This is a genomic window from Kribbella sp. NPDC104740, from assembly GCF_055583505.1.
The window spans coordinates 609,446-721,098 of record NZ_JBVJNV010000004.1 but is presented as its reverse complement, the minus strand read 5'-3'; the positions used below and the strand labels follow the sequence as shown (position 1 = coordinate 721,098).

At 70.6% G+C, this 111,653-nt stretch carries 108 protein-coding genes and 2 pseudogenes (2 of these 110 running past the window's edge); 39 read left to right on the top strand and 71 right to left on the bottom strand.

Going from position 1 to position 111,653, the window contains the following annotated elements:
• The 4 genes from ACZ6Z4_RS24605 to ACZ6Z4_RS24590 form a co-directional block, all read left to right on the top strand.
• Positions 1-837, top strand: the 3' portion of a protein-coding gene (locus ACZ6Z4_RS24605; protein ID WP_363665174.1) for an Mrp/NBP35 family ATP-binding protein. 309 nt of this gene lie to the left of the window's left edge; the window shows 837 of its 1,146 coding nt (coding positions 310-1,146); its start codon lies off the left edge, out of view; its stop codon occupies positions 835-837.
• Between the two features lie 108 nt (positions 838-945).
• On the top strand, positions 946-2,658 hold the full coding sequence (locus ACZ6Z4_RS24600; RefSeq protein WP_465568882.1) for an amidohydrolase: 1,713 nt from the start codon (positions 946-948) through the stop codon (positions 2,656-2,658).
• A gap of 253 nt (positions 2,659-2,911) precedes the next feature.
• Positions 2,912-6,283, top strand: coding sequence for a GH92 family glycosyl hydrolase (locus ACZ6Z4_RS24595; RefSeq protein WP_465568880.1), 3,372 nt, complete (start codon positions 2,912-2,914; stop codon positions 6,281-6,283).
• A 28-nt stretch (positions 6,284-6,311) separates the two neighbouring features.
• Positions 6,312-7,133, top strand: a complete 822-nt coding sequence (locus ACZ6Z4_RS24590; RefSeq protein ID WP_465568878.1) for a peptidylprolyl isomerase — start codon at positions 6,312-6,314, stop codon at positions 7,131-7,133.
• Between the two features lie 36 nt (positions 7,134-7,169).
• Here the strand turns inward: ACZ6Z4_RS24590 and ACZ6Z4_RS24585 are convergent, their stop codons facing one another.
• The 8 genes from ACZ6Z4_RS24585 to argC are packed head-to-tail and all read right to left on the bottom strand — an operon-like array spanning position 7,170 to position 15,145.
• Entirely contained in the window at positions 7,170-7,850 is a 681-nt protein-coding gene (locus ACZ6Z4_RS24585; protein ID WP_465568875.1) for a DNA-3-methyladenine glycosylase, read from the bottom strand.
• A 32-nt stretch (positions 7,851-7,882) separates the two neighbouring features.
• Complete coding sequence (gene argH, locus ACZ6Z4_RS24580; protein WP_465568871.1) at positions 7,883-9,298, bottom strand: argininosuccinate lyase; 1,416 nt, start codon at positions 9,296-9,298, stop codon at positions 7,883-7,885.
• A 31-nt stretch (positions 9,299-9,329) separates the two neighbouring features.
• Complete coding sequence (locus tag ACZ6Z4_RS24575) at positions 9,330-9,896, bottom strand: arginine repressor (RefSeq protein WP_465568869.1); 567 nt, start codon at positions 9,894-9,896, stop codon at positions 9,330-9,332.
• The gene (gene argF, locus ACZ6Z4_RS24570) at positions 9,893-10,825 is read right to left on the bottom strand and encodes an ornithine carbamoyltransferase (RefSeq protein ID WP_465568866.1); all 933 of its coding nucleotides are present in this window, start codon (positions 10,823-10,825) and stop codon (positions 9,893-9,895) included. Before argF ends, ACZ6Z4_RS24575 begins: the two co-directional genes overlap by 4 nt.
• Positions 10,826-12,043, bottom strand: coding sequence for an acetylornithine transaminase (locus ACZ6Z4_RS24565; protein WP_465568864.1), 1,218 nt, complete (start codon positions 12,041-12,043; stop codon positions 10,826-10,828).
• Entirely contained in the window at positions 12,040-12,918 is an 879-nt protein-coding gene (gene argB / locus ACZ6Z4_RS24560; protein ID WP_465568862.1) for an acetylglutamate kinase, read from the bottom strand. The genes ACZ6Z4_RS24565 and argB overlap by 4 nt, the downstream gene beginning before the upstream one ends.
• Positions 12,915-14,117, bottom strand: a complete 1,203-nt coding sequence (gene argJ / locus ACZ6Z4_RS24555) for a bifunctional glutamate N-acetyltransferase/amino-acid acetyltransferase ArgJ (protein ID WP_363665184.1) — start codon at positions 14,115-14,117, stop codon at positions 12,915-12,917. Before argJ ends, argB begins: the two co-directional genes overlap by 4 nt.
• On the bottom strand, positions 14,114-15,145 hold the full coding sequence (argC, locus tag ACZ6Z4_RS24550) for an N-acetyl-gamma-glutamyl-phosphate reductase (protein ID WP_465568860.1): 1,032 nt from the start codon (positions 15,143-15,145) through the stop codon (positions 14,114-14,116). The genes argJ and argC overlap by 4 nt, the downstream gene beginning before the upstream one ends.
• Positions 15,146-15,245: 100 nt before the next feature.
• Between argC and ACZ6Z4_RS24545 the strand changes: the two genes are divergently transcribed.
• The 4 genes from ACZ6Z4_RS24545 to ACZ6Z4_RS24530 all read left to right on the top strand — a co-directional run bounded on the left by ACZ6Z4_RS24545 (position 15,246) and on the right by ACZ6Z4_RS24530 (position 17,912).
• On the top strand, positions 15,246-15,797 hold the full coding sequence (locus ACZ6Z4_RS24545; RefSeq protein ID WP_465568859.1) for a carboxymuconolactone decarboxylase family protein: 552 nt from the start codon (positions 15,246-15,248) through the stop codon (positions 15,795-15,797).
• Positions 15,794-16,690: an RNA polymerase sigma-70 factor gene (locus ACZ6Z4_RS24540; RefSeq protein ID WP_465568857.1), complete on the top strand. Its 897-nt coding sequence runs from the start codon at positions 15,794-15,796 to the stop codon at positions 16,688-16,690. Before ACZ6Z4_RS24545 ends, ACZ6Z4_RS24540 begins: the two co-directional genes overlap by 4 nt.
• A 30-nt stretch (positions 16,691-16,720) precedes the next feature.
• Complete coding sequence (locus ACZ6Z4_RS24535) at positions 16,721-17,245, top strand: GNAT family N-acetyltransferase (protein WP_465568856.1); 525 nt, start codon at positions 16,721-16,723, stop codon at positions 17,243-17,245.
• 64 nt (positions 17,246-17,309) lie between these two features.
• Positions 17,310-17,912, top strand: coding sequence for a dihydrofolate reductase family protein (locus tag ACZ6Z4_RS24530; protein WP_465568855.1), 603 nt, complete (start codon positions 17,310-17,312; stop codon positions 17,910-17,912).
• On the opposite strand, the gene ACZ6Z4_RS24525 is transcribed toward ACZ6Z4_RS24530, so the two are convergent.
• Positions 17,889-21,329: an Ig-like domain-containing protein gene (locus ACZ6Z4_RS24525; protein ID WP_465568854.1), complete on the bottom strand. Its 3,441-nt coding sequence runs from the start codon at positions 21,327-21,329 to the stop codon at positions 17,889-17,891. The two genes, ACZ6Z4_RS24530 and ACZ6Z4_RS24525, sit on opposite strands and share 24 nt — an antisense overlap.
• A gap of 182 nt (positions 21,330-21,511) precedes the next feature.
• Between ACZ6Z4_RS24525 and ACZ6Z4_RS24520 the strand changes: the two genes are divergently transcribed.
• The gene (locus tag ACZ6Z4_RS24520; RefSeq protein ID WP_465568853.1) at positions 21,512-21,658 is read left to right on the top strand and encodes a hypothetical protein; all 147 of its coding nucleotides are present in this window, start codon (positions 21,512-21,514) and stop codon (positions 21,656-21,658) included.
• A gap of 2 nt (positions 21,659-21,660) precedes the next feature.
• Here ACZ6Z4_RS24520 and ACZ6Z4_RS24515 read toward each other — a convergent pair.
• Positions 21,661-22,890: pseudogene (locus ACZ6Z4_RS24515) on the bottom strand (Ig-like domain-containing protein); the annotation flags it as partial.
• Between ACZ6Z4_RS24515 and ACZ6Z4_RS24510 the strand changes: the two are divergent.
• Positions 22,781-23,293, top strand: a complete 513-nt coding sequence (locus tag ACZ6Z4_RS24510) for a hypothetical protein (RefSeq protein WP_465568852.1) — start codon at positions 22,781-22,783, stop codon at positions 23,291-23,293. The pseudogene ACZ6Z4_RS24515 and the gene ACZ6Z4_RS24510 overlap by 110 nt on opposite strands.
• 258 nt (positions 23,294-23,551) lie before the next feature.
• Positions 23,552-23,701 (top strand): hypothetical protein, encoded by a 150-nt coding sequence (locus ACZ6Z4_RS24505; RefSeq protein ID WP_465568850.1) that lies wholly within the window; start codon positions 23,552-23,554, stop codon positions 23,699-23,701.
• Between the two features lie 191 nt (positions 23,702-23,892).
• On the opposite strand, the gene ACZ6Z4_RS24500 is transcribed toward ACZ6Z4_RS24505, so the two are convergent.
• The 5 genes from ACZ6Z4_RS24500 to pheS form a co-directional block, all read right to left on the bottom strand.
• The gene (locus ACZ6Z4_RS24500) at positions 23,893-26,154 is read right to left on the bottom strand and encodes a hypothetical protein (protein WP_465568848.1); all 2,262 of its coding nucleotides are present in this window, start codon (positions 26,152-26,154) and stop codon (positions 23,893-23,895) included.
• A 50-nt stretch (positions 26,155-26,204) separates the two neighbouring features.
• A complete protein-coding gene (locus ACZ6Z4_RS24495; RefSeq protein WP_465568846.1) occupies positions 26,205-27,185 on the bottom strand; it encodes a glycosyltransferase family 2 protein in 981 nt (326 codons plus the stop codon).
• Positions 27,186-27,320: 135 nt separating this feature from the next.
• Positions 27,321-28,847, bottom strand: coding sequence for a gamma-glutamyltransferase (locus tag ACZ6Z4_RS24490; RefSeq protein ID WP_465568843.1), 1,527 nt, complete (start codon positions 28,845-28,847; stop codon positions 27,321-27,323).
• A 34-nt stretch (positions 28,848-28,881) separates the two neighbouring features.
• Positions 28,882-31,431, bottom strand: a complete 2,550-nt coding sequence (gene pheT, locus ACZ6Z4_RS24485) for a phenylalanine--tRNA ligase subunit beta (protein ID WP_465568841.1) — start codon at positions 31,429-31,431, stop codon at positions 28,882-28,884.
• Entirely contained in the window at positions 31,431-32,540 is a 1,110-nt protein-coding gene (gene pheS, locus ACZ6Z4_RS24480; protein WP_363665194.1) for a phenylalanine--tRNA ligase subunit alpha, read from the bottom strand. The genes pheT and pheS overlap by 1 nt, the downstream gene beginning before the upstream one ends.
• 153 nt (positions 32,541-32,693) lie before the next feature.
• Between pheS and ACZ6Z4_RS24475 the strand changes: the two genes are divergently transcribed.
• Positions 32,694-33,287 (top strand): vitamin K epoxide reductase family protein, encoded by a 594-nt coding sequence (locus ACZ6Z4_RS24475; protein WP_465568839.1) that lies wholly within the window; start codon positions 32,694-32,696, stop codon positions 33,285-33,287.
• Here the strand turns inward: ACZ6Z4_RS24475 and ACZ6Z4_RS24470 are convergent.
• Positions 33,195-34,745, bottom strand: a complete 1,551-nt coding sequence (locus ACZ6Z4_RS24470) for an MFS transporter (protein WP_465568838.1) — start codon at positions 34,743-34,745, stop codon at positions 33,195-33,197. The two genes, ACZ6Z4_RS24475 and ACZ6Z4_RS24470, sit on opposite strands and share 93 nt — an antisense overlap.
• Before the next feature lie 55 nt (positions 34,746-34,800).
• Here ACZ6Z4_RS24470 and ACZ6Z4_RS24465 point away from each other — a divergent pair, with 55 nt between their 5' ends.
• Positions 34,801-35,502 (top strand): TetR/AcrR family transcriptional regulator C-terminal domain-containing protein, encoded by a 702-nt coding sequence (locus ACZ6Z4_RS24465; RefSeq protein WP_465568836.1) that lies wholly within the window; start codon positions 34,801-34,803, stop codon positions 35,500-35,502.
• Here ACZ6Z4_RS24465 and ACZ6Z4_RS24460 read toward each other — a convergent pair.
• The 5 genes from ACZ6Z4_RS24460 to infC all read right to left on the bottom strand — a co-directional run bounded on the left by ACZ6Z4_RS24460 (position 35,492) and on the right by infC (position 38,724).
• Positions 35,492-36,427: a CehA/McbA family metallohydrolase gene (locus tag ACZ6Z4_RS24460; RefSeq protein ID WP_465568834.1), complete on the bottom strand. Its 936-nt coding sequence runs from the start codon at positions 36,425-36,427 to the stop codon at positions 35,492-35,494. The genes ACZ6Z4_RS24465 and ACZ6Z4_RS24460 overlap by 11 nt on opposite strands.
• Positions 36,424-37,236 carry a TrmH family RNA methyltransferase gene (locus ACZ6Z4_RS24455; protein ID WP_465568831.1) on the bottom strand — a complete coding sequence of 271 codons (813 nt, stop codon included), beginning with the start codon at positions 37,234-37,236 and terminating at the stop codon, positions 36,424-36,426. Before ACZ6Z4_RS24455 ends, ACZ6Z4_RS24460 begins: the two co-directional genes overlap by 4 nt.
• Positions 37,237-37,265: 29 nt before the next feature.
• On the bottom strand, positions 37,266-37,652 hold the full coding sequence (gene rplT / locus ACZ6Z4_RS24450) for a 50S ribosomal protein L20 (RefSeq protein ID WP_184797282.1): 387 nt from the start codon (positions 37,650-37,652) through the stop codon (positions 37,266-37,268).
• 78 nt (positions 37,653-37,730) lie between these two features.
• Positions 37,731-37,925, bottom strand: a complete 195-nt coding sequence (gene rpmI, locus ACZ6Z4_RS24445) for a 50S ribosomal protein L35 (RefSeq protein ID WP_344180008.1) — start codon at positions 37,923-37,925, stop codon at positions 37,731-37,733.
• Positions 37,926-38,001: 76 nt separating this feature from the next.
• Positions 38,002-38,724: a translation initiation factor IF-3 gene (gene infC / locus ACZ6Z4_RS24440; RefSeq protein WP_465568829.1), complete on the bottom strand. Its 723-nt coding sequence runs from the start codon at positions 38,722-38,724 to the stop codon at positions 38,002-38,004.
• Between the two features lie 300 nt (positions 38,725-39,024).
• Here infC and ACZ6Z4_RS24435 point away from each other — a divergent pair, with 300 nt between their 5' ends.
• The gene (locus ACZ6Z4_RS24435; protein ID WP_465568827.1) at positions 39,025-39,444 is read left to right on the top strand and encodes a DUF1844 domain-containing protein; all 420 of its coding nucleotides are present in this window, start codon (positions 39,025-39,027) and stop codon (positions 39,442-39,444) included.
• Between the two features lie 52 nt (positions 39,445-39,496).
• Here ACZ6Z4_RS24435 and ACZ6Z4_RS24430 read toward each other — a convergent pair whose 3' ends face one another.
• From ACZ6Z4_RS24430 to ACZ6Z4_RS24420, 3 genes are all read right to left on the bottom strand, one after another.
• Positions 39,497-40,318 (bottom strand): carbohydrate ABC transporter permease, encoded by an 822-nt coding sequence (locus ACZ6Z4_RS24430; RefSeq protein WP_465569269.1) that lies wholly within the window; start codon positions 40,316-40,318, stop codon positions 39,497-39,499.
• An 89-nt stretch (positions 40,319-40,407) separates the two neighbouring features.
• Positions 40,408-41,286, bottom strand: a complete 879-nt coding sequence (locus tag ACZ6Z4_RS24425) for a carbohydrate ABC transporter permease (protein ID WP_363665202.1) — start codon at positions 41,284-41,286, stop codon at positions 40,408-40,410.
• Positions 41,287-41,290: 4 nt separating this feature from the next.
• Positions 41,291-42,583 carry an ABC transporter substrate-binding protein gene (locus tag ACZ6Z4_RS24420; RefSeq protein ID WP_465568824.1) on the bottom strand — a complete coding sequence of 431 codons (1,293 nt, stop codon included), beginning with the start codon at positions 42,581-42,583 and terminating at the stop codon, positions 41,291-41,293.
• A gap of 94 nt (positions 42,584-42,677) precedes the next feature.
• Between ACZ6Z4_RS24420 and ACZ6Z4_RS24415 the strand changes: the two genes are divergently transcribed.
• Positions 42,678-43,706, top strand: coding sequence for a LacI family DNA-binding transcriptional regulator (locus tag ACZ6Z4_RS24415; RefSeq protein ID WP_363665204.1), 1,029 nt, complete (start codon positions 42,678-42,680; stop codon positions 43,704-43,706).
• Positions 43,707-43,725: 19 nt separating this feature from the next.
• Positions 43,726-44,874 (top strand): glycoside hydrolase 5 family protein, encoded by a 1,149-nt coding sequence (locus tag ACZ6Z4_RS24410; RefSeq protein ID WP_465568822.1) that lies wholly within the window; start codon positions 43,726-43,728, stop codon positions 44,872-44,874.
• On the opposite strand, the gene ACZ6Z4_RS24405 is transcribed toward ACZ6Z4_RS24410, so the two are convergent.
• Complete coding sequence (locus ACZ6Z4_RS24405) at positions 44,871-45,590, bottom strand: TetR/AcrR family transcriptional regulator (protein ID WP_465568820.1); 720 nt, start codon at positions 45,588-45,590, stop codon at positions 44,871-44,873. The two genes, ACZ6Z4_RS24410 and ACZ6Z4_RS24405, sit on opposite strands and share 4 nt — an antisense overlap.
• A gap of 158 nt (positions 45,591-45,748) precedes the next feature.
• Here ACZ6Z4_RS24405 and ACZ6Z4_RS24400 point away from each other — a divergent pair, with 158 nt between their 5' ends.
• Positions 45,749-46,180, top strand: a complete 432-nt coding sequence (locus tag ACZ6Z4_RS24400; RefSeq protein WP_465568818.1) for a hypothetical protein — start codon at positions 45,749-45,751, stop codon at positions 46,178-46,180.
• Between the two features lie 3 nt (positions 46,181-46,183).
• On the opposite strand, the gene ACZ6Z4_RS24395 is transcribed toward ACZ6Z4_RS24400, so the two are convergent.
• Positions 46,184-46,675 carry an SseB family protein gene (locus ACZ6Z4_RS24395; protein ID WP_465568816.1) on the bottom strand — a complete coding sequence of 164 codons (492 nt, stop codon included), beginning with the start codon at positions 46,673-46,675 and terminating at the stop codon, positions 46,184-46,186.
• An 88-nt stretch (positions 46,676-46,763) separates the two neighbouring features.
• Between ACZ6Z4_RS24395 and ACZ6Z4_RS24390 the strand changes: the two genes are divergently transcribed.
• Genes ACZ6Z4_RS24390 through ACZ6Z4_RS24380 form a run of 3 tightly spaced genes read left to right on the top strand, consistent with a single transcriptional unit; the run spans position 46,764 to position 48,832 of the window.
• Positions 46,764-47,264, top strand: a complete 501-nt coding sequence (locus tag ACZ6Z4_RS24390; RefSeq protein ID WP_465568813.1) for a hypothetical protein — start codon at positions 46,764-46,766, stop codon at positions 47,262-47,264.
• A complete protein-coding gene (locus ACZ6Z4_RS24385; RefSeq protein WP_465568811.1) occupies positions 47,251-47,910 on the top strand; it encodes a uridine kinase family protein in 660 nt (219 codons plus the stop codon). The genes ACZ6Z4_RS24390 and ACZ6Z4_RS24385 overlap by 14 nt, the downstream gene beginning before the upstream one ends.
• A gap of 31 nt (positions 47,911-47,941) precedes the next feature.
• On the top strand, positions 47,942-48,832 hold the full coding sequence (locus tag ACZ6Z4_RS24380) for an aldose-1-epimerase (RefSeq protein WP_465568809.1): 891 nt from the start codon (positions 47,942-47,944) through the stop codon (positions 48,830-48,832).
• Here the strand turns inward: ACZ6Z4_RS24380 and ACZ6Z4_RS24375 are convergent.
• The 11 genes from ACZ6Z4_RS24375 to ACZ6Z4_RS24325 all read right to left on the bottom strand — a co-directional run bounded on the left by ACZ6Z4_RS24375 (position 48,822) and on the right by ACZ6Z4_RS24325 (position 56,278).
• Positions 48,822-49,274: a PH domain-containing protein gene (locus tag ACZ6Z4_RS24375; protein WP_465568807.1), complete on the bottom strand. Its 453-nt coding sequence runs from the start codon at positions 49,272-49,274 to the stop codon at positions 48,822-48,824. The genes ACZ6Z4_RS24380 and ACZ6Z4_RS24375 overlap by 11 nt on opposite strands.
• A gap of 20 nt (positions 49,275-49,294) precedes the next feature.
• Positions 49,295-50,140 carry an ATP phosphoribosyltransferase gene (hisG, locus tag ACZ6Z4_RS24370; protein WP_465568805.1) on the bottom strand — a complete coding sequence of 282 codons (846 nt, stop codon included), beginning with the start codon at positions 50,138-50,140 and terminating at the stop codon, positions 49,295-49,297.
• A 51-nt stretch (positions 50,141-50,191) separates the two neighbouring features.
• On the bottom strand, positions 50,192-50,455 hold the full coding sequence (locus ACZ6Z4_RS24365; protein WP_465568803.1) for a phosphoribosyl-ATP diphosphatase: 264 nt from the start codon (positions 50,453-50,455) through the stop codon (positions 50,192-50,194).
• A gap of 88 nt (positions 50,456-50,543) precedes the next feature.
• The gene (locus tag ACZ6Z4_RS24360; protein WP_465568801.1) at positions 50,544-50,894 is read right to left on the bottom strand and encodes a sec-independent translocase; all 351 of its coding nucleotides are present in this window, start codon (positions 50,892-50,894) and stop codon (positions 50,544-50,546) included.
• Between the two features lie 114 nt (positions 50,895-51,008).
• The gene (locus ACZ6Z4_RS24355; RefSeq protein ID WP_465568799.1) at positions 51,009-52,244 is read right to left on the bottom strand and encodes a S1C family serine protease; all 1,236 of its coding nucleotides are present in this window, start codon (positions 52,242-52,244) and stop codon (positions 51,009-51,011) included.
• A gap of 294 nt (positions 52,245-52,538) precedes the next feature.
• The gene (locus tag ACZ6Z4_RS24350; protein WP_465568797.1) at positions 52,539-53,621 is read right to left on the bottom strand and encodes a sigma-E factor regulatory protein RseB domain-containing protein; all 1,083 of its coding nucleotides are present in this window, start codon (positions 53,619-53,621) and stop codon (positions 52,539-52,541) included.
• A gap of 3 nt (positions 53,622-53,624) precedes the next feature.
• Positions 53,625-54,239 carry an anti-sigma factor family protein gene (locus ACZ6Z4_RS24345; protein WP_465568794.1) on the bottom strand — a complete coding sequence of 205 codons (615 nt, stop codon included), beginning with the start codon at positions 54,237-54,239 and terminating at the stop codon, positions 53,625-53,627.
• On the bottom strand, positions 54,236-54,406 hold the full coding sequence (locus ACZ6Z4_RS24340; protein ID WP_465568792.1) for a hypothetical protein: 171 nt from the start codon (positions 54,404-54,406) through the stop codon (positions 54,236-54,238). Before ACZ6Z4_RS24340 ends, ACZ6Z4_RS24345 begins: the two co-directional genes overlap by 4 nt.
• Positions 54,403-55,098, bottom strand: coding sequence for an RNA polymerase sigma factor SigE (sigE, locus tag ACZ6Z4_RS24335; protein WP_363665220.1), 696 nt, complete (start codon positions 55,096-55,098; stop codon positions 54,403-54,405). The genes ACZ6Z4_RS24340 and sigE overlap by 4 nt, the downstream gene beginning before the upstream one ends.
• 192 nt (positions 55,099-55,290) lie before the next feature.
• The gene (locus ACZ6Z4_RS24330; RefSeq protein WP_465568790.1) at positions 55,291-55,512 is read right to left on the bottom strand and encodes a biotin/lipoyl-binding carrier protein; all 222 of its coding nucleotides are present in this window, start codon (positions 55,510-55,512) and stop codon (positions 55,291-55,293) included.
• Between the two features lie 226 nt (positions 55,513-55,738).
• Entirely contained in the window at positions 55,739-56,278 is a 540-nt protein-coding gene (locus ACZ6Z4_RS24325) for a CGNR zinc finger domain-containing protein (RefSeq protein ID WP_465568788.1), read from the bottom strand.
• Between the two features lie 67 nt (positions 56,279-56,345).
• Here ACZ6Z4_RS24325 and ACZ6Z4_RS24320 point away from each other — a divergent pair, with 67 nt between their 5' ends.
• On the top strand, positions 56,346-57,563 hold the full coding sequence (locus ACZ6Z4_RS24320) for an MFS transporter (protein WP_465568786.1): 1,218 nt from the start codon (positions 56,346-56,348) through the stop codon (positions 57,561-57,563).
• A 112-nt stretch (positions 57,564-57,675) separates the two neighbouring features.
• Here ACZ6Z4_RS24320 and ACZ6Z4_RS24315 read toward each other — a convergent pair whose 3' ends face one another.
• The gene (locus ACZ6Z4_RS24315) at positions 57,676-58,557 is read right to left on the bottom strand and encodes an SIS domain-containing protein (protein ID WP_465568784.1); all 882 of its coding nucleotides are present in this window, start codon (positions 58,555-58,557) and stop codon (positions 57,676-57,678) included.
• Positions 58,558-58,658: 101 nt separating this feature from the next.
• Between ACZ6Z4_RS24315 and ACZ6Z4_RS24310 the strand changes: the two genes are divergently transcribed.
• Both ACZ6Z4_RS24310 and ACZ6Z4_RS24305 read left to right on the top strand, forming a co-directional pair.
• Complete coding sequence (locus ACZ6Z4_RS24310) at positions 58,659-59,441, top strand: DeoR/GlpR family DNA-binding transcription regulator (protein ID WP_363665225.1); 783 nt, start codon at positions 58,659-58,661, stop codon at positions 59,439-59,441.
• 155 nt (positions 59,442-59,596) lie between these two features.
• A complete protein-coding gene (locus ACZ6Z4_RS24305; RefSeq protein WP_465568781.1) occupies positions 59,597-60,274 on the top strand; it encodes an O-methyltransferase in 678 nt (225 codons plus the stop codon).
• Between the two features lie 102 nt (positions 60,275-60,376).
• Here the strand turns inward: ACZ6Z4_RS24305 and ACZ6Z4_RS24300 are convergent, their stop codons facing one another.
• The 8 genes from ACZ6Z4_RS24300 to glgC form a co-directional block, all read right to left on the bottom strand.
• Complete coding sequence (locus tag ACZ6Z4_RS24300; RefSeq protein ID WP_465568779.1) at positions 60,377-61,117, bottom strand: alpha/beta hydrolase; 741 nt, start codon at positions 61,115-61,117, stop codon at positions 60,377-60,379.
• Entirely contained in the window at positions 61,114-62,109 is a 996-nt protein-coding gene (locus ACZ6Z4_RS24295; protein WP_465568777.1) for an amidohydrolase family protein, read from the bottom strand. Before ACZ6Z4_RS24295 ends, ACZ6Z4_RS24300 begins: the two co-directional genes overlap by 4 nt.
• Before the next feature lie 126 nt (positions 62,110-62,235).
• Positions 62,236-62,754, bottom strand: a complete 519-nt coding sequence (locus ACZ6Z4_RS24290; protein ID WP_465568774.1) for a 3-hydroxyanthranilate 3,4-dioxygenase — start codon at positions 62,752-62,754, stop codon at positions 62,236-62,238.
• 2 nt (positions 62,755-62,756) lie between these two features.
• Positions 62,757-63,164 (bottom strand): RidA family protein, encoded by a 408-nt coding sequence (locus ACZ6Z4_RS24285; RefSeq protein ID WP_465568771.1) that lies wholly within the window; start codon positions 63,162-63,164, stop codon positions 62,757-62,759.
• A complete protein-coding gene (locus ACZ6Z4_RS24280) occupies positions 63,161-64,666 on the bottom strand; it encodes a 2-hydroxymuconic semialdehyde dehydrogenase (protein ID WP_465568768.1) in 1,506 nt (501 codons plus the stop codon). The genes ACZ6Z4_RS24285 and ACZ6Z4_RS24280 overlap by 4 nt, the downstream gene beginning before the upstream one ends.
• A complete protein-coding gene (locus ACZ6Z4_RS24275) occupies positions 64,663-65,970 on the bottom strand; it encodes an FAD-dependent oxidoreductase (RefSeq protein WP_465568765.1) in 1,308 nt (435 codons plus the stop codon). Before ACZ6Z4_RS24275 ends, ACZ6Z4_RS24280 begins: the two co-directional genes overlap by 4 nt.
• Before the next feature lie 10 nt (positions 65,971-65,980).
• Positions 65,981-67,246 (bottom strand): kynureninase, encoded by a 1,266-nt coding sequence (gene kynU, locus ACZ6Z4_RS24270; protein WP_465568762.1) that lies wholly within the window; start codon positions 67,244-67,246, stop codon positions 65,981-65,983.
• On the bottom strand, positions 67,243-68,511 hold the full coding sequence (gene glgC, locus ACZ6Z4_RS24265; RefSeq protein ID WP_465568759.1) for a glucose-1-phosphate adenylyltransferase: 1,269 nt from the start codon (positions 68,509-68,511) through the stop codon (positions 67,243-67,245). Before glgC ends, kynU begins: the two co-directional genes overlap by 4 nt.
• A gap of 65 nt (positions 68,512-68,576) precedes the next feature.
• Here glgC and ACZ6Z4_RS24260 point away from each other — a divergent pair, with 65 nt between their 5' ends.
• The 3 genes from ACZ6Z4_RS24260 to ACZ6Z4_RS24250 all read left to right on the top strand — a co-directional run bounded on the left by ACZ6Z4_RS24260 (position 68,577) and on the right by ACZ6Z4_RS24250 (position 71,588).
• A complete protein-coding gene (locus ACZ6Z4_RS24260; RefSeq protein ID WP_465568756.1) occupies positions 68,577-69,107 on the top strand; it encodes a GNAT family N-acetyltransferase in 531 nt (176 codons plus the stop codon).
• Between the two features lie 15 nt (positions 69,108-69,122).
• Positions 69,123-70,283, top strand: coding sequence for a glycogen synthase (gene glgA, locus ACZ6Z4_RS24255; protein WP_465568753.1), 1,161 nt, complete (start codon positions 69,123-69,125; stop codon positions 70,281-70,283).
• Between the two features lie 72 nt (positions 70,284-70,355).
• The gene (locus ACZ6Z4_RS24250; RefSeq protein WP_465568750.1) at positions 70,356-71,588 is read left to right on the top strand and encodes an alpha/beta hydrolase family protein; all 1,233 of its coding nucleotides are present in this window, start codon (positions 70,356-70,358) and stop codon (positions 71,586-71,588) included.
• Here ACZ6Z4_RS24250 and ACZ6Z4_RS24245 read toward each other — a convergent pair.
• Together ACZ6Z4_RS24245 and ACZ6Z4_RS24240 are read right to left on the bottom strand one after the other, a co-directional pair.
• Positions 71,569-72,390: a helix-turn-helix domain-containing protein gene (locus tag ACZ6Z4_RS24245; RefSeq protein ID WP_465568747.1), complete on the bottom strand. Its 822-nt coding sequence runs from the start codon at positions 72,388-72,390 to the stop codon at positions 71,569-71,571. The genes ACZ6Z4_RS24250 and ACZ6Z4_RS24245 overlap by 20 nt on opposite strands.
• A 53-nt stretch (positions 72,391-72,443) precedes the next feature.
• Positions 72,444-72,887: pseudogene (locus ACZ6Z4_RS24240) on the bottom strand (SDR family oxidoreductase); the annotation flags it as partial.
• A 218-nt stretch (positions 72,888-73,105) separates the two neighbouring features.
• On the opposite strand from ACZ6Z4_RS24240, the gene ACZ6Z4_RS24235 reads away from it, so the two are divergent.
• Positions 73,106-73,975, top strand: a complete 870-nt coding sequence (locus ACZ6Z4_RS24235) for an oxidoreductase (RefSeq protein ID WP_465568744.1) — start codon at positions 73,106-73,108, stop codon at positions 73,973-73,975.
• Between the two features lie 87 nt (positions 73,976-74,062).
• On the opposite strand, the gene ACZ6Z4_RS24230 is transcribed toward ACZ6Z4_RS24235, so the two are convergent.
• Together ACZ6Z4_RS24230 and ACZ6Z4_RS24225 are read right to left on the bottom strand one after the other, a co-directional pair.
• Complete coding sequence (locus tag ACZ6Z4_RS24230; RefSeq protein WP_465568742.1) at positions 74,063-75,580, bottom strand: leucyl aminopeptidase family protein; 1,518 nt, start codon at positions 75,578-75,580, stop codon at positions 74,063-74,065.
• Positions 75,581-75,741: 161 nt separating this feature from the next.
• Positions 75,742-75,909, bottom strand: coding sequence for a DUF3117 domain-containing protein (locus ACZ6Z4_RS24225; protein WP_012923066.1), 168 nt, complete (start codon positions 75,907-75,909; stop codon positions 75,742-75,744).
• Positions 75,910-76,001: 92 nt separating this feature from the next.
• On the opposite strand from ACZ6Z4_RS24225, the gene ACZ6Z4_RS24220 reads away from it, so the two are divergent.
• From ACZ6Z4_RS24220 to ACZ6Z4_RS24210, 3 genes are all read left to right on the top strand, one after another.
• On the top strand, positions 76,002-76,829 hold the full coding sequence (locus tag ACZ6Z4_RS24220; protein WP_465568735.1) for a PaaX family transcriptional regulator: 828 nt from the start codon (positions 76,002-76,004) through the stop codon (positions 76,827-76,829).
• A 32-nt stretch (positions 76,830-76,861) separates the two neighbouring features.
• Positions 76,862-77,653: an enoyl-CoA hydratase/isomerase family protein gene (locus tag ACZ6Z4_RS24215; RefSeq protein ID WP_465568732.1), complete on the top strand. Its 792-nt coding sequence runs from the start codon at positions 76,862-76,864 to the stop codon at positions 77,651-77,653.
• Between the two features lie 77 nt (positions 77,654-77,730).
• Complete coding sequence (locus ACZ6Z4_RS24210) at positions 77,731-77,979, top strand: hypothetical protein (protein WP_465568729.1); 249 nt, start codon at positions 77,731-77,733, stop codon at positions 77,977-77,979.
• A gap of 1 nt (position 77,980) precedes the next feature.
• On the opposite strand, the gene ACZ6Z4_RS24205 is transcribed toward ACZ6Z4_RS24210, so the two are convergent.
• The 6 genes from ACZ6Z4_RS24205 to ACZ6Z4_RS24180 all read right to left on the bottom strand — a co-directional run bounded on the left by ACZ6Z4_RS24205 (position 77,981) and on the right by ACZ6Z4_RS24180 (position 83,416).
• The gene (locus ACZ6Z4_RS24205) at positions 77,981-78,541 is read right to left on the bottom strand and encodes a DNA-3-methyladenine glycosylase I (protein WP_465568726.1); all 561 of its coding nucleotides are present in this window, start codon (positions 78,539-78,541) and stop codon (positions 77,981-77,983) included.
• Positions 78,538-79,899, bottom strand: a complete 1,362-nt coding sequence (locus tag ACZ6Z4_RS24200; protein WP_465569268.1) for a DivIVA domain-containing protein — start codon at positions 79,897-79,899, stop codon at positions 78,538-78,540. Before ACZ6Z4_RS24200 ends, ACZ6Z4_RS24205 begins: the two co-directional genes overlap by 4 nt.
• Before the next feature lie 221 nt (positions 79,900-80,120).
• Complete coding sequence (locus ACZ6Z4_RS24195; RefSeq protein WP_465568723.1) at positions 80,121-80,978, bottom strand: LOG family protein; 858 nt, start codon at positions 80,976-80,978, stop codon at positions 80,121-80,123.
• 55 nt (positions 80,979-81,033) lie between these two features.
• On the bottom strand, positions 81,034-82,089 hold the full coding sequence (gene dapE, locus ACZ6Z4_RS24190; protein ID WP_465568718.1) for a succinyl-diaminopimelate desuccinylase: 1,056 nt from the start codon (positions 82,087-82,089) through the stop codon (positions 81,034-81,036).
• 5 nt (positions 82,090-82,094) lie between these two features.
• Positions 82,095-82,790 (bottom strand): VOC family protein, encoded by a 696-nt coding sequence (locus ACZ6Z4_RS24185; RefSeq protein ID WP_465568715.1) that lies wholly within the window; start codon positions 82,788-82,790, stop codon positions 82,095-82,097.
• A complete protein-coding gene (locus ACZ6Z4_RS24180) occupies positions 82,787-83,416 on the bottom strand; it encodes a CGNR zinc finger domain-containing protein (RefSeq protein WP_465568712.1) in 630 nt (209 codons plus the stop codon). The genes ACZ6Z4_RS24185 and ACZ6Z4_RS24180 overlap by 4 nt, the downstream gene beginning before the upstream one ends.
• Positions 83,417-83,509: 93 nt before the next feature.
• Between ACZ6Z4_RS24180 and ACZ6Z4_RS24175 the strand changes: the two genes are divergently transcribed.
• A complete protein-coding gene (locus ACZ6Z4_RS24175; protein WP_465568709.1) occupies positions 83,510-84,175 on the top strand; it encodes a maleylpyruvate isomerase family mycothiol-dependent enzyme in 666 nt (221 codons plus the stop codon).
• Here ACZ6Z4_RS24175 and ACZ6Z4_RS24170 read toward each other — a convergent pair whose 3' ends face one another.
• Genes ACZ6Z4_RS24170 through ACZ6Z4_RS24160 form a run of 3 tightly spaced genes read right to left on the bottom strand, consistent with a single transcriptional unit; the run spans position 84,176 to position 87,283 of the window.
• A complete protein-coding gene (locus tag ACZ6Z4_RS24170) occupies positions 84,176-84,973 on the bottom strand; it encodes a carbohydrate ABC transporter permease (protein WP_465568707.1) in 798 nt (265 codons plus the stop codon).
• Positions 84,963-85,919 carry a carbohydrate ABC transporter permease gene (locus ACZ6Z4_RS24165; RefSeq protein WP_344180129.1) on the bottom strand — a complete coding sequence of 319 codons (957 nt, stop codon included), beginning with the start codon at positions 85,917-85,919 and terminating at the stop codon, positions 84,963-84,965. The genes ACZ6Z4_RS24170 and ACZ6Z4_RS24165 overlap by 11 nt, the downstream gene beginning before the upstream one ends.
• Entirely contained in the window at positions 85,919-87,283 is a 1,365-nt protein-coding gene (locus ACZ6Z4_RS24160) for an ABC transporter substrate-binding protein (protein ID WP_465568704.1), read from the bottom strand. The genes ACZ6Z4_RS24165 and ACZ6Z4_RS24160 overlap by 1 nt, the downstream gene beginning before the upstream one ends.
• Positions 87,284-87,508: 225 nt before the next feature.
• On the opposite strand from ACZ6Z4_RS24160, the gene ACZ6Z4_RS24155 reads away from it, so the two are divergent.
• The 3 genes from ACZ6Z4_RS24155 to ACZ6Z4_RS24145 are packed head-to-tail and all read left to right on the top strand — an operon-like array spanning position 87,509 to position 90,224.
• Entirely contained in the window at positions 87,509-88,201 is a 693-nt protein-coding gene (locus ACZ6Z4_RS24155) for a KpsF/GutQ family sugar-phosphate isomerase (RefSeq protein ID WP_465568701.1), read from the top strand.
• Complete coding sequence (locus tag ACZ6Z4_RS24150) at positions 88,198-89,172, top strand: ribokinase (protein WP_465568699.1); 975 nt, start codon at positions 88,198-88,200, stop codon at positions 89,170-89,172. Before ACZ6Z4_RS24155 ends, ACZ6Z4_RS24150 begins: the two co-directional genes overlap by 4 nt.
• Positions 89,173-89,222: 50 nt before the next feature.
• Positions 89,223-90,224, top strand: a complete 1,002-nt coding sequence (locus ACZ6Z4_RS24145) for a LacI family DNA-binding transcriptional regulator (protein WP_465568697.1) — start codon at positions 89,223-89,225, stop codon at positions 90,222-90,224.
• Here ACZ6Z4_RS24145 and ACZ6Z4_RS24140 read toward each other — a convergent pair.
• Complete coding sequence (locus ACZ6Z4_RS24140; protein ID WP_465568694.1) at positions 90,211-91,401, bottom strand: MFS transporter; 1,191 nt, start codon at positions 91,399-91,401, stop codon at positions 90,211-90,213. The genes ACZ6Z4_RS24145 and ACZ6Z4_RS24140 overlap by 14 nt on opposite strands.
• A 37-nt stretch (positions 91,402-91,438) precedes the next feature.
• On the bottom strand, positions 91,439-92,350 hold the full coding sequence (locus ACZ6Z4_RS24135; protein ID WP_465568689.1) for a phosphotransferase family protein: 912 nt from the start codon (positions 92,348-92,350) through the stop codon (positions 91,439-91,441).
• Between the two features lie 61 nt (positions 92,351-92,411).
• Between ACZ6Z4_RS24135 and dapD the strand changes: the two genes are divergently transcribed.
• Positions 92,412-93,350: a 2,3,4,5-tetrahydropyridine-2,6-dicarboxylate N-succinyltransferase gene (gene dapD / locus ACZ6Z4_RS24130; RefSeq protein ID WP_465568686.1), complete on the top strand. Its 939-nt coding sequence runs from the start codon at positions 92,412-92,414 to the stop codon at positions 93,348-93,350.
• Positions 93,351-93,477: 127 nt separating this feature from the next.
• Entirely contained in the window at positions 93,478-94,455 is a 978-nt protein-coding gene (locus tag ACZ6Z4_RS24125) for a VldE C-terminal domain-containing protein (protein WP_465568683.1), read from the top strand.
• 79 nt (positions 94,456-94,534) lie between these two features.
• On the opposite strand, the gene fdxA is transcribed toward ACZ6Z4_RS24125, so the two are convergent.
• Positions 94,535-94,861, bottom strand: coding sequence for a ferredoxin (gene fdxA, locus ACZ6Z4_RS24120; protein WP_363665263.1), 327 nt, complete (start codon positions 94,859-94,861; stop codon positions 94,535-94,537).
• Between the two features lie 114 nt (positions 94,862-94,975).
• On the opposite strand from fdxA, the gene ACZ6Z4_RS24115 reads away from it, so the two are divergent.
• A complete protein-coding gene (locus ACZ6Z4_RS24115) occupies positions 94,976-95,905 on the top strand; it encodes a GNAT family N-acetyltransferase (protein WP_465568679.1) in 930 nt (309 codons plus the stop codon).
• Here the strand turns inward: ACZ6Z4_RS24115 and ACZ6Z4_RS24110 are convergent.
• Positions 95,887-97,257, bottom strand: a complete 1,371-nt coding sequence (locus ACZ6Z4_RS24110; protein WP_465568670.1) for an MFS transporter — start codon at positions 97,255-97,257, stop codon at positions 95,887-95,889. The two genes, ACZ6Z4_RS24115 and ACZ6Z4_RS24110, sit on opposite strands and share 19 nt — an antisense overlap.
• Positions 97,258-97,364: 107 nt before the next feature.
• Here ACZ6Z4_RS24110 and ACZ6Z4_RS24105 point away from each other — a divergent pair, with 107 nt between their 5' ends.
• Positions 97,365-97,802 (top strand): type II toxin-antitoxin system PemK/MazF family toxin, encoded by a 438-nt coding sequence (locus ACZ6Z4_RS24105; RefSeq protein ID WP_465568667.1) that lies wholly within the window; start codon positions 97,365-97,367, stop codon positions 97,800-97,802.
• 32 nt (positions 97,803-97,834) lie between these two features.
• Here the strand turns inward: ACZ6Z4_RS24105 and ACZ6Z4_RS24100 are convergent, their stop codons facing one another.
• The 5 genes from ACZ6Z4_RS24100 to ACZ6Z4_RS24080 form a co-directional block, all read right to left on the bottom strand.
• On the bottom strand, positions 97,835-99,607 hold the full coding sequence (locus tag ACZ6Z4_RS24100) for a VanW family protein (RefSeq protein WP_465568664.1): 1,773 nt from the start codon (positions 99,605-99,607) through the stop codon (positions 97,835-97,837).
• 85 nt (positions 99,608-99,692) lie between these two features.
• Positions 99,693-100,202 carry a flavin reductase family protein gene (locus ACZ6Z4_RS24095; protein WP_465568661.1) on the bottom strand — a complete coding sequence of 170 codons (510 nt, stop codon included), beginning with the start codon at positions 100,200-100,202 and terminating at the stop codon, positions 99,693-99,695.
• A gap of 56 nt (positions 100,203-100,258) precedes the next feature.
• Positions 100,259-102,616, bottom strand: coding sequence for a tetratricopeptide repeat protein (locus ACZ6Z4_RS24090; RefSeq protein WP_465568658.1), 2,358 nt, complete (start codon positions 102,614-102,616; stop codon positions 100,259-100,261).
• Between the two features lie 36 nt (positions 102,617-102,652).
• Positions 102,653-103,564 (bottom strand): N-acetyl-1-D-myo-inositol-2-amino-2-deoxy-alpha-D-glucopyranoside deacetylase, encoded by a 912-nt coding sequence (gene mshB, locus ACZ6Z4_RS24085; RefSeq protein ID WP_465568655.1) that lies wholly within the window; start codon positions 103,562-103,564, stop codon positions 102,653-102,655.
• A 92-nt stretch (positions 103,565-103,656) separates the two neighbouring features.
• Complete coding sequence (locus tag ACZ6Z4_RS24080) at positions 103,657-103,953, bottom strand: response regulator transcription factor (RefSeq protein ID WP_363665272.1); 297 nt, start codon at positions 103,951-103,953, stop codon at positions 103,657-103,659.
• A gap of 120 nt (positions 103,954-104,073) precedes the next feature.
• Here ACZ6Z4_RS24080 and ACZ6Z4_RS24075 point away from each other — a divergent pair, with 120 nt between their 5' ends.
• On the top strand, positions 104,074-106,449 hold the full coding sequence (locus tag ACZ6Z4_RS24075) for a tetratricopeptide repeat protein (RefSeq protein ID WP_465568651.1): 2,376 nt from the start codon (positions 104,074-104,076) through the stop codon (positions 106,447-106,449).
• On the opposite strand, the gene ACZ6Z4_RS24070 is transcribed toward ACZ6Z4_RS24075, so the two are convergent.
• From ACZ6Z4_RS24070 to ACZ6Z4_RS24060, 3 genes are all read right to left on the bottom strand, one after another.
• Entirely contained in the window at positions 106,446-108,782 is a 2,337-nt protein-coding gene (locus ACZ6Z4_RS24070) for an ATP-binding protein (protein ID WP_465568647.1), read from the bottom strand. The genes ACZ6Z4_RS24075 and ACZ6Z4_RS24070 overlap by 4 nt on opposite strands.
• A 114-nt stretch (positions 108,783-108,896) precedes the next feature.
• Positions 108,897-110,609 (bottom strand): ABC transporter substrate-binding protein, encoded by a 1,713-nt coding sequence (locus tag ACZ6Z4_RS24065; RefSeq protein ID WP_465568643.1) that lies wholly within the window; start codon positions 110,607-110,609, stop codon positions 108,897-108,899.
• Positions 110,610-110,783: 174 nt separating this feature from the next.
• On the bottom strand, positions 110,784-111,653 hold the 3' portion of the coding sequence (locus ACZ6Z4_RS24060; RefSeq protein WP_465568639.1) for an ABC transporter ATP-binding protein. It continues 195 nt past the right edge of the window; only the last 870 of its 1,065 coding nucleotides appear in the window; the start codon falls outside the window, past its right edge; it ends in the stop codon at positions 110,784-110,786.

Sequence of the window (111,653 nt, the reverse complement as noted above, 5' to 3'; positions counted from 1 at the left end):
CCGTTCTCGCGGGCCGACTCGCTGACCAAGGTGTTCGCGATCGCGTCCGGCAAGGGTGGCGTCGGCAAGTCGTCGGTGACGGTGAACCTGGCGGTCGCGATGGCCGCGAAGGGGCTGTCGGTCGGTGTCCTGGACGCCGACATCTACGGGCACTCGGTGCCGGCCATGTTCGGGGTCGCCGACGAGCGGCCGACCGCCGTCGACGACATGATCATGCCGGTGCCCGCGCACGGCGTGAAGGTGATCTCGATCGGGATGCTGAAGCCCAAGCGCGACCAGGTGGTCGCCTGGCGCGGCCCGATCCTGGACCGGGCGCTGGTGCAGATGCTCGCCGACGTCTACTGGGGCGACCTCGACGTCCTGCTGCTCGACCTCCCGCCGGGCACCGGTGACATCGCGATCTCGGTCGGCCAGCGGCTGACCAGCGCCGAGGTGATCGTCGTGACCACCCCGCAGGAGGCCGCCGCCGAGGTGGCCGAGCGGGCCGGCACGATGGCCCAGATGGTGCACCAGCGGGTCGCGGGCGTGATCGAGAACATGTCGTTCCTGCCCTGCCCGCACTGCGGCCCCGAGCACCGGATCGAGATCTTCGGCACCGGCGGCGGCCTGCGCGTCTCCGAGACCCTCTCGGCCCGCCTCGGCTACCCGATCCCCCTGCTCGGCGAGATCCCCCTCGACGAGCGCCTCCGCAGCGGCGGCGACCTCGGCAAGCCGCTCGCCGTCGCCGACCCGGACACCCCGGCCTCCAAGGTCATCGCCGACATCGCCCAGCGCCTGGGTGGCAAGCCCCGCGGCCTGCTCGGCCGCCAGCTGGGTCTGTCACCAGTCGGTCGCTGACCCCCGGGAACCGCTTGAAACCTCCCCCGGCGGAGTTGGCCAACGTCCGCCGGGGCGGAACCATCGCGTGCCGTCCAGCACTTGTAGTGATCGTCCGATCCACTACAAGTGAGGATTCACGTGGCGAACAACTACGACGTCGGCCGCCGGCGTCTTCTGCAGGCGTTCGGTCTGACCGCCGCGGCCGGGCCGTTGGCGATGGCGAAAGCCGATCCGGTGCTGGGCGCTTCGCTCGGGTACGACGAGAGCAAGGGCGTCGACCCCACGGCGTACCGGGCGCCGACCGGTCTCGCCCTGAGCAGCAGCGCCAAGACCACCGCGCTGGCCTGGCTCGACGCGAACAAGGCCGAGGTGATCCGCCTGGCCGACGACATCTGGCAGTACGCCGAGCTGTCCCTGCGCGAGTGGAAGTCGTCGCTCGCGACCGCGGCGCTGCTGCGCAAGTACGGGTTCACCATCCAGTGGGGCGTCGGCGGGCTGCCCGCCGCCTTCGTCGCGACGTACGGGTCGGGTGGACCGGTGCTGGGCTTCAACGCCGAGTACGACGCCCTGCCGGGCCTGTCGCAACAGCGGGGTGCCAGTAGCCACGACCCGCTGGTCTACAACTACGACGCCTACGGGCCGACGTACGGCGCTGGTCACGGCGACGCGCACAACCTGCTCGGCGCGGGCTCGACGGCCGCGGCGATCGCTGTCAGCCAGGCGATCCGGGCCGGTGGGCTGAAGGCGACCGTGAAGGTGTTCGGGACGACCGGCGAGGAGCAGCTGGTCGGCAAGCCGTACCTGGTCAAGGCCGGCGTGTACGACGGGCTGGACGCTTTCCTGGACTGGCACCCGTTCAACAACTCGCTGGCGTTCTGGAACACCACCAGCGCACTCAGCTCGGCCACCTTCACCTTCCTGGGCGCCGCCGGGCACGGCGCGAACCCGCTGGGCAACAAGAGCGGGCTGGACGCGGCGCTGCTGATGGCGACGATGACGGAGTACCTGCGGGAGAAGAACGTGGCCGCGTCCGGCCGGTTCCACTACGCGGTGATCAACGGCGGCGGGGCGCCGAACGTCACCCCGGACATGTGCTCGATCTGGTACTTCGTCCGCGAGGGCAGCCCGGCGCGGGTGCAGGTGCTGTACGACAAGATCGTCGAGTGTGCGAAGGCCGCCGCACAGGCCAGCCAGACGAAGCTGGCGCACAAGTTCCACTCCGCGACCTGGAACACGCTCGGCAACAAGGCCGGCGCCGAGCTCCTCAACGAGAACATGCAGCAGCTGGGCGCCCCGGTGTTCAGCGCCGCCGACCAGGAGCTGGCCAAGGCACTGCAGCGATCGGTCGGGAAGCCGGAGGCGGGGCTGCCGACCGGGCTGGTCCCGCTGACTCCCCCGGCGCCTGCATTCGGCGGCGGGATCTCCACCGACACCGCTGACGTGAGCTGGCGGACGCCGGTGGTGACAGCACTGGTCACGACGTTCCCGACCGGGCTGCCGAACCACAACTGGACGGTGACGTCGACCGCCGGCAGCTCGATCGGCCACCAGGGCATGCTGTCGGCGGCGCGCTACCTCGCTGCGACGGCCGTCGACCTGATTCAGCAGCCGGAGCGGCTGGCCGGGCTGCAGCAGGAGTTCGCGGACCGTACGGCGGGCATCCAGTGGGCGAGCCTGATCCCGGACAACCAGCAGCCGCCGGTCTACGAGCCGCCGGCCGACTTCCTGGCGGCCACCGGTCTGCACTGGCCGCCGCCGAGCATCCGCTGGCCGGTCCCCGAGGTGGTCGCGGCCGAGCAGTTGGGGACGACCGGCCCGAACCTGGCTCCGGTCACCTGAGCGGGCGGCCGGTGAGCCGTCGTGAGTTGCGGAACGCGGTTGCCCGGTTGCGGAACGTGCCGAAACTCTTGACGCGGCGTGTGACAGTCCGGTATTTCTTGCTGACAACGATGTCACACCGCCCGTGACAGCGCCGTCCTGACCGTAGCCCTGCCCCGCTCGGTCGTACGCCGTCCGCCGCCCTGGACGACGTGCGCCGGGCGGGGTGCGGCCGCGTGGGGTGGGGTGCTGTCCCGACGTCGAAGGACCGCCCGTGAAGAAGTCGCGTCGTACTGCCGCCGTTCTGGCCGGCTCACTGATCACCGCACTGGTCTCCACCGCGCTGGCCTCGGCAGTACCGAGTCCGTCTCCGCAGTACGACGGCCGCCCGACCACTGAACCACCGAGCACGGCACCGCCGGGGCTCAGAGCGCAGGAGGCTGTCGGACAGAGCAGAATTACCAGCAGCTCACCGGATCCCACCGAGCACGTCGACCCGCTCATCGGCACGTCCAACCTCGGTGACGTGTTCCCCGGCGCGGTCATGCCGTTCGGGATGTTCTCCTTCAGCCCGGAGACGAGCCGCGGCAACCAGTTCCGCACCGCAGCGCCCGGCGGCTACCTGTACGACGCCACGCGCATCCGCGGCTTCAGCCTGACCCACATGTCCGGCACAGGGTGCGCCGGCGGCTCCGGCGACATCCCCATCTTCCCGTACACCGGCGCGGTCACCACCTCCCCGCAGACCGACGCCAAGGACGAGGTGTACGCCAGCACGTTCTCCCACGCCAACGAGATCGCCAAGCCCGGCTACTACAAGGTCGGCCTCGACTCCGGTGCCACCGCCGAGCTGGCCGCCACCACCCGTACCGGCGCAGCCACCTTCACCTTCCCCGCTGACAAGGCCAAGTCCCTCCTGTTCCGTACGGCGAACTCCGAGGTCGGCTCCAGCGACGCCCAGGTCACCATCGACCCGGTGAAGCGCACTGTCACCGGCTCGGTGACCAGCGGCAACTTCTGCGGCTACCTGGCCTCCGTCGGCCAGCGCAGCTACTACACGCTGCACTTCGTCGCCCAGTTCGACCAGCCGTTCGCCAACCACGGCACCTGGAAGGACACGACGGTCAGCCCGGGCAGCACCTCGGCCACCGGCGGTACGACGTACGGGACGGACGGCTGGATGCCGGCAGGCAAGGGCTCCGGCGCCTACCTCGGCTTCGACAGCAGCACCGTGAACATGCGCATCGGGATCTCCTACGTCAGCAAGGCGAACGCAGCAGCCAACCTGGCCAAGGAGAACCCACGCGGCCAGTCGCTCGCCAAGACCGCGGCCATGGCCAAGCAGGCCTGGCGCGACCAGCTGAACCGGATCGAGGTCACCGGTGGCGCCACCGCCGACCGGACCACCTTCTACACCGCGCTCTACCACGCGCTGCTGCACCCGAACGTCTTCAACGACGTCAACGGCCAGTACTGGGGCTTCGACCAGAAGCCGCACCAGCTGAGCCGCGGCCAGCACAACCAGTACGCCACCTTCTCCGGCTGGGACGTCTACCGCTCGCAGGTCCAGCTGCTCACCCTGCTGGAGCCGCAGCGAGCAGGTGACGTCGCCCAGTCGCTGCTGAACCAGGCGCAGCAGAACGACGGCATCTGGGATCGCTGGACGCACGCCTCCGGCAGTACGGCGGTGATGACCGGTGACCCGTCAGCGCCCGCGCTGGCCGGGATCCACGCGTTCGGCGGCACCAACTTCGACGTACGGGCCGCGCTGAAGTCGCTGGTCAAGGCGGCGACGGTTCCGACCGCGAAGGACCTCAGCTCGGCCGGCAAGCCGGTGATGTCGATCGGGCAGCGGCCGTCGCTCGACAAGTACCTGGCCCTCGGCTACATCCCGACCAAGTCGAACGCCTGGGGCGGCGCGGTCGAGACGCTCGAGGACACCACCGCCGACTTCGCGCTCGCCGAACTGGCTGCCGCGGTCGGCGACCGGAAGACCGCAGACAAGTTCGTGAAGCGCTCGCAGTACTGGCAGAACGTGTTCAACCCCGAGAACGGTGGCTACATCCAGAACCGCGACGAGAACGGCGCCTGGCCGGCCTTCACCCCGGCGACGCAGGACGGCTTCGCCGAGGGCAGCAGCGCGCAGTACACCTGGATGATCCCGCACAACCGCGCCGGGCTGTTCGACGCGATGGGTGGCAAGGACGCGGTGAACCAGCGGCTCGACGCGTTCTTCAAGGATGCCGACGGCAACTGGGCGCTGACCAGGTCCGGTGACCTGCACGCCGAGATGGACAACGAGCCGTCGATCAACACGCCCTGGATCTACAACTACAGCGGGCAGCCGTGGAAGGCGCAGGAAACGTTGCGTCAGGCAATGACTCAGCTGTGGAACACCAGCACCGGCGGGATCCCCGGCAACGACGACCTGGGCGCGATGTCGTCTTGGTACGTGTGGACCGCGCTCGGCCTGTACCCCGAGGTGCCGAGCCGCGCCGAGCTGCAGGTCGCGGCACCGCTGTTCCCGCGCGCTGTGATCCACCGCGACAAGGGCCGCACGATCCGGATCAACGCGCCCGGCGCCTCGACGGCGGCGAAGTACGTGCACAGCCTGCGCGTCGACGGCCGGTCGTCCTCGAAGCCCTGGCTCACAGAAAGTTTCGTCCAGCGCGGCGGCACGCTCGACTTCAAGGTCGCCGCGACACCGAACACCGCCTGGGGCGCGGCCGCGAAGGACGCACCGCCGTCGTGGCGGACCGGTGAGATCCCGTTCCAGACCTCGACCGACATCGGCCGGCTTGTCGTCGCACCCGGCACGACGTCCGAGCCGGTGACGATCAAGGCGCACCGACTCAGCGGAACGGCGACCAGCGTCTCGTACGCCGTGACAACCCCCGCGGGCCTGACCGCGTCCCCAGCGAGTGGCAGCTTCACGGTCGACCAGTCCGGCGGTGCACCTGTGCGCATCACCGCAGCCCCCGGTACGCCGGACGGCCGCTACCCGGTGACCGTCGCGCTCAAGGCGGCCGACGGGACGGTGCTGCCGCGACTGGGCTTCACCGTCGTGGTGGGGCTGCCCAACTCGTTCTCCGTACTCCGCGAGGGCGTGGCGGCCTCCGACGACGCCGGTGACCACACCGAGGCGGACTACGACGGCGGCGGCGTCAGCTACTCGCGGCAGGCGCTGGCCGCGGCCGGGCTCACCCCTGGTGGCACGGTGACGAAGGAGGGGCTGACGCTCACCTGGCCCGGCGTACCGGTGGGTGAGCCGGACAACGTACCCGCTGACGGGCAGCAGCTCGACCTGGCGCTGCCGGCCGGCACCACGAAGCTGTCGTTCGTCGGCAGCGCGGTGAACGGGAACCAGCAGGCGACCGCGACGCTGCGGTACGCCGACGGCTCGACCAGCGCGATCGACCTGTCGTTCAGCGACTGGACGCTGGGCGGTGGTGGCGACACCGTGCACTTCGGAAACCTGGTGGTCGCCTCCACGCCGTACCGCAACGAGTCGGGCGGTGGACGCGACAACGTGGCCACCCACATCTTCGCCACCACGCCGGTTCCGGTTGCCGCGGACCGGATTCCGGTTAGCGTGACGCTGCCGGAGAATCGCGACCTGCGGATCTTCACGCTGGCCACCGGTTGATCCCGAAACGCCCTGGAGGAGAACCACGATGAGAGCCACCAGCGTCATCGCCTGCGCCGCGCTGAGCGTCGCAGGCCTGCTCGCCACCACCGGTACGGCGCTGGCCGCCGTACCGGCCCCCGCCCCGGCGCCTGCCGAGGCCCCGCTGCAGCTGGGCGTCCAGCCCGGCTCGGCGCCGGCCGAGGTCGCGCCGGCCCAGACTGCCGCGCCCAGCGGGACCACGACGGGTCCGTGCCAGTACACCGCGACGCCCGACGACCCGTCACCGCGCCCGGTGTCGCTGCCGCCGGACCCGACACCGACGCCGTCCAAGGGCGTGGTGAAGGTGCTCGTGGCGACGAACCAGGGCCCGATGCTGCTCACCCTGGACCGCGCCAAGGCGCCGTGCACTGTGCAGAGCTTCCTCCACCTGGCCAAGAGCCGGTTCTACAACTTCACCACCTGCCACCGGCTCACGCTCTACCCGACCCTGAAGGTCCTGCAGTGCGGCGACCCGACCGGCTCCGGTGAGCGCGGCCCCGGCTACAGCTACAAGGACGAACTGCCGGTCGGCCTCCCGATGTACCCGAACGACCCGCCGACCAGCCCCGCCCGCCTCTACGCCCGCGGCACCCTGGCGATGGCGAACGCCGGCCCGAACACCAACGGCAGCCAGTTCTTCCTCACCTTCGGCGACTCCCGCCTCCGCCCCGACTACACGATCTTCGGCACCATCGACCCGCTGGGCCTGAAGGTCCTCGACCGCGTAGCCGCCGCCGGCACGGTCGTCACCCCCGACAACCCGGACAACCTCGACGGAGCACCGGTCCGCAAGACGGACATCCTGATCGCACAGCGGCTGGGCTTCTGAGCAAACAGCCCCACAGCTGATGGCTGTGGGGCTGTTTCATGCCCTGCGCTTGGGGACGTGCGGCCTGTACGGCGAAACCGTCGGGTCGTCCGGGATCCAGAAGCGCCAGGGGTTGTCGGCGGCTTCTCGCAGGCCTACTCGGGGACCGGTGGACGGGACGCCCTCGAAGCCGGGGCCGGGGAGGAGTTGGACGGCGGACGACTTGGCGAGCAGGTCGGTGCCGTTGGGGGTGCGGTCGGTGATGCCGAGGGCGACGCAGAGGCGGGCCGGGCCTCGGGCGAGGTCCCGGTCCGGGTTCGGCGTACGGCGGGTCGGGCGGCCCGGGGAGCGGCCGGGGGTCGCCTGGTTGAACTTCGCCGAGGGCTCAGGAGCGCCGCGGCGGCTGCGGGCCAGCTCGATGCCTTCGATGACCTCGCCGGCGCGGATCAGCGCGGCTGAAGGCTGGCCGTCGGGGCCGAGGACGACGTTCATGCAGTAGTGCATGCCGTACGTGAAGTACACGTACAAGAACCCGGCCGGGCCGAACATCACCGCGTTCCGCGGGGTCTCGCCGCGGAAGGCGTGCGAGCCGGCGTCGTTGGCGCCGTCGTACGCCTCGACCTCGGTGATCCGGACGGCGACCGTGCCCTCCTCGGTGGTCCGGCGTACGACCATGCCGAGGAGTTTGGGCGCGACCTCGAGGACGGGACCGGCCAGCAGAGTACGGCGAACGGGCATGCCAGGACCCTACTGGCCGATCAAAAGCCTGGTCAGCCGAGGCGCTCGGTGAACTCGGCAGCGCGCGAACGCAGCTCGGCGAGCTGCTCGGCGACGCGCTCCCCCGCGGTCCCGCCGCGGGCGTTGCGCGACGCGACCGAGCCCTCGACCGTCAGCACCGAGCGCACCTCCGGCGTGAGATGCGGCGAGATCGCCGCCAGCTCGGCGTCGGTCAGATCCCACAGCTCGATCCCGCGCTTCTCGCACTCCTGGACACACGCGCCGGCCAGCTCGTGCGCAATCCGGAACGGCACCTTCTGACGGACCAGCCACTCGGCGATGTCCGTCGCCAGCGAGAACCCCTGCGGCGCCAGCTCCTCCAGCCGGGCGGTGTCGAACACCAGCGTCCGGATCATCCCCGTGAACGCCGGCAGCAGCACCTCGAGGGTGTCGACGGAGTCGAAGACCGGCTCCTTGTCCTCCTGCAGGTCGCGGTTGTACGCCAGCGGCTGCGCCTTCAGCGTCGCCAGCAGGCCGGTCAGGTTCCCGATCAGCCGGCCCGACTTGCCGCGGGCCAGCTCGGCGATGTCGGGGTTCTTCTTCTGCGGCATGATCGACGAGCCGGTGGAGAACGCGTCGTCGAGCCGGACGAAGCCGAACTCCTTGGTCGCCCAGAGGATGATCTCCTCGGCCTGCCGGGACAGGTCGACGCCGATCTGCGCGGTGACGAACGCGAACTCGGCGACGAAGTCGCGCGCCGAGGTCCCGTCGATCGAGTTCGGCGAGGAGTTGGTGAAGCCCAGCTCGGTCGCCACGAACAGCGGGTCGAGCCCGAGCGAGGAGCCGGCCAGCGCACCAGCCCCGTACGGCGAGTCGGCCGCGACGCGCGCGTCCCACTCGGCCAGCCGCTCCAGGTCGCGGATCAGCGGCCAGGCGTGCGCGAGCAGGTGGTGCGAGAGCAGCACCGGCTGCGCGTGCTGCAGGTGCGTGCGGCCCGGCATCGAGACGCCCAGGTGCTTCTCGGCCTGGTCGGCGAGCGTGCCGACCTGGTCGAGCACGAGCCGCGCGATGATCCGGCCGTGCTCGCGCAGGTAGCTGCGGAAGAGCGTCGCGACCTGGTCGTTCCGCGAGCGACCGGCGCGCAGCCGCCCACCGAGCTCGGCGCCGAGCCGGTCGAGCAGCCCGCGCTCCAGCGCGGTGTGCACGTCCTCGTCGGCCTCAGCCGGCAGGAACGCACCGGACAGTACGTCGGCCAGCAGCTCGTCGAGCCCGCGCAGCATGCCCTCGAGGTCGTCGTCGGTCAGCAGCCCGGCGCGGTGCAGCACCTTCGCGTGCGCCTTCGACCCGGCGATGTCGTACGGCGCCAGCCGCCAGTCGAAGTCGGTCGACTTGCTCAGCGCCGCCAGCGCGTCCGCCGGCCCGCCGGCGAACCGGCCGCCCCACAACGCCGCACTCTCTCCCGTACTCATCCAGCAATCCTCTCAAAGTTGCGAGCAGCAACTAGCTCGGGTCCTTCTCCGTGCGCGCGGCCAGGCTCAAGAATCGCGCCGCCAGCGCCTCACCACCCACCGGGTTCCGCGACACCACCATCACCGTGTCGTCCCCCGCGATCGTCCCGAGCACATCGTCCAGCCCCACATGGTCGATCGCCGACGCGAAGTACTGCGCGGCCCCCGGCGGCGTCCGCAAGATGACCAGATTCGCACTGCCCTCCGCGGAGACCAACAGCTCGGACGCGACCCGCGCCAGCCGCGCCTCGAACGCAGCCGCCTCACCAGCTCGCGGGCTCCGATCGCCACCTTCACCCGGTACGGCGTACACGAGCTGCCCGACCGCGTCCCGCACCTTGACCGCGCCGATCTCGACCAGGTCGCGCGACAGCGTCGCCTGACCGACCCCGAGGCCGGCCTCGCCGAGCAGCTCGGCCAGCTCGGTCTGCGACCGCACCGGCTGGCGGCCCAGCAGCTCCACGATCCGTTGCTGACGTGCGGTCTTCGTGGTCGGTGCGATCAGCGTGCGCGGTTCGGCGCCGGCGGTCACCGGGTGGTCCGTGTCGTTCGTGGTCATGAGGAGAAGTTTCGGGCCAGCAGCCAGGACAGCAAAGCCTTCTGCGCGTGCAACCGGTTCTCCGCCTCGTCCCACACCACCGAGTCCGGCCCGTCCAGGAAGACCGCGTCGATCTCCTTGCCCCGGTACGCCGGTAGGCAGTGCAGCACGATCGCGCCGGGATTCGCCTTCGCGACCAGCTCCTCGGTCACGGAGTACGGGACGAACGGCGCCTCGCGCAGCTCGGCCTCGGCCTCCTGACCCATCGACACCCAGGTGTCGGTCGCGACGACGTCCGCACCGGCGACAGCCTCGGACGCGTCGTCGGTCCAGCTCACCGAACCGCCGGTCTCCGAGGCGATCTCGACCGCCTTCGCGAGGATCGCCGGGTCCGGCTGGTACGCCGCCGGCGAGCCGATCGCGACGTGCATCCCGGCGGTCGCGCCGCCGAGCAGGTACGAGTGCGCCATGTTGTTCGCGCCGTCGCCGAGGTAGGTCAGCTTCAGCCCGGCCGTCCGGCCCTTGTGCTGCCGGACCGTCATCAGGTCGGCGAGGATCTGGCACGGGTGGAACTCGTCGGTCAGCGCGTTCACCACCGGCACCCGGGAGGCGCCGGCCATCTCCTCGATCCGGGTCTGCCCGGCGGTCCGCCACACGATCGCGGCGACCTGCCGGTCGAGCACCCGCGCGGTGTCGGCGATCGGCTCACCGCGCCCGAGCTGCGAGGTCTGCGCGTCGATGATCAGCGGTACGCCGCCGAGGTCGGCGATCCCGACCGCGAACGAGATCCGGGTCCGGGTCGAGGTCTTGTCGAACAGCACCGCAACCGTCTGCGGCCCGGCCAGCGGCTGGTGCGCGAACCGGTCCTTGGCCAGCTGCTCGGCCAGCGTCAGCACCTCGTCCTGCTCGACCGGACTCAGGTCGTCGTCCCGCAGGAAGTGCCGGGTCATCTAAACCTCCACCTTGTCGAGGAGCGCCGGGAGGGCGGCCACGAAGCTGTCCACGTCCGCCCTGGTCAGAATGTACGGCGGCGCCAGGCGCAACGCGTCCGGAATCGGGTTGTTGATGACAAATCCCGCGTCGAGCGCCAGAGCGGCGATCTGGTCGGAGACGGGCTGGGTGAGCTGAACTGCCAGCAGCAGACCGCGGCCGCGGACGCCGGCGATCAGTGGGTGATCGAGAGCTGTGAGAGATTCGGTGAGGTAGTTGCCGACAGCACTCACATTCGCGAGCAGGTCGTCCCGCTCGATCACCGTCAGCACCGCCAGCCCGGCGATCGACGCGACCGGGTTCCCGCCGAACGTCGTCCCGTGATTCCCCGGCTCCAGCAGCGACGACGCCGCCCCGAACCCGAGGCACGCCCCGATCGGGATCCCCGCGCCCAGCCCCTTCGCGACCGTGACCAGGTCCGGCACGATCCCCTCGCGCTGGAAGGCGAACCAGTCCCCGGTCCGCCCGACGCCGGTCTGGATCTCGTCGATCCACAGCAGCGCGCCGTGCTCGGACGTGATCCGCCGCGCCGCCTGGAGATACCCGTCGGGCGGTACGACGACGCCGTTCTCGCCCTGGATCGGCTCCAGCACGACCGCGGCGGTCTCGTCGTCGACGGCCGCCTCGAGCGCGGCCGCGTCGCCGTACGGGACGAAGGTGACGTCACCGGGCAGCGGCGCGAACACCTCCCGGTACGCCGGCTTCCAGGTGATCGCGAGCGCGCCCAGCGTGCGGCCGTGGAAGGCGCCGACGGTGGAGACGATCTTGGTCCGCCCGGTCTTGCGGGTGATCTTGAACGCCGCCTCGTTGGCCTCGGTGCCGGAGTTGGTGAAGAACACCTTGCCGTCGGGGGCGTCGATCAGCGAGAGCAGCTTCTCGGCGAGCGCGATCTGCGGCGCGGAGGCGAAGAAGTTCGACACGTGGCCGAGCGTGGTCAGCTGACTCGTCACCGCGGAGACGACGAACGGGTGCGCGTGGCCGAGCGAGTTCACCGCGAGGCCGCCCAGCAGGTCGAGGTACTTCTTGCCGTCGGCATCCCACAGGTAGGCGCCCTCGCCGCGGACCAGCACCCGCTTCGGCGGCCCGAAGGTGTTCATCAGCGAGTGCGTGTAGCGCTCGGTCAGCGCCGCGCCGGTGGCGGTCAGGTCGCCGATCTCAGCAGGCATGAGTTCAGTCATGACGGGATCACCTGGGTTCCACTTCCGGCGTCGGTGAAGATCTCGAGCAGCAACGAGTGCGGCACGCGGCCGTCGATGACGGTCGCCCGGGAGACCCCGGACTGGACGGCGCGCAGGCACGCCTCCATCTTCGGGACCATGCCCGAGGCGAGCGAGGGGAGCAGCTCGGCCAGCTCGGCGGTGTCGATCTGGGTGATGATCTCGTCGCTGTCCGGCCAGTTGCGGTAGAGCCCCGCGACATCGGTCAGTACGACGAGCTTCTCGGCGCCGAGCGCGACCGCCAGCGCGGACGCGGCGGTGTCGGCGTTCACGTTGTGCGCCTGGCCGTCCTCGTCCGGCGCGATCGTCGACACGACCGGGATCCGGCCGGCGTCGATCAGGTCGATGACCGCCTCGGGCCGGACGTCGACGACGTCGCCGACCAGGCCGATGTCGACCGCCTCGCCGTCGATCACCAGGCCGCGCCGCTCGGCGGTGAACAGCCCGGCGTCCTCACCGGACATCCCGACCGCGAACGGCCCGTGCGCGTTCAGCAGGCCGACCAGCTCGCGGCCGACCTTGCCGACCAGGACCATGCCGACGACGTCCATCGCCTCCGGCGTGGTGACCCGCAGCCCGCCGCGGAACTCGCTGTCGATGCCGAGCCGGCCGAGCATCTCGCTGATCTGCGGGCCGCCGCCGTGCACGACGACGACCCGGACCCCGGCGTACCGGAGGAAGACGATGTCCTCGGCGAAGGCCCGCTTGAGCTTCTCGTCGACCATCGCGTTGCCGCCGTACTTGACGACGACGGTCTTGCCGTGGAACTCCTTCAGCCACGGCAGCGCCTCGGTCAGGACCGCGGCCTTCTCGATGGCCTCCTCGGAGCTGCTCACGAGCTGTAGGCCGAGTTCTCTTCGACGTACGCGTGCGACAGGTCGGTGGTGAGCACGGTCGCCGACGCGTCGCCCGCGTGCAGGTCGATCACCACGTCGATCTCCAGCCCGGACAGGTCCGCCTCGGAGCGGTCGACGCCCTTGCCGCCGGCAACGCAGATCGCGGCGCCGTTCAGCGTGATGTCGAGCAGCTGCGGGTCGAACGCGGTCGGCGCGTTGCCGACCGCCATCGCGATCCGGCCCCAGTTCGGGTCGGCGGCGAAGAAGGCGGTCTTGCAGAGGTTGTCCTCGGCAACGACCTTGGCGGCGGCGACCGCCTCGGCCTCGGTGGCCGCGTTCTTCACGGTGATGCTGACGTGCTTGGTGACGCCCTCGGCGTCGGCCTGGAGCTGCTTGACCAGGTCGCCGGCCAGCGCGGTCAGCGCGGCCTCGAACTCCTCCGGCGTCACCGTCACCCCGGACGCGCCCGAGCTGAGCAGCAGCACGGTGTCGTTGGTCGACGTTCCCCCGTCGACGTCGAGCCGGTTGAAGGTCTTGCCGACCGCGTTGCGCAGCGCGTGGTCCAGGTGCGGCTGGTCCAGGACGGCGTCGGTCGTGATCACGCTCAGCATCGTGGCCATGTTCGGCGCGCACATTCCGGCGCCCTTGGCGAACCCGCCGATGCTCCAGCCGCCCTCGTGGGTGAGGAACGCCTGCTTCGGCACGTTGTCCGTGGTCATCACCGCGGTCGCGGCGGCCAGGCTGTGCTCGGCGGTGTCGCCGAGCGCGCTGACCGCGGCCGACAGGCCCGGCAGCAGCTTGTCCATCGGGAGCCGCTCACCGATCAGCCCGGTCGAGCAGACCCCGATCTCGCCCGCGCCGACGCCGAGGATCGACGCCAGCTCCTCGGCGGTCTTGTGGGTGTCCTGGAAACCCTCCGGCCCGGTGCACGCGTTCGCCCCACCGGAGTTCAGTACGGCGGCCTTCAGCTTCCCGGCGGTCAGCACCTGCTGCGACCAGAGCACCGGCGCGGCCTTCACCTTGTTCGTGGTGAAGACGCCGGCCGCGGCGTACTCCGGGCCGTCGTTCAGCACGACGGTCAGGTCCGGCTTGCCCGCGGGCTTGATCCCGGCGATCACCCCGGCCGCGCGGAAGCCGGCCGGCGCGGTGACTCCGGCGCTCCGATCGACCGAGGCGGGCGGGGTGACGGTTGCGGTCACGGGGCTACTCCTACCAGGGGAAGGGCCAGGGTCTCGTCGAGACCGGCGGCCAGGTTCATGCACTGCACGGCGGCACCGGCGGTGCCTTTGGTGAGGTTGTCGAGAGCGGCCACGACGACGACGCGGCCGGTGCGCTGGTCGAGCGCGACCTGCAGGAGCACGGTGTTCGCACCCAGCGTGGACTGGGTCTGCGGCCACTGGCCCTCGGGCAGCAGGTGCACGAACGGCTCGTCGGCGTACGCCTGCTCGTAGACGGCGCGGAGTTGCTCGTACGTCGTACCGTCGGTGACCGGCGCGCTGGCGGTGGCCAGGATGCCGCGCGGCATCGGCGCCAGCACCGGGGTGAACGAGACGCTGACCGGGCCGTCGGTGTGCGGCGCCAGGTTCTGCTCGATCTCCGGGGTGTGCCGGTGCACGCCGCCGACGCCGTACGCCGAGACCGAGCCCATCACCTCGGCGCCGTGCAGGTTCGGCTTGGGACCCTTGCCCGCTCCCGACGTACCGCTGACAGCGACCACCACCAGTTGGGCGCTGTCGACCAGTCCGGCCTGAACGGCGGGGAGCAGGGCAAGGGTGGACACGGTGGGGTAGCAGCCCGGGACGGCGACCCGGTTGGCGCCGCGCAGCTTGTCCCGCTGGCCGGGGAGCTCGGGCAGCCCGTACGGCCAGTGGCCGGCGTGCTTGCCCCCGTAGAACTCGATCCAGGCCTCGGCGTCGACCAGCCGGAAGTCCGCGCCGCAGTCGATCACGGTGACGTCGTCGCCGAGCTGCTCGGCGATTTCGGCGGACTGTCCGTGCGGGAGCGCCAGGAACACGACGTCGTGCCCGCTCAGCGTCGCCGCGGAGGTCTCCTCGAGCACCCGGCCGGCCAGCGGCGTCAGGTGCGGGTGGTGCTGCCCGAGCGTCGACCCGGCGTTACCGCCCGCGGTCAGCGCTCCGATCTCCACCTCCGGGTGCGTCGAGAGCAGCCGGAGCAGCTCTCCCCCGGCGTACCCACTGGCCCCTGCGACCGCGACCCTCAGCGTCATGTGAATGAGTATGTCAGACAACGAATGAATATCCAACCCGTTTCCATGTCACACTCGCCGCCGTCGCGCGTGTCAGGCAGGTGAGCGGAGGAGGATCACGATGGCACGGATCGGGTTGGAGCACCGGCGGACCGGGCTGGTGCGGGTGATGGAGTGGTACAGCAAGCGTAAGTACGGAGCGGTCCTCGACCCGGGCAAGGTGGCGCTGCACCACCGGGGTGTCCTCACGACCATGCTGGTGATGGAGGGGTCGGCAGCGCGGTGGAAGGGGCTCGACCCGACGCTGAAGGCGCTGGCCACGATGGTCGTCTCGGCCGAGATCGGGTGCAGCTGGTGCATGGACTTCGGGTACTTCGAGTACCACCACCAGAAAGTCGATCGAGCGAAACTGCGCGATGTGCCAAGGTGGCGCGACAGCGACGTCTACAGCGACCTGGAGCGTGCGGTGATGGAGTACGCGGTAGCGGCGACGGCGACACCGCCGGCGGTGACCGACGAGCAGGTGGCGCGGCTGCTGGAGGACCTGTCCGAGGCCGACCTGGTCGAGCTGACGGCGCAGGTCGCGCTGGAGAACTACCGGTCCCGGATCAACGCCGCGCTCGGGCTGACCAGCCAGGGCTTCAAGGAGACGTGCGAGCTGAGGCCGGCGTGAGCGACTCGGAGCTGGCGGCGGAGTTCGCCGAGCACCGGGCGGTGCTGGTCGGGGCGGCGTACCGGGTGGTCGGGAGTGTGACCGACGCGGAGGACGTCGTCCAGGAGACCTGGTTGCGGTGGTCCGCCGCGGACCGGTCAGAGGTGCGCGAGGTGCGGCCGTACCTGATCCGGATCACCACCCGGCTCGCGCTGAACCGGCTGCGTCAGCAGAAGTCGCGGCGTGAGCAGTACGTCGGGCCGTGGCTGCCGGAGCCGATCGTCGCGACGCCGGACGAACAGGACCCGGCGGCGATCGCCGAGGTGGCCGACTCGGTGTCGATGGCGATGCTCGTCGTACTGGAGACGCTGTCGCCGCTGGAGCGGGCGGCGTTCGTACTGCGGGAGGTGTTCGACCTGCCGTTCGCGGAGATCGCGGACACACTCGGGCGCTCGGAGGCCGCCGTACGGCAGCTCGCGCACCGGGCGCGCGAACACGTGCACGCCCGGCAGCCGCGGCACCGGGTCGACAAGGCGCGGCACCAGGAGCTGACCAACCGCTTCATGGCGGCGGCCGGCTCCGGGGACCTCGACGACGTGGTGGCGATGCTCGCGCCGGACGTCGAGCTGGTCAGCGACGGCGGCGGCAAGCGCAAGGCCGCACTCCGGCCGATGTACGGCGCCGACAAGGTCGCGCGCTGGCTGGTCGCGGTGGTCTCGGCGCCGGAGAACGCCGGGATGACGTTCGGCACCACCCAGCTGAACGGCGAGATCGCGTACCTGGCCTACGCCGGTGACGAGGTCGACACCGCGGGTTTCCTGCAGCTCGACGAGCACGGCCTGATCAGCCACATCTACGTCGTCCGCAACCCCGACAAGCTCACCGGCGTCCCCAGCCGCGACCAATTACCCTAGGTGCAAATCAGTCGCATCTGGAGGTTTGTGGTGGAGTACGTCGTGATCGAGGCCGACGCGGTCTCGGAGCCCGGCCTGCGGGCGGATCTGCTCGACACCTGGATCGCCGCGACCGACGCCGGCGGCAGCGTCGGCTTCACCGCCCCCGCGCCGGTCCACCAGGTCGCCGAGACGCTCGACCTCGCGCTGGAACGGGTCGCAGCCGGACGCGACCTGCTCGGCGTACTGCACAACGGGGAGCGGTACGTCGGCATGGGCCTCCTCGTCGCGAACTCCGGCAGCCTGAGCTCGCACTGGCGCACGGTGCTCCGCGTGATGGTCCACCCCAAGTACCAGGCCGCCGGCGCGGGCCGCCTCCTGATGACGGGCTTGCGAGGCTCGGCCGAACAACTCGGCCTGGAGCAGCTGATGCTCACCATCCGCGACGGCAGCACCCTCGACGCCTTCTACACCAAACTCGGCTACCGCATCGTCGGCACCCACCCCCGCGCCGTCCGCGTCACCGAGACCGACTACCGCGACGAGATCATGCTGATCACAGACCTGACCCGCTGATTCTGTCGAGGACCGCCGCTCCGCCTCGACGTCCCGGCATCAACCGACTCGAAGGAGCTGCGCGATGCGCGATCTCATCGTCACCCAGAACATCACCCTCGACGGTGTCGTCGAGGCGACCGAGGACTGGTTCCAGGTCCACACCGACGACACCGGCGACCTGCTCGAGGCGAGCCGGCAGCACAGCGCCGCGGCCGACGCGTTCCTCGTCGGCCGCGAGACGTTCGAGGCGATGCGCGGCTTCTGGCCGGCGCAGACCGACGACCGGACCGGGATCACCGAGTACCTGAACACCGTGCAGAAGTACGTCGTGTCGAGCACGCTGCAGGATCCGGGGTGGGAGCCGACGACCGTACTGCGTGGGCTCGACGAGGTGGCTGCGCTCAAGGAGCAGCCGGGGCGGGACATCGTGCTCACCGGGAGTATCGGGCTGGCGCAGGAGTTGGCTGAGCTCGGGCTGGTAGATGAGTACCGGCTGTTTGTCTACCCGGTGGTGGTTGGGCGCGGGCGGCGGTTGTTTGTTGATGGGCGGGCGTTGCGGCGGTTCGAGTTGGTGGAGGCGCGGCAGTTCGCGGGTGGGGTGGTGCTGCTGACTTACCAGACCGGGCCCCGCTCCTCAGTGGGGCCCGGTCCAGAGCGGGGGTCAGCCTCGGCGGCGGAGGAGTGAGACGCCGAGGGCGGCGAGGAGGGCGCCGAGGGTGAGGAGCATGGGGGACGGGCCGCCGGTGTCGGGGAGGGCCGCGGTCGGGGCGCCGCCGCCGGCCGGGCCCCCGCTGCCGGTCGGGCCGCCGCCGGTCGGGCCCCCGCTGCCGGTCGGGTCGCCGCTGCCGGTTGGTTGTTGCGCGGGGGGCTGGCCGCCGACGACGATCTTGAGCTGGGACTCGACCGTGGTGGCGTCGGTGTCGGTGACGCGGTAGGCGGTTTTGGCGATGCCGCTGAAGGTGCGGTTGGGGATCAGGCGGATCGTGCCGTCGGGGAGGACCGTCCAGGTGCCGGCGGCGTTTGTGAGGGTCCGCACACAGGTGGCGGTCCCGGTCGCGAGGCAGACCGTCGTGGGGATCCAGGACGCGCCCTCGGTCGCGGTGTCGTTCAGGAGCGGGTTGACGACGACCGGGTTGCCCGGGGTGGACGTCCCGCCATCCGGGAGCGCCTTCGCGGTCAGTGGCGCGGTGACGGTGATCTCCAGGCGTGCGGTGTCCGAGGTGCCGTTCTTGTCGGTCACCCGGTAGCCGACCGCGCGCGTCGTACCGCTGAAGCCGCCCGCGGGGTTGAACGCCACCGTCCCGTCCGCGGCGACGGTGAACGACCCCTCGCCCGGGATCGTCACGGTCTTCTTGTCCTTGCCGTCCGCCGGGTCCCGCACGACGACCGACGCCGGATCGAGCGGCGCCAACGGATCGCCCGCCTTGTCGTTGTCGAGCACCGCGACGACCACGATCTTCCCGTACGCCGTACTCGCGCTGTCATCGACGGCGACCGGCCGCACCGGCTGCACCGTCACCGCCACCGTCGACCGCGCCGCGTTCCGGTTGCTGTCCTTCACCTCGTACCGCGTCGGTTTGCTCGTCCCCGTGAAGGCCGCCGCCGGGCTGAACGTGATCTTGCCGTCGGCAACAACCAGCGCACCCTGTCCCGGGATCGTCACCTTCTTGACCAGGTCACCGTCAGCCCCGACCAGCAGCAGCGACGCCGGATCGAGCTTCGCGCCCGGACCGGGTTTGTCGTTCGCCAGCGGATCGAAGACCACCGGCAGCCCCTGCTTCGTCTTCTCCCGGTCCGGTTGCGCGACCGGCCGCGCGTCGACCGTCACCGTCAGCGTCGCCGTGCCGGTGCTGCCGTTCTTGTCGCTCACCTGGTACGTCACCGGAGTCGCCGCACCGGTCAGCCCGTCCGACGGCACCAGCCGTACTCCCCCGTCAGGTTGCGCCGTCCACATCCCCTGGCCGGCAACCCGCAGCGACGACACCGGATCACCGGTCGCCGGGTCGACCACTCGCACCGATTCCGGCACCAGCGGCGCGCTCGCGTCACCCGCCTTGTCGTTGCCGAGCACAGCCACCGTGATCGCCGTGTCGTACGCCGTCGTCGCGGTGTCGTCGACGAGCACCGGCTCGATCCGGCTCACCGTCACGGTCGCCGTCGACGCGGCCTTGTTCCCGCTCGTGTCGGTGACCTGGTAGCCGATCGCGCTCCGCCCACTGAACGTCGGCACCGGCGTGAACTCGATCTCGCCGGTCACCGCGTCGGCCTCGAACGTGCCTTGTCCGGCGATCGTCACCTTGCGGTCCCAGGCCCGGATCGCCGAGGTGCCGAAGATCTGCACCGACGACTTCTCCAGCTCGGCCGCCGTACCGGGCAGGTCGTTGGCCAGCGGGTTGAACGTCACCGCGCCGTTCTGCTTGGTCGTGACGCTGTCCGGCTTCGCCTCCGGTCCCTTGCCGACCGTGAGGAAGAGCAGCCCTTCGGCCGTCGTCCCGTTGTCGTCGGTGATCCGGTACGTCGCCGGCGTCGTCACGCCCTGGTAGTCCTTCACCGGCGTGAACGTGACCCGCCCGGTCTTGTCCGCGACGTACGTGCCCTCGCGCGGCTGCGTCACCGTCGCCCGGTACTTGCCGTCCGCCGGATCCTTCAGCAGCAGGCTCGCCGGTACCAACGGCGCGCTCGCATCGCCCGGTTTGTCGTTGGCCAGCACGTCGACGGTGATCGCCTGGTTGTACGGCGTGATCGCCGAGTCGTCGACGGTGAACGGGTCGATCGGCGTCGTGCTCAGCAGCAGCGTCGCGGTCGCTGTCGACTTGTTGCTATCGGCAACGCGATAGGTGATCGGCTTGCCCTTGCCGCGGAACGTGGGCAGTGGGTCGAACTGCACCGCGCCGCTGTCCTGCACGGTGTACGTCCCCTGCCCAGCCACCGTCAGCGTCTTCCCCGACGAAGTCCGCTCACCACTGAGTACGACCGACGCCGGATCGAGCTTCGCGTCCGTCCCCGGGCTGTCGTTGCTCAGCACGTTCACCATGACCGTCACGTCCTGCAGCGTCGACGCCGTGTCCGGCCGTGCGACCGGTGGCGCACCGACAGTGATCCGCACGACCGCGGTCGCGAGCGTCCCGTTGTCGTCGGCAACCTGATAGGTCAGGTCGTTCGCCGACCCGCTGAACCCGACGGCCGGGTCGAACACCACCGCACCACCCCGCGCGGTGTACACCCCCTGCCCCTGCACACTCACCGACGGCTTGAACACCCCGTCCGCCGGGTCCTCGAGCCGCAGACTCCCAGGAAGCAGCGGCGCCGTCACGTCCCCGGCCTTGTCGTTGGCCAGCACGCGCACCGTCGCCGTCACGTCGTACGGCGTCGCCGCGCTGTCGTCGGTCGCGACCGGCGTCACCGGCGTCACGGTCACCGCGATCGTCGACCGCGCCGCCTGGTCGAACCAGTCCGACACCCGGTAGGTCAGCGTCGTCGCCGTCCCCGTGTACGCCGGGACCGGGTCGAACTCGACCGTCCCCAGCGGGTCGACGCTCCACCGCCCCTGCCCCGGGACGGTCACCGCCTTGCGCAGCGACCCGTCGGCCGGGTCGATCAGGACCACGCTGAGCGGGTCGAGCCCGGTCCCCTCGCCGGCGAGATCGTTGGCCAGGGCATCGATCCGGAGCGGGACGTCCTGCGCCGTCCGGCCGGTGTCGGGTTTCGCGACCGGCGGTGGCGGTTTCGCGATCGTGACGGTCAGCGCCGCCCCCGCGGGCGTCCCGTTCACGTCGAGCACCGTGTACGCCAGCGACGTCAGGACGCCGGTGAACGACGGCAGCGGGTCGACCTCGACGGTGCCGTCCGGCTTGGCGGTGAAGGTCGCCTCGCCGTCGACCACGACCACCTGGCGCGGCACCTCGCCGACCGGGTCGATCAGCCGCAGCGTCGTCGGGACCAGCGGCAGCGCCGGGTCGCCCGCGGTGTCGTTGGCCAGCACGCGGACCGTCACGTTCGTGTCGTACGCCGTACTGGCGGTGTCGTCGGTGGCGTCGGGCTGCACCCGGGTCACCTCGACGCTCAGCGTCGCCGCGCCGACCGCTTTGTTGCCGTCGGCCACCTGGTACCGGACCGGGGTCGCCTGGCCGTGGAGCGGGCAGCGGCTCGAACAGGATCCGGCCGTCCGACCGCGTCGAGTACTTGCCCTGTCCCGGCACGACCAGCGAGGTCCCCGGCTCGGCCCGCCCGGCCGGGACCAGCCGCACGCTCTCGGGATCGAGCTCCGCGCCGGTCGGACCGGGCTTGTCGTTGGACAGCACCGACGCGTACGCCGGGGTGCCCTGCAGCGTGGTCAGGGTGTCCGGGTTCGCCACCGGCGGCCCGGGAGCGTCGACGCTGACCACGAGCTGTGCGCGGGCGGCGGTCCCGTTCTTGTCGAGCACCTGGTAGCCGAGCGGGGTCGTGCTGCCCTGGAACCCGGTCGCCGGCGCGAACACGATCTTGCCGTCGGCGACCTGGAACTCGCCCTGGCGCGCGAGCACAACCTTGTTCACCAGCTTGCCGGTCTTCGGGTCGACGAGGGCCAGTGAGGCCGGGTCGAGCGGTGCGTCCGGCGAGCCCGCCAGGTCGTTGTCGAGCACCGCAACCACGGCGTTGGTGTCGAACGGCGTACTCACCGAGTCGCCGAGCGCCTTCGGGACGACCGGCGTGACCGTGACGGCCAGCGTCGACTCGGTGAGCTGGCCGGTGCTGTCGGCGACCCGGTACCCGATCGTGGTCGCGACGCCGGTGAACCGCGGCAGCGGGACGAAGTCGACGCCGCCGTCCGGTTTGACCGTGTAGCTGCCCTGGTTCGGGACGACGACCTTCTTCTTGAACGCCGGGTCGGCCTGTGCGGTGCCACCGGCCGGGTCGCGCAGCTCGACCGTCTTCGGATCGAGGCTGACGCCGGGCGCGGCCTGGTCGTTGGCCAGCGGGGTGATCCCGAGGCTGACGTTCTGCGCGGTGGTCGCGGTGTCCGGAGCGGCGACCGGCTTGGCCGGCAGCGCGACGGTGACGATCAGCCGCGCGGTGGCCTTGGCACCGTTGCTGTCGGCAACGCGGTAGGTGACCGGCTCGGCGACGCCGACGAAACCCGGCACCGGGTCGAAGTCGATCCGGCCGTCCGGCTTGGCGACGTACTTGCCGCGGCCGACCACGTTGAGCATCTGGCGACAGGCTGTCCCGTCGACCAGGCACAGCGAGCTCGGCTGCAGCGGCGTGCTCGGGTCGCCGGCCTTGTCGTTGCGCAGCACGTCGGTCGTGACACCGGTGTCGTACGGCGTACCGACGGTGTCGTCGACGGCGACCGGCGGAGGCGGCGGCACGATCGTCAGCGCGTAGTCCTCGACCTCGCCGGAGTCGGTGGCACCGGTCGGTTTCCCGACCTGGGCCGACGAGTAGCCGGCGCGGATCCGCGCGGTCGTCGGCCCGGCCGGGCCGAGCTCGGCGAACTTCGCCCAGCTCAGCGTCGTCTCGCCCTGCCCGGCCGCGAACGTCGAGCAGGCCCGCTCGGCGGCCGCGAAGCTGCCGTTGCGGTCGAGGTCGATCCAGCCGCAGACCTGGCCCGGCTTCGAGGCACCGGTCAGCGCGACCGGTACGGCGTACGACGTCGCGCTGGTGAGCAGCGGGCCGAAAGTCACGCCGTCGTCGCCCTGGTCGGCGGTCGCCGGACCGGTCGTCGCGTTGGCGGTGGTCGCGTTGTCCTCGGTCGCGTCGGCGCCGATCCGCAGGTCGCTGAGCACCGACCAGGCCGCGCCGTACGACGCGGCGGCGTCGCCGAAGTCCTCACCGACCGAGGCGACCACCGAGAACGCGTCGGCCGAACTCTTGGTGTTGAACGCCGGGAGCTTCGGGTGCTTGGTGAAGACCGCGGTCAGGTCGAAGCTGAGCGTGGTGGCGACACCGTTCACCTGGACCGAGCCGCAGGCGGCGGTCGCGCTGGCGTCGAGGCCGTCACCGGTGTCGGTGTTCACGCAGTTCGGGCCGGCATCGTGGTTGGCCGCGGTGACCGTGTCGCTGGTGACGGCGAGATTGTTGCCCTGACCGACCTTGCGCAGACTGAGTCCGGGGGTGCCGAGCTTGAGCACCGTGTGCAGCTCGGACTGGCCGCGCGGCTGACCGTTCACGGACTGCGTCGACGAGCCGCCGATCCCGGCGAAGTGCAGGACCGGGTTGCGGACCGGCTGGGAGAACGTGATCGTCAGCGTGCCACGGTTGCCGCAGCTACCGACCGCGGCGCAGTCGCCGGTGTTGACGAGCAGGTCCTGCGCGGGGGTCGTCGAGGCGACGGCGGGCTGGTAGGTGCTCGCGGCGAGGCCGCGGACGCCGGCGGTCGTTGCGTCGAGCAACTCGGTGCGGCCGGTGACGGCGATGGTCTGGGTCAGGCCCGAGCCAGGCATCGTGGCGGTCGCCGTGGCGGCCTGGGTGAACGGTGCCGAGGGCACCTGGTAGCCGGCGGCCGGCGTACCGGCCAGGAGCACAGCAAGGATCAGCAGAACCGCCAGTACCGGCCGGGTTCGCCCCCAGGTCCTGCCCACTCTTCCGCCCCTCCCCATGACGCACGTCCTGCATCGCGTTGGCACCGGGGCGAAACGGGCCAGCGCAGAGACAACGCTCCACGCGGAGTAGATGTTACGCGGGAATCATCGCCTCAGTTCGTAAATCTGGACGTGCTGCTCGCGATGTCTGAGGTGGGCCAGGTGCGCCAGCCGCGGGGACACCGGGCCGTCGTACAGGTCGGCGTACAGCCAGCGCACGGAGTACTGATCACGGAGACGGCGCAGGACCTCCGGCGTCGGGGCGTCGAGCGCCTGATTGGTCAGCTGGACGCGGTCGGGCCACGGCGACGGCTGGTTGGTGTAGCGCTTGCCGCCGACGCCCTGCCTGCTCATCGCCTGGCCGGTGTAGGCCCAGCCCTCGATCAGCGCCCGGCGGCCGGCGATGCCGCTGACGATGTAGCCGCGCGCGTCGCAGCCCGGTCGTTGCGGCCCGGCCGGACGGCACCAGGTGTTGGTCGCGACGACGTCGTCAGGGCGCGAGTTGCGGGCCAGCCAGAGCGCGGCCCGGGCTTCGTCGGGGTGCACCCGCCACTGGGCGGAGGTGAACGACTTGGCCTGGTCGCTCGCCGACGCCCGGACGCCGATGGCGAGCGTGCCGGCCGCGGGAATCGCGAGGATCGTTGCCAGGACAACCACTCCCCCGAGCCCGGCCAAGCCGGCTAGTCGCTTGGCGGCGACCGGCCAGAGGAGTGTCAGCACGACGGTGATCGCGAAGACCGCGATCAGCGGTCGGGCGACCAGGACGACCCGGTCAAGCTGTTCGCCGGTCGGTCGGGTCTTGGACAGGTGGAGCGCGGCCGCGTAGACGAAGCCGAGTCCGGCAGCCAGCACTCCGACGGTGATCGCTGCCCGTCGTCGGTCCTCGACCTGCTTGAACCCGAGCGCGGCCAGCCAGGCGATCGCGGCCAGGCTGATCGGGACGACGCTGCGGACGAAGTACGACTCGCTGGCGGACGGGTGATCGACCAGGAGGTACGCGGCCCAGCCGGCGACCAGCCCACCGAGCAGGAACCAGCCGAGCGGATCCTGTCTGAGCTCACGGCGTCCGAGCAGGCCGTAGCCGGCCAGCGCGACCGACTGGGCGATCAGCATCAGTGCGAGCACGACCAGTGCGCCGACGATCGACAGGAAGCGGCCGGAGGTGAGTGCGGGGAGGATGAGCCCGCCGCCACCGGCTGGAGTCGCGTCGCCGGTTGCTGCTCGGTAGCCGGCCTGCAGCTTGACGATGGCGAGCAACTGGAGACCGGAGCCGCTGGTGCTTCCGGCAACGGTCAGCAGCGTGCCGACGGCAGAGGCGACCAGTACGGCGCCCGCTGCGACGAAGCGCAGCGGCAGCTTGCGGTCGCGGATCAGGACGAAGAGAGCGGACAGGCCGACCGCGCCGACGAGGATCGGCAGGATCGTGGGCTTGGAGCCGCCGCCGACGACGGCGACCGAGAAGGCCAGCACCCACAGGCCTTTCGGCTGCCGGCCACGGAAGAGCAGCTCGACGAGGAACACGGCGGCCGCCGTACCGGCGAGCATGCCGAAGGTCTGCGACGGGCTGATCAGGCTGAACGGCGGCGCGAGGTCCACACCGTTGTCGATCAACAGCGCGAGCTGCGGCGCGGCCACGGCGACCGCGACGAGCACACCGGTCCACCAGGCGCGGCTGACCGTGCGGGCCAGAGTGGCGAAGACCAGGAGACCCACGACGAGCAGCGGCAGCAGCCAGAGCCGGTAGAGCACCAGGATCGGCGACAGCCGGGTGATGTCGACCGCACCGGCCATGTCGGCGTTGGCGAACCAGTGGTAGTCCAGCTGGAGCCCGGCCACCTGCGGCAGCTGCGGCGGCACTGACCGGGTCAGCTCGTTCACCATCGACAGGTGGAACAGCAGGTCCGGGTAGTACGCCGTACCGGCTGGGGGCATCGGGTGGTACGCGTAGACGCCGAATGTCGCGCCGCCGAGCATGACTGCTGCGGCTGCAGCCAACCCCCACGTCCAGGTCAGCGGGAGCGGCTTGGGCTCGGCGATCCGCCAGTGCCTGCGCAGCCCCGGTACGGCGGCGAACAGCGCGAGCAGCAGCACCGGCCAGACCACCAGGGCCTGCTGCCAGCCGACCAGGGTGAACAGGGCCCAGCCGAGCAGCTGATAGGTGAGGCCGACGACAGCGCCGAGGCCGAGGTCCTCGGCCCAGTTGCCGGTGCTGCGCCAGAGAGCACGCAGCAGGAGCACACCGGGCAGGGCCACGCCGGCGGCGAAGTAGACGGCGTACCGGAGGATCGCAGTGACCGGTACGTCGACCGACAGCAGGCCGACGACTGCGACGACCAGCGGAAGCAACCACGGCAGCAGCCGGGTCATCGGTCGGGCGGGGCGTTCCGTCAGACCGGCGGGCGGAAGGTCGACGAGGGTCAAGTTCTTGCTGGTTCGCGTTCCAGGACCTGGTGGCCGGCGTCGTCCAGGCTGTCGTAGCCGACCAGGAACTGTGGTCGTTTCTGACTCGACTGGAACAGGCGGGCGACGTACTCCCCCAGGAGACCGAGGCACAGCAGCTGGATCGCGCCGATCACCGCGACGGCCAGCACCGTCGACGTCCAGCCGGGAATGCTCTGGCCGGTCAGCTTGATCACCAGCGCACCGATCACGAACGCCACCGACAGCAGCCCACCGAACAGGCCGAGCCAGGTCGCGAGCCGCAGCGGCGCGGCCGAGAACGCGGTCACGCTGTCGAACGCGAGCCGGAGCATCTTGCGCAGGTTGTACTTCGTGACACCCGCGGCGCGTTCGGCGCGCACGTACGCGACCTCGGCGCTCGGGAATCCGAGCCACGGAATCACCAGCCGGAACACCCGCCCGTCCTCGGGCAGCGCATTCACGGCGTCCACCACCCGGCGCGAGACCAGCCGGAAATCGGCGGCGTCGAACGGAATGTCCTTGCCGACCAGCCGGCACATCAAGCGGTAGTACATCCGCGCCGTGGTGCGTTTGGCCCAGCTGTCGCTGGAGCGGTCCGAGCGGACGCCGTACACGACGTCGACGTCCTTGTCCCGCGCGGTCGCCAGCAGCTCGGCGATCACCTCGGGCGGGTCCTGCAGGTCGGCGTCGATGGTGACCAGATGGTTGCCGCGGGCCCGCCGGAAGCCGGCCGAGATGGCCGCCTGGTGGCCGGAGTTGCGGAGCAGGCGGACCAGCCGCAGCTGCGGCCAGTCGGCCGCTGCCGCGAGCAGCATCGCCGCGGTGTCGTCGCGGCTGCCGTCGTCGACGACGAGGAGCTCGTAGCTGACGCCGAGACCGTCCAGCAGCGGGCGCATCCGGTCGAAGAAGATCGGCAGCACCTCTTGCTCGTCGTACATCGGCACGACGACGGACAGGTCAGGAACCTGCGCGCCCATCGGTGCCACCCCCCAGCAGAATTCTGTTCACATCAGATAAGAACGTCCGAAGATGAGAAAAAGATGCTTCCGTCAGGGAATTGGCAGCTACTTGCAGGTGATTCGTGACACCCGTCGGCGTGTCTCGCGCCGAAGTCACGACTCCGAGACCGCGACGGCACCGGTCCGGCGCGGATCACCGACCGCCTGCAGGCCGGTCTCCGGGTCCCAGAACGCGGCCGCGACACCGCCGAAGTACATCGAGTGCGGCGGCATCGGGCGGATCGGCAGGCTGGTGGTCGCGCCGGTGACCTCGAGGTCGTCCTCGTAGTCGACGACGACGTCCGCGCGGACCCGGACGTGCAGCCGCGGGTGCTCGACCGCCTCGTCGAGCGGCAGCCCGCCGTGGGTGTAGAGCGCGTAGGTCTGAGCGATCGCGGTCGGGATCCGGTCCGAGCCCGGCGAGCTGATCGCGAGCACCGCGCCGTCGCGGTCGCGACGGGCGACGCTCGGCGCCATGTTCGAGGTGAGCCGGGTGCCGGGCGCGAGGCTGTGCGGGCCGCCGGCCAGCAGCTCCTGCTCACCGAGCGCGTTGTTCAGCCAGATGCCGGTTCCGGGGGTCATCACGCCGGAGCCGTAGCCGGACGAGACCGTGATGGCGCAGGCGTCGCCCTCGTCGTCGACGACCGAGACCGTCGCCGTACTGGGTGAGGTCAGCGCGCGGAGATCGCCGGCCGACGCGAGGTCGAGCAGCTTCTGGCCTTCGAGGCGGCGCACGTCCTCCTCGTCGAGCTCGGCCAGGCGCCGACCGAACACGGCTTGTTGGACCTCGACCAGGCGCTCGAGCTCGGCCGGGTTCCACCCGCCCTGCACCGGTACGCCGTCGAGCAGCGCCAGCATCGCGGCGACCGCGACCCCGCCGACGGCCGGCGGTGGGTTGGTCGCGAGACTCCAGCCGTTCTGCTTGACGACCAGCGCCGGGCGGACGATCGCCTCGTACGCCGCCAAGTCCTCGGCGGTCAGGATGCCGTCGTTGGCGTGCATGTCGTGCACGAGCAGGCGCGCGAGCTCGCCGGTGTACATGGTCTCGGCGCCCTCGGCCGCGATCAGCTCCAGCGCCGCCGCGAGCTCGGGGATCACGACGGTGCTGCCCGCCTTGATCACCTCGCCGTCGCCGTCGTGCACGACCCCGTGGCTCGGCTGGTGCCAGCCGAAGATGATGTCGTGGGTGTAGCCGAGGTAGTACCCGGAGGTGCGGCTCAGCGTGAACCCTTCCCGGGCGACCTCGATCGCAGGCCTGACGACCTCGCGCCAGGGCGCTTTGCCCGAGCGCCGGTGGGCGAGGTCGAGCGCCTTCATCCCGCCCGGTGTCGCGACCGATCCGTGCCCGACGGTGGTCGTCGTCCCACCGCCGTAGTCGGTGGTCACGTCCCAGATCCCCCGCCCGAACCGCTCGTCCGGCAGGCCGCGCCCGGGCATCTCCACCCAGCCGTCGATGGTCACCGGCTCGCCGCCCGCGACCTGCAGGGTGACGAACCCACCGGAGGCCGGCGAGACGACCCCGATCTCGTTCACCATCGTGACGAGCGTGGCGGCGATCGCGGCATCCACCGCGTTCCCGCCTTCAGCAGCAACCCGCACACCCGCGTCAGCCGCAGCCTTGTTGGGAGCTGCGACTGCCACGCGGGGATGCGAACTTTTCATCTTCGTGTTGTTGTCAGCCGACGCGCTGCACGGCGTCGAAGCGGTCGACGGCGACCTGCACCGCCGCCTGACGGGTGTCGGCGACCTCGTTCTCCTTCAGCGTCCGGTCCGCGGCGCGGAAGCGGAGCGCGAAGGCGAGCGACTTCTTGCCTTCGCCGATCTGCTCGCCCGTGTACACGTCGAACAACCGGATCGACTCCAGCAGCTCGCCGGCACCCTCGACCAGCGCGGCCTCGACATCGGCCGCCGGTACGTCGGCCGCGACGATCAGCGCCACGTCCTCCTTGGCCACCGGGTACGACGAGAACGGCTGCGCCGTCACCGACGCCGGCCCGGCCGCGATCAGCGCGTCCAGGTCGAGCTCGACCGCGCTCGACCGCTTCGGCAGACCGAACGCCTGGCACACCTTCGGGTGCAGCTCGCCGGCGTACCCGATCACCGTGCGCCCGGCCTCGGCGGAGCCCGTCGTCGCGATCGACAGCTCGGCGCAGCGACCGGGGTGCCACGGCGCGCGCTCCGCGTTGCGGACGTCGACCTCGACGCCGATCGATGTCGCGATCGCGCGGGCGACCTGCACGGCGTCGGCCCAGCTGACCTGCTCGCCCTTGCCCCACCAACCGGTCGGCGTCCGCGCGCCGGTCAGCACGACCCCGATGTGCAGCGGCTGCTCCGGCAGCGCGGCGTACAGGGCCTGCAGCTCGTCCTCGCTCGGCCGCTGCGCGACCGACGGCAGCGGCGCCGCCTTCGCGTCGGCCTTCGGGAGGAAGACCAGCCCGGTCTGGAAGATCGCGAGATCCGTCGACCCGCGCCCGACGTTGCGCTCGGCGGTGCGGAGCAGCGTCGGCAGGAGCGACGTCTGCATCGACGGCTCCTCGTCGGACAACGGGTTGACCAGCTTCACCGTCGTACGCCGTGCGTCGTCGGCGGCCAGCCCCATCGCGTCGAAGTCCGCGTCCCCGACGAACGGGTAGGACACGACCTCCGTCAGCCCAGCACCGACGAGCGCCGTGGCAACCCGCCGACGCCGCCGCTGCGACACCGTCAGGCCCTGGCCACCCGGAGCCGGCGGCAGCACCGACGGCACGTTGTCGAATCCGAACAGCCGGATGACCTCTTCGGCGAAGTCGTTGGGGTCCCGCAGATCCGGCCGCCACGACGGCGGCGTCACCGTCACCAGCTCGGCCGAAGAATCCTTCGCACCAACAGCAAACGCAGCCGGTACGGCGTCAGCACCAGCTGCCGCAACCTCGCACCCGACCGACTCCAAGTGCCGCGTGCTCTCCTCGACCGTGATCGCCGCCCCCGCGACCCGCGCCGCATGGTCGGCCCGGAAGGTCACCGAAGGCGACGCCGGGTGCGTGTCGATCAGCGTCTCGTCGGCAACGATCGTCCCGCCCGCCAGCTCGGCCAGCAGATCAGCGACGCGCTGCGCGGCGTACCGCGGAAGCTCCGGGTCGACCTCGCGCTCGAAGCGCCGGGACGCCTCCGACGACAGCTTGTGCCGTCGCGACGCCCGGGCGATCACGATCGGGTCGAAGTGCGCGGCCTCGATCACCACGTCGGTGGTCGAGTCGGAGATCTCCGTCGACGCGCCGCCCATCACACCGGCGATGCCGATCGGGCCGGAGTCGTCGGTGATCAGCAGGTCCTCGGGGTCCAGCTCGCGGGTCTGGTCGTCGAGCGTCATCAGCTTCTCGCCGGCCGTCGCCCGGCGGACGACGATCTCGCCGCTCAGCCGGTCCTTGTCGTACCCGTGGATCGGCTGGCCGAGCTCGAGCATCACGTAGTTGGTGACGTCGACCCCGATCGAGATCGGCCGCATCCCCGACGCGACCAGCCGCTGCTGCAGCCAGCGCGGCGACGGCGCCTTCGGGTCGATCCCGGTCACCGTCCGGGTGACGAACACGCTGCACCCGTCCGCGTCGTCGACGCGCACCGGGTAACCACCGTCACCCGACCCGTTCAGCGCCAGCGCGGCCGGGTCCTTCAGCTCCACCCCGTACGCCGTCGCGGCCTCGCGGGCCATCCCGCGGATCGACAGGCAGTACCCGCGGTCGGGCGTGACGGCGATGTCGAGCACGTCGTCGCGCAGCGACAGCAGCTCGATCGCGTCGTCGCCCGGCGTCGCCTCGCCCGGCTGCAGCACCACGATGCCGTGCGTGCCGTCGTCGCCGAGACCCAGCTCGGAGCTGGAGCAGATCATCCCCGAGGAGACGTGCCCGTAGGTCTTGCGCGCCGAGATCGCGAACCCGCCGGGCAGCACCGCGCCCGGCAGCACGACCACGACCAGGTCGCCGACCTCGAAGTTGCTCGCACCGCAGACGACCCACTGCGGCTCGTCCTTGCCGATGTCGAGCGAGCACCAGCGGATGGTCTTGCCGTTCTTCTGCGGCTCCGGCTCGTAGCTCAGCACCTTGCCGACCACCAGCGGGCCGGTCAGGTCGGACTCGACGACGGTCTCCACCTCGAGCCCGGCCCGGACCAGCTTCTCGCCGACCTCGCGACCGGTGACACCCTCCGGCAGCTCGGCGTACTCACGAAGCCACGACAGTGGGACCCGCATCAGATCTCCATCCCGAACTGGCGGCTGAACCGCACGTCACCCTCGACCATGTCCCGCATGTCCTGCACCCCGTTGCGGAACATCAGCGTCCGCTCCAGGCCCATCCCGAACGCGAAGCCCGAGTACCGCTCCGGGTCGATCCCGCAGGCCTGCAGGACCCGCGGGTTGACCACGCCGCAGCCGCCCCACTCGATCCAGCCCTCGCTGCCGCAGGTCCGGCACGGGCGGTCGGGGTTGCCGACCGAGGCGCCGCGGCAGACGAAGCAGAGCAGGTCGACCTCGGCCGACGGCTCGGTGAACGGGAAGAAGTTCGGCCGCAGCCGGGCCTCCAGGCCCTCGCCGAACATCGACACGACGAAGTGGTCCAGCGTGCCCTTCAGGTGGGCGAGCGTGATGCCCTCGTCCACGACCAGGCCCTCGACCTGGTAGAAGACCGGCGTGTGCGTCGCGTCCAGCTCGTCGGTGCGGAACACGCGGCCCGGGCAGATCACGTAGATCGGCGGCTTGCGGGTCAGCATCGAGCGGGCCTGCACCGGCGAGGTGTGGGTGCGCAGGACCGTCCCGGAGCCGGCCGGCTCGACGAAGAAGGTGTCCTGCATCTGCCGCGCCGGGTGGTCGGGCTGGAAATTCAGGGCGTCGAAGTTCAGCCACTCGGCCTCGACCTCGGGGCCTTCGGCGACGTCCCAGCCGAGCGCGGTGAAGACGTCGGCGATCTGCTCGGAGATCAGCGACAGCGGGTGCCGCGCGCCGGGCTGCGGGCTGGTCCACGGCAGCGTCACGTCGACCTGCTCGGTGGCCAGCATCCGCTCCTCGTGCTCGGCCTCGAGCACGGCCAGGCGGCCGGCGTACGCGTCGGTGATCAGCTTGCGGGCCGAGCCGATCCGCTGGCCGGCCTCCTTGCGGCCCTGCGGCGGCAGCGCGCCGATCTCGCGGTTGGCCAGCGCGATCGGGGACCGCTCGCCGAGGTGGGCCAGCTTGGCCTCCTGCAGCGCCGCCAGGTCGGCCGCGGTCCGGAAGGCGTCGAGGGCCTCGTCCCGCGTCCGTTCGACCACGTCGGCGTGCAACGGAGTCACCTCGACGGGGTCGTAGTTCTTGTTGGGACCGGACATGGCTCACTCTCGGGTCGCTGATTCCTAACCTGCTGCTGGCAGTCTAGGAACCCGCGGCGCCGGAGCGTGAATCGGTTGTCCACAGCGGGCACAATCGGAGCGTCACCCGCCGACTACCCGCCTGCCCAGCAGCCGAGCCGAAAGCAGTCCCGTATGACGAGCGCCGACCTCACCACGACCGCCACCGAGCCCGGATCCGACACCCCGCCGGCGCTGCGCTGGCTGCTCGCCGCCGGCGGAGCGATCGGGTTCCTGGCCGCGTTCGTGCTGACCGTGGAGAAGTTCCACGTGCTCACCGACCCGAACTACACGCCGAGCTGCAGCATCAACTCGGTGCTGTCCTGCGGCTCGGTGATGTCGACCCCGCAGGCCGCGCTGTTCGGTTTCCCGAACCCGCTGCTCGGCATCGGCGGCTTCGCGATCGTCACGACCCTCGGCGTGCTGCTGGTCAGCGGTGTCCGGTTCCCGCGCTGGATCTGGCTCGGCCTGCAGGTCGGCGTGACGGCGGCCGCCGTACTGATCCACTGGCTGATCTACCAGAGCATCTACTCGATCGGCGCGCTGTGCCCGTACTGCATGGTCGTGTGGGCGGTGACGATCCCGACGTTCTGGTACGTCACCCTGCACAACTTCCGCGACACCCGCTGGGTCCGCTCACTCAGCGGCTACCACGCGGTCGTGATCGGGGCCTGGGCCCTGTTCGTCACCGGCATCATCCTGACCCGCTTCTGGCTCGGCAACGGCTGACCTGCGCGGCAGCACGAACAGCGCCACCAATGCACCGGCGGCAGCGCCGACCAGGCCCGCGGTCATGGCGATCGACATCGCGTCGGTGAACGCCTCGCGCGCGACCTCGACGTACTGACCGCCCAGCGCCAGCGTCTCCGCGATCGAGTCCCGCGCCGGGACGTCGTCGGGCAGAGCAGCCGAGTACGCCGCCGCGAGGACGCTGCCCAGTACGGCGACCGACAGCGCGGCGCCGGTCTGCTGCACGGTGTCGTTCATCGCCGACCCGACGCCGCGGTGCTCGGCCGGGACCGCCTGCATGAGCAGCGTGTACGCCGCCGGACCGGCCAAGCCGCCGCCGATGCCCATCACCATCAGGCCGACGATCAGCAGCCCGTACCCCGTGCCCGTGGTGACCTGCGTGAGGATGCCGAACCCGGCCGCGATCACCACCAGCCCGCTCGCGATCAGGGTCCGGTCGGCGAACTTCTTGCCGAGCGTCGCGCCGATGCCGTTGAACAGCATCGCCGAGACGGCGTACGGGATCAGGGCGAGACCGGCCTTCAGCGGGCTGTAGGCCAGCACGAACTGCAGGTACTGCGTGAGCGCGAGCAACAGGCCGCCCGCGGTGAACGACAGCAGCACGATCGAGAGGCTGGTGCCGCTGAAGTTGCGGTCCCGGAAGAGCTGCAGCGGGACCATCGGGTGCGGGGTGCGCCTTTCCCACCAGGCAAAGGCGATCAGCGCGACGACGCCGATGGCGAGGCCGCCGAGGACGCGACCCGAGCCGAGACCGTCGACCGGGATCGAGATGATCGCCCACACCACGGCCGACATCCCGACCACCGACAGCAGCGCGCCGAGCGGGTCGACCGCGCGGGCCGGGCCCTTCGACTCCGGGATCAGCGCGATCGTGCCGGCGATCGCGAGCACCGCGATCGGCAGGTTGATCAGGAAGATCGAGCCCCACCAGAAGTGCTCGAGCAGGACACCACCGATGGTCGGACCGGCGACCACGCCGACCATCGCGACCGTCGACCAGGCGGCCATCGCCTTGCGCTGTTCCTGCGGCGGGAAGACCGTGAACAGCAGCGACAGCGTGCTCGGCATCAGCAGCGACCCGCCGACGCCCATCAGCCCACGACAGGCGATCAGCTGCCACGGGTTGGTCGCGAGAGTGGCCAGCACCGACGCGGCACCGAAGACCACCAGCCCGATGATCAGCATCCGGCGCCGGCCGAACCGGTCGGACAGGCTTCCGGCGGTCAGCAGCAGGCCGGCGAACGCCAGGATGTAGGCGTCGATGATCCACTGCACGTCGGCCGGGGTGGCGGACAGGTCGCGCATCAGCGACGGGATGGCCAGGTTCAGGACGGTGTTGTCGACCACCAGCACCATCACGCTCAGACACAGAATCAGCAGGATCCACCAGCGCCGGGGGTGCCCCGTCTGGCTCCACTCGAACGATGTACTAGTCACTCGCACACTGTACGACGAACTAGAACAGTGTGCGAGTCGGATTAGACTGGGCGCCATGGAATCGATCTGGACCCGGCAACGGACCGCCGCGCCGGCCCGCGAGACCCTGAGCCGCGACCAGATCGTCAAGGCGACCATGGAGCTCCTCGACACCGACGGCGCGGCCGGCCTGAGCATGCGCAAGCTCGCCGCCCGCCTCGACTCGGGCGCGACCAGCCTGTACTGGCACGTGCAGACCAAGGACGACCTGCTCGACCTGGTCATCGACGAGGTGTACGGCGAGATCGACGTCCCCGACGCCGACCTGGCCGGCTGGCGGGCCGGCGTCCTGCTGCTCGCGCACAACCTGCGCGCCGCGGTCCTGCGGCACGGCTGGATCCCCGAGGTCATCTACATCCGGCCGAGCATCGGCCCGAACGCCGTGAAGATGGGCTCGAGGGGACTCGCCCTGTTCGAGGCCGCCGGCTTCACCGACAACGAGATCGACTACGCCCTCGGCGCCGTCCTGGCCTTCGTCTTCGGCAACGCCAACTCCCAGGCGGCCTGGCGCGCCTCGCTACGCCGGGCCGGCACCACCGAGGACGAGTGGAAAGCCGTCGTCCTGAAGGAAGCCGACCAGGTCACCACCGGCCACCAGGAGATGCGCGACTCGATCGACCGCCGCCGGGTCCTGGACGCCGAACGCCTCCAGAACGAACAGTTCTCCTACGGCCTCGACAGCCTGCTCGACGGTCTGGAGAAGCGCCTCACGCGCTGAGGTGGATCGGGTTCGTCCAGGCTCTGCGGCCGTTGGCGTCCTCGACGGTGACGCGGCAGTGCAGGCCACGGAAGAGCTTCAGGGGCAGGGCGCACTCGGTCAGGTCGGTGCCTTGGACGACATCGGCGCCGGGGTGGCCGCCGGTGAGCAGAATCTTGGTGGCGGGTGAGCAGCTGACGACGACGTGGTCGTCCTCGAGACGTACGTCGTACAGCTCGGGGCCGGTGCTGGAGTAGTAGTGGCCGGCTTTCAACGCGGTCAAGAGGCTTGCCGGGTCGAGAGACTCGGCGCGGACGTGCACCCAGGCCTGGCAGGGCGGCGGGTCCTGGGGTTGCAGGTGCGCGTCGTCCGCGGCGTACGTCGTGAGGCGGTGGCCGCGGTTGAGGAGGACGTCGGTGAGGTGCCAGCTGTCGCCGCGGTTCTCGCGGTCGGCGAGGGCGTTGTAGACCTCGACGGCGTGCGCGGCGTCGAGACTGACGGCGTCGTCGGCGGTCAGGAGCGAAGCCGCGGGGTGGGCCAGGCCGACGAAGGCGCCGGCGTCGCGAGCGCGGCGGGCGATCTCGGGACCGGTCTCACCCTTGATCGGCGGCGCGAAGTCGAGCGGGAGGCCGGCAGCGACGATGTGCCACTGCGGACCGGCCTCGGTACGTGGTGCGTGCAGCTCGGCGCCGATCAGGGTGGTGAATGTGTCCGCGCGGAGGTCCCGGGTGTCTGTCACCGGGTAGTCGTACTCGGCGCGGAAGTGATCGGTGATGGCGACGAAGTCGTAGCCGGCGTCGCGGTAGACCTGCGCGGTCTCGTACGGCGTGAGCGCGCCGTCGGAGCGGTTCGAGTGGGTGTGCAGGTTGCCGCGCCAGAACCGGCCGGCCAGGTCGAACGGGAGACCCGAGGCGGACGCCGAGGGCTCGCCTGCAGCGGAGCTCACCGGCGCTGGGCGCGGGCCGAGGCGTACAGGCAGACGGCGGCGGCCGTGGCGAGGTTGAGGCTCTCGGCGCGGCCGTAGATCGGGACCTTCACCGAGCGGTCGACGATCGCGTCGTAGCCGTCGGGCAGGCCGTGCGCCTCGTTGCCGAACAGCCAGACCGTCGGCTTGGCCAGCGTGCCGTCGTCGATGCACTCGTCGAGGTCGAAGCTGCCGTAGCCGTCGGCGGCCAGGACCTGGATGCCCTGCTCGCGCCACGCCTTCGCGGCGGCCGGGACCTCCACGTCGAGCGAGATCGGTACGTGGAACAAGCTGCCGACGCTCGCCCGGACAGCCTTCGGGTTGTGCGGGTCCACGGACTCCGCGGACAGCACGACGGCGTCCGCGCCGGCCGCGTCGGCGGTGCGGATCAGGGTGCCGACGTTGCCCGGGTCGCGGACCTGCACGCCGACGGCCACCAGCGACGCCGTACGCCGTACGGCGTCGTCGAGCGACACGTCGACCAGCGAGCACACGGCGACCACGCCCTGGGACGTGACGGTCTCGCTGAGCGCCTCGACACCGGCCCGGTTCACCTCGAACCAGGGCACGCCGGCGACCGTCGCCAGGTCCCGCAGGTCGCGGTGCCGGGTGGCGACGTCGGGCTCGGCGTACACCTCGATGACGAGCTCGCGGTGCTCGAGCGCCTCGCGGACGGCCTGCGGGCCCTCGACGAGGAAGCGTCCGGTCTTGCGCCGGAACGCGCGAGTGGCGAGCCTGCGGGCCTGCTTGATCCGCACGGACTGTGCGGTCAGCAGACCAGGGCTCGCCACTCGAGTGCTACTACTGGGAGCGGTGATGCTCAGGCCGCGGTCGACGGCGCGTTGACGTCCGCCGGCAGGGCAGCCTTGGCCACGACGACCAGCGCGCTGAACGCGGCCGGGTCGTTGACGGCCAGGTCGGCCAGGATCTTGCGGTCGACCTCGACCTCGGCCAGCCGCAGGCCCTGGATGAACCGGTTGTAGGTCAGGCCCTCCGCGCGGGTCGCCGCGTTGATCCGCTGGATCCACAGCTTGCGGAAGTCGCCCTTGCGCGCCTTGCGGTCACGGTAGGCGTAGACGAGCGAGTGGGTGACCTGCTCCTTGGCCTTGCGGTACAGGCGCGAGCGCTGACCGCGGTAGCCGCTGGCCTGCTCGAGGACGACCCGGCGCTTCTTGTGGGCGTTGACTGCCCGCTTCACGCGTGCCATGAGGTGTTACTCCTTGTATTTCTGCGCCGGAGAAGTCGATCCACTCGGCGGGGATGTTCGGGGGTGGGGAAGAAGGACTCAGATACCGAGGAGCTTCTTGGCCTTCTTGACGTACGACGGCGCGACCTCGACGGTGCCGGACAGGCGGCGCTTGCGCTTGGACGACTTCGCCTCGGCGAGGTGGCGGACACCGGTCTGCTCGCGGCGGATCTTGCCCGAACCGGTCACCCGGACGCGCTTCTTCATCCCCGAGTGGGTCTTCATCTTCGGCATGGCTGTTTGCTCTCTCGTTTCTTCGTTGACTCGATCCGGTGGACCGGCTCCGACCCGCGAGGGCCGGAGCGACGGATCACTCCGGGTCGAGGTTGTCGGCCGGACCCTTCGGCTTCTTGGTGGCGCCGGCGGCGCGCTCGGCCTCGTGCTGCTGGACCTGCTCGGCGCGTTCGACGCGCTCGGCTTCCTGCTCGGCCTCGCGCTCGGCGACCTTCTTGGCCTTCTCGGCTTCCACGTCCACGCGCGCCTCGGACTTCTTCTTGTGCGGTCCGAGCACCATGATCATGTTCCGGCCGTCCTGACGCGGCGAGGACTCGACGAAGCCGAGCTCGGTGACGTCTTCGGCCAGCCGCTGCAGCAGCCGGAACCCCAGCTCGGGGCGGGACTGCTCGCGACCACGGAACATGATCGTGATCTTCACCTTGTCACCGGCACGGAGGAAGCGGACGACGTGACCCTTCTTGGTCTCGTAGTCGTGCGGGTCGATCTTCGGCCGCAGCTTCATCTCTTTGATGACGGTGTTGGTCTGGTTCCGGCGGGACTCGCGCGCCTTCTGCGCGGTCTCGTACTTGTACTTGCCGAAATCCATCAGCTTGCAGACCGGCGGGCGTGCCGTGGCCGCAACCTCGACCAGGTCGAGATCGGCTTCCTGTGCCAACCGAAGAGCGTCTTCGATCCGGACGATGCCTACCTGCTCACCGTTCGGTCCGACCAGACGCACCTCGGGAACGCGGATGCGCTCGTTGACGCGCAGTTCAATGGTGATGGGTCCTCCTGGGTTGTTCGAAACTGGTGCCACCTGCTGATCGCCCCGGGGACTTCCGCCAGGAACGACGAAGGCCTCCGTGCGCGATCCACACGAAGGCCCAATTCCCAGATCGACGGCCCGCCAGCCCCGGCCTGCGGGGTGGTACGCCGTACGATCGCCGATGGTGCTCCGGCGGTGAAGCCGGGACCTCGGCGTGACCGGGACCCGCCGACTCTTCGTCGACTGGGTGGGAGGTGGCCCTCCGCTTAGACCTGAACCGCTGGATCGCTCTGAGTATTCCGCTCAGGGGTCACCGTCGGACCGGGTCGGTCGCCATGCAAGAGTAGCAGCATGACCGACCCGATCTCCACTTCGCCCGACGCAGCCACCGACTCCCCCGCCGTGGAGGAGTCCCGGGTGGACCCGATGTCGACCGTCTCCCGCGACATCGCGGAGGTCCCGAGCGTGGAGATCATCTCGACCGCGGCACTGCACCTGATGAGCGCCGCCGCGGTGAACCTCGGCCTGGCCGAGGACCTGCCCGACCACCAGGACCTGGACGAGGCCCGCTCCCTGATCGACGCCCTGGCCGGCCTGCTCGACGCCTCCGCCCCGAGCCTCGGCCACCACCACGCCGCTCCCCTGCGCGACGGCCTGCGCTCCCTGCAGCTCGCCTTCAAGGAAGCCTCCACCATCCCCGACGAGCCCGGCGCGGGCCCCGGCGAGAAGTACACCGGCGAGGTCCACCCGAAGGCGTCGCGCCGCCGCTGAGCACAACAGCCCCGGCCGCGCGAGCGACCGGGGCTGTCGGCAGTACGGCGTACTAGCCCTTCACTGCGCCTTCCTCGACGCCCTTGAAGAAGAAGCGCTGGAGGGTGGCGAAGACGATCACGATCGGGATGAACGCGATCATCGTGCCCGCCGCGATCAGGCGGGGGTTGTTGCTGAAGGTGCCCGACAGGTACTGGAGACCGACCGTCAGCGTGTACTTGTCTGGATCAGTCAGCACGATCAGCGGCCAGAGGAAGTCGTCCCAGGCGCCGATGAAGGCGAAGATCGCGACCACGCTGATCGTGCCGCGGACACTCGGCAGCGCGATGTAGCGGAAGCGTTGCCAGACGTTGGCGCCGTCGACGATCGCGGCCTGGTCGACCTCGATCGGCAGCGAGCGGAACGCGTTGTACATCAGCAGCACGTTCAGCGCGCCGATCATCCCGGGCAGCGCGACGCCGAACAGCGTGTTCGCGAGGCCGAACTCGCGGACCGTCACGTACTGGCTGATGATCGTCACCTCACCCGGCAGCACCAGCGTCGCCAGGAACAGCCCGAGGACGAGCTTGCGGCCCCGGAACTGCAGCCGGGACAGCGCGAAACCGGCCAGCGACGAGCCGATGATGTTGCCTCCGACAACCAGTACGGCGACCTGCAGCGAGTTGCGCATGTAGTCCCAGACCGGGATGGTGTCGGCCACCGCGCCGTAGTGGTCGAGCGTCGGCTGGGCCGGCAGCAGCCGTGGGATCCGGGTGTAGATGTCCTCGCCGGAGCCCTTCAGCGACGTCGACAGCTGCCACAGGAACGGCCCGATCGTGATCAGCAGCACGAACACGAGCAGGACGTAGCGGACCGCCTTCTCGGTCGGCGACATCGCGTTGAAGCTGAACGTGCCGCGCTTGCGTACCGGCGTACCGGGTTGGTCCGGTACGGTGACCGGCCGCGCGGGATCGGTGACGACACTCATGCGTCGGCCGCCTTCCGGTTGAGCCGGGCCAAGGCCAGCATCGGGACGACGGTGACGAAGAACAGCACGATCGACAGCGCCGAGGCGTAGCCGAGGTTGCCCTCGAAGCCCTGGCTGTACTGCTGGATCAGCATCACCACCGACGAGTCGCGACCGCCCGGTCCGCCGTTGCCGCCGCTGAGGATGAACAGCTCGGAGAAGACCCGCAGCGCCGACACCGAGATCAGGATCGCGATCAGGATCATCGTGCCGCGCACACCTGGGATCGTGATGTTGGTGAAGCGCCGGAAGGCACTCGCGCCGTCGACCGCGGCCGCCTCGTGCAGCTCACGGCCGACGTTCCCGAGCGCGGCCAGGTAGATGATCATGTAGTAGCCGAGCCCCTTCCAAATGGTCAGGCTGATCGCGCTGAACAGCAGCAGCCACTGGTCGGACAGGAACGGCAGCGGCCCGGAGATGACGCCGAGCTTCTCGGCCATCCCGTTGACCAGGCCGCGGTCGTCGAGGATCCACTGCCAGATCAGCGCGACGACGACCGCGGACGCCACCACCGGGGTGTAGAAGGCGGTCCGGAAGAACGTGATCCCGGGCAGCTTCTTCTCCACCAGGACCGCCAGCGCGAGCGGCACGATCGTCAGGAACGGCAGGCAGACGATCATGTACACGATGCTGTTCAGCAACGCCCAGCGCAGCTGCTCGTCGTGCAGCAGGGCCTCGAAGTTCTTCAGCCCGACGAAGGTCCCGCCGCCGATCGGCCTGGCGTTGGTGAACGACAGGATCACGGTGTTGATCGACGGCCACAGGTTGAACACCAGCAACCAGGCGAGTGCCGGGACGACCAGCACCCACGGGGAGAACCACCGGTGGTAGCGCATCGCGTTACTGGGCCAGCAGCTGGTCGGCCTTGGCGACCGCGGCGTCCAGCGCCTTCTGCGAGGTCACCTTGCCCGAGATCGCCAGCGAGATCTGCTGGTTGATGAAGTCGTTGGTGGCGCCGCTGATCACGGCCGGCTGCAGCGACTTGGCCTTGGCCAGCGACTCGAACGCGAGCACCTTGGCGTCGCTCTCCGGCGTACCGTCGGACTTGGAGAAGTACGGGTCGTTCGCGGACGCCTTGGTGGACGGGAAGATGTTCACGATCTTGGCGAACGCGGCCTGGTTCTCGGCGTTGGTGACGAACTTGGCCAGTGCGATCGCGGCGGCCTGGTTCTTCGACTTGGCCGAGACCGACAGCCCCTGCACGTACAGCGGCGGGGTGTCCAGGGCCGGCGACGGGACGACCTTGCCCTTCAGCGACGGGTTGTCCTTCTGGAAGTCGACGATCGCGTTGCCGCCACCGGTGGTCCAGGCGACCTTGCCCTGGGTGAAGAGCTTGGAGTTGCCCAGGTACTCCTGGGTCAGGATGTCGCGCGGCAGGTACCCGTTCTTGTAGGCGTCGCGGTACTTGTCCAGCAGGGCGACGGCCTCGGGGGTGTTGAAGGTGAACTTCTTGCCGTCGTCGCTGAGGATCTTGACGCCCGCGTTGGTGAAGTCGCCGATGCCGGGCAGCCGGCTCATCAGGTACTCCTTGCCGCCGGACTTGTCGTGCATCACCTTCGCGGCCGCGAGCAGCTCGTCGAAGGTCTTCGGCGGGTTCTTCGCGTCCAGACCGGCCGCGGCGAACTTGGTGGCGTTCCAGTAGTCGATGTCGGTGTTCAGGTACCACGGGTAGCCGAAGGTGCCCTCGACACCCTGGTACTGGTACGCCGAGACGCCGCCCTCGACGTAGTCGGTCTTCACCGCCGGGTCGGCCGCGGCGACGTCGAGCAGCAGGCTCTGCTTGGCCAGCGGCAGCGCGAACTCCGGCGGCAGGTTGGTCACGTCGGGCAGCTGGCCGGCCGAGGCCTGGCTGAGCACCTTCTTGTCGTAGCCGTCACCGGGCTGGTCCAGCCAGGTCACCTTGGTGCCGGGGTACTTGGCCTCGAAGTCCTTGATCACGCCCTCGACGTACGTCGTGAACTTCGGCTTCAGCGCCCAGGTCTGGAAGCTGACCTCACCGGTCACCTTCGCGTTCGCGTCGACGGTCGGCTGGGCGCCGGACGAGGACTCCTCCGAGGATCCGAGGCCGCAGCCGGCCAGGGTGAGCGCGGCGACGGCGAGTGCTGCCACCGGGGCGAAACGACGACTGGGCATGGAATTCTCCTGTGGTGATAAACCGGTATAGCTCCTGCACTATCCACATCGTAGAATCCGCTGTCAAGGGTGGGGACCGACCAGGAGGTGGCCGATGGCCAGACCGACGATCGCGGACATCGCGGACCGCGCGGGCGTGTCCAAGGGCGCGGTGTCGTTCGCGCTGAACGGGCGTCCCGGGGTGAGCGAGGCGACCCGGGCCAGGATCCTGGCGATCGCCGAGCAGATGGCCTGGCGGCCGCACAGCGCGGCGCGGGCGCTGGGGGCTTCGCGGGTGGACTCGGTCGGGCTGGTGATCGCGCGGCCGGCGCGGACGCTCGGCGTGGAGCCGTTCTTCGCGCACCTGGTCTCCGGGCTGCAGTCCGGCCTGTCCGCGCACGGGATCTCGCTGCAGCTGCTGATCGTCGAGGACACCGAGGCCGAGATCGAGGTCTACCGGCGCTGGCACTCCGAGCACCGGGTGGACGGCGTGATCCTGGTCGACCTGACCGTCCGGGACCCGAGGATCGACGAGCTGAAGGCGCTGGAGCTGCCGGCCGTGGTGATCGGCGGCCGAGGAGGCAAGGGCGCACTGCCGTCGGTGTGGGCCTCGGACCGGGACGCGATGCTGGCCGTCGTGGAGTACCTGGCCGCGCTCGGCCACCGGCGGATCGCCCACGTCGCCGGTACGCCGAACTTCCAGCACACCCAGCGCCGGATGCGCGCGCTGCGCGACGCCGCACCCCGGCTCGGGCTACTGGAAGCACCGTCGCTCACCACTGACTTCAGCGACGCCGAGGGCGCCGCCACGACCCGGAAGCTGCTCTCCCAGGCGGTCCGGCCGACCGCGATCGTCTACGACAGCGACGTGATGGCGGTGGCCGGTCTCGGGGTCGCGATGGAGATGGGCGTCCCGGTCCCCGGCGAGCTGTCGATCGTGGCCTTCGACGACTCGATCCTGACCCAGCTGATGCACCCGGCACTGACCGCGCTGTCCCGCGACACCTTCGAGTTCGGCCGCCAGGCGGCCGAGGTGCTGCTCGAGGTGATCGCCGCGCCGGGGACCACGATCAACCGCCGGACGGCCGATCCGGTGCTCACCGTCCGGGAGTCCACCGCTCCCCCGTCTTGCCCGGAACACTAAACCGATTTAGTCTTTTTCCATGCCATCGTTCGGTGCCAACTACGTCCCCTCCGCCGGGTGGTTCTACAGCTGGCTCGACCACGACCCGGCCGCGGTCCGCCGCGACTTCGCCGATCTGGCCGGCCTCGGGCTCGACCACGTCCGGGTGTTCCCGATCTGGCCGTGGATCCAGCCGAACCGCGCGATCATCCGCGAGGCGGCGATCGAGGACCTGCTCGACACCGTCGACGCGGCCGCCGAGCACGGGCTGAGCGTCTCGGTCGACCTGATCCAGGGGCACCTGTCGAGCTTCGACTTCCTGCCCTCGTGGGCGCTGACCTGGCACAAGGCCAGCCTGTTCGAGGACAGAGGCGTCCGCGAGGGGCTCACGGCGTACTGCGAGAAGGTCGCCGCGGCCGTCGCGACCCGGCCGAACGTCTTCGCGATCACCCTCGGCAACGAGGTCAACAACCTGTGGCCGGACAGCGGCACGACTCCGCAGACCTCGACCGCGTGGGCGCAGGAGCTGCTCACCACGGTCAAGAAGGCCGCGCCGGACGTGCTCGCGCTGCACTCGGTGTTCGACGACGCCTGGTACAAGCCGGACCACCCGTTCAGCCCGGTCGACGTCACCGACCTGGGTGAGCTGAGCACCGTCCACTCGTGGGTGTTCAACGGGGTCTCCCGAGTGGACGGGCCGCTCGGCCCGGCGACCCTCACGCATGCCGACTACCTGGTCGAGCTCGCCGCCGCGACCTCGCTCGACCCGGCCAGGCCGGTCTGGCTGCAGGAGATCGGCGTCCCGGGCCCTGACATCCCGGTGGATCTCCAGGCCGAGTTCGTACGCCGTACTGTCGAGCAGGTCGTGCACAACCCGGCGCTCTACGGCATCACCTGGTGGTCGTCGCACGACATCGACCGCAGGCTGCTCGACTTCCCCGACCGCGAGTACGACCTCGGGCTGTTCACCGTCGACCACCAGCGCAAGCCGGCCGCCGAGGCGCTGGCCGCGGCGATCGCGGAAGTCAAGGCGAACGGCGTACAGCCTCGAACCGCGACGACGCTGACCGCGCCGTACAACCTGCGGACCGACCTGCACCGCCGCGCCGAGATCGCGCCGGGCAGCGACTTCCACCTGCGCTGGGTGGCGGCGCGCGCCGATGGCCCGGTCCGGATCGTGCTGCCCTAGACCTTGGCGTCGATCAGGGCCTGGATCCCGTCCAGCACCCTGGCCAGGCCGAACTCGAGATCGTCGTCGAGCTCGTCCTCGTACTCCTGGTGCGTGTAGAGCTTGAGCAGCATCGGGTAGTTGCCCTCGGCAAGTCGCGGGACCAGGAACGCGCCGACGTGCTGCGCCTGGACCGGGACCTGCTCGCTCGCGGTCAGCTGCCGGGCCAGGTTGGCGTAGCTGCGGACGTAGCCGTCGAGCAGGACGACGCAGCCGAGGTTGTCGTGCATGCTCAGGCCGGTCTCGTCGAGCACCTGCAGCAGGACCTCGGCCCAGCTGAGCAGGTTGGGCGTGACAGGCGCGCCGCGGATCGGCATCTCGAGCAGCCACGGGCGTTCGGCGTACCGGGCGAGCTGGGCGTTCACCCAGGCGGTCGCGCCGGCCCGCCAGCCGCCACTGCCGAGGTCCGGCGCCGGGCCGAAGGCGGCGTCCTGGACCAGGACCAGCAGCTCGTCCTTGGAGCTCAGGTAGCGGTACATCGCGTTGGTGGTGACGCCGAGCCGGGCCGCGATCTTCTGCAGCGAGATCGCCTCGAAGCCCTGGGTGTCGCCGAACTCGATGCCGGTGGCCACGATCCTGGCCACACTGAGCGCCGGTTTCGGCCCACGCCGCTGGACCGGCAGCACGCCCCAGGACAGGGCGAGCCCCGGCGGCAGGTCGGTCCGCTGGTCACTCACAGGCACCATCCTGGCCCAGATCGGCCGGTGATCCGAGGTGCTGCGCCGGATAGGGGTGCTAGGTCCACCTCGAACATGGGACGCAGGACCCTCGGGCCGAAACTGTTCAATCCCTACGCTTTTTCACATCGAGGTTCACCGATCTGAAGGAGCTCACCATGAACACCATGACCGCCACCCTCGGCCCGCTGCTCTCCCCCGACGAGCTGGAGCTGACCGACACCGACCGGCGGACGGCGCACGCGAAGATCGACTCCGCCGCCCGGTTCGGTGGGATGTCCCCGCGGCAGGCCGCCGACCGCCACGACCTGGTCGGGGTCGCGCAGACCCGTGGCGACCTGCGCCGGGTCTTCGACGGGATGGAGGACGCCGTACCGCCGTCCAAACTGACCAACGCGCTGCGGGTCGCCACGGTCGGCTGGCTGGCCGTCTGCGTCGTGCAGTTCGCGGTGTGGGTCGCGCTGGCCGTCTTCGGGCACTTCGACAGCCCGTGGTGGCTGTGGTCGGACCTGGGACTCGGCGCCGTCGTCGCGATCCTGTGGGGAACCAACGAGTCGTACCACCGCAAGTCGTCGCTGAAGCCGCTGTGACCTTCAGTCGGTGGGATGTACCCAGCCGAAGCCGCCGTCCTCCAGCCGCACCACCTGGAGGCCGGCGGCAAGGCGCTGCACGTCGTCGGTCTCGATGACACCGGGTGCCGGGCCCGCGACGTCGAGGACGATCGCGGCCGCGCCTTCCTGTACGGCGGCCGTCGCCACCAGCTGAGCCTGGGCCGGCATCGGCCGGGCCTCCGGGCTCCAGCGGGCGAGTGCCTCCGTGCCGGTGAACGCGAGCAGCGCGTTGCGCCCGTCCTGCCCCTGCAGCAGCGCGACGGCCATGTCGGAGGTCTTGTCGTGCGCCAGCCCGCGCTCGTCGTACTCGACCTCGCCGAGCATCGCGACCACCGGGACGAGCAGCCGCGCCGACGTCAGCGCGTGCAGGATCGCGCCCTGGTCGCCGGCCAGCAGCGCCTGCGCGAGCGCGGCGTCCGCCGTACCGTCGTCGTTGTCGAAACCGGTAAAGGCCAAGCGCTTGTCGGGCTGCACGGCTCCATTGTCCCCGGACCGCTGTTTCAGGGTGGCGTCAGGGCTCTACCCGGCTTGGTTCCGCGGTGGTCTGTGCGAGCCTGGGGTTGTGCCTGACTTCAATGATCTGACGCTGCTGCCGTTCTGTGCGGGTCTCACCCTGCTCGGCCTGATCGGCTCGTGGGCTGCCTGGCGGCGCCGCGGGGCGGCGGCCGGTGTCCGCGGTGTGGCCTGGTCCCTGCTGCCGGTCTCGCTGTACCTGACCGGGCTGCTGGAGCTGGTCTGGGACGTCGTCCGTTCGGCGGTCAGCTGGGTCTCGCACCTGATCTTCTCCCCCTCGGTGTGGGCCGGGGCCGCGCTGTTCGGCGTCTCCGTCGTCCTGTACGTGGTGTCCGGTGTGGCCAAGGGCCGCCGGAGCCCCGCCACGGAGAAGCCGGCCAAGACGAAGCCCACGGCCGCCGGTGAACTGACCAGCACCGGTCCGGCCCCCGCCTCGGCCTCCGCCCCTGCCAAGCCGGCCCGAGCGTCCAAGGGCGCCAAGGCGAGCAAGCAGGAGTCGTCGGAGTTCGACGAGATCGAGGACATCCTGAAGCGCCATGGAATCGACTGACACCCCTCAGACCCCGCTGACCATCGACAGCTTGCTCGATCACGTGCAGAGCAGCCCGGCCCGGCTCGGCCGGACCCGCCTGATCGGCGTCGACGGGCCCGCCGGATCCGGCAAGAGCACCCTGGCCGCCCGCTTCGCCGCGCGTGCGGAGGCGCGCGGACTGCGCTGCCAGGTGCTGCACATGGACGACCTGTACGACGGCTGGGACGGCGCCGTGCGCGGCTTCGGGCTGCTCCGCGACCACGTCCTGCAGCGGATCGCCGACGGCCGCGAGGGCCGGTACCGGCGCTACGACTGGATCCAGGGCGCGTACGCCGAGCTGCACGTCGTACCGACGACGCTCGACCTGCTGATCGTCGAGGGCGTCACCTCGTGCGACCGCGACGCCGACCGCTGGCAGTCGCTGCGGCTGTGGATCGAGACCAGCAACGAGGTCCGCCTCGACCGCGGCATCGAACGCGACGGCGAACCGCTGCGCGACCGCTGGCTGGACTGGATGCGCTGGGAACGCGACCACTTCGCGACCCAGAACACCCGCGCCCGGGCGCACGTGGTCGTCGACGGCAACCCCACGGTCGAGCACGACCCGGAGACCCAGATCATCACGAAGTCCGTTCATCTCGACCACGACTCGGCCGCTTCCTGACCGAAGGACGCGGGTAGGTGAAGATGGACGTATGAGTGTCTTGCCCTCCGGGGAGCAGTGGACCGTTCGTGCCGGGGACTACGTGGGGACCGTGGTGAGTGTCGGGGGTGGGCTGCGCGGGCTCGCGTACGGCGACCGGGAGGTGCTGGTCGGGTACGGCGAGGACGAGGCGGCGCACGCGGGGATCGGGCAGCACCTGTTCCCCTGGCCGAACCGGATCACCGACGGCACCTACACGTTCCAGGGCACCGAGCAGCAGCTCCCGCTGAGCGAGCCGACCCGCGCGAACGCGATCCACGGGCTGACCCGGTGGGCGAACTGGGAGCGGATCGACGACGGGCTCGACGAGTCGCTGGTCGAGGTCGCGTACCGGCTGCACGGCCAGCCGGGGTACCCGCACCAGCTGGATCTCGGGCTGACCTACCGGCTCGACGCGGAGACCGGGCTGACCGTCACGGCGTCGGCGAAGAACGTCGGGCGCGGCGCGGCGCCGTACGGGTACGGGACGCATCCGTACCTGACCGTCGGGCGGCAGCTGGACGAGTGCGAGCTGGAGTTCAGCGCCGGGCAGTGGCTGGAGGTGACGCCCGATCGACTGACGCCGGTGGGGCTGCGGCCGGTCGCCGGCTCGGACTTCGACTTCGGGACCGCGCGGAAGCTCGGCGGGCTGGAGATCGACAACGCGTTCACCGGGCTGCGGGACGCGTGGGCGGTGACGCTGACCGACCCGGGCAGCGGCAACCGCGCCGTACTGCGCAGCGACACCCCGTGGGTGCAGCTCTACACCGGCAACGCACTCGGCCGGGTCGGGCTCGCGGTCGAGCCGATGACGTGTCCGCCGGACAGCTTCAGGACCGGCGACGACCTGATCGTCCTAGAGCCGGGCGACGAGCACAGTACGACGTTCGCCGTCAGCGTGTAGTGCCGGCGCCGTGCGCGCGGGCGATCGCGGCCAGCTCCTTGGCCGCCCTGCTCGCGCGCACGCCCTCCGACGCCTGGATCGCGAGGATCCCGAGCCGGTTGTCGTCGGTGTCGTACATCTGCAGCCACGGGTCGCCCGCGGTGAAGCGGAGGATCTTCACGTCGCTCCACGGGTAGGAGTACGACTTGAAGACGTTGCGCACCCGCAGGCCGTCGGCGTACGCCGTGACCCGGACCGTCGCCATCCGGTAGAGCAGGTAGAGCACCGTGCCGAAGAAGGCGATCAGGGTGACCCGCTGGAACAGCGTGAACGTCGCCCGCGACTCGTCCGGCAGCCGGAACCAGATCACCCCGAAGACCGCCAGGATCGACAGCGCCATCGCCGCGGTCACCGCCGCGACGATCCGCGGGTGGAAGCTGAACAGCGGGGTGACACCGGTCACGAGCGACTCCGGGGTGGCCATCAGATCCGGGCGGCGTGGATGTCGGTGGTGAGGATGGCGCGGGCGCCGACCTCCCAGAGCTGGTCCATGATCTTCTGCGCGTCGACCCGGAGCACCATCACGCGGACGGCGACCCAGCCTTCGCGATGCAACGGCGACACCGTCGGCGACTCCAGGCCCGGGGTCAGCGCGTTGGCCGCCTCGACCGACTCGGCGCGGATGTCGTAGTCCATCATCACGTAGTTGCGCGCGACCAGGACGCCCTGCAGACGGCGTACGAGCTGCTGGAGACCGGCCGGCTGGTCGACGCCGTGGCGGGTGATCAGCACCGCCTGCGACGTCAGGATCGGCTCGCCGAACACCTCGAGGCCGGCCTGACGCAGCGTCGTACCGGTCTCGACGACGTCGGCGATCACGTCGGCGACGCCGAGCTGGACCGCGGACTCGACCGCACCGTCGAGCTTCACCACCGACGCCTCGACGCCGTGCTCGGCCAGGTGGTCGGTGAGGATCCCGGCGAACGACGTCGCGATCCGCTTGCCGGCCAGGTCCTTCACCGAGTCGGCGACACCGGGCCGGCCGGCGAACCGGAACGTCGAGCCGCCGAAGCCGAGCTCCATCAGGATGTCGTCGTCGGCGTGCGAGTCGAGCACCAGGTCACGGCCGGAGATGCCGACGTCGAGAGTGCCCTCCCCGACGTACACGGCGATGTCGCGGGGGCGCAGGTAGTAGAACTCGACCTCGTTCGCGGTGTCGGTCAGCGCGAGGTCCTTGGTGGTCCGGCGCTGCTTGTAGCCGGCCTCGGTCAGGATGGCGGTGGCGGACTCGCTCAGCGAGCCCTTGTTCGGAACTGCGACGCGCAGCATGGGTCTGTGGCCTTTCGGAGGAGGTGGTCCCGGGATCCGTGGCAGCGCTGCCTACAGATGTCGGTACACGTCGTCGAGGTCCAGGCCGAGCGCGTGCATCATCACCTGCGCGTGGTAGAAGAGCTGGCTCAGCTCCTCGGCGGCCCGCTCCTTGCCCTCGTGCTCGGCGGCCATCCAGGACTCGGCGGCCTCCTCGACCAGCTTCTTGCCGATCGCGTGCACGCCGGCGTCCAGCGCGGCCACGGTGCCGGAGCCCTCCGGCCGGGTCAGCGCCCTCTCGCCGATCTCGGCGAACAGTTCCTCAAAGGTCTTCATCGCTCGCCCAGCCTAGAGGGCGGGTGGTGAGCGGCGATCAACAGGTCTCGACCAGCGGGACGAACAACAGCTGTTCGTCGTACGACGGTCAGGTGGACTCCGGGTCGTACGGCGCGCGCTGACCGGCCGGGAGCCGCTGCACGGACTCCATCAGGTCGGCCGAGTTCGACACCGGCTTGTCGTCGTCGTAGTCGTCGTCCATGCCCTCGAGCAGGTGCTTGCGGACGAAGCTGCGCGGGTTCAGGTCCCGGACGTCGAGGTCGGCGAACTCCGGGCCGAGCTCGTTGCGCAGGTCGTTCTGGGCGTTGTTCACCATCGTCCGCACCTGGCGCAGCAGCCGGCCCGCCGTCCGGGCGAACTCCGGCAGCCGGTCCGGCCCGAACAGCAGCACGGCGACGATGGCGATCACGACGAGCTCGAGCGGCCCGATGCCGAACATGTCCCCACCTTCTCCGGTCGTTCCCCAGTCCGCAGACAGGGTAGCCCGCGGTCGGTCAGCGCGTCGGGCGGGTCAGCGACTTCGCTCACTGGTCGCCTCCCGGCCACGTTCTGGTCAGCCGGTCTGCTGACCCAAGGTGATCGTGGCCTGCCGGGCCCGGCCCGCGCGCTGGTAGTCCAGCCGGATCGTCTCGCCCGGCCGGTGGGTGCGGATCGCGACGATCAGGCCCTCGGCGGTGTCGACCGGCTGGTTGTTGATCGAGGTGACCACGTCGCCGGTCCGCAGGCCGGCGCGGGACGCGGGCGAGCCCGCGGTCACGTCGGTGACCCGCGCGCCGCCCTCGAACCGCATGTCCACGTTCGCCCCGATCACCGGGTACGACGCCTTGCCGCTGGCGATCAGCTGCTGCGCGGTCCGCCGGGCCTGGTCGATCGGGATCGCGAACCCGAGGCCGATGTTGCCGCTGCTGCCCTCCTCGGCGCCGCGCACGGTGGCGATCGCGGAGTTCACGCCGATCACCTTCGCGTCCATGTCGACCAGCGGGCCGCCGGAGTTGCCCGGGTTGATCGCGGCGTCGGTCTGCAGCGCGTTGATGTAGGAGATCTCGCCCTCGCCGCCGGCCGTGACCGGGCGGTTCTTGGCCGAGACGATGCCGGAGGTGACGGTCCCGGCCAGGCCGAGCGGCGAACCGATCGCGACCACGTCCTGGCCGACGATCGCCTGGTCGGAGCGGCCGAACTGGACCGCCGGCGCGTCGATGCCGACCACCTGCACGACCGCCAGGTCGTACGCCGGTGAGCGGCCGACCAGACGGGCCGTCGCGGCCTTGCCCTGCTGGGTGACGACCTGGATCGAGCCGCCGTTGGCCGCGGCGGAGACGACGTGGTTGTTGGTCAGGATGTGCCCGGAGGTGTCGATCACGAAGCCGGAGCCGGTCGCGCCGCTGTCGTCGGCACCCTCGACCTTGAGCTGCACGACACTCGGCAGCAGCGTCTGGGCGACCGCGGAGACACTGCCGCTGCGGATCTTCGGGTCCGCGCCGTTGCCGATCGCGGGGCCCGGCTGGTCGACGATCGGGTCCGGCCGGTCGAGCGCGACAACGGTCGCGGCGGCGCCCGCGCCCGCGATCAGGGCAACGACCAGCGAGACGATCGCGGCGATCAGGACGGTGCGGTTGTTCGTCGCGTTCTTGGGCGGCGGCGCCGGGGTGTAGGCACGAGCCTGCTGCTGATGCCAGTCGAGCGGCGGCGGGGGCACGTACGTCGGCTGAGGCTGTGTCGGCCAGGCCTGCCCCGGGTAGACGGGCCGGAACTGCGGCTGCTCAGGCTGACCGAAGCTGCGCTGGGTCATGGACCGCTCGGACTGACGGTAGGCGGCGTCACCACCGGGGGTGGCCAAGGGCGCTGCGCCGTTGGTAGCCGGAGGAGGTGTGAGAGCAGAAACAGCAGGATTTTGAGGTGCTTCGGCGGCAGCAGTTTGCGGTGCTTGTGGGGCAGGCGGAGGCGCCACCGGGCCCGCGGTCGGGACCGGGCGGGTGGGGTCCGCGTCCTGCGGGAGTTTTGCTGTCGGTTCGGCGTCGTCCCAGGTCACGGTGGCCGCCTCACGTCGTCGTTGTCTCGGGGTGGGAGTTCTTCCCGAGGTCGATTATCCCAGCTTCCACGAGAGCGCACTCATCGGAGTGAGCCACGTCGCGATTCGGGCCAGTCCGGTACCCATCCGCTGCACCGGTGTCACCCGGGCCGGGACCGCGTGCGGGAACGCGTCGACGACCCGCGCGAGCACCTCCGCCGGCACGTCCCCGACCAGCGTGTAGACGATCCCGCCCGACGACCAGACGGCGTACGACGGCATCCCGTACCGCACGTGCACCCCCGGCGTCCCGGTCGTGGCGTACCCCGCGACGGCCTTCGGGTCGAGCGCCCCACGCTGCTGGAACAGCGACACGTTGAACAGTCCGTCGGAGTACGAGAACTGCAGCACCCCGGCACCGGCGTCCTGGTGCACGTCGTACAGCTGGAGAGATCCCGGCAGCTCGCTCGTGCACGTCCAGCCTTGCGTGCGCAGCCCGTCGACCCCGCTGAGCCCCATCGAGTCGGACCCGCCGGGCAGCATCGGCGGCAGGTGCCCGAGGAACTCGCCGTTCTCGATCTCCAGGTCGGTGAACACGGTCGCCCGCACCAGCGTCCGCCCGTCAGCGCCGTACAGCTGGCGTTGCAGCAGCAGCCCGGTCGCCCGGTCGATCCAGAACCGGGCGGCCAGCGTCTGGTCGTCCCGCAACGCCTCCACCAGTACGGCGGCCCGCCCGATCGTGTCCGTGCAGCACCGGTACACCAGCTGGTACGTCGCCTTCAGCAGCGCCAGCGGCCCGCCGTCGACGGCCGGGCTGTGCGCCTGGTTCGCGCGCTGCACGAACGACTTGGCGTCCGGCGAGCTGGAGCCGACCAGGCTGATCTCCGACCCCTGCGAGGCCGCGTGCACGATGTCGAGCATCGCGGAGCTGGAGCCCTGCGGTCCGGTCGAGGTGACGATCTGGGTGCCGTGGTACGAGACGTGGTCGGGCGCGGCAGCGGCCCGCTCCAGCCAGCTGACCGCCAGCGGCGCGTCCTCCTGAGGAGCGGCGGCGGCAGGCAGCGGCAGGCCGACACCGATCAGCACCGTGCTGAGCAGCACCGCGAGCCGGACAGGGCCGACCAGCTGGGCAGGGCTCGACGCCCGGGTAGTGCTCACAGGTCAGCGCCCCGTCAGAGCCACCGGCTGGAGCGTCGGGCTCAGCCCGGCGTACCCCGTCCCGTTGTAGGAGCTGAAGAACGCCGCCGGGTCACCGAACGGGCTGCCGCCCGCGGTAGCGGCGTGGTCGGCCGAGAAGCTGGCCACCGGAGGCGCCAGCACCGGCGGCTGCTCGGTCCCGCGCGCCGGGTCGCCCAGCACGAAGGCAGTCCCCAGCAGCGACGCCACTGCAGCAGCAGACCCGGCAGCACCCAGTACGCCGGTACGCCGGCGCGACCTGGTCGCCGTACGAGCTGCCGGCCGGGTCGCCCCGGTCCGAGCCGCTGGGAAGGCCGAGCGCTGCGGGCTGAGGGCGACGACCGGTGTGAGCACCGGGCGCACCTCCTCCCGCGGCTCGACCGAGAACGCGGGCACACCCATCAGCCGCTGCATCAGGTCGGTCGAGGGCTCCGGAGCCTCCAGCGCGGACATCCGCGCCTTCAGCCGGCGCTGCGCCTCGACCTCGGCGCGGCAGTCGTCGCAGCAGACCAGGTGACTCAGGACCCGGTCGCGTGAGTCGTGGTCGAGCTCGCCGTCGACGGCGGCGCTCAGCTTGTCCAGCGGGTGCTGCACGGTCACCGGTCGTCACCTCCACCGACACGACCGGAAGCGGCGCCCGACTCGGCGTATGCGCTCTCTCGGTGCTCGCCTCCGGCGACGCGGGCGAGAATCGCGCTCGGCGCGACCACCTCGGCGATCGCCGGCGCCGGCTTGCCGCCGGCCTGCAGCTTGCTGTGCGCGGTCATCGGTCCCCACCTCCACCGGGAAGAGGCCCGTCGGCGGGCGGGCCGCTGACACGGGAGTGGCCGGTCCGGGGCGCCCGGTGCTCGAGGTGCTTGCGCAGCATCGAGCGGCCGCGGTGGATCCGGCTCCGGACGGTGCCGAGCTTGACGTCCAGCACGTCCGCGATCTCGTCGTACGTCATTCCCTCGATGTCGCACAGCACCACGGCCGCGCGGAAGTCCTCGGGCAGCGCGTCCAGCGCGTACTGGACGTCGTGGTCGAACTGGTCCTGGTCGAGCTTCTCGGCCGGGCCGCTGCCCTTGGCCGGGAGCCGGTCGTGCGCGTCGTCGGGCAGCCCGTCGAACCGGATCCGCTGCCGGCGGCGGGCGCCGTCCAGGAACAGGTTGGTGGTGATCCGGTACAGCCAGCCCTCGAAGGTGCCCGGGGTGTAGCTCGACAGCGACCGGAAGACCCGGACGAAGACCTCCTGGGTGAGGTCCTCGGCGTCGTGCTTGTTCCCGGTCAGGCGGTAGGCCAGCCGGTAGACCCGCGCGGAGTGGGTGCGAACGATCTCGTCCCACGACGGCAGCACGTCCGGCTGCTGCGGCGACGGCTGCGGGGCTGACTGGGGAGCCAGGGCAGGCACCACGGAGGTGTCGACCGGCTTCACGGCAACGCCTCCCTGGGTCCTCTCGGCAACGAGCGTGACCACCATGGTGCCGTGTTCACCGTCCTCTGCGCACGTCGGGGACACCCGGGTCAGACCCTGAGATGCCGGTACGACGGTCCAACGGCGCGCGCGGACGGGAAGTTCCCGGTGATCACTTGTCCACCAGTAGACGCCTCGGCACCGCCGGGCGGTTGGCCGGGTGACCTATCTCTCCTCGATCACCGCGATCGGTGCCCGTCAGCTCTCCTCGATCACCGCGATCGGGTCGCCGTCACGAACGACCTCCCCCTCACTGACCTTCAGCTCGGTGATCGTCCCGGCAACCTCGGCGAGCACCGGGATCTCCATCTTCATCGACTCCAGGATCACCAGCGTGTCCTGCGGCCCAACGGTGTCCCCGGCCTGCGCGGTGACCTTCAGGACGTTCGCCACCAGCTCTGCCACCACGATGTGACTCACGAGCACTCCTCCGTCGCCAGGTTCTGGCTGCCGATCCTAGGCGGTGCCGCGGGGTCCACGACCCCGGCACTGCACGGTGTACACCCGGCACCGCAGGACCCACGTCCCGGTGCGGCTACGTCCGGCGCGCCTGTCTCGCGGCGCAGCTGTCTCCCGGAGCGTTCATCTCTCGGCGCGGCGAGGTCCACGTCCCGCCACCGCAGGCCCACGCCCCGGCACCGCAGGTCTACCTCCCGGCGCGGCGGGCCCGGTGGGTGGCGACGCGGGTGCGGCTCGCGCAGGTCGGCGTGCAGAACCTGCGCGGCCGCTTGGCCGCCGGGTTCACGAACACCCGTTCGCAGTCGCCCGCCGCGCACACCCCGATCGCCTCGAACCCGTGTCCGGCCGCGAAGCCGGACAGGCCCAGCGCCGTACCGGCCGCCAGCCACTCGGCCCACGACGCGTCTGGTTTCGAGACGTGCAGGTGCCACGGCGAACCGTCGTGGTCCGACAGATACGGCCGTACGGCGTACTGCGCGAGCAGCTCGTTGAGGATCCGCGCCGCCTCGGCCGGCTCGGCGTGGAAGACCGGCCGGATCAGCTCACGGATCTCGCGCACCTCGGCCAGGTCGGCCTCGCTGATCCGGACCGGTTCCGGCTCGCCGTGATCGAGCAGGAAGCGCCGGACATCGGCCGGCCTCGTCAACCGCTCCGGCTCGAGCGTCCGGGTGTTGACCAGGTCGACGGCGATCCCGACGAGCCGGTCGGGCGTCAGCAAACTTTCCATTGGCGCCATCGTAACGGCTTTGTTAGCGTAACGCGTAACCACCCGTAATGCGTTACAGGAGTGATCGATGCGAGAACTGCTCGGCGTTCCGGCGCTCCGGGCCTACTACCCCGCGGCCACGCTGGCGCGACTCGGTGACGAGATGGTGGCCTTCACGCTCGTTCTGCTGGTGCTGGAGCGCACCGACAGACCGGCGCTCGCCGGGCTCACCGGTGCGGCCTACGCGCTGCCCGCGGTCATCTCCGGTCCACTGCTGGGGACCTGGCTCGACCGAACAGCAGCCCGGCGTACAGCACTCGGCCTGAACCAGGCTGTGCTCGGGCTGGTGATGCTGAGCCTGCTCTTCACAGCCGGACACAGCCCAGCCTGGACGACTCCGGCGCTCGCTGCCGTGGCCGGTGTGACCCTTCCGATGGTCAGCGGAGGCTTCACCAGCATGCTGCCGTCACTGGTGCCGAGTCACCTGCTCCCGAAGGCGAACAGCTGGGAGGCGGCGAGCTTCGGCGCAGCCACTATCACCGGACCGGCCGCAGCGGCGACCATCGCGGCCACTGTCTCTGTGGAAGCCGCTGTGGTCGTCATCGCCGTCACCGCGACGCTCAGCATCTTCGCCATCGCCCGGCTCCCAGCTCTGCCGGCCGCACTCGCTACGGACGAGCGCGAGCCCTTCCTGGCCTCGGTGGTCAGCGGTCTCGCCCACCTGGCCCGCACCCCGCGGCTGCGGGCCTCCACGATCACCAGCACGATGCTGATGGGCTCCGTCGGCGTCCTGCTGATCACGCTGCCGCTACACATGACCGCCCTCGGCGCTCCCCTCTCCAGCGCCGGCTACCTCTGGACCGCCCTGGAGCTCGGCAGCGTCACCACCGCGGTACTCCTGGGCCGCCTGCAGACCCGCTGGCGGCCGGAACTGGTGGTGATGGTCGCCGTCGCCGCCTACGGCCTGGCGATGACCACCTGGCCGCTGGCGACGACGTTCCCCGTCCTGCTCGTGCTGGCCGCAGCGACCGGTCTGTTCGAAGGCCCGATGCTCCCGGCCATGTTCGCCGCCCGCCAGCAGTACTCCCCCGTCGCCCTACAAGGCCGAGTCAGTACGACGGCCGCCAGCCTCCGCGTCGGCGCCGCCGCCCTCGGCCAGGCCGCCGGCGGACTGCTGGTCCCGGTCGTCGGCACCCACGCGGCGCTCCTGGCCGTCGCCATCTCGCTACTCGCCGCCGCAGGCATCGGCCGACTGTCCACGCCACGAGAGGCCGCCACACACACTCCTCACTCGACCGCACTTTGAGCACGGTTCAGCCATTTCTGAGGTCGATTCCTGGCTGACCGGTGCACAAAGTGCGGTCCCCGGTGAGAGGTGCTGTCCCCGGTGAAGGGTGCGATCCATGGCGAGGGCCGGCTCAGTCGAGGATGACCGAGCGGCTCAGGCTGCGCGGCTGGTCCGGGTTCAGACCCAGCGCCAGCGACTTGGCGACCGCCACTCGCTGGGCGACGACGAGCGACGCCATCGGATCGAGGTCGGCGTGGTGGACGATCGTGGCGCCGGTCGCCGCGATGTCGTCGAGCAGCCCCTCCGGCGTCTCGCCGAACAGCCACACCCCACGCCCCGGCTGCGCGATCGCGATCGGGCCGTGCCGGTAGTCCATCGCCGGGTACGCCTCGGTCCACGCCGACGCCGCCTCGCGCTGCTTCAGCCCGGCCTCGTGCGCCAGCCCGATCGTCCAGCGCGTCCCGAGGTAGCTCACCTGCTCCAGCTTGGCCAGCTCGTCGACGTCGATCGTCAACGCGGTCTCGGCGTCCGCCGCGGCCTGGGTCAGGTCCTGCCCGAGCGACGCCCGCAGCAGCGCCAGCGTCGTGGTCGCGAAGCGGGTCTGGACGACGGACTGCTCGTCGGCGAAGTCGAGCATGATCGTGTGGTCGGCCAGCTCGACGATCGGCGAACCGGGCGTCGCGGTGATCGCGATCGTCGGGACCGACGTACGGCGGATCAGGTCGAGCACCTCGGTCGTCGTACCGGACCGGCTGATCACGACGATCGCGTCGTACGAGCGGTCGAAGGCGAACTCGGAGCCGGCGAACGCGTCGGTCTCGCCCTGGCCGAGGTCCTCGCGCAGCGCGGCGTACGCCATCGCCATGAACCAGGACGTGCCGCAGCCCACCGCCGCGACCCGTTGACCGGACTGCGGGAGTGCGCCACCGTACTGCGCGAAACCGGCCGCGACCTGTCGCCACAGGGCCGGCTGGGTGGCGATCTCGGTGCTCACGAACGGGGTGTCGGTCATGTCGTCTCCGGAGATGTAATGGTCGAAACTGCTCGAACGTGATCGAATGGTGCCAACCGGCAGCCACCCGGCTGACCGATTGTGTAAAGGAGGAGCCCCGGGTGAAGCGTTATGAACGGCTGAACACGTTGCTCGAATCGCTGGCCGAAAAGGGCGCGATCGACGTCGACGAGCTCGCCGACCAGCTGCACGTGTCCGCCGCGACCATTCGCCGCGACCTGGACCACTTGGGCAAGCAGCAGCTCCTCACCCGGACCCGCGGCGGCGCGGTCGCCAACGCGGTCTCCTACGACCTGCCGCTGCGCTACAAAACTGCGCGTTTCGCGTCGGAGAAGCAGCGGATCGCGCAGGCCGCGGCCACCCTGGTCCGCCGCGGCATGGTGATCGGCATGAACGGCGGCACCACGATCTCGGAGGTGGCGCGCACGCTGGCGACCCGGCCGGAGCTGTCGGCCGAGCACGGCGAGCCGGCCTTCACCCTCGTCACCAACGCGCTGAACATCGCCAACGAGCTGATCGTCCGGCCGCACGTGAAGATGGTGCTCACCGGTGGTGTGGCGCGGCCGCAGTCGTACGAGATGATCGGGCCGCTGTCGCACCGGATCCTGGCCGACCTGTCGCTGGACATCGCCTTCATCGGCGTCGACGGTATCGACGAGACCGGCGCCACCGCCCACCACGAGGGCGAGGCGAACATCAACCAGCTGATCGTCAGCCGGGCCGCCAAGGTGGTCGTGGTCGCCGACTCCAGCAAGCTCGGGCAGCGCGCCTTCGCGCGGATCTGCGAGCTGAGCGAGATCGACACCCTCGTCACCGACGCCCAGGCCGACGAGTCGCAACTCGCGGTCTTCAAGGAGGCCGGCATCGACGTGATCCGGTCCTGACCGGTCGATCGTCCGCACGCGCCACCTCCCAGGGGTGATCTCTGACTCGTCAGCACGATCATATCTGATTGCCGTGGCAGTGTAATGAGCAAGACTGCGCAGTCCCAGCGCGGGAGACACGGAACCAGGACCCCAGGGCGCTAGGCTTTCGACGGATGAGGACTGCAGCGGCGAGACATTGGGAGGGCATCATCGCCACCGGCATCGACCCCGCGTCCTGGGCGTACGCCGAGGACTACACCGGTGAGACCGACACGGTCGCCGGTGCCCGGGCGAGCGCCACCGACAGCGGGGTGTCCGCGATCGGCCCCGGTGCCGCCTCCGCGCTGAGCGTCCTGGCCGCCGCCGTCGGCGCCAAGTCGGTGGTCGAGATCGGCACCGGTACGGGCGTCTCCGGCCTCGCGCTGCTGCGCGGGATGCGCCCCGACGGCACGCTGACCACGGTCGACATCGACGCCGAGAACCAGCGCCTGGCCCGCAAGACCTTCCTGGACGCCGGCGTCCCCGCGAACCGCTTCCGCCTGATCGCCGGCTCCGCCCTGGACGTCGTCACCCGCCTCACCGACGGCCACTACGACCTGGTCTTCTGCGACGCCGACAAGCGCGAGTACACGGCGTACCTGCACGAGGCCCTGCGCCTGCTCCGCCCCGGCGGCGTCGTCGCCTTCGACAACGCCCTGCACGGCGGCCGCGTCGCCGACCCGTCCCACCGCGACCCCGACACCACCGCCGTCCGCGACCTGATCCGAGCCATCCGCGACGACGACGACCTGGTCTCCGCCCTGCTCCCGTGCGGCGACGGCCTGTTGGCCGCGGTCAAGCGCGCGGAGTGATTTCGGTACCTTGAACACCTGATGGCGACCTCGGACAGGTTATTTCTTGTTCGAAGTCCCTGCTTGGTGTTCAAGGTCCCGCCTGCATGACCGGGCCGACGGTCAGCCAGTCGGCTCTGCGTGGCCCGTGAAGCGGGTGATTTCGTTCGTCACCGTGTGCCAGGCCTCGGTCAACGGGTCGATCAGCTCGTAGTGGCCGACGCCCTCGAGGCGGTCCAGGCGGGCTGTGGGGTGGGCGGTGAAGTAGGACTCCGAGATCGACAGTGGGACGCGTTTGTCGGCGGTGCCGTGGATGAGGGCTACCGGGGCGATCGGGGCCGGGAGGTGGGTCGGGTCCAGGTCGTTGCGGACGCCGGAGCTGATGAAGGCCTGTACGGCGCCGTCGTCGAGCCAGAGCTGGTCGGCGAGGAGGAGGTCGGCGACGGGGGCCAGGGCGACGACGCCGCGGAGCTGGACCGGGTTGAGGGTGGCGGCGGCCCACAGGGCCAGGTGGCCGCCGGCGGAGTGGCCGACGAGGACGTAGCCGGCGTGCAGGTCCATCAGGCGCGGGAGGCGGTCCAGGGCCTCGCGGATGTCGTTCGTGGTGAGATCGGGGTGCCCGGGGACGCGGCGGTACTCGATCGACGCGACCGGCCAGCCCTCGGCGGCCAGGGCCTCGCCGAGCGGTCGGGCGTGCACCCGGTCGTACTCCGGACGCCAGAAGCCGCCGTGCACGAAGACGACCGCCGGGCGGTACTCCTTGGCGTGCCAGACGTCGACGACGTGGTCGGCGTCCTCGCCGTACCGCAGCTGCTCGTCGGGCTCCCGGCTCTCGCGGGACAGCACCGAGCGGTCCTCGGTCATCCGGGCCTCCCCAGGTAACGCGTCGCGTTCGTCGTCAGCAGCTTGTGCCGCTGCTCGTCGGACAGGAAACCGGCCTTGCGCACCACCTCCCCGGCCGGGCGCTCACCCAACGGGTAGGGGTAGTCGCTGCCGACCAGCACCCGGTCCTCACCCAGCGTCTCGACCAGCAGTCGCAGCGGGGCCTCGTCGAACACCACGGTATCGACAAAGAAGCGGTCCAGATAGTGGCTCGGGGCATGCATCGACGCGCCGCGGACGATCTCGCCGCGCCGGCGCCAGGCGTTGTCCAGGCGGCCGACCCAGAACGGGAAGCTGCCGCCGCCGTGCGCGAAACAGATCCGCAGCTCCGAAGGCAGCCGGTCGAAGGCGCCGCCGAGAATCATCGCCAGCACCGAGAGATGGGTCTCCGCGGGCATCCCGGTCAGCCAGCGCGCCATCCAGCGGTCCAGCCGCGGGCCGCCCGGCATGTCCCACGGGTGCACCAGCACCGGCGCCCCGACCTCGGCACAATGGGTGAGGAAGGCAACGATCCCGGCGTCGTCGAGGTCCTGGTCGCCGACGTGGTTGCCGATCTCGACGCCGGCGTGCCCGGCGTCCAGGCAGCGATCGAGCTCGGCGCAAGCTGCGTCCGGGTCCTGCAACGGGACCTGGCAGAACGGCACGAAGCGTTCGTCGCCGTCGAGGGTCTCCAGCATCCGGTCGTTGAAGATCCGCGCCAGCTTGGCCGCCTGGTCGGCGGGCCGGTCGTAGCCGAAGAACACCGGTGTCGGTGAGACCACCTGGAGATCGATGCCGTCGGCATCCATGTCGGTACGCCGTACGCCGGTGTCCCACGCCTGCGGCCCGACCGGCCGGAACTCGGTCTCGCCGACCATGATCATGGCGGCCCGCTCGGAGTCGATCCGCAGCCAGGGCCACCCGGTGCCGCCGCAGGCCTCGGCCAGGTCGGGCCAGCCTTTGGGGACCAGGTGGGTATGGACATCGATCGTCATCGGGTCACCGGCGGAGGTCGGCGGCCATGCGGCCGGAGAGGTGGTCTGGGGCTGAGGCAGCGGCGGCCGGTTGAAGAGCGTGAGTGCGCGCGGCCGATGAGCGGAGCGCGCTCAGCGCCCCGCGCATCACGCCTTGCCCGGGTGCAGCGTGCCGCAGGACGGGCAGGTGCGGGCATCCTCGCTGTCGTAGAAGGCTTTGAAGACCGGTGGGAGGTCCTCGACGATGTCGGTGACCTGGAGCTCTACCTCGTGGACGACGGCGTTGCAGTTGGCGCAGTACCAGCGGAACTTCTCCAGGACGCCGGGTTCGCGGACGCGTTCGATGACCAGGCCGATCGACTCCGGGCCGCGCTGCGGGGAGTGTGGCATGTTGCGCGGCAGCACCCACATCTCGCCGGCGTTCACCTCGACCGTCGCGGGGCCGTCCTCGGTCATCACGTTGACGCGGAGCTGCCCGGAGATCTGGTAGAAGAACTCCTCGTACGGGTCGACGTGGAAGTCGGTGCGCTGGTTCGGCCCGCCGACCACCATTGTGATGAAGTCGTCGCCGGTCGGGAACATCTGCTTGTTGCCGACCGGCGGCTTGAGCAGGTGCTTGTTCTCCTCGACCCAGTCGGGGAAGTTCGTCGACTCCAGATTGACCATCGTCAGCTCCTCGGGATCGCCGCTACAGCTTGGATTTCGATCAACAGATGGGGATGCGGCAGTTGGTGCACAGCCACCGTCGTACGAGCCGGCCCGGTCTCGTCGAAGAACTCGCCGTACACCTCGTTGTACCCGCCGAAGTCGTTCATCGACACCAGGTACGCCGTGACGCTGACCAGGTCCTCCAGCCCGGCGCCGACCGATTCCAGGATGTCCCGGATGTTCTCCAGCACAGCGCGCGTCTGCACCCGGATGTCCAGCGCCGTCGTCCCCAGCGAATCCACCGACGCGCCCGCGATCGTGTTGTCCGGCAACCGGCTCGACGTCCCGGACACGAAAGCGAAGCCACCGGAGACCTTCACGTGCGGGAACCGCCCCCGCGGAACGGCTTTTCCAGGTACGACGGTCATGACAGCTCCACGCAGACGTTGGTGAGCTCGGAGTAGAAGTCCACCGAGTGGGTCCCGCCTTCGCGGCCGAGACCGGACAACTTGAGACCACCGAACGGCGTCCGCAGGTCGCGCAGGAACCAGGTGTTCACCCAGACCAGCCCGACGTCCAGCGCCGCTCCGGCCCGGTGCGCCCGCCCGACGTCCCGCGTCCAAACCGTTGCCGCCAGCCCATACTTGCTGTTGTTGGCCAGGGCGAACGCCTCGTCCTCGGCGTCGAACGGCGCGATGTGGCAGATCGGCCCGAACACCTCCTCGGTGTTCGTCCGCGACTCCGCGGGCAGTCCGGTGACGACCGTCGGTTGCACGTAGCAACCGTTGTCGCGACTGTCACCGAACGCCGGTACGCCGCCGCCGGCCAGCACCGTGGCGCCCTCGGCGCGGGCCAGGTCGTAGTACGAGAGCACCTTCGCGCGGTGGTCGTGCGAGATCAGCGGCATGTTCACGGTCGCCTCGTCGGACGGCCAGCCGAAGGTCAGCGCCTCGGCGCGGGCGGCCAGGCGTTCGCAGAACTCGTCGTAGACCGGGCGCTCGACGTACAGGCGTTCGGTGCACAGGCAGACCTGGCCGCCGTTGGTGAAGACCGAGCGGACCGAGCCGTCGATCGCCGCGTCCAGGTCGGCGTCGGCGAAGACCAGTCCGGCGTTCTTGCCGCCGAGCTCGAAGGAGACCGCCTTGACGCCGTCGGCCGCGGCCTTGGCGATCGCGGAGCCGGTCGCGGACTCGCCGGTGAACGTGATCGCGTCGACGCCGGGATGGGTGGTCAGGAACTCCCCCGCCGACGACGGCCCGAAGCCGTGCACGAGGTTGAACACCCCCTCCGGTACGCCGGCCGCCGCCATCACCTCGGCGAGCACGGTCGCCGACGCGGGCGTCTCCTCGGACGGCTTCACCACCACCGTGTTGCCGCAGGCAAGCGCCGGCGCGACCTTCCAGGTGAGCAGCAGCAGCGGCAGGTTCCAGGGCACGATGATCGCGACGACCCCGGCGGGCTTGCGGACGGCGTAGTTCAGCGCGCGCCGGCCGTCGGGCAGCGTGGTCGTGTAGGACTCGGTCGGCGTCGTCGTCGCGAAGTCCGCGAAGGCCCGGAAGTTCGCCGCGCCGCGCGGGATGTCGAGCGTCCGGGCTTGGCTGATCGACTTGCCGGTGTCGCCGACCTCGGCCGCGACCAGGTCGTCGAAGCGCCGCTCCAGCTCGTCGGCGACGCGGCGCAGTACGACGGCGCGGTCCTGCTCGCTCATCCGGCCCCAGGGGCCTTTCAGCGCGGCGGAAGCAGCCCCGACGGCCGCGTCCACGGTCGCGGCGTCGGCCTCGCACACGTCGAAGATGTGCGCGCCCGTCACCGGGCTGCGCTTGGCGAACGTCGACGTACTCTCGACGAACTCGCCGTTCACGAAGTTGCGCAGCAGCCCGGGCTCACTGACGACCCCGGTCAGCAGCTCGGAGCGCCACAAGGTCGTCATCGCGACCTCCGACGCAGCGCCCGAGCCAGCACGCCCACAGCACCGAGACCGACGACGACGCCGGCCCCGAGCGCCTGATGCTGCCGCCGCACCCGCTTCCGCACCTCGGCGTACGGCGTCGTCGTGAAACTCACCAACTCGTAGCGAGACACGTAGCGCCCCGGCAGCAACCGCTCGACAGCGTGCTCGAAGCGCTTTCCCAGCCGGAAGACCGGCGACGACACCTTGTCCCGCATCTCCACGAAGTTCGCCAGCGCCATCTCCGCGATCGCCTCGGTGTTGTCGCGGCGCCGCGCCTCGAACAACGGCAGCGCCCGCGCCCACGACCCACCGGTCTCGTCCAGGCAGCGGTCGAGCGCGACCACGTCCTCGAAGGCGCAGTTCGCGCCCTGCCCGTAGAACGGCACGATCGCGTGCGCGGCGTCGCCGATCAGCGCGGTCCGGCCGTGCGCCTGCCAGGGGTGCGTGTGCACGGTCCCGAGCACCCCGACCGGGTTGTGCAGGTAGTCGTCCACCAAGGAAGGGGCCAATGGCAACAGATCCGGGTAGTGCTCACCGAAGTACCCGATGATCAGCGCCGGTGTGGTCAGCGCGTCGAACGATCCCGCGGGCCAGAACAGCGTGCAGGTGAAGGACTTGTCCGGGTTCGGCAGCGCGATCATCATCGACGTACCGCGCGGCCAGATGTGCAGCGCGCCCGGATCCAGCGCGAACTCACCGTCCACGGGCGGGATCGACAGCTCCTTGTACCCGTAGTCCAGGAAGTCCACGTCGTCGACGATCGACCCGTCCCCGACGAGCTGCCCGCGCACGGCGGACCCGGCGCCATCAGCACCCAGTACGACGTCCGCCACCACCTGCACCACACCGGAAGGCGTCTCGAAGCCCATCACCCCGCCCTGCGAGTCGAGCGACACCAACCGGTGCTCGAACACCACCGACACCCCCGGCGCCTTCTCGGCGGCGTCCAGCAGCGCGTTGTTCAGCGCGCCCCGGCTGATCGAGTTGATCGCCCGGTCCTGCCCCGCGCTGTAGGCCTGGAAGTCCAGCGGCCCGTCGACCGGGTGGATCATCCGGCCCTTCATCGGCAGCGCGTCGGCCATCACCTCGTCGTCCAGCCCGATCCGGCGCAGCGCGTCCAGGCCGCGTTCGGAGATCGCCAGGTTGATCGACCGCCCGCGCTCGGCGCCACCGGTCCGGGGATCGGGGCGCCGCTCGTACAGGGTCACGGACAGCCCGCGCCGGGCCAGGAAGCAGGCGAGCAGACTGCCCGTCAGCCCGGCACCAACGATCGCGACAGTCATCTGGCCTCCGTCAGGCAGTCTCGGGTACGGCGGCTGCCAGGGCCTCCGCGGCACGCCAGCAGTCGTGGTAGAGCGAGTACAACGGCACCGGAGCCAGCCGTACGACGTCCGGCTCGCGCGCGTCGGCGATCACGCCGTACTCGAAGCGGAGCGTCTTGCACAGCTCCCCCGCCCGCAGCCCGCCACCGACGCGCACCGACAGCTGGGCCCCACGCCGCGCAGGATCTTTCGGCGTGATCACCTCCAGTGGCCGCGCCGGGGTCACCCCGTCGAGCAGCCGTTCCAGGTACGCCGTCAGCCGCAGACTGCGCTCACGCAGGACGTCGAGACCGACCTTGTCGAACAGCTCGTACGACGTCCGCACCGGGCTCATCGCGAAGATCGGTGGGTTCGACACCTGCCAGGCGTCGGCCGAGCGCGGCGGCCGCGACTCCGGCGCCATCTCGAACCGGGTGGCCGGCTCGGTGCTCCACCAGCCCTCGAACCGCGGCCGGTCGCCGCCGTGGTGCCGCTCGTGGACGAAGGCGCCGGCGAGCGCGCCCGGCCCGGAGTTCAGGTATTTGTACGAGCACCAGGCGGCGAAGTCCACGTCCCAGTCGTGCAGCTGCAGGGGAACGTTGCCCGCGGCATGGGCCAGGTCCCAGCCGACGACCGCACCCGCCGCGTGACCGGCGGCGGTGATCGCGGGGATGTCCATCAGCTCGCCGGTCAGGTAGTTCACGCCGCCGAGCAGCACCAGCGCGGTGTCGGCGCCGAGCTGGGCGATCACGTCCTCGGTGCGCAGCGTGTCCTCGCCGTCGCGCGGCCGCAGCCGCACGATCGCGTCGTCGGGATCGAGCCCGTGGAAGCGCGCCTGCGACCGTACGGCGTAACTGTCGGACGGAAAGGCCGAGTCCTCGATGACGATCCGGAAGCGCTCGGCAGCCGGGCGGTAGAACGAGACCATCAGCAGGTGCAGGTTGACGGTCAGCGAGTTCATCACCACGGTCTCGCTGGGCAGCGCGCCGACCAGGCGAGCGGCCGGTCCGGTCAGCAGCTCGTGGTACGGCAGCCAAGGGCGCTCGGCGTCCAGGTGGCCCTCGACTCCGAGAGCGGCCCAGGAGTCGAGGTCGGCGAGCAGTTCGACGCGCGTCGCCTTCGGCCTGAGCCCGAGCGAGTTGCCGGCGAAGTACGCGACGTCTGGATAGGGCCCACCGTCCACCGGTGGTACGTCGAACAGCTCACGGTAACCGGGGTCCGCCGCGTCCAGCTCGAGTGCCTCAGCCTCCGCGCTCACGCCTCGGCGGCCTCGTCCGCGGGCTCGGCGACAGCGGCCGGCGGGTCCACCACCTGCCCCTTGCCGAGCACGGTGACCCCGCCCTTGGACACGGTGAACCCCCGCGCCCGGTCGTGGTCCGGATCGACCCCGATCTCCACCCCCGGCGGCACCTCGACGTTCTTGTCCAGGATCACGTTCTTCAGCACCGCACCGGCGCCGATCTTGCAGTTGTCCATGATCACCGCCCGCTCGACGTGCGCGCCGGCGGCGACGATCACGTTCGAGCCGAGCACCGAGTGGTCGACGACCGCACCGGTCACGATCGAGCCCTGGCAGATGATCGACTCGCTGACCGTCGCGTGGTCGGTGAACTTCGCGCCCGGCAGCTGCGGGTGCGAGGTGAAGATCGGCCAGTCGGAGTTGTACAGGTTGAAGACCGGCTGGATCGAGACCAGGTCCATGTGCGCCTCGTGGTACGAGTCCAGCGACCCGACGTCGCGCCAGTACGAGCGGTCCCGGTCGAGCGCGCCCGGTACGTCGTTGTCCTTGAAGTCGTAGACGCCGGCCTTGCCCTCGGCAACCAGCATCGGGACGATGTCGCCGCCCATGTCGTGCCGGGACGCCGGGTTGGCCGCGTCCTTGCGCAGCGCCTCGACCAGCACGTCGGCGGAGAACACGTAGTTGCCCATCGAGGCGAAGGTCTCGTCCGGGGAGTCCGGCAGGCCCGGCGGGTCGGCCGGCTTCTCCAGGAACTCCGCGATCGTGTGCCCGTCGTCGGCGGTCTTGATCACCCCGAACTCGCTCGCCTCGGCGCGCGGCACCCGGATCCCGGCGACCGTCACGCCGTTGCCGCGGGCGATGTGGTCGGCGACCATCTGCGAGGCGTCCATCCGGTACACGTGGTCGGCGCCGAAGACCACGATGATGTCCGGCTTGGCGTCGTTGATCAGGTTCATCGACTGGTAGATCGCGTCCGCGCTGCCCTGGTACCACTGCGGGCCGAGCCGCTGCTGGGCCGGGACGCAGGTCACGTAGTTGCCGAGGAACGTCGACATCCGCCAGGTCAGCGTGACGTGGCGGTCGAGCGAGTGCGACTTGTACTGGGTCAGCACGCACAGACTGCGGATCCCGGCGTTGACCAGGTTGGACAGCACGAAGTCGATCAGGCGATAGCTGCCGCCGAACGGCACCGCCGGTTTGGCCCGGTCCGCCGTCAGCGGCATCAGCCGCTTGCCCTCGCCGCCGGCCAGCACGATTCCGAGAATTCTGGGTGCCTTCGCCATGTCCGCACCTTAGCCGTGGATCCCCGGTCGCATAAGACGCTTGCGAGTGTCGCCACACTGAGTACATGCCGACCCTCACCGAACCCACCACTGCCGTTCACCGATCGTTCCTCGCCGCGTGGGACGAGATCGAGGACGAACGGTGGATGGGCGCGGAGGCCGTCGACGAGACCTGGAGTCGTGCGCAGGCCGAGGATCCGGCGCAGTTCGCGCGGCTGGTCGCGGCGATCAGGACCGAGGCCGACGAGTCCACCGAGCTGCCGCCCGGCCTGGTCCACCAGACCGTGCTCTGGTACGTCGAGGGCGACGAGTGGCTCGGCCGCCTCTCGGTCCGACACGAGCTGACCCCGCCGCTGCTCGAGCTCGGCGGCCACATCGGGTACGTCGTACGCCCCTCGGCCCGGCGGCAGGGGCACGCCACCCGGATGCTCGCCGAGTCCCTCCCGGTCGCCGCCGGCCTCGGCATCGACCCGGCGCTGCTCACCTGCGACACCGGCCACGACGCGTCCCGCCGGGTGATCGAGGCGGCCGGCGGCGAGCTCGAGGACGAGCGCCACGGCAAGCTGCGTTTCTGGGTGCCCACCCGCGTTTCCTGATCTATGGTCGGGTCCATGAAGGTCGGCATCCTGACACGTGAGTACCCTCCGGACGTGTACGGCGGGGCCGGTGTGCACGTGGACTTCCTGGTCCGCGAGCTGCGCCGCCTGGTCGACGTCGACGTGCACTGCATGGGCGAGCCCCGGGCCGGCGCGACCGCGCACTCCGAGGACGACGCCCGGATCGCCGGCGCGAACTCCGCGCTCCGGGTGCTGTCCACGGACCTGACGATGACCGCCGGGGTCGGCGGCAGCGACCTGGTGCACTCCCACACCTGGTACGCGAACATGGCCGGCCACTGGGCCAAGCTGCTGTACGGCGTACCGCACGTGGTGACCGCGCACTCGCTGGAGCCGCGGCGGCCGTGGAAGGCCGAGCAGCTCGGCGGCGGCTACCGGCTGTCGAGCTGGGCCGAGCGGACGGCGTACGAGGCCGCGGACGCCGTCGTGGCGGTCAGCCGGGGCATGCGCGACGACGTGCTCGAGTGCTACCCGACGATCGACCCGGCGAAGGTCCACGTGATCTCGAACGGGATCGACGCCGACTTCTACCACCCGGACCCGGCCACGCACGTGCTCGACCGGCTCGGCGTCGACCGGAGCCGGCCGTACGTCACCTTCGTCGGCCGGATCACCCGGCAGAAGGGCGTTCCGCACCTGCTCCGCGCCGGGCTGCAGCTCGACCCGTCGGTGCAGCTCGTGCTGCTCGCCGGAGCCGCTGACACGCCCGAGCTGAAGGCAGAGACCGACGGCCTGATCGACGAGCTGAAGGCCGCCCGCGACGGCGTCTTCGTGGTCTCGGAGATGCTGCCGCGTGAGGACGTCCGGCAGGTGCTCACGCACGCGCTGGCGTTCTGCTGCCCGTCGGTCTACGAACCGCTCGGCATCGTGAACCTGGAGGCGATGGCCTGCGAGACCGCCGTCGTCGCGAGCGCGGTCGGCGGCATCCCGGAGGTCGTCGACGACGGCGTCACCGGCACGCTGGTCCGGTACGACGAGAACGACGTGCTGGCCTTCGAGCGGCAGCTCGCCGAGGGCATCAACGACCTGGTCGCCAACCCGGCCAAGGCCGAGGCGATGGGCAAGGCCGGTCGCGAGCGCGCGGTGTCCGAGTTCGGCTGGGACGCGGTCGCGGACCGGACGGTCGCCCTGTACCGCTCGCTGCTCGGGCAGTAGTAGAGGAAACCCCACCAGAGGTGTAGGGCCATCCCCATCCTCCGCGCGGCCGCGCGGGGGTTGGCTGGTGACATGAGATCCCGTGCCCGCAAGACCGTCGCCGCCACCCTCGCCACCGCCGCGCTGCTCGCGGCGCCCTTGTCGGCGTACGCCGCCGTCAGTCAGCCCACGCTCTCCCAAGCTGCGGTCAGCAGCGTTCACGTCCAGCGAGGCTCGCTGGTCTCCGCTGTGCCGGTCGCCCGGCTGTCGGCGGCCGACCTCGACAAGGCCGCCGCTGACACCGGCTTCCTCGGCTCACCGAAGTCCCGGTACGACGTCACGGCGTACCGGGTGATCTACCGGACCGTCGACCCCTGGGGCCGCCCGACCACCGCCAGCGGGCTCGTCGTACTGCCCGACGGGAAGCACGGCGCGCTGACCGTCGCCGAGTACCTGCACGGCACGATGGGCACCAAGGCGTACGCGCCGTCGGTCGACCCGGACTCCACCGACGCGCTGATCACCGCGCTGTTCGCCGGCAGCGGCCTGGCCGCCGTCGCGCCCGACTACCTCGGCCTCGGGCTCGGCCCCGGCCAGCACCCGTACATCGACACCCGCTCGGAGACCAGCGCGTCGGTCGACCTGTTGCTCGCGGCCCGTACTTTCGCGGCGCAGCACGGCGTGGTCCTGAAGCGCGACGTCCTCGTCACCGGCTTCTCCCAGGGCGGCCGCGCGACCCTCGGTGTCGCCCGGGCGCTGACCCGCGGCGAGGCCGGCCCGTTCCGCCTCGGCGCGGCCCACGCCGTCTCCGGTCCGTACGACCTGCTGGACGTCGAGCTCCCCGCGGTCTTCGACGGCCGCGTCGAGCCGCACGTGGCGACCCTCTACCTCGCGTACTTCGTCACGGCCTGGGACCGGACCGTCGGCCTCTACGACCATCCCCGCGACGCGTTCCGGCCGAAGTACGCGCCGATCGTCGAGGACCTGTTCGACGGCACGCACTCCGACGAGGAGATCTTCACCTCGCTCCCCGACGCGCCCGCGAAACTGTTCACGCCGGCCTTCCTGGCGAAGCTCCAGCACCCGACCGGGCGCTTCCGCCAGGCGCTCCGCGAGGCCGACCAGATCTGCCTCGACTGGACCTCCCCCGTGCCCGTGCACCTCTACACCGGCACCAAGGACACCGACGTCGTCGCCGCCAACGCGGACTCGTGCGCGACGACTCTCAACGCCCGTGTGCACTCGATGGGCGACGTCGACCACTTCGGCACGGCGATGGCGGCGTACCCGAAGATCGTTCGCACGTTCAGCCGGTGGGCGTCGTAAGACTCCCCAGGCTCCCCAGCAACTCGGCGCTCCGGCTGCCGGCCTCCGCGTGGAAGACCACCAGGATCAGATCCTCGTCGCCGCTCACCACGAGCTTTGTCGACGTCAGCTCCAGATCCCCCACCACCGGATGCCGCAGCCGGCTGACCCGCCCACGCTTCGGCCGTACGACGTGCTCGGCCCACAGCCGCCGGAACAGCTCGCTCTTCGCCGACAGCTCATCCACCAGCTCGACCAAGCGCGGGTCGTCGACCTCCGCGCCGACATGCGCACGCAGACTCGCGACGCCTTCCTCGACCGTCTCCTCCCAATCCCGCCGGAGCTCCCGCTCCGCCGGGTCGAGCACCACGGCGCGCAGCAGGTTCACCCCGGGCGTGTAGCTGGGCGAGATCGCCGCCATCAACGAGTTCACCGCGAGCACGTCGGTCAGCCGATTCTGCACGTACGCCGGGTTAGTCGCCCACCCGTCGATCAGCTGCACCATGCTCACCGGCACCTGCTCCCGCCGCGCCGTCCCCTCGCCCCGCGACCGCTCCCGCGTCAGCTCCCGCAGGTAGGCCCGGGCGTCGGCGTCCAGCTGCAACACGTCAGCCAACGCGTCCAGCACCTGCACCGAAGGATGCCGATCCCGCCCCTGCTCGAGCCGTAGGTAGTAGTCGGAACTGATCCCGGCGAGCAGCGCGACTTCTTCCCGCCGCAACCCAGGCACCCGCCGCAGTCCCCCACCGCGCAGTCCCACGTCCTCCGGCCGAACCAGCTCCCGCCGCGCCCGAAGGAAGGCTCCCAGCGGATTACGCTCCATGCCTCCACGGTAACCGCAGTCGACCCGCCGGCCCCGGCACCCGCGTCCCCCCGTCAGACGGCCAGGCCTGCGCCTCCTGCCACCAGGATCTCCTGCCCGGTGACATAAGCAGCGCCGTCCGAGGCCAGGAACGCGATCGTCTCGGCAGCGTCCTCCGGCGTCCCCAGACGACCGAACGGCGTGTTGGCAGCCATCCCCGCGAGCATCTCCTCGACCTCCTCCTGCGTCATCCCAGGCGTCGAGCGCAACATCGGGGTGTCGGTGTAACCCGGGCTCACCGCGTTGATCCGGATCCGCCGAGGCGCCAGCTCCAAGGCCAGCGTCGGAATCATCGTCAGCAACGCACCCCGCGAGCCCGCCGTGATGCTGTTACCGGTCAGCGCCCGACTGGCCCCGATCCCCGCGGTGACGACGATCGAAGCACCGTCGACCAGCAGCGGCAGCGCCTTCACGAGCGTGAAGTACTGCCCCTTGGTGTTCACGGCGAAGGCGTCGTCGAAGCAGCTCCGCGGTCGCCCTCCCGATCCCGCTCGTTCCGCCGGTGATCAAAGCCGCAGGTGCCGCCATCACTTCACTCCAACCAAAAGAGGACTATCTCGTCCACAAAATATTACACGGTGGTCCTCGCACTCCCAGGAACACCTGGGTACTCCCAGCGCGCCCACGCCCGGCGGAAAGTGGACGGTGAAGCACCTCTCCCCGAAAGGCACCCCGCATGAACAGCACCCTGAAGCTCGCCGACGACCTGACCATCACCCGGATGGGGTACGGCGCGATGCAGCTCGCCGGGCCCGGCGTGTTCGGTCCGCCGAAGGACCACGACCAGGCGATCGCCGTCCTGCGCACCGCCGTCGAGCTCGGGATCACCCACCTCGACACCAGCGACTTCTACGGCCCGTTCGTCACCAACGAGCTGATCAAGGAAGCCCTGCACCCCTACCCCGCGGACCTGCGGATCGTCACCAAGGTCGGCGCCCGCCGCGGCGCGGACGGCAGCTGGATCAGGTCCCGCGAGCCGCAGGACCTGAAGGCGCAGGTGCACGAGAACCTGGAGCATCTCGGCCTGGACGTGCTCGACGTCGTCAACCTGCGCGCGGGCGACAACAACGAGACCGACGACGAGTCGGTCGCCGAGCAGTTCGGCGCACTGGCCGAGCTGCAGAAGGAGGGCCTGATCCGGCACCTCGGGCTGAGCGGCGTCACCGGCGTACAGCTCGCGGAGGCGCAGGCGATCGCGCCGGTCGTCACGGTGCAGAACCTGTACAACCTGGCGCACCGCCGCGACGACTACCTGGTCGAGATCTGCGCCCGGGAGAACATCGCGTTCGCGTCGTACTTCCCGCTCGGCGGCTTCACGCCCCTGCAGTCCGGCACGCTGACCGCCGTCGCCGAGCGTCTCGACGCGACGCCGCAGCAGGTCGCGCTGGCCTGGCTGCTGCAGCGCTCGGCGACCAGCGTCGTCATCCCCGGCACGTCATCGGTCGCGCACCTGCGCGAGAACGTCGCGGCGGCCGACCTGGTCCTGCCCGCCGACGCGATCGCCGAGCTGGATGCGATCGGCGGGCCGACGCCCACCACCCACTAACCTCCGCCGCGAGCCCCTGAGGGTCCACAGCTGAGCGTGACGAGGGCGAAGAGGCCGAGGTTAGTGGGTGGTGGGCGTCCGCCAGACTCAGACGATCCCGGCGAGCGGCTCGTCCGACGTGAGCCAGGTGGTCAGCAACCGAGCGCCGGCGCCGGTCGAGCCGAGCGAGTACTCGTACTCGTCCCGCGGCGACTCCGCGATGCTCGACAGGTCGAGGTGCGCCCACGGGACGTCGCCGGCGAAGTTCTTCAGGAACAGCGCGGCGGTGATCGACCCCGGTCCCTTCGAGCTGTTCACCGAGTCGGCGACCGGCGTCGAGATCAGGTCGGCGTACTCCGCGGGCAGCGGCATCCGCCACAGCCGCTCGCCCGAGACCTCGCCGGCCGCGGCCAGCTGACCAGCCAGCGCGTCGTCGGTCGCGAACAGGCCGCCGTACAGCATCGAGCCGAGCGAGACCTTGATCGCGCCGGTCAGCGTCGCGATGTCGACGATCGCGTCGGGCTGCAGCTCGTTCACCGCGTACGCGAGCCCGTCGGCGAGCACCAGCCGGCCCTCGGCATCGGTGTTCTTCACCTCGGTGGTCCGGCCGCCGTAGTGCCGGATCACGTCGTCCGGCCGGTACGCCGTGCCCGACGGCATGTTCTCGGCCGCGCAGACCAGCCCGGTCACCCGGACCCGCGCGCCCAGCTCACGCAGCGCCGACATGGTCGCGATCACCGAGCCACCGCCGGTCATGTCGCGCTTCATCGACACCATCGACTCGCGCGGCTTCAGCGACAGGCCGCCGGTGTCGTAGGTGATGCCCTTGCCGACCAGCACGACGTACGGCGTGTCCTTCGTCGCGCCGTCCGGCGTGTAGTCGATCCGGATCAGCCGCGGCGGCCGGACCGACCCGGCGCCGACCGCGAGGATCCCGCCGAAGCCGTCGGCGGCCAGCTGCTTCTCGTCCCAGACCGTCACCTCGAGCCCGCCGTGCGCGGCCAGCTCGGTGGCGCGTGCGGCCAGCCAGGCCGGGTCCTTCTCGTTCGACGGCGTGGTCGCGAACTGGCGGGCCAGCCAGCCGGTCCGGCCGACCACCAGGCCGCGCTCGATCGCGGCCGACCGGTCGGCGTCGGTGCCGTCGGTCAGCAGGATCCGGCCGGCCACCGGCAGGCCGGGGTCGACGGTCTTGCGGTGGAACGTGAACGAGCCGAGCACGACGCCCTCGGCGAACGCCTGCAGCCCGTCGACATCGATGCCTTCGGCAACCAGTGTGGTGAGCTCGTCCTTGCCGCGGCCGAACCGGGCGACCGCAGCGCCGGCCTGGCGCAGCTCGGTCGGCGTACCGGCACCGGCGCCGACCAGCAGCACCTCGGTCACGTCGCCGGACAGCAGCGGGTACGCCGCGGTGGCGCCGGCCGCCGTACTGAAGCCGGTGTCGCGCTGCACCTCGAGCAGCCGGTCCAGGTCGACCCCGAGCCGCTCGCCGGCCTCCTTCGCGGCGGCCGGCAGACCGGCCTCGCCGACCACGACGACCCAGCTGGGGGCGCCGTGCACAGGGAGCCCGGGCTGCCAGGCGACGGCCGGCAGGGTCGGGAAGACGAACTTGGCGCTACGGCGAGCCACAGGAGACCTCACTGGATTTGATCGAACTACCCGGTTGTTACGTCCGCGACTTTACTTCTGGAGCAGAAGTAACAACCCCGGCGGGTGCCTGGTCCAGGCAGCCACCGGGGTTGTTACCGGTTGAATCAGGGTGCGCGTGGCGTCACCCCGTGAGGATCACATCAGCCGACAACGGCCTTGAGCGCGTTCCCCAGCTCGGTCGCCTCATCGGCGTTCAGCTCCACGACGAGCCGGCCGCCGCCCTCGAGCGGGACCCGCATCACGATGCCCCGGCCCTCCTTGGTGACCTCGAGCGGGCCATCGCCCGTCCGCGGCTTCATGGCCGCCATGCGCGCACCTCTTCCCTCATCCGGATGTACCGGGACCCATTATCCCCGATTCCAGGGGCGAAGGCGCGCACCATACGGCAGACTCAGGTCTCGTGCACGCCCGATCTGCCCTCTTCGACCTGTACGGCGACCACCTGCGTGCCCGCGGCGCGCGGGCCCCGGTGGCCGCGCTGGTCCGGCTGCTCGCGCCGCTGGGCGTCCAGCCGCCGGCGGTCCGGACCGCCGTGTCGCGGATGGTCCGGCAGGGCTGGCTGGAGCCGGTCCGGGCCGACGGCCAGCCCGGCTACGCGCTCACCTCCCGGGCGCGTCGCCGCCTCGACGACGCCGCCGTCCGGATCTACCGGACCGACCCCGACGACCAGTTCGCCGACGGGCCGGACGCCGTACCGGCAGCCACCGGACGGTGGGACCGGCACTGGCACCTGTGCATCCTGCGTGAGGTCCCGAACGCGCGCCGTCGCGAGCAGCTGGTGAGCCAACTTTCCTTCCTGGGTTGGGCTCCGCTGTCCGACGGCGCCTGGGTCGGGCTGCGCCACGACACCGAGGTCGACCAGATCCTGGCCGCCGAGGGGATCGCCGCGGACCGGTTCCGGGCCCCGGTCGACAACGACGCGGTCGAGTTCGCCCGGCGGGTCTGGAAGCTGGACGAGCTGGGTGCCGCGTACGACGCCTGGCTGGTCGACGCGAAGGCGTTGCTGGCCCGCGCCGAGGGCGAGGTGAGCGACGAGCAGGCGTTCGCCGTACGGTCTGAGCTGGTGCACGAGTGGCGCAAGTTCCTGTTCGTCGACCCGGGCCTGCCGGCCGAGCTGCTGCCGGCCGGCTGGGCCGGTGCGCGGGCCGCCGAGTTCTTCGATTTTCACGCGGCCCGGCTGGGCCACGCGGCCGGGCGTTTCGTGGACAACTGCCTGACCGTTCATTGATCTTTCTCACCGAGTGTTGGGAGCCCGCGACGATGAGTGACTCTGTGGTGTACGACGTGACCGACGGGATCGGCACCATCCGGCTGAACCGGCCGGACGCGATGAACTCGCTGGACACCGCCACCAAGGTCGCGCTCCGCGACACCGTCCGCGCCGCGGCCGAGGACGACGCCGTCCGGTGCGTCGTCCTGACCGGGACCGGCCGGGCGTTCTGCGTCGGGCAGGACCTGAAGGAGCACATCGGGCTGCTCGAGGCCAACGACATGGACGCGCTCTGGTCGACGGTCCCCGACCACTACGCGCCGATCGCGCTGGCACTCGCCGAGATGCCGAAGCCGGTGATCGCCTCGCTGAACGGCGTCGCCGCGGGCGCCGGGGCGTCGATGGCGTTCGCGTGCGACTTCCGGGTGGTCGCGGACACCGCGGGCTTCAACTTCGCGTTCACCGGTATCGCGCTGTCCTGCGACACGGGGATCTCGTGGACACTGCCGCGGCTGATCGGCCAGGCGAAGGCGACCGAGCTGCTCTACTTCCCGCGGACGATCCCCGCCGCCGAGGCGCTGACGCTGGGGCTCGCCACTTCGGTGGTCCCTGCTGCCGACCTCGACTCCGCAACCGCCGATCTCGCCACCAAGCTGGCCAACGGGCCGACGCAGGCGTACGCCGGTGTCCGCCAGTCCCTCGCGTACGGCGCCTCGCACTCGCTCGCCGAGACCCTCGCCTTCGAGGCCGGCAAGATGCAGTCCACCGGCAGCACCGCCGACCACCGCAACGCCGTCGCCTCCTTCGTCGCCAAGCAGAAGCCGACCTTCGAGGGCCGGTAGCCGCGTTCACCTGCTGTTCAGGGTCGGCTGCGTACGATCACGCGTTTCTGTCGCAGCCGACCCCGAGGAGCCCGCGGATGACCGAGCGCCCGCACCACCTGCACCTGCCGCACCCGCACCGGACGCCGGCGTCACCTTCGGACGGCGGCACGTCCGACGGTCGCCCGGCGGCCGACGGCCGCTCGGCAGCCGACGACGTGGCCGAGGCCGAGGAGTCGGCGGCGTTCGACCTGGACACCGACCTCGGCCAGCCGCACGCCCACCCGGACGCGCCGGCCTTCGACGCCGCGCGGGACGTCGCGTTCGGGACCGACGTCGGGGAGTGACTCAGCGGGCGATGCAGTCGACGAGGTGATCGTTGACGATCCCGGTCGCCTGCATCAACGCGTAACTCGTGGTGGGGCCGACGAAGACGAACCCCTTCTTCTTCAGCCCCTTCGCCATCGCCACGGACTCCGGCGTGGTCGCCGGCACGTCCCCGATCGTCTTCGGTGCTGTTTGTTTCTCCGGCTGGAATGACCAGAGAAACTCGGTCAGCTCCCCCTCGTTCAACTCCAGCAACGCCCGAGCGTTGGTGATCGCCGCATTCACCTTCAACCGGTTCCTGACGATCCCCACATCACTCATCAGCCGCGCACGGTCCTCTTCCCCGTACGCCGCGACCTGCACCGGATCGAACCCGGCGAACGCCTTCCGGAAGTTCTCCCGCTTCCGCAAGATCGTGATCCACGACAGCCCAGACTGAAACCCCTCGAGCGTCATCCGCTCGAACAGCCCCCGGTCGTCCCGGATCTCCTTCCCCCACTCGTCGTCGTGATAGGCGACGTACTCCGGCGCCGAGACAGCCCAGTCACACCGAGCCAGCCCGTCCGCCCCGAGAACACTCACCGGTTGGAACGCCCGACCACACCCGGCCCGGCGCTGTGGCGCCCGCGGGGGGCTTCGGTTGCCGCCGTGTCGTCCGCAGCACCACCCAAGCTGTCAGCCTTAGGTGCGCCGGCCACCGGAGCATCGGACCCCGCCGGCGCGACATCCGCGTCAGTTACAGCCGCGGGCTCAGCATCTGCCTCGGTGGCCTGGTCAGCGAGCTCGCGCCCGCCGGTCGGCAGCTCGCCGGTAGCGGGTGACGCCGCCGATGCATCCCCGGCGGGCGCCTGCGCCGTGGGCGCGTGCTCGACGGGAGTCGTGTCGGCGTCCGTCGTACCGCTCGTCGGGCGCCAGCTGCCCTCCTCCAGCGGCAGCTCCTCCGGCTGAGGTGGCGCGGGCGGCGGCACGTGCTGGAACCACGGCTCAGCCTCCGCCTGGGGCGCCGCTTGCTGGGTGGTCGGCTCCTGGGCGCCGAGCTGGTCCAGGGTCGGTGAGTACTCGTCGACCTGGCGCGTCTGGTAGTCGTACGGGCTCGCCTGTGTCGCAGGCGGCAGCGCGGGATCCGGCGGGAGGACCGGCTCCTCCTCGGGCTCCGGCGGAAGCACTGGGTCCGGCGGAAGCACTGGGTTGGGCGGCGGCGCCAACGGATCTTCCTGCGGCTCCGGCACCGGTCCCTCAAGACCTTGAGCATCCACCGGTTGTACGTCGGCAGCCTGCACCTCGGGTGCGGCGTACTCGCGGGCGTCAGCGCCCTGCGGCTGCTCGGCGTACGTGTGCGTGTCAGCGGCAGCCTGCGGCTCGGGTGCTGCGTGCTGCTGCGCCTCGGGTGCGGCGTACGGGTACGCCTCGGCGGCTACCGGCGGGGCGGCGACCTGCTCGGCGGTCTGCGGCTGCTCGGCGGGAGCGGAGTGCGCCTCCGCGGCAGCCTCCGCGGTGGGCGGCTGCGCGGCGGCGGGCGCCTGCTGAGCCTCGGTCGCAGGCTCCCCGGCCGGGAAGTCTCCTCCGACGAGGATCGGCTTCTGGTAACCCGTGTCGTCGAAGTCCGTCGGGTCGTAGTCCGCTCGCGACGCGAAGCCCGCACCCTCCGGTCCGTGCAGGATCGGCGTGACCGCCCGCTCGAGGTCGGCGATGCGGCGGTCGCGTTCGGCGACCTCTCGGCCGAGGCGCTCGAGCAGGCCGTCGACCTCGTCCATCCGGTAGCCGCGGACGGTGACCGCGAAGCGGGTGGTGGCGATGTCGTCGGACGACAGCGCCTGGCGGGCGGGGACGGAGACGTCCGGCCGGTCGTCGTAGGCAGGGCTCATCGCGCCCCAGCGCCCGGAGGCGACGACGGCGACGGCACCGATCAGGACGACGACAACGAGCCCGAAGAACCACATCACGGGACCGATCGTGCCACGCCGGGGTGCACCGGCGCACAATCACCGCGGGTTTCCGCCGCCGAGACCCCGGTCAGCACGGGAGTTGCCTCACCACCCACCACTGACCAACGCGCAGTCCGACGACAGTCCCCCGCCTGAACGCACCGGCGGACAACGCGTTCCGGCCCGTTGATCAGTGGTGCACGTCGGTGCAACGCGATCAGTGGTGCGCGTCGAGATCAGCTTCCGTCGGAGCCGAGCCGGTGCTGCGCCCGCCGCTCCCGCGCCTCGGGGTTGTCGGCCACATCAGCAGCCGCGGCCGCAGCCGCTTCCTCCGCCGCCGCATCCGCCATCTCGCCCGCCTTGACGATGTAGCTGATCGCCTCGTCGACGTCGTCGGTGATCGTGAACATGTCCAGGTCCGCCCCCGAGATCTTGCCGTCGGCAAGCATGGTGTCGCGGAGCCAGTCCGCCAGCCCACCCCAGTACGACGTACCGAACAGCACCACCGGGAACGACGTCACCTTGCGCGTCTGGGCCAGCGTCAGCGCCTCGAACAGTTCGTCCAAAGTCCCGAACCCACCGGGCATCACCACGAACCCCTGGGCGTACTTGACGAACATCGTCTTCCGCGTGAAGAAGTACCGGAAGTTCATCCCGATGTCGACCCACTCGTTGAGCCCGTTCTCGAACGGCAGCTCGATCCCGAGCCCGACCGACACCCCGCCGGCCTCCGAAGCGCCCTTGTTCGCGGCCTCCATCACGCCCGGCCCGCCGCCGGTGATCACCGCGTACCCGGCGCCGACCAGCTTCCGCCCGAACGACTCGGCCGCGGCGTACATCGGGTCGTCCGGCTTCGTCCGCGCCGAGCCGAAGACGCTGATCGCGGCGCCGAGCTCGGCGAGCATGCCGAAGCCCTCGATGAACTCGGACTGGATCCGCAGCACCCGCCACGGGTCGGTGTGCACCCAGTCCGACGGGCCGCGGCTGTCCAGCAGCCGCTGCTCGGAGGTCGACTGCTGCACCTGGTTGCGGCGCATGACCACCGGCCCCCGCTGCTGCGACTGGGGGCGGTCAGGGTGAATCGATTCCGTCATGCCACCCAGGTTAGTGCGGCCCGCGAGGACACGGCGGCGCCACGGCGCGATCGCCTCAGGCTGTCAACCAGCTCCTCAGCCGCTGTTCACACTGCTCGATCTCGGCCTCCGGCACGTACTCCTCCTGCTTGTGCGCGAGCAGCGGGTCACCGGGCCCGTAGTTCACCGCCGGTACGCCGAGCAGCGTGAAGCGGGCCACGTCGGTCCACCCGAACTTCGGCTGCGGCTCTCCCCCGACGACCTCGAGGAACGCCGCCGCGGCCGGCCGCTGCAGCCCGGGCAGCCCGCCGGGCGCGGTGTCGGTGACGACCACGTCGTACCCGGCGAACACCTCGCGCAGGTGCGCCTCGGCCTCGGCCTCGGTCCGGTTCGGGGCGAACCTGTAGTTGACGGTCACCGTGCACAGGTCCGGTACGACGTTGCCCGCGACGCCGCCGCTGATCCCGACCGCGTTCAGCCCCTCGCGGTACTCCAGCCCGTCGATCGGCACCCGCCGCGGCTCGTACGCCGCCAGCCGCGCCAGCACCTCGCCGGCGGCGTGGATCGCGTTCGACCCCATCCAGGAGCGCGCCGAGTGGGCGCGTTCGCCGCGGGTGGTGACCTCGATCCGCATCGTGCCCTGGCAGCCGGCCTCGACGACCGCGTTGGACGGCTCCATCACCACCGCGAACACACCGTCGAGCAGCTCCGGGTTGGACTGGGAGAGCTTGAACAGCCCGTTCCGCTCGGACTCGACCTCTTCGCAGTCGTAGAACACGTAGGTGACGTCGCGGTTCGGCTCGGCGAGCGTCGCGGCCAGCCGGAGCCCGACGGCGACACCGCCCTTCATGTCGCAGGCGCCGAGCCCGTGGATCAGCCCGTCGGCGCGCCGCGCCGGCAGGTTGTCGTTCAGCGGGACGGTGTCGAGGTGCCCGGCGATCACGATCCGCTCGGCGCGCCCGAGGTCGGTCCGGGCGACGACGGTGTTGCCGTGCCGGAACACCTTCAGATGCCCGTACGCCGACAGCGCCGCCTCGACCGCGTCCGCGATCGGCTCCTCGGTCCCGCTCACCGACGAGATGTCGACCAGCGCGGCGGTGAGGTCGGGTCCGGATTGGGTCAGGTCCAGCAAGTCGCTCAGTCCTTCGGGGTCGGCAGGAAGACGCAGAACTCGTTGCCCTCGGGATCGGCGCAGATGTTCCAGTCGATGTCGCCGTCCTGGGGCCGCAGCAGTGTCGCACCCGCGGCCAGCAGCGGTTCGAGGGCGTCGGCGTCGACGTCCCAGTGCACGCGGTTCTTCACCGTCTTCGGCTCCGGCACCGAGATGAACACGAAGTAGTCGAACGGCAGCCCCGGCACGTTCTCCAGCCAGCTGTACGGCTTCCCCTCACCCAACTGCAGGTCGCCGCCAAGCACCTGGTGCCACCAGCGCGCCTGCCGCTCGGGGTCGGCGGAGTCGACCACCACCTCCATCAACCGGTACGCCGGCACGCTGTCGCGCGGGAACCCACAGAACTCACCGCCCTCCGGATCCTCCATCACCGCCCAGCTCTGCTCGTGGTCGATCGGCGACTGCACGGCCGCGCCGAGCTTCTCCAGGTCGCCGATCCCCGAGGCGTGCACGTCGAGGTGCACCCGCTGCTTCACCGACCGCGGCTCGGGAACCTTGTTGATCCAAACCGTCTGCGCCGACTGGTCGCCGCGCAGCGGGACCGGCCCGTCGGCCGCAGCATCGGCCGGGGCTGTCAGGCCGAGGACGGTCCCCCAGAAGTCGACCATCGGGCCGACGTCGGTGACGTCGACGCAGAGATCCTTGAAGCGGGCAAGACTCATTCCGCCAGGCTAGAGGGGTCCGCCGACTGTTTGCGGTAGTGGCGGCTGACGCGCTCGCGGTTCCCGCACGACGGCGAGCACCAGGTCTGGCGCGGGTCGGTCTGCAGGAAGTACCGGACGCAGCGCGCGGCCGGGCAGGCGCGGAGGCGGGCGACGTCCGGGCTGGTGAGGAAGTCGATCGTCGAGCGGGCGATGGCGCCGCTCAGCAGGCGCAGCGGGTCGGTGCTGCGGGCTGCCCAGGTGATCGTCGGCAGGTCGCCGTCGTCTTCCCAGGCCAGGCGAGGCGTGCCGAGGTACTCGGCCGCGCGGTTCAGGCGGCGGAGGGCGACGGAGGGTTCGAGGGGGACGGCGAGCTCGACCCGGGTGGGTGACGCCGGGCGGACGGCACGGGCGAAGAGATTCCGTACGACGACGCGCAGGTCGGCCAGCGCAGGCCCGGCGACGGCCGGCGCCAAGGCGGGACCTATGGGGAGAGAAACCTGGGCCGACGGGGTGCCGAGGAGTTCGGTGACCAGGGGCTCGGTGCGCTCCAACCACTCCTCGACGCCCTCCGGCGTACCGAGGAGATCCAGCAGGCCGCCGTGGCCGTCGTGGCGGATGGTGGTGGCCAGTTCCAGTGCGAGCACCTGAGGAGTCTAATGGGATCTCCGATTGCTGGCGTAAGTGCCCATGCCTTAAGGTCCTAACGCCAGATCGAAGAACTGCCGTTAAGGAGAGCCATGCTGAAGCCCGAGGTGCCGGCCGCTGCCGCGCAGCGCTTGATCGAGGTCGTCGCGGGAGTCGACGAGGCGGCCGCGCGCGAGCCGTCGATGCTGCCCGGCTGGTCGCGGGCGCACGTGATGGCGCACCTCGTGGGCTTCAGCGACGCGATGACCCGGCAGGTGACCGAGGCGAACGCCGGACGGCTGGTCGAGTTCTACGACGGCGGCATGCCGGCCCGGGTCGCCGCGATCGAGAGCAGATCGACGGAGCCGGTTGACGTACTCAAGCGGGAGATCGCGCGGGCCACGGCAGCCCTGGTCAGCGCGTGGGGGCAGGTCGAGGACTGGTCGCGCCCGGTGACGCACCGGAACGGGACGCTGGCGGACACCGTCTACACCGGCTGGCGCGAGCTGACCATCCACACCGCGGACCTCGGCCTCACCCACGCGACCACGGATGACTGGCCCGAGGACTTCTGCCTGCACCTGCTCGACTTCCTGCGCCCACGCGTCCCCGCGGGCACCCAACTGGTCCTGCAGTGGCCGACCGGGAGCTGCTCCGAAGGCGAAGGCGACCAGGTGGTTGTCGAGGGCAACCTCACCGACCTGACCGCGTGGTTCGCCGGCCGCCCGCCCCGACGCGAACTGACCGGCGACCTCCCCGAGCTCCTCCCCTGGCCGTAACTACTTCAGCCCCGTGGTCTTCATCGCGTCCACCAGCCGCTTCTGGCCCGCGACGAAGACCACGACGGTCGGGATCGCCGCGATCACCGCGGCGGCCAGGATCAGGTTCCACGCCGACGCGTACTGCCCCTGCAACCCCGAGATCCCGAGCTGCACGACCCGCAGATCAGGGTTCCGGGTGATCGTCAGCGGCCACAGGAACGCGTTCCAGTTGGCCAGGAAGAACAGCACCGACAGCGACGCCAGCACCGGCCGGCTCAGCGGCAGGATGACGCTCCAGTACCGCCGCCAGTACCCGCAGCCGTCCAGATCGGCGGCCTCCTCCAGCTCGCGCGGGATGTTCAGGTAGTACTGCCGCAGCAGGAAGATGCCGAAGGCGTGGAAGATGCTCGGCACGATCAGCCCGGCGTAGCTGTCCAGCAGCCCGAACTGCTTGGCGACCAGGAACAGCGGCACCAGGATCACCGGCAGCGAGACCAGCAGCGTCGACATGATCCCGGAGAAGATCAGCGCCCGGCCCGGGAACCGCAGCCGGGCCAGCGCGTACGCCGCCATCGAGTGGAAGAACAGCGCGATCACGGTGACCGCGACCGACACGATCGCGGAGTTCAGCAGGAACCGCGGCAGCGGGAACTTCAGCAGCACGTACTGCAGGTTGTCCAGCGTCCAGGTCGACGGCCAGCCGAACGAGAACACGTCCTCGGCCGGCTTGAGCACGCTGAGCAGCACCCACAGCAACGGCGCCACGGCGATCAGCGCCAGCACGTGGGCCAGGACAGGAAAGACCTTAGTCCTCATCGAAGCGGCCTCCCTTCGTGAAGGCGAACATCAGCCCGGTGCAGAGCACCAGGATCGCGACCACCACGGTGGTCAGCGCGGCGGCGTACCCGAGGTTGTTGAAGGTGAAGGCCTGCTCGTAGATGTAGAGCACGACCGTGCTGGTCGCCCGCGCCGGGCCGCCCTTGGTGAGCACGAAGACCAGGTCGAAGGCCTGCAGACCGGTGACCGCGCCGATCGTCGAGTTCACCACGACGAAGAAGCTGGTCGGCCGCATCAGCGGCCAGATCACGAACCGGAACCGCTGCCAGGCCGAGGCGCCGTCGATCTGGGCGGCGTCCTCGAGCTCCTTCGGTACGTCCTTCAGCCCGGCCAGCAGCACCAGCATCTGGTAGCCCATCACGAACCAGACGCTGATCACCACATAGGTGCCCAGGGCAAGTGACGGCGTCCCGAGGAAGGACACGTCGCCGAGCCCGAACGGCGCCAGCAGCTTGGAGACCGCGCCGCGCTTGTCGACCAGCAGGAACTGCCAGATCAGGCCGACCACGACCAGGCTGACCACGTGCGGCAGGAAGAACGCCGAGCGCACCCAGCCGATGCCGCGGAAGTGGTTGCGGACCAGCATCGCCAGCCCGAAGCTGATCACGAACGCGATCGGGACGAAGCTGACCACGTAGATCGCGGTGATCTTCAGCGACGCCCAGAGCTGGTCGTCGCTGCCCATCAGCTTGTAGTTGGCCAGGCCGACGTACTGGTAGTTGCCGAAGCCGTCGACCTTGAAGAACGCGACGCCGAGGGCGAGCACCATCGGCACCGCGACGAACGCGAGCAGCCCGAGCAGGTCCGGCGCGAGGAACGCGTACGCCGCCAGCGCTTCGCGCCGTTTGCGGGTCATCCCGGGTTTGGGCGTGGCCGCCGTACGGCGTACCGACGGCTTGGACGGGGGCGCTGTCGTCGTGGTCATCAGCTGATGGGCGCGCCCTGGTAGGTCTTCAGGAACGTGTCGATCCGCTCCGCCGCGTCAGCCGCCGCCTTCGCCGGGTCGGACCCGTTCAGCTGGCAGGCCTGGATCGCGTCGGCGATCGGCTGGTACACCTCCGGTGGGAACCGCGGCTCGGGCTGCCCGGTCGGCGCGATCAGGTCGACGAACTGCTTCAGCACGCCCTGCTCGAAGGCTCCCTTGGCGTCCGCGGCGGCCTGCACCGACTTGCGTGGCGGCACATTGGTCTTCACGACGGTGTTCCACTGCCGCTGCCGCTCGACCCCTTCGGCGTCGGTCGAGCCGAGCGCCCAGGCGATGAACTTGGCCGCGGCCTCGGGGTTCTTGCCCTTGGAGTTGGCCACGAAGGCCCAGCCGCCGAGGTCGGTCGCGGGCTTGCCGCCGTCGGGGATCGGCAGCGGGATGATGCCGTACTTGAACTTCGCGGCCTTGCCCTTCATGTCGGCGACGGCCCAGATCCCGCTCTGCTGCAGCGCGACCGCACCCGACCCGAGGTTGGAGACCACGTCGCCGCCGCCGTCGCCGAGCGCCTTGCGCGGCGCGACCTTGGCCTGGATGGTGTCCTTCCAGAAACCCAGGGCCTGGACGGCGGCCGGCGAGTCGAAGGCGACCTTGCCGTCCTTGATCGGCGTCCCGTCGCCCTGCCAGAGGAACGGGTACCAGGTGAAGTTCTGGTAGTAGCCGGGCAGCGTCTCGAACATCACGCCGTACCGGTCCTTGCCGGTCAGCTTCTCCGCGACGGCCAGCGTCTGGTCCCAGGTCTTCGGCAGGTCCGCCTCGGACAGGCCGGCCTTGGTGAACGCGGCCTCGCTGTAGTACATGGCCAGCGGCTCGATCTCCATCGGCAGGCCGTAGACCTTGCCGTCGACCGAGCGCGCCTCGAGCAGGCCGGGCAGGTAGTCGGCCTTCGCGTCGTCGGGCAGCGCCGAGCCGAGGTCCTGCAGGACGCCGCCGTTGTAGTAGCGCAGGAAGTCGCCGGGGCTGATCAGGAAGATGTCCGGACCCTCGCCCGACTGGAACGCGGTCTGCAGCGTGGTCCCGTTCAGGTAGTCCTTGCCGGGGATGTAGCGCAGCTTGACCTTGACGTCGTTGTTGGCGTTCCACTTCTCGGCCAGGTCGACGAACCACTTGCTCTGCGGGCCGCCGTCGTCGGAGGGACCGTAGAAGTTCCAGAACGACATCTCCTTGCCGTCACCACCGCTACCGCCGTCACCTCCGCACGCGGTCAGCAGAGGGCCGCCGACGGCCGTCGCGGCCAGGGCGCCGAGACCACCACGCAGCACGGAACGCCGGCTCAGCGGCCTTTGCGGGAGGGAGGTTGCGGACATCAGGGGCTCCAGGGGGCTAGCGCACCGGATCGGGCAATCGATTTCTCGCAATCTACGAGGGGTGACCGGAACGGTCAAGGGCGTAACCGCCACGACTTTGACCGGACATGGCGGTTGGCCTTGTTTTGCACAGGTTGCAAGCGTTGACACCTGCTCGACCCGCTGCCTACGCTTCGGAAATCGATTTCTGAGACACCACCGGAAAGCGGGTCGAGGATGCCTGTAGTGCCGAACCGTGCGGACCGCCCCACCGCCGCACGGCCACCGCTCACCACCGACGCCCCGGCGCCGGCGGACGCCGAGCTCCCCCGTGACCTGGTCACCCGCGGGCTGGCGGCGGCGCGGAGCGCGATCGAGACCGAGGCGGCCGCCGTGTCCGCGCTGGCGGACCGGCTGGACGGCGTGTTCCTCGACGTCCTGACCGCGGTCGCCACCTGCGAAGGGCATCTGGTCGTCACCGGTCTCGGCAAGTCCGGCCTGGTCGGCCGCAAGATCGCGGCGACGCTCGCCTCCACCGGTACGCCGGCCACCTTCATCCACTCCGGCGACGCACTGCACGGCGACTCCGGCGCGGTCACCGGCCGCGACCTGGTCCTCGCCCTGTCCGCCTCCGGCGAGACCGCCGAGGTCTGCGCGTTCGCACGGATGCTCGCCGACCGGCAGATCCCGGTGATCGCGATGACCGGCAACGAGGAGTCGACGCTGGCCACCCTGTCGACGTACACGCTGGACACGATGGTCCTGCGCGAGGCCGACCCGCTGAACCTCGCCCCGACCGCCTCCACCACCGCCGCGCTGGTGATGGGCGACGCGCTCGCCTGCGCGCTCGTCGTACTGCGCGAGTTCACCCACCACGACTTCGCCCGCTTCCACCCGTCCGGTGCGCTCGGGCGCCGGCTGCTCGGTGGTGAGGCATGAGCCGGTACGACGTCTGCGTGCTCGGGTCGTTCATGAAGGACCTGGTCGCCAGCGCCGAGCGCCGGCCGCTGCCCGGCGAGACCCTGCACGGCACCGGGTTCGCGGAGTTCCTCGGCGGCAAGGGGGTGAACCAGGCGATCGCCGCGGCCCGGATGGGCGCCCGGACGGCGATCGTCGGCACCATCGGCGACGACCGGTACGGCGAGGAGTTCCTGGAGCTGCTCAAGACCGACGACGTCGACACCGACTGGGTGATCCGGCACCCGTCGCTCGGCACCGGCGTCGGGCTGCCACTGGTGCTGCCCGACGGCAGCAACTCGATCATCATCGTCTCCCGCGCCAACGCGGCGATCACCCCGGACGACATCGAGGTCGCGGCCGACGTACTGACCGGCAGCCGCGTCCTGAGCGTCCAGCTAGAGCTCCCGGTCGAGGCGAGTCGCGCTGCCCTCCGGCTCGCCTCGGCCGCGGGGGTCACGACGATCCTGACCCCGGCACCGGTCGGGCCGGTCGACCCGTCGCTCGCGGCGTACGTCGACATCCTGGTCCCGAACGAGGTGGAGGCCGCGGCGCTGACCGGGCTGGACTGCGACGACGAGTCGCAGGTCCCGGTGATCGCGCGCAAGCTCGCCGACGAGTGGGAGCTGCGCGGCTGCGTGGTGACGCTCGGGTCGCGCGGCGCCTACGTGCTGGACCGTACGGCGGGGATCGAGCAGCGGGTTCCGGCGTACCGGGTGGACACCGTCGACACGGTCGGGGCCGGGGACGCGTTCTGCGGTTCGCTCGCCGCGTCGCTGGCCGAGGGTGCCGCGCTCGTGGACGCCGTACAGCTCGCGAACGCTTGTGGCGCGCTGTCGACGACGGTCAACGGAGCCGCCGCGTCGGCTCCTTCGCGCGCGTCCGCACGAGCCTTGCTGGACACCACCATCGTTGAAAACTCGTCGTTCGCTGCTGCTCCACCTCAGTCGTGAGACTCTAGATGCCGTCCAGGCGGCTGCGGGTTGAACGGCGGGGAGTGAGCATGACGACGATCTACGACGTCGCGCGTAGATCGGGCGTGTCTCCGGCGACCGTCTCGCGGGTGCTGAGCGGGCGGCGCAACGTCGACCCGGAGCTGTCGGAGAAGGTCCGGGCCGCGGTCGCCGAGCTCGGCTACCGGCCGAACGGTGTCGCCCGGAACCTGCGCCGGGCCAGCACGAACCTGTGGGCCGTGGTGATCTCCGACATCGAGAACCCGTTCTTCACCTCGCTGGTGCGCGGGCTCGAGGACGTCGCGCAGACCGAGGGCTACCACGTCGTGCTCTGCAACTCCGACGAGGACCCGGCCAAGGAGGCCGCGTACGCCGGTGCGGTGCTCACCGAGCAGATGGCCGGTGTCGTGATCTCGCCGACCTCGACCGCCGAGGGCGTCCAGCAGCTCGCCGACGCCAAGACCCCGATGGTGCTGATCGACCGCCGGGTCGAGGGCGTCGAGGCCGACACCGTCCTGGTCGACAACGAGCACGGCGCCGCCGAGGGCGTGAAGCACCTGATCGACGGCGGCTACTCGCGGATCGCCTGCATCACCGGCCCGCGCCGCGTCAGTACGGCGATGGACCGGCTCGCCGGGTACCGCGCGGCGCTGCGCGCGGGCGGCATCCGCTTCGACAAGGACCTGGTCCGGCACGCCGACTTCCGCGAAGCCGGCGGGTACGCCGCGATGGAGAGCCTGCTGGAGCTGCCCGGACCGCCCGAGGCGCTGTTCGTCGCCAACAACCTGATGACCGTCGGTGCGCTGGAGTGCCTGGCCAAGAAGGGTGTCCGGGCGCCCGACGACATCGCGATCGTCGGCTTCGACGACATCCCCTGGGCGGACCTGGTGGTGCCGAGCCTGACCACGGTCGCGCAGCCGACGTACGAGCTGGGCCGGACGGCGGGGTCGCTGCTGAAAGACCGGATCGCGGCGCCCGGTCGTCCGCCGTCGACCGTCACGCTGCGGACCGAGCTGCACATCCGCGCGACGTCGGCGCCTAAGAAGAAGTAGTCACCCGTCGCCTGGGGTCGAACGCGGGGACCCACTTGGCGAGCCAGGTCGAGCCGGCGAGGGTGAGCGCACCCAAAGTCAGGGACGCGGCGGCCAGCGGGAACGCGAGCGTGATCGCGCCGATCAGCACCGGCCCGATCACCGAGCCGAACTCGGCGCAGAACGTCCAGCCCGCGAGGAACTGCGCCCGATGGCCTGGTGGTGCGGCGTCGGCGCCGAGGGTCTTCACGATGCCGGAGCCGAGACCGTTGCCGACAGCCATCAGTACGCCGACCGCGAGCACGCTCGCGAAGGCGGTCGACAGCGGGAGGGTGAGCATCCCGATCCCGAGCAGGACCGTCGCCGGGACGGCGATCCAGACCCGGCCGAGGCGGTCCATCACCAGGCCGGCCGGGTAGAACAGCAGCATCTCGATGCCGTTGGTGATGCCGAAGACGATCGAGGTGTCGGTCGCGGACAGGCCCAGATGCTCACCCCACAAGGGGATCAGGCTGGTCCGGGCGGCACGGGCGACGGCGATCACGAAGACGCCGGTGCCGAGGGTGAGGAACGTGCGGCGGTGATCCCACAGCACGCGCTTCAGCGGCAGCCGCTCGACCTGGATCGGTTCGTGCGCGCCCTGGGGCTCGCCGGCGGTGAGCAGCACGACGATCGCGCCGACCGAACCGGCCACGCCGACGCCGTACGCGCCGGACATGCCCCAGTGGTGCCCCGCGAACGCGCCGAGGAACGGGCCGATGAAGAGCCCGATCCGGCTCACTCCCCCGAGCGTCGACAGCGCGCGGGCGCGCAGCTCGACAGGCACGACCTCGGTCACGTACGACTGCCGCGCGAGGCTGAAGACAGCTCCCGCGAGCCCGGCGACGAGGAGGCTGATCCCGAGCAGCCAGGGCGTACGGACGACCATCGCGGCACACCACGCGACCGCACTCACCACCGCCGCGACCAGCAGCGCCCGCCGCTCACCGATCCGTACGACGAGCGCTCCCGCAGGCAGCGACCCGGCGAACTGCCCGATCCCCAGCACCCCGACGAGAAACGCAGCAAACCCGACGGAGGCACCGAGCTGCAACGCCGACAGCGCGACCACGGGCAGAACCGCGCCCTGACCGACCGCATTCAGAACAGTCGGCCCGAACGCCGGCACCGCGATCCGCCAGAGACTGAAGCCGGGCATCTTCCTCCAAGTATCTCGACATCAAGATACATGAAGGTCAGGGCAGCTGCTCCAGGAGGCCGTTGAGCTCGTCGAGGAGCGGGGGGATCCAGTCCTTCGAGGACGGGACGGTGTGGACGCCTTCCTCGATCACCCAGGCGAGGGCGCGCAGGGTGAAGCCGCAGCCGCCGATCAGGGTTTGGCGCTCGACCAGGGCGCGGTCGGTGCCGGCGGCTTCGCAGTACCGGGTGACGAGGTGGTCGCGGTCGTGGCCTAGGGCAACGGCTTCGCGGGTCAGGGTGTAGAGGTCGGGGAGCTGCGGGGCGAGGTAGGTGAGCGGCCAGTCGACCGGTGTCCAGCGGCGGCCGTCGGTGACCAGGTTCTTGCCGACGTAGTCGCCGTGGACCACCCGCGGGCGGACCGTTCGGTGCAGGTCGGCGACCGCGGGACGCAGGCGGGTCTCGACGCGCTCGACGAGGCCGGAGGCCGGCTCGGGGCGACCTTCCGCGACGCGCGCCGCCAGGTCCGACAGCCGATCGGCGTCGAACTCGCTTGCCCCGTCCACCGGAACGGAGCGGATCTCCGCCAGCAGGTCGACCGCCGCCAGGAAACCCTCCAGGCTCGGCTCCTGCTCGAGCGTGACGCGGCCGACGTCCTCCATCACCAGCAGCACCGCGCCGTCCAGGTGCACCAGCTCGAACAGCTCCGGCGCGGGCAGCCGCAGCGGCCGGACGTACCGCTCGTACGCCGTACCCTCGGTGCTCTGCGTGTCGCTCCCCCGCTTCACGATCACGCTGCGCAGCCCGTACGACAGCCGCCAGACCTCCGACGACCCCCAGCGCCGCAGCTGCTCCTCGCCCAGGTCGCCGGGCGCCGGCGCCCCGGTCGCCTTCAGCACCGCCGGCTCGACGGCCTCGATCCACTCCGGCAGCACGCCGTACACCCCCTTCACGCTCAGCCAGTAGAGCACGCGCTGTCCGCACTGTGCGCACCAATTAGAACCGATAGCCCTTGTCTGGCAGGCTTGCGGCATGACTGAGACTGCCGCGCACGCCTGGGGCTTCGGCCTCGCCACCGTCACCGAGTCGGGCTCGGTGCTCGACGTCTGGTACCCGGCGCCCGAGCTGGGCACCGCGCCGGCGGACGTGAAGGCGCCGGCCGAGCTGATCGCTGCCGAGGGCAACGACGACCTGCGCCAGGTCCGCCGCGAGGTGGTGAAGGCCGAGATCGCCCTGGCCGACGCCCCGTCCGGTACGGCGGACGCCTACCTGCGGCTGCATCTGCTGTCGCACCGTCTGGTCCGCCCGCACGGCGTCAACCTGGACGGCATCTTCGCCGCCCTGCCGAACAACGCCTGGACGTCGCACGGCCCGGTCCCGGTCGACCAGGTCGAGCAGGTCCGGCTGCGCGCGCGGGCCGCGGGCCTGCATCTGTCGGTGACCAGTGTCGACAAGTTCCCCCGGATGACCGACTACGTCGTCCCGTCCGGGGTCCGGATCGGCGACGCCGACCGGGTCCGCCTCGGCGCGCACCTGGCCGAGGGCACCACCGTGATGCACGAGGGCTTCGTGAACTTCAACGCGGGCACCCTCGGCACGTCGATGGTCGAGGGCCGGATCGTGGCCGGGGTCGTGGTCGACGACGGCAGCGACATCGGCGCCGGCGCGTCGATCATGGGCACGCTGTCCGGCGGCGGCAAGCAGGTGATCGAGATCGGCAAGCGCTGCCTGCTCGGCGCGAACGGCGGCATCGGCATCTCGCTCGGCGACGACTGCGTGGTCGAGGCCGGGCTCTACGTGACCGCCGGCACCAAGGTCACGCTCCCGGACGGCACCGTGGTGAAGGCGCGCGAGCTGTCCGGCCAGCCAGGGCTGCTCTACCTGCGCAACTCGGTCACCGGCGCGGTCGAGGCGCGGCCGCGCAAGGGCGAGGGCATCACGCTCAACGAGGCCCTGCACGCCAACGCGTGATCATACTTTCTGACGATTTTCCCCCGGCAGGCGTCGCTGCCGCGAACCTGCCGGGGCCCTTGCACGTCAACCAGTTCGTGACCAGTCATCCGGAACCCGCCGCCGGTCCCCGCACGTTGGGAGCGGTATGCCGGTGAATCGTGGAGTGATCGTGGCCGTCGGCGCGATCGGCGCGCTCGCGCTGGCCGTCGGCGGCGCGATCGCGTGGGTCGGCGGCCAGGGCATCGGGCCGCTGATCCCGCCGCGCGAGCAGTGCGAGGCGACCGTCAACGGCACCACCGTGACGCTCGACCTCGACCAGGCCGAGTCCGCCGCGGTGATCGCGGGCGTCGCCGTACGGCGGGGGCTGCCGCCCCGGGCCGCCACGATCGCGCTCGCGACGGCGTACCAGGAGTCCGGTCTGCGCAACCTCGCGCACGGCGACCGGGACTCGCTCGGCCTGTTCCAGCAGCGGCCGTCGATGGGCTGGGGCACCGCCGCGCAGGTCCAGGACCCGCACTACGCGGCGTGGAAGTTCTACGACGCGCTGGTGAAGATCAAGAACTACCAGTCGCTCGCGGTGACGGTCGCGGCCGACCGGGTGCAGCGCAGCGCCTTCCCGAACGCGTACGCCGACCACGAGGGCGACGCGCGGGTGCTGGCCTCGGCGCTGACCGGGCAGACCAAGGGCGCGTTCAGCTGCACGGTCGACAACCCGAGCGGTCCCGCCGAGACGATCGGCCAGAACGGGCTGACGCCGCGCGCGGAGGCGGTCCGGCAGGATCTGGCGAAGACGTTCGGCAAGCTCTCCACCGGCGGGTACGCCGAGGGCGGCGTCCGGTCGGGGCACATGGAGGGTTCGGCGCACTACGACGGCCGCGCGGTCGACGTCTTCGTCAAGCCGATCTCGGCCGCGAACACGACCCGCGGCTGGGCGCTCGCGCAGTACCTGGTGGCGCACGCGGACCGGCTGAAGATCAAGACCGTCATCTTCAGCGACAAGATCTGGACCGCGGGCGGGCGGTCGGACAGCGGGTGGCGCGACTACCAGGCGCCGGAGCGGCCGGGGAACCGGGACACCCTGCGGCACCTCGACCATGTCCACGTCGACGTAGTCGACCAATAGGTGCAGTGACGTCGTCGACCAGTAGACGCAAAAACTGCGGTGCACCGAGCCGGTGCACCGCAGTCTTCGGGAACTCAGCTCACTCGTCGTGCTCCTGCGGGGGCAGCGCCGCGATGAACGGGTGGTCCTTGTCGATCTTGCCCATCTTCGACGCGCCACCGGGCGAACCCAGGTCGTTGAAGAAGTCGACGTTCGCCGTGTAGTAGTCCTTCCACTGGTCCGGCGTGTCGTCCTCGTAGTAGATCGCCTCGACCGGGCAGACCGGCTCGCACGCTCCGCAGTCGACGCACTCGTCGGGGTGGATGTAGAGCATCCGGTTGCCCTCGTAGATGCAGTCGACCGGGCACTCCTCGACACACGCGAGGTCCTTGAGGTCAACACACGGCTGCGCGATGACGTAAGTCACTGGTACTCCTCCTATGGCCAGCAGGCGCAGCGGTCGGGAAATGCTGCGGTGCGGTAGTGCTCGGTTCTCTAGTATCAGGCTATAGCCAGGTCCACTCTGCCAGGAGTCCGCATCGTGTCAGGCGTCAGCACCCGTGATATCGGCCACCGTGTCGTGGTCCGCCACCGGCTCGGCGGCGGTCAGGCGACCGACGTGATCGGGGTGCTGCAGTCGTACGGCGAGCAGACCCTGGAGGTCCGTCACGCCGACAGTACGCCGTACCGGATCGAGCTGTCGGCAGTGGTGGCGGCCAAGCCGGTCCCGCCGATGCCGCTGCGCCGGGTGGACGTGGAGCAACTGTTCCTGACCACGGCGCTCGGCCGGCCGGCGGTGGAGACCCAGTACGTTGGCGAGTGGCTGCTGCGGGCGTCGAGAGGCTGGACCGGCCGGGCGAACTCGGTGCTCCCCGCCGGTGACCCCGGGTTGCCGTTCAGTGACGCTGCGAAGCAGGCGGAGGCCTTCTACCAGGAGCGCGGGCTGCCGCCGCTGGCGCTGGTCCGGATCGGGTCGCCGGAGCAGGAGGCGTTCCACGAGCACGGCTGGACGGACGCGCGGCCGGCGGACTCGGACACGCTGGTGCTGCACACGACGCTGGACCACGTGAACGCTGCACCGGCGTACGAGGTGCTGGTGTCGGACCGACCGGACGCTCGCTGGTACGACGCGGCCTTCGAAGGGCCGGTACCTGCTGTGGCCCCCGCAGTCATGGAGGGAGCGCCCCGGACCGCCTTTGCCTCGGTGGAGCTGGACGGGCAGGTGGTGGCGGTCGGGCGAGGCTCCATGACAGGGCACTGGCTGGCCATGGACGCTGTGCGCGTCGACCCGGCGTACCGGAGGCGTGGGCTGGCCACGGCGGTCCTGCAGGGGCTGGCGCGCTGGGCAGGGCCGCTGGGCGGGCGCCGGACGTACCTGGAGGTCGAAGAGCAGAACGCTGGGGCCCTCGCGACCTACCAGGCTGTTGGGTACGTCGAGGCGTACCGCTACCGCTACCTGACCAGCCGGTGAGCAGCCAGCGCTCCGACCAGGCTCAGGGCGGCGAAGCCGACTAGTACGACGCTGAGCGCGTGCTGGGGGTCAGTGCTCAGGCTGGAGTACACGGCGCCGGCCAGGGCGACGCCGAAGGCTCCGGAGAGCTGGGCGTTGGTGGCGACGACGCCGGAGAGGTCGGCGGCGTACTGGGTGGGCATGCTGCCGGTGATGCCGCCGATGAGCGTGTTGGCGCTGATGCCCAGGCCGAGGCCGCCTACGCCGAGTAGAGCGAAGAGGAGCGGGCCTGAGGTACCGCCTGCGAGCAGGTAGGCGAGGACTGCCAGGTAGCCGGTGCCGAGGATCGCGCAGCCCAGGACTGGGAGCCAGCGGATGCTGTCGGGGAGTCTGGGGAGCAGCGGGCCTGCCAGGCCGAAGGCGGCGACCCAGACGACCATGGCCAGGCCCGAGTACGCCGGGCTCTTGCCGAGGCCCTGCTGGAGGTAGAGGGCGAGCACGAAGAGCAGGGCGAAGTACGAGCCGGTGGTGGCGCCGTGGGCCAGCAGACCGGCGCGGACGCGGCGGTTGCGGAGGACCTGGCGGGCGATCAGCGGGCGGCCGCCGGACGCGGCAGCGCGGCGTTCGCCGTACTCGAAGAGGGCGAGGGTGGGGAGGCTGAGGGCCAGGCTGATCCAGGACCAGGCCGGCCAGCCGCGCTCGGAGCCCAGGAGGAGCGGGACGATCACCAGGAGGACCGTGGCGGACAGGGTGAGGACTCCCCTGGCGTCCAGCGGCTGCTTGGTGCCGCGGGCCGGGTCGAGGTGGCGCAGGCCGGCGACGGTCAGGGCGATGCCGATCGGGACGTTGACCAGGAAGATCGGGCGCCAGCTGGTGCCGAACAGGTCCGCCGAGATCAGGACGCCGCCGAGGACCTGTCCGGCGACGGCGCCACCGGACAGGGCGATGCTGAACCAGCCGAGGGCTTTGACGCGGTCGCGACCGGCGTACGAGAGCTGGATGCCGCTGAGGACCTGCGGGACCATCAGCGCGGCGCCGGCGCCCTGGAGGAAGCGGGCGGCGGTGAGGGTGCGGATGTCGGGGGCGAGGCCGCAGGCCAGGGAGGCGAGGGTGAACAGCTGCAGGCCGGTGAGGAAGACGCGGCGGTAGCCGAGCGAGGAGCCGAGGCGGGCGCCGGTGACGAGCAGGACCGCGAAGGCGACGACGTACGCCGAGACGACGAGCGCCGCCTGGCCTTCCGTGGCGTGCAGGGCGGACTGGAGGGCGGGGGCGGCGATGTTGGCGACGGCGGTGTCGACGTTCGCCATGAACTGGCCGGTGAGCAGGACGGCGAGCATCGCGCCGCGGCTGGGGGTGGTGGTCCGCGTGGTCACGTCCGGTGGAACGGTGGCGGCGGGCGGAGTGTGAGGGTGGGCGCGGCGTGGGGCGCGGGCGGCGCGGGTCGGCGGGATCGGGCTGGTCGGCGTACTAGGGTCGGCGCATGGCGGACCACGTGGCCGAGCGGCCGGAGTACCCGGGGGACTACGAGGCGACGGTGCGGGTCGAGTACACGCCGCACCCGGACGACGGGGTGGCGGACCCGGGCGAGATCGTCTGGACCTGGGTGCCGTTCGAGGAGGACCACCACCGCGGCAAGGACCGGCCGGTGCTGGTCGTCGGGTCGGACGGGGCGTACCTGCTGGCGCTGATCCTGACCAGCAAGGACCACGACCGTGATGCCGCCGACGAGGCGCGGTGGGGGCGGGTGTGGCTCGACATCGGTAGCGGGCCGTGGGACAAGGAAGGGCGCAACAGCGAGGTCAGGCTGGATCGGGTGCTGCGGATCGAGCCGGGGCAGGTGCGGCGCGAGGGTGCGGTGATCGGGGAGGACTTGTTCAACCAGGTCGCTGGACAGCTGCACCAACTACACAGAGCATGAAAAAGGGCCGCCCTCAGGCGGCCCTTTCATTTTCAGCTCGGTGGGCGGGTGCTGCCGGTCGGCTTGCCTTCGCCCGGAGTGGGCGGGGTGTCCGGCGTGTTCGGCGGCGTACCCGGCTTGGGCCCGCAGCGGATGTCGTCGGCGGCGTTGTAGTTCGTGGTGAACGACTCCGTCTTCACCCGGGCGCCGTTCTTCGCGAAGTACCGGTAGATCTTGATGTCGAACCCACCGGTCGGCGCCTGCGCGCGGCAGCCGGCCTCCTGGCTGTAGACCAGGCCCGGGGAGCGGAAGTTGTACTTCTCCGACTGCCCGGCGGTGACGTCCCAGACCTTGGTGCCCCAGATCGTCACCGTCAGGCTGCCCTGCTTGCCGGGCGTCGAGGCGGAGAAGATGGTCTGCACGAAGACGCCGTTGCCGGAGTCGTTCTGGAACTTCAGGTCCACCGACGGCCAGGCCACGGTCGCCTCGCGGCCGACCGGGTAGCGGTTGATGTAGACGCTGTGCGCCTTGTGCTCGACGTCCTTGAGCCCGGCGAAGAAGGCCGCGTTGAAGGTCGTGGTCGCCGACTGCGAGACACCGCCGCCGAGGTCGAGCACGAACTTGCCGCCGTTGATGATGTTGCCCTCGGTGAAGCCGTTCTCCTTGGTCCGCTCGCCGACGATCTTGTTCAGGCTGAACGTCTCGTTCGGCTTCAGCAGCGTGCCGTTGATCTTGCGGGCGGCGGTGCCGATGTTCACGTTGCGGTACTCGGCGTGCGGGAAGCGGGTGGTGAACGTCCCCATCTTCTCCTTGATGTTCAGCGCGCCGGCGGCCTCGGTGGTCAGCTCGGCCTTCGACTTGGCCAGCCCGACCGACACCTTGCGCTCGCCCTCGGCCTTCGGCAGCACCGACAGGATCGCCGGGATCACCTTGTCCCGGGCGACCACCTCGCCGTCGACGGCGGGCACCACCTGCGGGCGGCCGCCGACAATCTGGATGGTGGCGTCCTTGGGCAGCGTCTCCAGGCCCTTGAACCGCTTCTTGAACAGCGGCTCCAGCTTCTTCGCGTCCAGGCTCGGGGTGAACTTGCCGTCCTTGGCGACCAGTTTCAGCGCCGGGGCCAGCTCCTGCGGGGTCAGGTTGACGCCCTTGTCGCCGACGGTCAGCCGGACCGGGCCGGACATCGCGGGCTCGGCGTACTCGGTCATCGCCTTGCTGATCGCGTCGGTGCCGGCCTGCGGCTTGGTGACGCCGACCGGCAGGTCCTTGGGGTTCCCGTCGGAGGGGAAGCCGGACACCACGGTCTCGGCGGCCTTGTCGTTGTCGAGCTGCAGCCCGTCGGCCGGCGCGTGCTGGACGGCCTTGGCGTTCGGGAACGTGATGGTGCCCTCGGTGGCGGGCCGGTTGACCTGCTGCGCGAGCTTCTCGACGGCGGCCTTCAGCTTGCCCTCGTCCTGGGCGACGACGGGTGCGACCTCGTCACCGCCGGTGAGCGCCTGCCACATCCGGGCCGGGTTCAGGCTGCGGCCCGCACCGGCGTCGGCGACGGTCGCGTCCACGTCGAGGCTGAGCCCGGCGTCGGCCGGCTTCACCTGGTACGTCGACTCGCCGGCCTTCAGCTTGATCGGCAGCGCGAGCCGGTCCTCCAGACCCGCCTGCAGCTTGGCCTTCGCGTCGTCCTCGGACAGTCCGCCGAGGTCGATGCCCAGCACTGTCGTGTCCCCCGGTACCTTGTCGCCGGTCAGCGCGAACGCCACGCCGTACCCGACGACGAGCACTCCGAACCCCGCCGCGGCGATGATGACCGCGAGCTTGTTTCTCCCCACCGGACAGAGTCCTCCTGCTCGACACCAGATGACAGACGGCACATCCTACGCGACCGGGCCCACCGCTCCGGCCGTCGATCTGCCGTCAGCGGCCGGTGAGGTCCCGGTACTGCCCCGCGTAGTAGATCAGGGCGCTGGGGTCATCCGCGGCCCCCAGACTGAGCACCTCACCCACCACGATCGTGTGGTCACCACCCTCGTACGTCGCCCAGGTCCGGCACTCGATCCAGGCCGGCGCCCCCGCGATCAACGGGCACCCGGTCTTCGGCCCCGGCACCGTCGGCACCCCGTCGAACTGGCTGTAAAGATCCCGCCCCGACCGCGCGAAACGCTCCGCGACCGCCTCGTCACCAGCAGCCAGCACCGACACCGCCCAGTCCCCACTGGACAGCACCGCGTCGTGCATCCGCACACCCTTGTCCACACACACCAGCACCAGCGCGGGCTCCAGCGACACCGAGGTGAACGCACTCGCCGTCATCGCATGCGCGACCCCACCCTGCAACGTGCTCATGATCGTGATCCCCGACGCGAACCGGCTCATCGCCGTACGGAAGTCCGCAGGCGCGATGCTGCCACTGGAGTCCGGGGTCACTCCAGCAGCCTAAGTCCCGTTGATCCCTGACGTCGCAGCGTGGTGTGTGGCGACGGTCACGCGTCGAGCTGCTCGGTGACCTCCGGGGGTATGGCGACACCGTGCGCCGTGTACAGCTTCCGCGCGGCCAGCAGCTCCGTCCGCGCCTCGGAATCGCGTCCCAGTGCGCGGTACGCGCGGCCCAGACCGGCCCGGATCGCCGCTTCGCTGTGCCACAACTCGTTCTCGGTCGCCATCCGGAGGGCGTCGGTGAGCCGGTCGAGCGCCTCGTCGTACCGGCCGAGCTCGACCGCGATCTCCCCGAGGTGCTGCTGGGCCTCACATGCGCCGTTGGTCCGGCCGACCTCCCGGTACAGCGCCAGACTCTGCTCCAGCGCGACCTCGGCGTCGGCGAACTGTCCGGCCTGCTGGTACGAGGTGCCGACGGTGTAGTGGCGCATGGCTGCCTGGGACGGCTGGATGCCGGGACGTTGCAGGTACAGCTCCACCGCCGGCCCGAACGCGGCTCGTTGCGCTGCCAGGTCACCGGCCCGCCCGGCGATCATCCCGAGCACCAGATGGCACCAGGACTGCTGCTCGATGTTGCCGTCTTCCTGGGCCATCTCGAGCGCCTGCTCGGCGACGGTACGGGCCCGGTCGAGCTGGTCGCCCGACTGCTCGTACGCGTGGGCCAGGTTGGTCAGGCACCGGACCACGAACGGGCGTGCGTCCAGCCGCCGACCGAGCGCGATGGCCCGTTCCAGGTGCGCCGCCCCGGTGGCGAAGTCGCTCAGCTCGTCGTAGACGAGCCCCAGGTCCAAGCGCAGCAGCGCTGCCAGGACCGGTTCCTCCTGCTCGTCCACCAGGTCGATCCCGAGCCGCAGCAGGTCGCGCCACTCCGCCCAGCGCTTGCGGTGCATGGCGTACACGCCGACGCCGATCGCGAGGCGGACCACGAGGTGCCGCTCGTCCGCGGTACCGTCGGCCGCCGTCCGCGCGGCGGGCACCATGGCGGCGCGGTCGAAGTCGATCGCGTCGGCGGTGGCCGGGATGTCGAGGCCGGCCGCGGGACGGGACCAGCTCGGATCGACCCAGCTCGCACCGATCGTCCGGCGGGTCGGCGCCTGCTCGTCGAGCCGCCAGACCAGCGCGACGAAGCACTCGAGGACGGCGCGGCGCACTCTCGCGGCGTCGCCGTCAGCGGCGAGGTCCCGCCCGACCGCCCGGACCAGGTCGTGCAGCCGGTACCGGTGCAGCGAGGGGGTCTCCAGCAGATTCGTGTCGACCAGGTGCTCCAGGGCCGCCTCGGCGTCGTCCTCCGGTACGCCGAGAGCCGCTGCCGCGAGCCGGAGCGAGAAGTCCTCGCCGTCGATCAGGGCGACCGACGGCAGCGCGTCGGCGGCGTACCGGTCGACCGGGTGGGCGCCCTGGCGGAGCGCGTCGACCGACAGTCCGATCGTCGCGCGGACGCCGGTGTCCGCCGCGTCGTCGAGGACGTCGAGCTTGGCCCGCTCGTCCCCCAGCGCCGCGGTCATCGCCTCGATCGACCGCCGGCCGGTGCCGAGCTGGCTGCCGACGATGCGCAGCGCCAGCGGCAGTCGCCCGCACAGCCGGACCAGCTCGCGCCGGGACTCCGGATCGTGGTCGTCGGCCCCGCCGCCGGACCGCTGGAGCAGGTCGAGCGCCTCCTGCTCGTCCAGCAGATCCAGGTGGACCTGCTGAGCTCCGGCCAGCGTCAGCAGCCGGGTCCGGCTGGTGACCAGTACGACGGACTCGCCGACTCCGGGGAGCAGCGGCTCGATCTGCTCGGTGGACCCCGCGTCGTCGAGCACGAGGAGGACCTTCCGGTCGGCGACCAGCGACCTGAATCGGGCCGACGCCGTGCTCACGTCGGCCGGGATCTGCGCGGCCGGTGCGCCCAGCGCGCGCAGGACGCGGGTCAGGGCCTCCAGCGAGCTGACCGGCTCACCGCCGCCGTGCGCCCGCAGGTTCAGGTAGATCTGGCCGTCGGGGAACGACGCGGCCGACCGGCGCGCGGCGCGCACCGCCAGGGCCGTCTTGCCGACTCCGCCCATCCCGGAGACGGCCGCGACCACAGTGCCGAGCCCGCGGCCCGCGCCGAGAAGGACATCTGTCAGCTGGGCCAAGGTGCCGTCGCGGCCGACGAAGTCCTCGATGTCGGGCGGGAGGCTCTCGGGACCGGTCTGTCCTGTCGGCCGGGCGGCAGCGGTGCGGAGTACGTCGTACTCGGTGGTCGAGAGGCCGAGCGCCGTCGCGAGCGCGTCGAGCGTCGTGGGCCGCGGGTACCTGCGGCGGCCTCTCTCCAGAGTCGCGACCGCGCCGACGCTCAACCCCGAGCGTTCGGCCAACTGCTCCTGGGTCAGCTCCGCGGCGAGCCGGAACGCCTTGAGCAGGTCAGCGAGAGCGGCGGCCATGCCGCCTGATCGTAGTCAGGCGGCGCGGCCGGTCGCTCAGAGCCCGGCGAACAGGTCGTCCTCGACGCCGTTCGGGCCGGGGGCGGCGGTGCCCTTGACCAGGCGGTAGGCCTCGTCGCCCCAGATCTCGCTGCCGTTGTTGTTGGACAGGGCGAAGAACGGGCCGTCGACGGTGATCTGGGTGGCGTGCGCCTTCATCGCGTTCATCTTGCGGTCCCAGTACCCGTCGGCGGAGACGATGCAGTCGATCAGGCGGTCGGGGGTGATCATCGGCGGCATCGGGCCCTCGGGGTCGAGGCCGTCGAAGGTGGTGGTGTCGCCGGCCTCGCGGAGCTTGCGCAGGCTGTCGCGCATCGGGCCCTCGGCCATCGCGGTCCAGTAGATCTTGGCGATGTCCCAGGCCGGGCCGAGGTCCTCGCGGTACGAGCGGGCGGCGGCCAGGGCCGCGGCGTACGTCGCGACGCGGTGCGCCTTGATGTGGTCGGGGTGGCCGTAGTTGCCCCACTCGTCGTAGGTGACCAGGACCTGCGGGCGGACCTCGCGGATCACCTGGACCAGGTCGTTCGCGGCCGTCACCAGGTCGGCCTGCCAGAAGCTGTCCGGGCGGGTGTCCGGCGGGACGGCGGCATTGCCGCTCTCGTCGTAGATCATCCCGGTGTCGCGGTACTTGCCGGGGCCGCCGAGGAAGCGGTGGTCGGTGACGCCGAGCTCGTCCATCGCGGCGGCCAGCTCACCGATCCGGTGCGGGCCGAGCGCGTCGCTCCGGTCGGCGGCGAGGTGCTCGAGCTCCGGGACCAGCACCTCCCCCTCCTCGCCGAGGGTGCAGGTGATCAGCGTGACGTGGGCGCCTTCGGCGACGTACTTCGCCATCGTGGCGCCGTTGTTGATGGTCTCGTCGTCGGGGTGGGCGTGCACCAGCAGCAGCCGGCGGGCAGGGAGCTCGGTCATGGCGATCAGCCTACGTCGCGGTTCGGACAGAAACCGTGCGACGCAAGCCGACCGCCACGGGCCGCTACCACCAGGTCACGGCCCGTACGAGCTCAGCCGAACCGGCGGACCAGCAGGCACCCGGCCTGGAACCGCGACCGTGCCCCCAGCCCGGCGATCAGCGCGCTGATCTCCGACCGGACGGTGCGCAGCGACAGCCCGAGCTGCCGGGCGATCGCCGCGTCCTTGGCACCGGTGGCCATCAGGCGGCCGATCAGCACCTGGCGGGTGGTCAGGTCCTTCGCCGCGGCCGGTGTGGGCCGCCGCGATCCGAGCTCGTACACCTCACAGACGACCTCCGGCGCGAAATCCTCCATTCGCACCACAGGGACAGCCTGGTAAACGGACATCCTCAACTCCTCCCCAGATTGGTCCAGCGCAGCCCATTCTTCTGAGCGCCCGGGGAGGTCACCAGGTACAACCCATACAGTTCACCCATACAAAGTCGCTGTTCGTGAGGGGAGGCGGGCGTGGAGTCGCAGTTCGCCGCCCTGCTCCGCCGGCACCGGACGGCGGCGGGCCTCACCCAGGACGAGCTGTCGGTGGCCTCCGGGATCAGCGTCCAGGCCATCAGCACGCTGGAGCGCGGCACCCGCAAGTACCCCCAACCGGCCACCGTCAAGGCGCTGGCAGCCGCTCTCCGGCTCGACAAGGACCAGCAGGCCGCGCTGGTCGCCGCAGCCTCCCGTCGCGGCAAGACGGACCGCATGCCGCTGGACGAGCCCGCGCTCCCAGTCGTCTCACCGCGGCAGCTCCCGTTCGCCAGCGGCGACTTCACCGGCCGGGTGCAGGAGCTGGCCGAGCTGAGCCGGTACCTGATCGACAGCCCCGGTGTGAGCGTGACGGCGATCACCGGTATGGGTGGCATCGGCAAGACCACTTTGGCCATCCACGTCGCGCACGAGGTGGCCGCACACTTCCCCGACGGCCAGCTGTACCTGGACCTGCGCGGCTTCGGGCTGGGCCCGCCACTGGAGCCACTGGAGGCGCTGACCTACCTGCTGGAGGACCTGGGCGAGATCCCGGCAGCTGACCTGCCCACCGCGGCAGCCCGCTTCCGGACTGTGCTGTCCAGCCGCCGGCTCGTGCTGCTGCTCGACAACGCGGCCGACCACGAGCAGGTGCGGCAGCTGCTGCCAGGAGCCGGTGGCTGCGCCGCTGTGGTGACCAGCCGTCGCAGCATGGCGGGTCTGGGCGGTCGCCAGTACCAGCTGGGTGAGCCGCCGCTGCACGAGTCGATCGAGATGCTGCGGCGGATCTCCGGCCGGCTGGAGGCACCGGAGGACGAGTGCGCCGAGGTGGTTCGCCAGTGCGGCGGGCTGCCGCTGGCCATCCGGATGGCCGGCGCCCGGCTGGCCTCCCGGCCGTCCTGGCCGGTGGCGCACCTGGCTGACCGGCTCGCTGACGGCCGGCGTCGGCTGGACGAGCTCCAGCTCGACGACTCCGGCGTACGGGCGACGCTGGTGCTGTCGATCGAGCAGCTGGCCGGCAGCGAGGACCCGATCGACGTCCAGGCGGTGTCGATGTTCGCGCTGCTCGGTCTGGCCGAGTGCACGGACCTGACAGCGGCGCTGGCCGCCTCCTTCTCGGACAGCCCCGAGCCGGAGGCCGAGATCGTGCTGGAGCGGCTGGTGGACGTTCACCTGCTCACCACGCCGTCGCCGGGGGTCTACCGCCTGCACGACCTCGTACGGGTCGCCGCCCGCGAGTTCGCCGAGCAGACGCTCACCCGCGAGGACCGGCTGGCTGTCACCACGCGCTGGATGAAGCGGATCTCGGCGGTGGTCTGGCGAGCCAGCGAGTACTCCGGCCACGGCGTCACCCGCGAGGGGTGGCTGGACGAGGAGTGGCTGAAGGGCGCCGACGACCTGCCGGCGCAGGAGGACGTGCTCGGCTGGCTGGACGCCCAGCGCTCCGGGCTGGTCACCACCATCCAGCACGCGGTCACAGAGCAGCCGGAGCTCGCCGTACAGGTAGCGGTCGGGCTCAACGCGTACTACGCCCTCCGGCGCGCCTGGCTCGACTGGCTGCAGGTCAACGAAGCCGTACTCCGCCTGGTCAACGGCGGCTCCGACCGCATCGCCGAGGGCCTGGTGCTGCACGACCTGGGCGCTGCCCACGCCGAGCTCGACCAGTACCAGCAGGCGGTGATGCCGCTGCGCCGGGCGATCGAGGCCGCCGACGCCTCCGGCGACGGCAACCTGCAGGCCCTGTGCCTGAGCAGCCTCAGCCACGTCCTCGAACGCACCGGCCGGACCGCCGACGGCATCCCGTACGCCGAACGCGCGCGCGAGATCGGCCTCCGGCTCGGCATCCCGCCCCGCGCCGCCTGGGCCTGCCTGGCGCTCGGCATGCTCTACCTGAAGACCGGCGCCACCGAGACCGCCCAGCGGCACTTCACCGAGGCGCTGGGCCTCCTGGTCGAGCCCGGCCAGGAGCGCTACCGCGGCATGATCGCCCAGAACATCGGCGTCTCCTACCGCGAGGCCGGCCACTACGACCTGGCCGCCGAGAGCCTCCAGCAGAGCCTGGCGCTCTACCGCCGCGCAGGCGCCGCCGTACAGCAGGCAGAGGTCCTCAACGAGCTCGGCAAGCTCTGCCTGGCCCAGGACCGCCTCGACGAGGCCGTCGCCCACCAGAGCGAGGGCCTGGCCATCGCCGGCCAGTACGGCGACTGGCTCTGCGAGGCCGACATCCGCAAGTCCCTAGGCGAGGTCCGCCACCTCCAGGGCCGCCTCCCCGAGGCCCGCCGCGAGTGGCGCATCGCCCTGTCCATCCGAGAGCAGCACAACGCCCACGGCACCGCCGAACTCCGCGACCTGCTCAGCCTGCCCGCGCCCAGCTAGAGCGCCTCCAGCAACCCCCGAGCCTCATCGGCAGCAGCCATCCCACGCGAGGCGTAGATCTCCACCGCCGCCTCCAGATGACCACGCGCCTCGTCGGAACGTCCCAACGCGACCAGCACCTGAGCGAGCCGCACCCTGACGCTGCCCTCGCGGTCCCACAGCTCGAACTCCTCGGCGCCGGCCAGCGCTTCGGTGAGCGACTCCAGCGCACCGGCAACGTCGCCTGACAGGAACATCACCCACCCGAGGTCCTCGTTGGCCTCCGGCAGGTACGGCCCCGCGTTGTTGTCGCGCAGGATCTGCAGGCTCTCCCGAGCCGGCGCGACAGCGTCCGCGTAGTCACCGGTCTCCCGGTACGACAAGCTGATGTGCTGGAACACGATGGCCACTCCCCGAGCCGCCCCGACCTTCCGCATCACCTCCACCGCGCGCTCGAAGTCGCGGGCCCTGGCGGCCTGCCCGAGCTTCCCGCGGAGCATCCCCCGCACGACAAGAGCCATCGCCTCGGCTTCCTGGTCGCCGCTCGCGAGAGCGAGCGCGAGCGCCTCCTCGCCGTACCGCAGGCCTTCCTCGACCCGGCCGGCCCGCTCGAGCATGTGGCTCAGGCTCGTCACCTGCCCCGCCCGGAAGGCCGGGACGTCGACCGTCTCGAGCTCGGCCAGCGCCTGCAGCAAGGAGTCCGCGGCGGCGCCGAACTCCGCGAGCTCCCCGTGCGCCAGGCCACGGTCCGCCAGGAGCATTGCCTTGGGCAACGGTTCGGTGGCGGTCGGGGCGGCCAGCCCGGCGATCTCCTTCCACTCGGGCCAGCGCCGCCGGGCGATGCAGTAGTAGTTCGTCCCGACCGCGAGCCGGACGACCAGGTCACGCTCCTGCGTGGATCCGGCGACCGCTCGGCGCAGCGTGGCGATCAGGTTGCCGCGCTCGTCGTCGAGCAGGTCCAGCAGGGTGTTCCGGTCGGTGAGGTCGGCAGCATCGGCCCGCCACGCGGGATCGCTCCAGTGCTCTCTGGTCGCCGGCGGGCGCCTCGACGACTGCGTCAGCTGCCAGACCATCGCGATGTACGTGTCCAGCACGCGGCAGCGAACGGCGCTCTGCTCGGCGGCGTCCAGCGCAGAGCCGAAGTAACTCGCCACGAGGTCGTGCAGGCGGTAGCGGGTCGGCGCGTGGGCTTCCAGCAGGCTGACGTCAGTGAGTCGCTCCAGCAGTAGGTCCGCCTGGTCGGGCGTCGTACCGGCGATTCGAGCGGCCACCCGCGACCACACGTCGTACCCGTCGAGTGCCGCGATCTGCGGCAGCAGCTGGACAGCTGCCACGTCCAGCGGGTCGTCCGACGCGGCCAGCTGCTCTACGGATACCGCGATGCTGCTCCGCACGCCGTGCCCGTCATCGTCCAGCCGTGCGACGCGGCCGGACGTGTCGGCCAGCTGCTCGGCAAGGGCTTCGACAGCCCCGGCCGGCTTGTCGACCAGCCGTGCACCAGCGATCCGCACGGCCAGCGGCAGACAAGCGCAGTACCGTACGACGCGCTGCGCGGCGGCGGGCTCCGCCTGCACCACCGGGCCACCCACCTCGGCGAGCAGTCGCACGGCCTCCTCCTCCGACAGCGCGTCTAGCTGGAGCTGCCGCGCGCCAGCGAGCTCCGGCATCGACCGCCTGCTCGTCACGATGACCGCGCTCCCGCTCGTCCCCGGTAGCAGCGGCGTCACCTGGCTGCTGTCGGCGGCGTTGTCGAGGAGGATCAGCATCCGGCGCCCGGCGACCGCGCTGCGGTACCTTGCGGCAGCACTGTCCAGGTCGGTCGGGAGATCGCCGGCGGGCATGCCGAGCGACCGCAGCACCCTGTCCAACGCGGTCAACGGATCGACCGGACCCGAGCGGCTGTAGCCACCGAGGTCGACCAGTACCCGGCCGTCGGGGAACTCCGCGGCCACATCGGCGGCGACCTGCAGCACCAGCGCGGTCTTGCCGATCCCGCCCATCCCGGTGACCGACACGATCGGTACGGCGGGACCGACGGCGCCGGTGGTCAGGTACGCCGTCAGGCTCTCGACCTCGCCGGCCCGTCCGGTGAAGTCCGTCGGCGGAGCGGGCAGGTCACGGGAGCTGGACGGTGTCCGTGCCGTTGCCAGCAGCAACTGATCGCGCTCGGCGGCCGGGCACTGCAACGCGTCGGCCAGCGCCGTGACCGTCGACGGCCGCGGAAAGCGGCGCCGACCGGTCTCCAGCAACCGCACGGCCTGCGCACTGATTCCCGCGGTCTCGGCCAACCGTTCCTGGGTGAGTCCCCGGTCGCGCCGCAGCCGGCGCAGGACCGCGCCGAAGGTCTCGTTCACGCGTCGTCCCGTCTGCCGCGGATGGGGCGAACAGCCTACCCAGACGTGCCGAGGGCGGTACCGGAGATCCGGTACCGCCCTCGGGTTCAGCTAGTTGGTGCTACCTGCTCGAGATCAGCCGACCTTCTTCAGGGCGATCTTGGTCAGGTCCGGCAGACCACCGATGTCGGAGTTGGCGGTCGCGCCGGTGATGTTGCCACCGAAGACGTAGACGTTGTTGTCCGCCGAGATCGGAACCAGCGGGAACGTCTTCATCGCCTCGTCCAGAACGTCGGCCCACGCGTTCGTGGCCTCCTTCTGGTCCGCGATCTTCGGGATCTCGTTCATCTTGTCCCAGCCGACCGGCGAGCGGCCGTAGTTGTTCTGGGCGGCCTTGCCCGGCGCGGTGTTGTCCGGGCCGAGGACCGGCGGAACGATCGTCGACAGCGACGGCCAGTCGTTGCACCAGCCGGCGGTGATCAGGTCCGTCGCCGACGCGTCGTTCTGCTGCGTCGAGTAGTAGTTGTCACCCGGGATCTTCTTGATGTCGACGTTGACACCGATCTTCTTCCAGGCGGCCTGAGCAGCCTCCGCGGCCTTGATCGAGATGTCGGTCGCGTCGGACGCACCGAGCTGGAGCTTCTCGCCCTTGTAGCCGGCCTCGGCCAGCGCGGCCTTGGCCTTCTCGACGTCACCGGTCAGCGGCACCTCGAAGGCGGAGTTCTTCCGGTAACCCTCGAGGCTCTCCGGCACGATCGAGTCCGACGGGACGTTCAGCTTGTCGCCACCGCGCGCGGTGATGTACGCGGTCTTGTCGAACGCGTAGGTCAGCGCCTCGCGCATCTTCTGGTTCTTCAGCAACGGCTTCTGCTGGTTGAACGCGATGTAGCGACGGCAGGAGTCGGTGCCCTCGACGACCCGGTCCTTGACGTTGGCCTGGGTCAGCTTGGCCAGGTTCTGCGGCTGGACGCCGGAGAAGCTGATCGAGTTGGCGTCGGCACCGGTGCCCGCGATCAGGCGCTGGTCGACGATCGCCTCGTCGTCACCGAACTTGAACTCGAAACCGTCCGGCATGGCCGTGCGGATCGGGTCGGTGGCCTGGTCCCAGTTGGTGTTGCGCTCCAGCACCAGGGTCTTGTTGCGGGTGTAGGTCTTGACCTTGTACGGGCCGGAGGAGAACACCCGGTTGTCGTACTGGGTCTTGGTGTCCTTGGCCTGCGGCACCGGCGCGAAGATCTTCATCGACGCGGTCATGTGGAACTCCGAGACCGGCTGGTTCAGCTTGAAGACGATCGTCTTCTCGTCCGGGACCTCGATCGCGGTGCAGCCCTTGCCACCGTTGTTGCCGGCCGGCGAGTACGGGCCCAGGTAGCCCTTGCAGTCCAGGTAGTTCTTGCCGTACGGCGCACCTTCGGACAGGTCGGCGGAGAACGACCGCTCGACGTTGTACTTGATGTCCTTGGTCGTGATCGGCGAACCGTCCTCGTACTTCAAGCCGTCCTTCAGCGTGAAGGTCCAGGTCTTGAAGTCGGCCGAACTCTCCCACTTGTCGGCGAGGTCACCGACCAGCTCGACCTTCTTGGCCGCGCCGTCCCACTTGAATGCGGTCAGCGTGCGGTAGAGGAGCTGGCCGGACATGCCGGTGTCCGTGACGAACGCACGGGCCGGGTCGAGGTGCTCGAAGTCCGAAGCGTGGTAAACGGTGACGATTCCACCCTTCGCCCCCTCCGTCGAGCTCCCGCCGCCGGTTCCGCCGCCGTTGTCGTTGTCCCCGCCGCATGCCGCCAGCGTGAGGGTCAGGGCCAGACCCGTGGCAACCACGGCTCCGGCGCGCTTGGCGTGTCTCATGCCATCCTTCTTTCTGTTTCCTCCATCGGGACGCCGGGTCACGGCTGCCCTGGTGACTGGAATGCCGGTCATCTACTCATGACCTCGACATCACTTCAACGGTTCTCGTTCGCCGTCACCGGATCGTGACGACTTCCACGCACACGCGAGACCGTTTGTTACCGTCTGTGTCCGTCAGACGACGTCGCGTTCCTCCGGGAAATGACAGGCGGCCGCATGGCCGGGGGCTCCGATCTGGACCAGCGGCGGCTCCTGCTCGGCGCAGACGTCCTGCGCCTTCCAGCAGCGAGTACGGAACCGGCAGCCGGACGGCGGGTTCAGGGGGCTCGGCACGTCACCGGTCAGCCGGATCCGCTCGCGGCGCTTGACCGCGTCCGGGTCGGGCTCGGGAACGGCCGACAGCAGGGCGTGCGTGTACGGGTGCCGCGAGTGGTTGTACAGCTCGTCCCGGGTCGCGATCTCGACGATCTTGCCCAGGTACATCACCGCCACCCGGTCGGAGATGTGCCGTACGACGGACAGGTCGTGCGCGACGAACAGGTAGGTCAGGTCGAACTCGTCCTGCAGGTCGTCCAGCAGGTTCACCACCTGGGCCTGGATCGACACGTCCAGCGCGGAGACCGGCTCGTCGCAGACGATCAGCCGCGGCCGCAGCGCGAGCGCGCGGGCGATCCCGATCCGCTGCCGCTGCCCGCCGGAGAACTCGTGCGGGTAGCGGTTGTAGTGCTCGGGGTTCAGGCCCACCCGGGCCATCAGGTCCTGGACGGCCTTCTTGGTGCCGCCCTCGGACTTGATGCCCTGGATCTCGAACGGCGCGGCGATGATCGTGCCGACCGTCTGGCGCGGGTTCAGCGACGAGAACGGGTCCTGGAAGATGATCTGCACGTCCCGCCGGAACGGCCGCATCTTGGCCCGGTTCAGGTGCGTGATGTCGGTGCCCTGGAAGGTGATCGTGCCGCCGGTCGGCTCGTCCAGCCGGGTGACGAGCCGCCCGGTGGTGGACTTGCCGCAGCCGGACTCGCCGACCAGGCCGAGGGTCTCGCC

Excerpts from the sequence above, each read along its gene's own strand:
- ACZ6Z4_RS24410 (WP_465568822.1), top strand. The coding sequence starts at position 43,726 with ATGCCATCGTTCGGTGCCAACTACGTCCCCTCCGCCGGGTGGTTCTAC.
- ACZ6Z4_RS24175 (WP_465568709.1), top strand. The coding sequence starts at position 83,510 with ATGCTGAAGCCCGAGGTGCCGGCCGCTGCCGCGCAGCGCTTGATCGAG.
- ACZ6Z4_RS24145 (WP_465568697.1), top strand. The coding sequence starts at position 89,223 with ATGACGACGATCTACGACGTCGCGCGTAGATCGGGCGTGTCTCCGGCG.
- ACZ6Z4_RS24320 (WP_465568786.1), top strand. The coding sequence starts at position 56,346 with ATGCGAGAACTGCTCGGCGTTCCGGCGCTCCGGGCCTACTACCCCGCG.
- ACZ6Z4_RS24575 (WP_465568869.1), bottom strand. The coding sequence starts at position 9,896 with ATGACCACGAACGACACGGACCACCCGGTGACCGCCGGCGCCGAACCG.
- argH (WP_465568871.1), bottom strand. The coding sequence starts at position 9,298 with ATGAGTACGGGAGAGAGTGCGGCGTTGTGGGGCGGCCGGTTCGCCGGC.
- pheT (WP_465568841.1), bottom strand. The coding sequence starts at position 31,431 with ATGCGGGTCCCACTGTCGTGGCTTCGTGAGTACGCCGAGCTGCCGGAG.
- ACZ6Z4_RS24585 (WP_465568875.1), bottom strand. The coding sequence starts at position 7,850 with ATGCCCGTTCGCCGTACTCTGCTGGCCGGTCCCGTCCTCGAGGTCGCG.
- ACZ6Z4_RS24545 (WP_465568859.1), top strand. The coding sequence starts at position 15,246 with ATGGCACGGATCGGGTTGGAGCACCGGCGGACCGGGCTGGTGCGGGTG.
- ACZ6Z4_RS24290 (WP_465568774.1), bottom strand. The coding sequence starts at position 62,754 with ATGGTCAATCTGGAGTCGACGAACTTCCCCGACTGGGTCGAGGAGAAC.
- ACZ6Z4_RS24435 (WP_465568827.1), top strand. The coding sequence starts at position 39,025 with ATGACCGACCCGATCTCCACTTCGCCCGACGCAGCCACCGACTCCCCC.
- ACZ6Z4_RS24105 (WP_465568667.1), top strand. The coding sequence starts at position 97,365 with ATGGCGGACCACGTGGCCGAGCGGCCGGAGTACCCGGGGGACTACGAG.
- sigE (WP_363665220.1), bottom strand. The coding sequence starts at position 55,098 with ATGGTGGTCACGCTCGTTGCCGAGAGGACCCAGGGAGGCGTTGCCGTG.
- ACZ6Z4_RS24465 (WP_465568836.1), top strand. The coding sequence starts at position 34,801 with ATGGAATCGATCTGGACCCGGCAACGGACCGCCGCGCCGGCCCGCGAG.
- ACZ6Z4_RS24385 (WP_465568811.1), top strand. The coding sequence starts at position 47,251 with ATGGAATCGACTGACACCCCTCAGACCCCGCTGACCATCGACAGCTTG.
- ACZ6Z4_RS24065 (WP_465568643.1), bottom strand. The coding sequence starts at position 110,609 with ATGAGACACGCCAAGCGCGCCGGAGCCGTGGTTGCCACGGGTCTGGCC.
- ACZ6Z4_RS24325 (WP_465568788.1), bottom strand. The coding sequence starts at position 56,278 with ATGGAAAGTTTGCTGACGCCCGACCGGCTCGTCGGGATCGCCGTCGAC.
- ACZ6Z4_RS24500 (WP_465568848.1), bottom strand. The coding sequence starts at position 26,154 with ATGACCCGGCTGCTGCCGTGGTTGCTTCCGCTGGTCGTCGCAGTCGTC.
- ACZ6Z4_RS24125 (WP_465568683.1), top strand. The coding sequence starts at position 93,478 with ATGCCGGTGAATCGTGGAGTGATCGTGGCCGTCGGCGCGATCGGCGCG.
- ACZ6Z4_RS24420 (WP_465568824.1), bottom strand. The coding sequence starts at position 42,583 with ATGCCCAGTCGTCGTTTCGCCCCGGTGGCAGCACTCGCCGTCGCCGCG.
- ACZ6Z4_RS24315 (WP_465568784.1), bottom strand. The coding sequence starts at position 58,557 with ATGACCGACACCCCGTTCGTGAGCACCGAGATCGCCACCCAGCCGGCC.
- ACZ6Z4_RS24355 (WP_465568799.1), bottom strand. The coding sequence starts at position 52,244 with ATGACCCAGCGCAGCTTCGGTCAGCCTGAGCAGCCGCAGTTCCGGCCC.
- ACZ6Z4_RS24360 (WP_465568801.1), bottom strand. The coding sequence starts at position 50,894 with ATGTTCGGCATCGGGCCGCTCGAGCTCGTCGTGATCGCCATCGTCGCC.
- mshB (WP_465568655.1), bottom strand. The coding sequence starts at position 103,564 with ATGACCGAGCTCCCTGCCCGCCGGCTGCTGCTGGTGCACGCCCACCCC.
- ACZ6Z4_RS24150 (WP_465568699.1), top strand. The coding sequence starts at position 88,198 with ATGAGCCGGTACGACGTCTGCGTGCTCGGGTCGTTCATGAAGGACCTG.
- rplT (WP_184797282.1), bottom strand. The coding sequence starts at position 37,652 with ATGGCACGCGTGAAGCGGGCAGTCAACGCCCACAAGAAGCGCCGGGTC.
- ACZ6Z4_RS24090 (WP_465568658.1), bottom strand. The coding sequence starts at position 102,616 with ATGGCCGCCGCTCTCGCTGACCTGCTCAAGGCGTTCCGGCTCGCCGCG.
- ACZ6Z4_RS24565 (WP_465568864.1), bottom strand. The coding sequence starts at position 12,043 with ATGACTGAACTCATGCCTGCTGAGATCGGCGACCTGACCGCCACCGGC.
- ACZ6Z4_RS24140 (WP_465568694.1), bottom strand. The coding sequence starts at position 91,401 with ATGCCCGGCTTCAGTCTCTGGCGGATCGCGGTGCCGGCGTTCGGGCCG.
- ACZ6Z4_RS24280 (WP_465568768.1), bottom strand. The coding sequence starts at position 64,666 with ATGACGACCTTGTGGCGCTCCGAGCTGCTGACCGGGGTCGTCAGTGAG.
- glgC (WP_465568759.1), bottom strand. The coding sequence starts at position 68,511 with ATGGCGAAGGCACCCAGAATTCTCGGAATCGTGCTGGCCGGCGGCGAG.
- dapD (WP_465568686.1), top strand. The coding sequence starts at position 92,412 with ATGACTGAGACTGCCGCGCACGCCTGGGGCTTCGGCCTCGCCACCGTC.
- ACZ6Z4_RS24235 (WP_465568744.1), top strand. The coding sequence starts at position 73,106 with ATGAACAGCACCCTGAAGCTCGCCGACGACCTGACCATCACCCGGATG.
- ACZ6Z4_RS24590 (WP_465568878.1), top strand. The coding sequence starts at position 6,312 with ATGAGAGCCACCAGCGTCATCGCCTGCGCCGCGCTGAGCGTCGCAGGC.
- ACZ6Z4_RS24165 (WP_344180129.1), bottom strand. The coding sequence starts at position 85,919 with ATGACCACGACGACAGCGCCCCCGTCCAAGCCGTCGGTACGCCGTACG.
- ACZ6Z4_RS24365 (WP_465568803.1), bottom strand. The coding sequence starts at position 50,455 with ATGAAGACCTTTGAGGAACTGTTCGCCGAGATCGGCGAGAGGGCGCTG.
- ACZ6Z4_RS24295 (WP_465568777.1), bottom strand. The coding sequence starts at position 62,109 with ATGACGATCGATGTCCATACCCACCTGGTCCCCAAAGGCTGGCCCGAC.
- ACZ6Z4_RS24305 (WP_465568781.1), top strand. The coding sequence starts at position 59,597 with ATGAGGACTGCAGCGGCGAGACATTGGGAGGGCATCATCGCCACCGGC.
- ACZ6Z4_RS24400 (WP_465568818.1), top strand. The coding sequence starts at position 45,749 with ATGAACACCATGACCGCCACCCTCGGCCCGCTGCTCTCCCCCGACGAG.
- ACZ6Z4_RS24260 (WP_465568756.1), top strand. The coding sequence starts at position 68,577 with ATGCCGACCCTCACCGAACCCACCACTGCCGTTCACCGATCGTTCCTC.
- ACZ6Z4_RS24430 (WP_465569269.1), bottom strand. The coding sequence starts at position 40,318 with ATGTCGCCGACCGAGAAGGCGGTCCGCTACGTCCTGCTCGTGTTCGTG.
- ACZ6Z4_RS24425 (WP_363665202.1), bottom strand. The coding sequence starts at position 41,286 with ATGCGCTACCACCGGTGGTTCTCCCCGTGGGTGCTGGTCGTCCCGGCA.
- glgA (WP_465568753.1), top strand. The coding sequence starts at position 69,123 with ATGAAGGTCGGCATCCTGACACGTGAGTACCCTCCGGACGTGTACGGC.
- ACZ6Z4_RS24275 (WP_465568765.1), bottom strand. The coding sequence starts at position 65,970 with ATGACTGTCGCGATCGTTGGTGCCGGGCTGACGGGCAGTCTGCTCGCC.
- ACZ6Z4_RS24495 (WP_465568846.1), bottom strand. The coding sequence starts at position 27,185 with ATGGGCGCGCAGGTTCCTGACCTGTCCGTCGTCGTGCCGATGTACGAC.
- ACZ6Z4_RS24250 (WP_465568750.1), top strand. The coding sequence starts at position 70,356 with ATGAGATCCCGTGCCCGCAAGACCGTCGCCGCCACCCTCGCCACCGCC.
- ACZ6Z4_RS24195 (WP_465568723.1), bottom strand. The coding sequence starts at position 80,978 with ATGACGGAATCGATTCACCCTGACCGCCCCCAGTCGCAGCAGCGGGGG.
- ACZ6Z4_RS24200 (WP_465569268.1), bottom strand. The coding sequence starts at position 79,899 with ATGTGGTTCTTCGGGCTCGTTGTCGTCGTCCTGATCGGTGCCGTCGCC.
- ACZ6Z4_RS24380 (WP_465568809.1), top strand. The coding sequence starts at position 47,942 with ATGAGTGTCTTGCCCTCCGGGGAGCAGTGGACCGTTCGTGCCGGGGAC.
- ACZ6Z4_RS24530 (WP_465568855.1), top strand. The coding sequence starts at position 17,310 with ATGCGCGATCTCATCGTCACCCAGAACATCACCCTCGACGGTGTCGTC.
- ACZ6Z4_RS24215 (WP_465568732.1), top strand. The coding sequence starts at position 76,862 with ATGAGTGACTCTGTGGTGTACGACGTGACCGACGGGATCGGCACCATC.
- ACZ6Z4_RS24225 (WP_012923066.1), bottom strand. The coding sequence starts at position 75,909 with ATGGCGGCCATGAAGCCGCGGACGGGCGATGGCCCGCTCGAGGTCACC.
- ACZ6Z4_RS24080 (WP_363665272.1), bottom strand. The coding sequence starts at position 103,953 with ATGTCCGTTTACCAGGCTGTCCCTGTGGTGCGAATGGAGGATTTCGCG.
- ACZ6Z4_RS24340 (WP_465568792.1), bottom strand. The coding sequence starts at position 54,406 with ATGACCGCGCACAGCAAGCTGCAGGCCGGCGGCAAGCCGGCGCCGGCG.
- rpmI (WP_344180008.1), bottom strand. The coding sequence starts at position 37,925 with ATGCCGAAGATGAAGACCCACTCGGGGATGAAGAAGCGCGTCCGGGTG.
- ACZ6Z4_RS24475 (WP_465568839.1), top strand. The coding sequence starts at position 32,694 with ATGACGAGCGCCGACCTCACCACGACCGCCACCGAGCCCGGATCCGAC.
- pheS (WP_363665194.1), bottom strand. The coding sequence starts at position 32,540 with ATGTCCGGTCCCAACAAGAACTACGACCCCGTCGAGGTGACTCCGTTG.
- hisG (WP_465568805.1), bottom strand. The coding sequence starts at position 50,140 with ATGCTGCGCGTCGCAGTTCCGAACAAGGGCTCGCTGAGCGAGTCCGCC.
- ACZ6Z4_RS24185 (WP_465568715.1), bottom strand. The coding sequence starts at position 82,790 with ATGAGTCTTGCCCGCTTCAAGGATCTCTGCGTCGACGTCACCGACGTC.
- argF (WP_465568866.1), bottom strand. The coding sequence starts at position 10,825 with ATGACCCGGCACTTCCTGCGGGACGACGACCTGAGTCCGGTCGAGCAG.
- ACZ6Z4_RS24415 (WP_363665204.1), top strand. The coding sequence starts at position 42,678 with ATGGCCAGACCGACGATCGCGGACATCGCGGACCGCGCGGGCGTGTCC.
- argC (WP_465568860.1), bottom strand. The coding sequence starts at position 15,145 with ATGACGCTGAGGGTCGCGGTCGCAGGGGCCAGTGGGTACGCCGGGGGA.
- ACZ6Z4_RS24160 (WP_465568704.1), bottom strand. The coding sequence starts at position 87,283 with ATGTCCGCAACCTCCCTCCCGCAAAGGCCGCTGAGCCGGCGTTCCGTG.
- ACZ6Z4_RS24300 (WP_465568779.1), bottom strand. The coding sequence starts at position 61,117 with ATGACCGAGGACCGCTCGGTGCTGTCCCGCGAGAGCCGGGAGCCCGAC.
- ACZ6Z4_RS24170 (WP_465568707.1), bottom strand. The coding sequence starts at position 84,973 with ATGAGGACTAAGGTCTTTCCTGTCCTGGCCCACGTGCTGGCGCTGATC.
- ACZ6Z4_RS24210 (WP_465568729.1), top strand. The coding sequence starts at position 77,731 with ATGACCGAGCGCCCGCACCACCTGCACCTGCCGCACCCGCACCGGACG.
- ACZ6Z4_RS24285 (WP_465568771.1), bottom strand. The coding sequence starts at position 63,164 with ATGACCGTCGTACCTGGAAAAGCCGTTCCGCGGGGGCGGTTCCCGCAC.
- ACZ6Z4_RS24245 (WP_465568747.1), bottom strand. The coding sequence starts at position 72,390 with ATGGAGCGTAATCCGCTGGGAGCCTTCCTTCGGGCGCGGCGGGAGCTG.